Annotated in this window: 99 protein-coding genes (1 of these 99 running past the window's edge); 61 read left to right on the top strand and 38 right to left on the bottom strand. The window is 48.9% G+C overall.

The genetic code is table 11. The annotated features are described in order from the left end of the window. Nucleotides 1–920: the 3' portion of a radical SAM protein gene (locus IC230_RS22485; RefSeq protein ID WP_191041310.1), read on the top strand. The gene continues 124 nt to the left of window position 1, outside the view; 920 of the gene's 1,044 nt are visible here — the last part of the coding sequence; its start codon lies off the left edge, out of view; the stop codon is at nucleotides 918–920. A gap of 123 nt (nucleotides 921–1,043) precedes the next feature. Next, on the top strand, nucleotides 1,044–1,373 hold the full coding sequence (locus IC230_RS22480) for a nitrilase-related carbon-nitrogen hydrolase (RefSeq protein WP_223860780.1): 330 nt from the start codon (nucleotides 1,044–1,046) through the stop codon (nucleotides 1,371–1,373). Between the two features lie 660 nt (nucleotides 1,374–2,033). Here the strand turns inward: IC230_RS22480 and IC230_RS22475 are convergent. Next, entirely contained in the window at nucleotides 2,034–3,290 is a 1,257-nt protein-coding gene (locus tag IC230_RS22475) for a DUF2264 domain-containing protein (protein ID WP_191041309.1), read from the bottom strand. Between the two features lie 145 nt (nucleotides 3,291–3,435). On the opposite strand from IC230_RS22475, the gene IC230_RS22470 reads away from it, so the two are divergent. Next, on the top strand, nucleotides 3,436–5,214 hold the full coding sequence (locus IC230_RS22470; protein ID WP_191041308.1) for an ABC transporter ATP-binding protein: 1,779 nt from the start codon (nucleotides 3,436–3,438) through the stop codon (nucleotides 5,212–5,214). An 8-nt stretch (nucleotides 5,215–5,222) separates the two neighbouring features. Here IC230_RS22470 and IC230_RS22465 read toward each other — a convergent pair whose 3' ends face one another. From IC230_RS22465 to IC230_RS22455, 3 genes are all read right to left on the bottom strand, one after another. Beyond that, complete coding sequence (locus IC230_RS22465) at nucleotides 5,223–5,540, bottom strand: hypothetical protein (protein ID WP_191041307.1); 318 nt, start codon at nucleotides 5,538–5,540, stop codon at nucleotides 5,223–5,225. Nucleotides 5,541–5,880: 340 nt separating this feature from the next. Beyond that, a complete protein-coding gene (locus IC230_RS22460) occupies nucleotides 5,881–6,156 on the bottom strand; it encodes a tectonin domain-containing protein (RefSeq protein ID WP_191041306.1) in 276 nt (91 codons plus the stop codon). Nucleotides 6,157–6,237: 81 nt separating this feature from the next. Beyond that, a complete protein-coding gene (locus IC230_RS22455) occupies nucleotides 6,238–7,698 on the bottom strand; it encodes an outer membrane protein assembly factor BamB family protein (RefSeq protein ID WP_191041305.1) in 1,461 nt (486 codons plus the stop codon). Nucleotides 7,699–8,400: 702 nt separating this feature from the next. Here IC230_RS22455 and IC230_RS22450 point away from each other — a divergent pair. From IC230_RS22450 to IC230_RS22440, 3 genes are all read left to right on the top strand, one after another. Beyond that, entirely contained in the window at nucleotides 8,401–10,020 is a 1,620-nt protein-coding gene (locus IC230_RS22450; RefSeq protein WP_191041304.1) for a sensor histidine kinase, read from the top strand. Nucleotides 10,021–10,040: 20 nt separating this feature from the next. Beyond that, a complete protein-coding gene (locus IC230_RS22445) occupies nucleotides 10,041–10,787 on the top strand; it encodes a LytR/AlgR family response regulator transcription factor (RefSeq protein ID WP_223860778.1) in 747 nt (248 codons plus the stop codon). An 812-nt stretch (nucleotides 10,788–11,599) separates the two neighbouring features. Continuing rightward, on the top strand, nucleotides 11,600–13,708 hold the full coding sequence (locus IC230_RS22440; RefSeq protein ID WP_191041303.1) for a hypothetical protein: 2,109 nt from the start codon (nucleotides 11,600–11,602) through the stop codon (nucleotides 13,706–13,708). On the opposite strand, the gene IC230_RS22435 is transcribed toward IC230_RS22440, so the two are convergent. Beyond that, nucleotides 13,705–14,994, bottom strand: coding sequence for a hemolysin family protein (locus IC230_RS22435; protein WP_191041302.1), 1,290 nt, complete (start codon nucleotides 14,992–14,994; stop codon nucleotides 13,705–13,707). The two genes, IC230_RS22440 and IC230_RS22435, sit on opposite strands and share 4 nt — an antisense overlap. Before the next feature lie 116 nt (nucleotides 14,995–15,110). Here IC230_RS22435 and IC230_RS22430 point away from each other — a divergent pair, with 116 nt between their 5' ends. Beyond that, nucleotides 15,111–15,821 (top strand): NUDIX hydrolase, encoded by a 711-nt coding sequence (locus IC230_RS22430; protein WP_191041301.1) that lies wholly within the window; start codon nucleotides 15,111–15,113, stop codon nucleotides 15,819–15,821. 12 nt (nucleotides 15,822–15,833) lie between these two features. Here the strand turns inward: IC230_RS22430 and coaD are convergent, their stop codons facing one another. The 4 genes from coaD to IC230_RS22410 all read right to left on the bottom strand — a co-directional run bounded on the left by coaD (nucleotide 15,834) and on the right by IC230_RS22410 (nucleotide 18,430). Further along, the gene (coaD, locus tag IC230_RS22425; protein ID WP_191041300.1) at nucleotides 15,834–16,343 is read right to left on the bottom strand and encodes a pantetheine-phosphate adenylyltransferase; all 510 of its coding nucleotides are present in this window, start codon (nucleotides 16,341–16,343) and stop codon (nucleotides 15,834–15,836) included. Nucleotides 16,344–16,422: 79 nt separating this feature from the next. Further along, nucleotides 16,423–17,313 (bottom strand): DUF3822 family protein, encoded by an 891-nt coding sequence (locus IC230_RS22420; RefSeq protein WP_317171815.1) that lies wholly within the window; start codon nucleotides 17,311–17,313, stop codon nucleotides 16,423–16,425. 107 nt (nucleotides 17,314–17,420) lie between these two features. After that, nucleotides 17,421–17,924: an NUDIX domain-containing protein gene (locus IC230_RS22415; protein ID WP_191041299.1), complete on the bottom strand. Its 504-nt coding sequence runs from the start codon at nucleotides 17,922–17,924 to the stop codon at nucleotides 17,421–17,423. 68 nt (nucleotides 17,925–17,992) lie between these two features. Further along, on the bottom strand, nucleotides 17,993–18,430 hold the full coding sequence (locus tag IC230_RS22410; RefSeq protein ID WP_191041298.1) for a CBS domain-containing protein: 438 nt from the start codon (nucleotides 18,428–18,430) through the stop codon (nucleotides 17,993–17,995). A gap of 157 nt (nucleotides 18,431–18,587) precedes the next feature. On the opposite strand from IC230_RS22410, the gene IC230_RS22405 reads away from it, so the two are divergent. Continuing rightward, complete coding sequence (locus IC230_RS22405) at nucleotides 18,588–20,078, top strand: ATP-dependent DNA helicase (protein WP_191041297.1); 1,491 nt, start codon at nucleotides 18,588–18,590, stop codon at nucleotides 20,076–20,078. Nucleotides 20,079–20,199: 121 nt separating this feature from the next. After that, entirely contained in the window at nucleotides 20,200–20,832 is a 633-nt protein-coding gene (locus tag IC230_RS22400) for a DUF4126 domain-containing protein (protein ID WP_191041296.1), read from the top strand. Between the two features lie 71 nt (nucleotides 20,833–20,903). Here the strand turns inward: IC230_RS22400 and htpG are convergent, their stop codons facing one another. After that, nucleotides 20,904–22,733, bottom strand: a complete 1,830-nt coding sequence (gene htpG, locus IC230_RS22395) for a molecular chaperone HtpG (protein WP_191041477.1) — start codon at nucleotides 22,731–22,733, stop codon at nucleotides 20,904–20,906. Nucleotides 22,734–23,121: 388 nt separating this feature from the next. On the opposite strand from htpG, the gene IC230_RS22390 reads away from it, so the two are divergent. Continuing rightward, nucleotides 23,122–23,496 carry a hypothetical protein gene (locus IC230_RS22390; protein WP_191041295.1) on the top strand — a complete coding sequence of 125 codons (375 nt, stop codon included), beginning with the start codon at nucleotides 23,122–23,124 and terminating at the stop codon, nucleotides 23,494–23,496. A gap of 51 nt (nucleotides 23,497–23,547) precedes the next feature. Continuing rightward, a complete protein-coding gene (locus tag IC230_RS22385) occupies nucleotides 23,548–23,856 on the top strand; it encodes a rhodanese-like domain-containing protein (protein ID WP_191041294.1) in 309 nt (102 codons plus the stop codon). On the opposite strand, the gene IC230_RS22380 is transcribed toward IC230_RS22385, so the two are convergent. From IC230_RS22380 to rplS, 3 genes are all read right to left on the bottom strand, one after another. Beyond that, nucleotides 23,857–24,786: a bestrophin family protein gene (locus IC230_RS22380; protein WP_191041293.1), complete on the bottom strand. Its 930-nt coding sequence runs from the start codon at nucleotides 24,784–24,786 to the stop codon at nucleotides 23,857–23,859. Nucleotides 24,787–24,843: 57 nt separating this feature from the next. Beyond that, nucleotides 24,844–25,623, bottom strand: coding sequence for a diaminopimelate epimerase (gene dapF, locus IC230_RS22375; protein WP_191041292.1), 780 nt, complete (start codon nucleotides 25,621–25,623; stop codon nucleotides 24,844–24,846). Between the two features lie 138 nt (nucleotides 25,624–25,761). After that, complete coding sequence (gene rplS, locus IC230_RS22370; RefSeq protein ID WP_191041291.1) at nucleotides 25,762–26,136, bottom strand: 50S ribosomal protein L19; 375 nt, start codon at nucleotides 26,134–26,136, stop codon at nucleotides 25,762–25,764. 115 nt (nucleotides 26,137–26,251) lie between these two features. Here rplS and IC230_RS22365 point away from each other — a divergent pair, with 115 nt between their 5' ends. Further along, the gene (locus IC230_RS22365; RefSeq protein ID WP_191041290.1) at nucleotides 26,252–27,754 is read left to right on the top strand and encodes an NAD(P)H-hydrate dehydratase; all 1,503 of its coding nucleotides are present in this window, start codon (nucleotides 26,252–26,254) and stop codon (nucleotides 27,752–27,754) included. 215 nt (nucleotides 27,755–27,969) lie between these two features. After that, nucleotides 27,970–28,131, top strand: a complete 162-nt coding sequence (locus IC230_RS22360; protein ID WP_191041289.1) for a hypothetical protein — start codon at nucleotides 27,970–27,972, stop codon at nucleotides 28,129–28,131. Nucleotides 28,132–28,137: 6 nt separating this feature from the next. Here the strand turns inward: IC230_RS22360 and feoB are convergent, their stop codons facing one another. The 3 genes from feoB to IC230_RS22345 form a co-directional block, all read right to left on the bottom strand. Next, a complete protein-coding gene (gene feoB / locus IC230_RS22355; protein ID WP_191041476.1) occupies nucleotides 28,138–30,255 on the bottom strand; it encodes a ferrous iron transport protein B in 2,118 nt (705 codons plus the stop codon). 82 nt (nucleotides 30,256–30,337) lie between these two features. Then, nucleotides 30,338–30,565 carry a FeoA family protein gene (locus IC230_RS22350; RefSeq protein WP_191041288.1) on the bottom strand — a complete coding sequence of 76 codons (228 nt, stop codon included), beginning with the start codon at nucleotides 30,563–30,565 and terminating at the stop codon, nucleotides 30,338–30,340. Between the two features lie 102 nt (nucleotides 30,566–30,667). After that, complete coding sequence (locus tag IC230_RS22345; protein WP_191041287.1) at nucleotides 30,668–31,432, bottom strand: sulfite exporter TauE/SafE family protein; 765 nt, start codon at nucleotides 31,430–31,432, stop codon at nucleotides 30,668–30,670. 114 nt (nucleotides 31,433–31,546) lie between these two features. Here IC230_RS22345 and IC230_RS22340 point away from each other — a divergent pair, with 114 nt between their 5' ends. The 11 genes from IC230_RS22340 (at nucleotide 31,547) to IC230_RS22290 (ending at nucleotide 42,862) form a co-directional block, all read left to right on the top strand. Beyond that, nucleotides 31,547–32,221 (top strand): heme exporter protein CcmB, encoded by a 675-nt coding sequence (locus IC230_RS22340; protein ID WP_191041286.1) that lies wholly within the window; start codon nucleotides 31,547–31,549, stop codon nucleotides 32,219–32,221. Nucleotides 32,222–32,297: 76 nt separating this feature from the next. Beyond that, the gene (gene ccsA, locus IC230_RS22335; protein ID WP_191041285.1) at nucleotides 32,298–32,957 is read left to right on the top strand and encodes a cytochrome c biogenesis protein CcsA; all 660 of its coding nucleotides are present in this window, start codon (nucleotides 32,298–32,300) and stop codon (nucleotides 32,955–32,957) included. A 20-nt stretch (nucleotides 32,958–32,977) separates the two neighbouring features. Next, nucleotides 32,978–33,301: a CcmD family protein gene (locus IC230_RS22330; RefSeq protein WP_394355503.1), complete on the top strand. Its 324-nt coding sequence runs from the start codon at nucleotides 32,978–32,980 to the stop codon at nucleotides 33,299–33,301. A 35-nt stretch (nucleotides 33,302–33,336) separates the two neighbouring features. Continuing rightward, the gene (locus IC230_RS22325; protein ID WP_191041283.1) at nucleotides 33,337–33,777 is read left to right on the top strand and encodes a cytochrome c maturation protein CcmE domain-containing protein; all 441 of its coding nucleotides are present in this window, start codon (nucleotides 33,337–33,339) and stop codon (nucleotides 33,775–33,777) included. Nucleotides 33,778–33,819: 42 nt separating this feature from the next. Continuing rightward, complete coding sequence (gene ccsA / locus IC230_RS22320; RefSeq protein WP_191041282.1) at nucleotides 33,820–36,480, top strand: cytochrome c biogenesis protein CcsA; 2,661 nt, start codon at nucleotides 33,820–33,822, stop codon at nucleotides 36,478–36,480. A 17-nt stretch (nucleotides 36,481–36,497) separates the two neighbouring features. Further along, entirely contained in the window at nucleotides 36,498–36,731 is a 234-nt protein-coding gene (locus IC230_RS22315) for a hypothetical protein (RefSeq protein ID WP_191041281.1), read from the top strand. A gap of 56 nt (nucleotides 36,732–36,787) precedes the next feature. Beyond that, on the top strand, nucleotides 36,788–38,086 hold the full coding sequence (locus IC230_RS22310; RefSeq protein ID WP_191041280.1) for a hemolysin family protein: 1,299 nt from the start codon (nucleotides 36,788–36,790) through the stop codon (nucleotides 38,084–38,086). Between the two features lie 32 nt (nucleotides 38,087–38,118). Next, nucleotides 38,119–39,264: an aldose epimerase family protein gene (locus IC230_RS22305; RefSeq protein ID WP_191041279.1), complete on the top strand. Its 1,146-nt coding sequence runs from the start codon at nucleotides 38,119–38,121 to the stop codon at nucleotides 39,262–39,264. Between the two features lie 35 nt (nucleotides 39,265–39,299). Further along, nucleotides 39,300–39,959, top strand: coding sequence for an orotate phosphoribosyltransferase (gene pyrE, locus IC230_RS22300; RefSeq protein ID WP_394355504.1), 660 nt, complete (start codon nucleotides 39,300–39,302; stop codon nucleotides 39,957–39,959). A 60-nt stretch (nucleotides 39,960–40,019) separates the two neighbouring features. Beyond that, nucleotides 40,020–40,469, top strand: a complete 450-nt coding sequence (locus tag IC230_RS22295) for a (4Fe-4S)-binding protein (protein WP_191041277.1) — start codon at nucleotides 40,020–40,022, stop codon at nucleotides 40,467–40,469. A 179-nt stretch (nucleotides 40,470–40,648) separates the two neighbouring features. Continuing rightward, the gene (locus IC230_RS22290) at nucleotides 40,649–42,862 is read left to right on the top strand and encodes a bifunctional alpha,alpha-trehalose-phosphate synthase (UDP-forming)/trehalose-phosphatase (protein ID WP_191041276.1); all 2,214 of its coding nucleotides are present in this window, start codon (nucleotides 40,649–40,651) and stop codon (nucleotides 42,860–42,862) included. A gap of 116 nt (nucleotides 42,863–42,978) precedes the next feature. On the opposite strand, the gene IC230_RS22285 is transcribed toward IC230_RS22290, so the two are convergent. Then, a complete protein-coding gene (locus tag IC230_RS22285) occupies nucleotides 42,979–43,197 on the bottom strand; it encodes a hypothetical protein (protein ID WP_191041275.1) in 219 nt (72 codons plus the stop codon). 261 nt (nucleotides 43,198–43,458) lie between these two features. Here IC230_RS22285 and IC230_RS22280 point away from each other — a divergent pair, with 261 nt between their 5' ends. The 3 genes from IC230_RS22280 (at nucleotide 43,459) to IC230_RS22270 (ending at nucleotide 45,901) form a co-directional block, all read left to right on the top strand. Then, nucleotides 43,459–44,136 (top strand): response regulator transcription factor, encoded by a 678-nt coding sequence (locus tag IC230_RS22280; RefSeq protein ID WP_191041274.1) that lies wholly within the window; start codon nucleotides 43,459–43,461, stop codon nucleotides 44,134–44,136. 90 nt (nucleotides 44,137–44,226) lie between these two features. Further along, nucleotides 44,227–45,591, top strand: a complete 1,365-nt coding sequence (locus IC230_RS22275) for a sensor histidine kinase (RefSeq protein ID WP_191041475.1) — start codon at nucleotides 44,227–44,229, stop codon at nucleotides 45,589–45,591. Between the two features lie 106 nt (nucleotides 45,592–45,697). Further along, a complete protein-coding gene (locus tag IC230_RS22270) occupies nucleotides 45,698–45,901 on the top strand; it encodes a hypothetical protein (RefSeq protein ID WP_191041273.1) in 204 nt (67 codons plus the stop codon). Between the two features lie 266 nt (nucleotides 45,902–46,167). On the opposite strand, the gene IC230_RS22265 is transcribed toward IC230_RS22270, so the two are convergent. After that, nucleotides 46,168–47,517, bottom strand: coding sequence for a dihydrolipoyl dehydrogenase family protein (locus tag IC230_RS22265; RefSeq protein WP_191041272.1), 1,350 nt, complete (start codon nucleotides 47,515–47,517; stop codon nucleotides 46,168–46,170). A gap of 290 nt (nucleotides 47,518–47,807) precedes the next feature. Between IC230_RS22265 and kaiC the strand changes: the two genes are divergently transcribed. From kaiC to IC230_RS22245, 4 genes are read left to right on the top strand one after another with little or no spacing between them, the layout of a single operon-like run. Next, nucleotides 47,808–49,520 (top strand): circadian clock protein KaiC, encoded by a 1,713-nt coding sequence (gene kaiC, locus IC230_RS22260; protein ID WP_191041271.1) that lies wholly within the window; start codon nucleotides 47,808–47,810, stop codon nucleotides 49,518–49,520. 16 nt (nucleotides 49,521–49,536) lie between these two features. After that, the gene (locus IC230_RS22255) at nucleotides 49,537–49,842 is read left to right on the top strand and encodes a circadian clock KaiB family protein (RefSeq protein ID WP_223860777.1); all 306 of its coding nucleotides are present in this window, start codon (nucleotides 49,537–49,539) and stop codon (nucleotides 49,840–49,842) included. A 1-nt stretch (nucleotide 49,843) separates the two neighbouring features. Continuing rightward, complete coding sequence (locus IC230_RS22250) at nucleotides 49,844–50,155, top strand: circadian clock KaiB family protein (protein ID WP_191041270.1); 312 nt, start codon at nucleotides 49,844–49,846, stop codon at nucleotides 50,153–50,155. Between the two features lie 4 nt (nucleotides 50,156–50,159). Continuing rightward, nucleotides 50,160–51,464 carry a sensor histidine kinase gene (locus tag IC230_RS22245; RefSeq protein ID WP_191041269.1) on the top strand — a complete coding sequence of 435 codons (1,305 nt, stop codon included), beginning with the start codon at nucleotides 50,160–50,162 and terminating at the stop codon, nucleotides 51,462–51,464. Between the two features lie 116 nt (nucleotides 51,465–51,580). Here the strand turns inward: IC230_RS22245 and IC230_RS22240 are convergent, their stop codons facing one another. The 3 genes from IC230_RS22240 to IC230_RS22230 form a co-directional block, all read right to left on the bottom strand. Then, entirely contained in the window at nucleotides 51,581–53,212 is a 1,632-nt protein-coding gene (locus tag IC230_RS22240) for an ABC-F family ATP-binding cassette domain-containing protein (protein WP_191041268.1), read from the bottom strand. Between the two features lie 169 nt (nucleotides 53,213–53,381). After that, nucleotides 53,382–55,052, bottom strand: coding sequence for a RagB/SusD family nutrient uptake outer membrane protein (locus tag IC230_RS22235; protein WP_191041267.1), 1,671 nt, complete (start codon nucleotides 55,050–55,052; stop codon nucleotides 53,382–53,384). Nucleotides 55,053–55,087: 35 nt separating this feature from the next. Next, nucleotides 55,088–58,267: a SusC/RagA family TonB-linked outer membrane protein gene (locus tag IC230_RS22230; protein WP_223860776.1), complete on the bottom strand. Its 3,180-nt coding sequence runs from the start codon at nucleotides 58,265–58,267 to the stop codon at nucleotides 55,088–55,090. Between the two features lie 248 nt (nucleotides 58,268–58,515). Here IC230_RS22230 and IC230_RS22225 point away from each other — a divergent pair, with 248 nt between their 5' ends. Further along, nucleotides 58,516–60,399 carry a heparinase II/III domain-containing protein gene (locus tag IC230_RS22225; RefSeq protein WP_191041266.1) on the top strand — a complete coding sequence of 628 codons (1,884 nt, stop codon included), beginning with the start codon at nucleotides 58,516–58,518 and terminating at the stop codon, nucleotides 60,397–60,399. A gap of 14 nt (nucleotides 60,400–60,413) precedes the next feature. On the opposite strand, the gene IC230_RS22220 is transcribed toward IC230_RS22225, so the two are convergent. The 3 genes from IC230_RS22220 to IC230_RS22210 all read right to left on the bottom strand — a co-directional run bounded on the left by IC230_RS22220 (nucleotide 60,414) and on the right by IC230_RS22210 (nucleotide 64,671). Further along, nucleotides 60,414–61,988, bottom strand: coding sequence for a sulfatase family protein (locus IC230_RS22220; RefSeq protein WP_191041265.1), 1,575 nt, complete (start codon nucleotides 61,986–61,988; stop codon nucleotides 60,414–60,416). Between the two features lie 34 nt (nucleotides 61,989–62,022). Beyond that, nucleotides 62,023–63,681, bottom strand: coding sequence for a sulfatase family protein (locus IC230_RS22215; protein ID WP_191041264.1), 1,659 nt, complete (start codon nucleotides 63,679–63,681; stop codon nucleotides 62,023–62,025). A gap of 66 nt (nucleotides 63,682–63,747) precedes the next feature. Then, a complete protein-coding gene (locus IC230_RS22210) occupies nucleotides 63,748–64,671 on the bottom strand; it encodes an EamA/RhaT family transporter (protein WP_191041263.1) in 924 nt (307 codons plus the stop codon). Between IC230_RS22210 and IC230_RS22205 the strand changes: the two genes are divergently transcribed. Beyond that, on the top strand, nucleotides 64,670–65,434 hold the full coding sequence (locus tag IC230_RS22205) for an outer membrane beta-barrel protein (RefSeq protein ID WP_223860775.1): 765 nt from the start codon (nucleotides 64,670–64,672) through the stop codon (nucleotides 65,432–65,434). The two genes, IC230_RS22210 and IC230_RS22205, sit on opposite strands and share 2 nt — an antisense overlap. A gap of 75 nt (nucleotides 65,435–65,509) precedes the next feature. Here IC230_RS22205 and IC230_RS22200 read toward each other — a convergent pair whose 3' ends face one another. From IC230_RS22200 to IC230_RS22190, 3 genes are all read right to left on the bottom strand, one after another. Further along, the gene (locus tag IC230_RS22200; protein WP_223860791.1) at nucleotides 65,510–66,889 is read right to left on the bottom strand and encodes a PKD domain-containing protein; all 1,380 of its coding nucleotides are present in this window, start codon (nucleotides 66,887–66,889) and stop codon (nucleotides 65,510–65,512) included. A gap of 18 nt (nucleotides 66,890–66,907) precedes the next feature. Continuing rightward, on the bottom strand, nucleotides 66,908–67,057 hold the full coding sequence (locus tag IC230_RS22195) for a hypothetical protein (protein ID WP_191041261.1): 150 nt from the start codon (nucleotides 67,055–67,057) through the stop codon (nucleotides 66,908–66,910). A gap of 93 nt (nucleotides 67,058–67,150) precedes the next feature. Next, nucleotides 67,151–67,741: a hypothetical protein gene (locus IC230_RS22190; protein ID WP_191041260.1), complete on the bottom strand. Its 591-nt coding sequence runs from the start codon at nucleotides 67,739–67,741 to the stop codon at nucleotides 67,151–67,153. 366 nt (nucleotides 67,742–68,107) lie between these two features. Between IC230_RS22190 and IC230_RS22185 the strand changes: the two genes are divergently transcribed. From IC230_RS22185 to IC230_RS22160, 6 genes are all read left to right on the top strand, one after another. Next, nucleotides 68,108–69,103 (top strand): helix-turn-helix transcriptional regulator, encoded by a 996-nt coding sequence (locus tag IC230_RS22185; protein WP_191041259.1) that lies wholly within the window; start codon nucleotides 68,108–68,110, stop codon nucleotides 69,101–69,103. Nucleotides 69,104–69,190: 87 nt separating this feature from the next. Then, on the top strand, nucleotides 69,191–70,330 hold the full coding sequence (locus tag IC230_RS22180) for a serine hydrolase domain-containing protein (protein WP_191041258.1): 1,140 nt from the start codon (nucleotides 69,191–69,193) through the stop codon (nucleotides 70,328–70,330). A gap of 259 nt (nucleotides 70,331–70,589) precedes the next feature. Then, nucleotides 70,590–71,348, top strand: a complete 759-nt coding sequence (locus tag IC230_RS22175; protein ID WP_191041257.1) for a helix-turn-helix domain-containing protein — start codon at nucleotides 70,590–70,592, stop codon at nucleotides 71,346–71,348. Between the two features lie 31 nt (nucleotides 71,349–71,379). After that, nucleotides 71,380–72,519 (top strand): FAD-dependent oxidoreductase, encoded by a 1,140-nt coding sequence (locus IC230_RS22170; protein ID WP_191041256.1) that lies wholly within the window; start codon nucleotides 71,380–71,382, stop codon nucleotides 72,517–72,519. An 8-nt stretch (nucleotides 72,520–72,527) separates the two neighbouring features. Then, the gene (locus tag IC230_RS22165; RefSeq protein ID WP_191041255.1) at nucleotides 72,528–73,061 is read left to right on the top strand and encodes a DUF998 domain-containing protein; all 534 of its coding nucleotides are present in this window, start codon (nucleotides 72,528–72,530) and stop codon (nucleotides 73,059–73,061) included. Between the two features lie 80 nt (nucleotides 73,062–73,141). Further along, complete coding sequence (locus IC230_RS22160) at nucleotides 73,142–73,597, top strand: lipocalin family protein (protein ID WP_191041254.1); 456 nt, start codon at nucleotides 73,142–73,144, stop codon at nucleotides 73,595–73,597. Between the two features lie 21 nt (nucleotides 73,598–73,618). Here IC230_RS22160 and IC230_RS22155 read toward each other — a convergent pair whose 3' ends face one another. Beyond that, the gene (locus IC230_RS22155) at nucleotides 73,619–74,359 is read right to left on the bottom strand and encodes an EcsC family protein (RefSeq protein ID WP_191041253.1); all 741 of its coding nucleotides are present in this window, start codon (nucleotides 74,357–74,359) and stop codon (nucleotides 73,619–73,621) included. A gap of 109 nt (nucleotides 74,360–74,468) precedes the next feature. Between IC230_RS22155 and IC230_RS22150 the strand changes: the two genes are divergently transcribed. After that, nucleotides 74,469–75,224, top strand: coding sequence for a murein L,D-transpeptidase catalytic domain family protein (locus IC230_RS22150; protein WP_191041252.1), 756 nt, complete (start codon nucleotides 74,469–74,471; stop codon nucleotides 75,222–75,224). Between the two features lie 60 nt (nucleotides 75,225–75,284). Continuing rightward, nucleotides 75,285–75,851 carry a carboxymuconolactone decarboxylase family protein gene (locus IC230_RS22145; protein ID WP_191041251.1) on the top strand — a complete coding sequence of 189 codons (567 nt, stop codon included), beginning with the start codon at nucleotides 75,285–75,287 and terminating at the stop codon, nucleotides 75,849–75,851. An 86-nt stretch (nucleotides 75,852–75,937) separates the two neighbouring features. Here the strand turns inward: IC230_RS22145 and IC230_RS22140 are convergent, their stop codons facing one another. The 8 genes from IC230_RS22140 to IC230_RS22105 all read right to left on the bottom strand — a co-directional run bounded on the left by IC230_RS22140 (nucleotide 75,938) and on the right by IC230_RS22105 (nucleotide 85,402). Beyond that, nucleotides 75,938–76,123, bottom strand: coding sequence for a helix-turn-helix domain-containing protein (locus IC230_RS22140; RefSeq protein ID WP_191041250.1), 186 nt, complete (start codon nucleotides 76,121–76,123; stop codon nucleotides 75,938–75,940). 224 nt (nucleotides 76,124–76,347) lie between these two features. Further along, a complete protein-coding gene (locus IC230_RS22135) occupies nucleotides 76,348–76,905 on the bottom strand; it encodes a carboxymuconolactone decarboxylase family protein (RefSeq protein ID WP_191041249.1) in 558 nt (185 codons plus the stop codon). Between the two features lie 127 nt (nucleotides 76,906–77,032). Beyond that, nucleotides 77,033–77,584 (bottom strand): carboxymuconolactone decarboxylase family protein, encoded by a 552-nt coding sequence (locus tag IC230_RS22130; protein ID WP_191041248.1) that lies wholly within the window; start codon nucleotides 77,582–77,584, stop codon nucleotides 77,033–77,035. Nucleotides 77,585–77,608: 24 nt separating this feature from the next. Continuing rightward, entirely contained in the window at nucleotides 77,609–78,826 is a 1,218-nt protein-coding gene (locus tag IC230_RS22125; RefSeq protein WP_191041247.1) for an MFS transporter, read from the bottom strand. A 39-nt stretch (nucleotides 78,827–78,865) separates the two neighbouring features. Next, complete coding sequence (locus IC230_RS22120) at nucleotides 78,866–81,652, bottom strand: TonB-dependent receptor (protein ID WP_191041246.1); 2,787 nt, start codon at nucleotides 81,650–81,652, stop codon at nucleotides 78,866–78,868. Nucleotides 81,653–81,968: 316 nt separating this feature from the next. Next, the gene (locus tag IC230_RS22115) at nucleotides 81,969–82,514 is read right to left on the bottom strand and encodes a hypothetical protein (protein WP_191041245.1); all 546 of its coding nucleotides are present in this window, start codon (nucleotides 82,512–82,514) and stop codon (nucleotides 81,969–81,971) included. A gap of 276 nt (nucleotides 82,515–82,790) precedes the next feature. Further along, nucleotides 82,791–84,056 (bottom strand): L,D-transpeptidase family protein, encoded by a 1,266-nt coding sequence (locus IC230_RS22110; protein WP_191041244.1) that lies wholly within the window; start codon nucleotides 84,054–84,056, stop codon nucleotides 82,791–82,793. Between the two features lie 248 nt (nucleotides 84,057–84,304). Next, nucleotides 84,305–85,402, bottom strand: a complete 1,098-nt coding sequence (locus IC230_RS22105; protein ID WP_191041243.1) for an acyltransferase family protein — start codon at nucleotides 85,400–85,402, stop codon at nucleotides 84,305–84,307. A gap of 160 nt (nucleotides 85,403–85,562) precedes the next feature. Here IC230_RS22105 and IC230_RS22100 point away from each other — a divergent pair, with 160 nt between their 5' ends. From IC230_RS22100 to IC230_RS22080, 5 genes are all read left to right on the top strand, one after another. Continuing rightward, nucleotides 85,563–88,145, top strand: coding sequence for a family 20 glycosylhydrolase (locus tag IC230_RS22100; RefSeq protein WP_191041242.1), 2,583 nt, complete (start codon nucleotides 85,563–85,565; stop codon nucleotides 88,143–88,145). A gap of 101 nt (nucleotides 88,146–88,246) precedes the next feature. Then, the gene (locus tag IC230_RS22095) at nucleotides 88,247–88,810 is read left to right on the top strand and encodes a DUF3841 domain-containing protein (RefSeq protein ID WP_191041241.1); all 564 of its coding nucleotides are present in this window, start codon (nucleotides 88,247–88,249) and stop codon (nucleotides 88,808–88,810) included. Between the two features lie 45 nt (nucleotides 88,811–88,855). Beyond that, the gene (locus IC230_RS22090) at nucleotides 88,856–89,692 is read left to right on the top strand and encodes an ROK family protein (protein WP_191041240.1); all 837 of its coding nucleotides are present in this window, start codon (nucleotides 88,856–88,858) and stop codon (nucleotides 89,690–89,692) included. Between the two features lie 199 nt (nucleotides 89,693–89,891). After that, entirely contained in the window at nucleotides 89,892–91,148 is a 1,257-nt protein-coding gene (locus IC230_RS22085; protein ID WP_191041239.1) for an MFS transporter, read from the top strand. A gap of 30 nt (nucleotides 91,149–91,178) precedes the next feature. Then, a complete protein-coding gene (locus IC230_RS22080; protein ID WP_191041238.1) occupies nucleotides 91,179–92,342 on the top strand; it encodes an AraC family transcriptional regulator in 1,164 nt (387 codons plus the stop codon). Nucleotides 92,343–92,398: 56 nt separating this feature from the next. Here the strand turns inward: IC230_RS22080 and IC230_RS22075 are convergent, their stop codons facing one another. Further along, nucleotides 92,399–93,649 carry a DegT/DnrJ/EryC1/StrS family aminotransferase gene (locus IC230_RS22075; RefSeq protein ID WP_191041237.1) on the bottom strand — a complete coding sequence of 417 codons (1,251 nt, stop codon included), beginning with the start codon at nucleotides 93,647–93,649 and terminating at the stop codon, nucleotides 92,399–92,401. A gap of 95 nt (nucleotides 93,650–93,744) precedes the next feature. Here IC230_RS22075 and IC230_RS22070 point away from each other — a divergent pair, with 95 nt between their 5' ends. The 10 genes from IC230_RS22070 (at nucleotide 93,745) to IC230_RS34910 (ending at nucleotide 104,823) form a co-directional block, all read left to right on the top strand. Next, nucleotides 93,745–94,311 (top strand): hypothetical protein, encoded by a 567-nt coding sequence (locus IC230_RS22070; protein ID WP_223860774.1) that lies wholly within the window; start codon nucleotides 93,745–93,747, stop codon nucleotides 94,309–94,311. After that, on the top strand, nucleotides 94,308–94,802 hold the full coding sequence (locus IC230_RS22065) for a hypothetical protein (protein ID WP_191041236.1): 495 nt from the start codon (nucleotides 94,308–94,310) through the stop codon (nucleotides 94,800–94,802). The genes IC230_RS22070 and IC230_RS22065 overlap by 4 nt, the downstream gene beginning before the upstream one ends. Before the next feature lie 166 nt (nucleotides 94,803–94,968). Next, a complete protein-coding gene (locus IC230_RS22060) occupies nucleotides 94,969–97,263 on the top strand; it encodes an efflux RND transporter permease subunit (protein ID WP_191041235.1) in 2,295 nt (764 codons plus the stop codon). 162 nt (nucleotides 97,264–97,425) lie between these two features. Beyond that, nucleotides 97,426–98,313, top strand: coding sequence for a YitT family protein (locus IC230_RS22055; protein WP_191041234.1), 888 nt, complete (start codon nucleotides 97,426–97,428; stop codon nucleotides 98,311–98,313). A gap of 103 nt (nucleotides 98,314–98,416) precedes the next feature. After that, the gene (locus IC230_RS22050; RefSeq protein WP_191041233.1) at nucleotides 98,417–99,667 is read left to right on the top strand and encodes a cation:proton antiporter; all 1,251 of its coding nucleotides are present in this window, start codon (nucleotides 98,417–98,419) and stop codon (nucleotides 99,665–99,667) included. 290 nt (nucleotides 99,668–99,957) lie between these two features. Further along, entirely contained in the window at nucleotides 99,958–101,205 is a 1,248-nt protein-coding gene (locus IC230_RS22045) for a helix-turn-helix transcriptional regulator (RefSeq protein WP_191041232.1), read from the top strand. Nucleotides 101,206–101,682: 477 nt separating this feature from the next. Continuing rightward, nucleotides 101,683–102,213, top strand: a complete 531-nt coding sequence (locus IC230_RS22040; protein ID WP_191041231.1) for a hypothetical protein — start codon at nucleotides 101,683–101,685, stop codon at nucleotides 102,211–102,213. A 77-nt stretch (nucleotides 102,214–102,290) separates the two neighbouring features. After that, on the top strand, nucleotides 102,291–102,719 hold the full coding sequence (locus tag IC230_RS22035) for a hypothetical protein (RefSeq protein ID WP_191041230.1): 429 nt from the start codon (nucleotides 102,291–102,293) through the stop codon (nucleotides 102,717–102,719). Nucleotides 102,720–102,804: 85 nt separating this feature from the next. Continuing rightward, nucleotides 102,805–104,325 carry an FAD-binding oxidoreductase gene (locus IC230_RS22030; protein WP_191041229.1) on the top strand — a complete coding sequence of 507 codons (1,521 nt, stop codon included), beginning with the start codon at nucleotides 102,805–102,807 and terminating at the stop codon, nucleotides 104,323–104,325. A gap of 366 nt (nucleotides 104,326–104,691) precedes the next feature. Further along, nucleotides 104,692–104,823: a hypothetical protein gene (locus tag IC230_RS34910; RefSeq protein ID WP_449451373.1), complete on the top strand. Its 132-nt coding sequence runs from the start codon at nucleotides 104,692–104,694 to the stop codon at nucleotides 104,821–104,823. 554 nt (nucleotides 104,824–105,377) lie between these two features. Here the strand turns inward: IC230_RS34910 and IC230_RS22025 are convergent. Further along, nucleotides 105,378–105,752, bottom strand: coding sequence for a hypothetical protein (locus tag IC230_RS22025; protein ID WP_191041228.1), 375 nt, complete (start codon nucleotides 105,750–105,752; stop codon nucleotides 105,378–105,380). A gap of 167 nt (nucleotides 105,753–105,919) precedes the next feature. On the opposite strand from IC230_RS22025, the gene IC230_RS22020 reads away from it, so the two are divergent. From IC230_RS22020 to IC230_RS22000, 5 genes are all read left to right on the top strand, one after another. Next, a complete protein-coding gene (locus tag IC230_RS22020) occupies nucleotides 105,920–106,825 on the top strand; it encodes an ROK family protein (RefSeq protein ID WP_191041227.1) in 906 nt (301 codons plus the stop codon). Between the two features lie 13 nt (nucleotides 106,826–106,838). Continuing rightward, nucleotides 106,839–107,642, top strand: a complete 804-nt coding sequence (locus tag IC230_RS22015; protein ID WP_191041226.1) for a sugar isomerase domain-containing protein — start codon at nucleotides 106,839–106,841, stop codon at nucleotides 107,640–107,642. A 708-nt stretch (nucleotides 107,643–108,350) separates the two neighbouring features. Then, on the top strand, nucleotides 108,351–113,198 hold the full coding sequence (locus tag IC230_RS22010) for a beta strand repeat-containing protein (RefSeq protein ID WP_191041225.1): 4,848 nt from the start codon (nucleotides 108,351–108,353) through the stop codon (nucleotides 113,196–113,198). A gap of 298 nt (nucleotides 113,199–113,496) precedes the next feature. Then, on the top strand, nucleotides 113,497–113,928 hold the full coding sequence (locus IC230_RS22005; RefSeq protein WP_191041224.1) for a hypothetical protein: 432 nt from the start codon (nucleotides 113,497–113,499) through the stop codon (nucleotides 113,926–113,928). 145 nt (nucleotides 113,929–114,073) lie between these two features. After that, the gene (locus IC230_RS22000; protein ID WP_191041223.1) at nucleotides 114,074–115,273 is read left to right on the top strand and encodes a sensor histidine kinase; all 1,200 of its coding nucleotides are present in this window, start codon (nucleotides 114,074–114,076) and stop codon (nucleotides 115,271–115,273) included. The last annotated feature ends 70 nt before the right edge of the window (nucleotides 115,274–115,343 follow it).

Genomic DNA, 115,343 nt, shown 5'->3' with positions numbered 1-115,343 from the left:
CGTCTCCGCACCTGAAAGAAATGCTCGATCCGGCCGCTCTGAGCCGTTTTCTAGTGTATGCCCGTCGCGAAGGATTCAATACCATTTCCGTATCAGGCGGGGAACCGTTTATGTATGCTCATCTGGAAGAAGTACTGACCCTGGCCCAATCGGAAGGCTTCAATACGGGCATTGCAACCAATGGCATGTTGCTGAAAACCGACCGTGCCCACCGGATTTTGGAGCATACGGATCTGGTAGCCGTGAGCATCGACGGTCCTCCGTATCTGCACGATTTCATACGGGGCCAGCCGGGAGCATTTGATAAGATGTTCGAAGGTGTTCAGGTGCTGAAACAGCATAACAAACCCTTTGGATTTATCCATACGGTGACGCCCGAAAGCTGGGCATCGCTGATCTGGCTGGCCGATTTTGCGTACGAACAAGGAGCTCAGTTATTGCAACTGCATCCGCTGGAGATGGCCGGACGGGCAGGCGAACAGTTACAAAACCACGTGATTGATGATACGCTAGCGCATCAGATTTTTATTCTGAGTCATTACATCAAGTCAAAATATGCTAACCGTATGCTGGTACAGCTGGATTTGCTTCATCGGGAATACATACGGACCTTTCCAGAGGTGGTGAATGCGTTTGCGGCAGGCCCGCCCGAAAATCCCCGACTTTCAGATATACTGGATACAATTGTGGTAGACGAACGGGGCCGCATCATTCCGGTAGCGTATGGATTTAATGAGAATCTGATTATCGGAAATGTGCATACCTTTTCGGATACGGTTTTTGCGGATTATCTGCATCGACAAATGCCTGTCTTACAGAATGTTTTCAACCAAACCATGCAGAAAATCCATACGGATGTTCAGTCGGATATTGTGAATTGGAACGAAATCCTCATCAACGAAAGCATACAGGCAGCCTAGTGATCCACAAGCTCTTCGGCTGAAAAACAACCGGAGCAACAGGGCAATCCGTACCTTTGACGGGTATTGTATCTGTCGCTGCGTATCATAGATTCTCTGAAAATCACGCTTGTTCAAACGTCGTTGCATTGGGAAAACCCGGTGGCCAACCGTACCATACTGGAAGAAAAACTGGCTGACCTCACAGAACCAACGGATTTGATTGTATTGCCGGAAACGTTTACCACAGGTTTTACAATGAATCCAACACCCGTATCCGAAATTGTGAATCTGGATACGACCCGCCGGTTACGGCAAATTTCTGCTCAGTATCAGGCCGTTGTTACGGGAAGTTTCGTTGTAAAGGAAATCAATACTATAATCGGCTCGTATGGATGCAGCCCGATGGTTCGGTTGATACGTGCGACAAGCGGCATTAGAATCTGTATTTACTGCTTTTTTGAGGCTAACTAATCCTATGAGGCAGTAGAAAATATCGTTGAATCAGATGAGCGTAGAGATGACCGCACGGGCGGCCCCGATCTTTCCAAACAAGATCGGGGCCGCCCGTGCGGTCATCTCTACGCTCTAATTTTACACCTCAGCCACATTTTTAGTTTTCTTCATTACCCGTTTGTGAGGCTCGCTTACGGCTACTCACAATCTTACTATCCAGTGTTTTACTGTACATCCTGACCGGTTCATTGACAAGAGTACTCCCAATATGTCGAGTTGCAATTATTTCATACTCAACTACGTCGTTAACCTGAAGAACCCAATAATACACATTTCTGAAGCGTCGCCACACATTTCTCTTCTCATTGGAATATCCCCAGATATCCTTTTAGGAATTGTTTTATGTTCACCATTACGTAGTGTCAGCTTCATGTTCCCGGCTAGCAAATGTCTACCTGGTCTTATTCTGGTAACCGAGTCTACTGTATTAGCCTGGTTGATATCAGCACTGGTATACAAAACGCGATTAGGCTGAGTCGTTAAGGTCGCAACCGTTTTAGGCGAGCAGCCGCCTAAAACAACAAGGATAAGGAACGCGAGCTTTTTCATGACTGTAGGCAATATGTGCCCCGGATAAACTGTATTCGTTTATCTAAAGTTAAACCAAGATAGTCACTTTTACCCTTTGATGGCGTGATCCGTTTTTACATCCTGTCCCGACCAGATTTTTTTAGCTGTCCAGTCAGTAGATGGGGAGGTCCAGAACGTATCAGAAGCGGGTAAGCCCAGCGGCAAAAACGCTACGGAGCATAAGTATAAACTTCCCGTTGAGATATAGGTTTCGCCGATGGCCGGTTGGTGGCCACACAGACCAATTTGCAACCAGCCTTTCGCATCGAACGTACCGGAAACATCCATTGTCCGGTGAATTACAGCTGTCAGTGCCGAGCGCACCTGACCGGGAGATAGCTCTGGCGGCAAATTTTTCTGTAGTGCGATTTGCGATAGTAGTTGAAACGCACCACACCGATACGCCAATGATCGCCCGAAAGCGGCAAAGGAGCCATCAGGAGCGATTAGACGTTCCTGAATTATCGCGTACCGCTGCGCCCGTACCAGCAACGATTCATACAAGGCTTTGTCGGCTTTCTTCGCATCAACCAATACCTGCACAACGTCCAGCATCATCGGTTGGATGACATAGCTGTTGTAATAATCCCAGTGAAAATCAGCCCCGTCGCCATAAGCACCATCCCCTTTGTACCAAGCCTGATGCTGCCGAATCGCGTAATCCATCCGGACTTCATCGCCCAAACCCGTGTATTTGAGTAAAGCCGCTTCGACCATTGCCGTAAACAGTAACCAGTTATTATATCCTGGTTTGATGACTCGACTCGCCTGTAACGCTTTTATTACGTTAGCCTGCTCATCAGGACGTAGCGCGCTCCATAATTTAGGCGAACGGACCAATCCATGCGCCAGAAAAGCCGCATCGACTAACGGCTGTCCCCCGTTCGTAAAATTCAGATAATCGGGCGATTGCGGGTTAATGCCATTCGCAATGGCTTTGTGAGCGAGGTCCAGATAGCGCTGCCGCAAGCGACCTTCCGGCGAGTCATCGGCATCCAGCTCAAGCCAGGGAGCCAGCCCCGCCATGGTTCGACCGAGGGCTTCGAGATGAGAAACCGCAATTCGGCTTTCCTGCTGGCCTGGTGCCGACTCAATGGGCATCGTGGCTTTCAGTCGATTTTGAGCCAGCGCATTCAACACTGGATCGGCAATTTTTAACAAGGTTTGCAACCAATACGCCCGATCATCGGTAGCCGTAACGTTTGTTGAGATGTCTTTAACAGACGTAATGTTTTCTTTTTCATTGAGAGCTTCCCAACTGATGGGTAATGCGGTGACAAGTCGGGTAAATGTCCGCCGTTTCATAGTTTCTTTTTTCGCAGGTTCTTTTCAACAAAGCGATCGTACCTGATTTTTACTGATTCCGGCAATAGTCGGCAAATCGCAATCTGGCTGAAACGTTCGATTTGAAAATGCTGTTACGTTTCTGAACTCGCCATTTCCATTGTCTGTGAACGAAGAACAGAAAAGTGCCGGAGCGCCGGCCGCCGGTCGAATATTTGATCTGGACATTCTACGACGGTTATACTCATTCATAAAGCCGTACCAAGCCCGTTTTTATTTGCTGGTTGGTATTATTCTGGTAGCCGCCTGCCTGGCTCCCCTAACTCCCCTACTCATTCGGTACACCATCGATAACGTGATCGCCCTGGGCGACTATCAGCGTCTGACGCTCATGCTGATCCTAATGATTGGTGTTCTGGTGGTACAGGCCATTGTCCAGTTTTTGAATACGTATCTGTCAGGCTGGCTGGGTCAGTACGTTATTCGTGATATTCGGGTGCAGTTATACCAAAAAATTCTGCATCTACGACTCAAGTTCTTCGACAACACGCCGATTGGCCGGCTGGTAACGCGCTCAATTTCGGATGTCGAAACGCTGGCCGATGTGTTTAGCGAAGGGATGGCAGCTATTGCAGGCGATATATTGCAGTTAGTACTAATCATTGGCGTGATGTTCTACACTGACTGGCGACTGGCGGCCATCAGTCTGTCGACGATTCCGCTAATGCTAATCAGTACGTATATTTTTAAAGAAAAGATCAAGAAGTCGTTTAACGAGGTGCGTACGGCGGTGGCTAACCTGAACTCGTTCGTTCAGGAGCACATCACCGGCATGAACATCGTGCAGATTTTTGGCAGCGAAAAAATCGAGGCCGAGAAGTTCCGAATGATCAATGATGAACACCGCGCTGCCAATATTCGCTCAATCTGGTATTATTCGGTCTATTACCCCGTGGCCGATATTATTTCGGCCGTTGCCGTTGGGCTGGTCGTTTGGTACGGTGCCCAGCAGATCATTAGCTCAGACGTTACGTTCGGGACAATCACAGCGTTCGTGATGTTCATCAACCTGTTTTTCCGGCCGATTCGAATGCTGGCCGACCGTTTCAATACGTTGCAGATGGGCATTGTCAGCACCGATCGTATTCTGAAACTTTTAGACAGCGACGAGTTCACCGTCAACAACGGCAGTTACGCACCAAAAACTATTCGGGGCGAGGTTGAATTTAAGGATGTCTGGTTTGCCTACAACGATGAAGACTGGGTGCTACGTGACATTTCGTTTCGGGCAAAGGCGGGCGAAACGGTAGCGTTTGTGGGGGCAACGGGTGCAGGAAAGTCGTCCATCATCAACCTGCTGAGCCGATTCTACGACATCAATAAAGGCGAGATCAACATAGATAAGGTCGATGTGCATGACTACGAACTCGGTCACCTGCGCCGGAATATTGGTGTTGTTTTGCAGGACGTTTTCCTGTTCTCCGACACCATCGAGAATAACATTACACTCGGCGACAAGACAATAAGTCGCGAAAAGATTGTTGAAGCCGCCAAATTGGTTGGCGTCCACGAGTTCATTGAGCGATTGCCGGGTGGCTATGAATACAACGTAATGGAACGTGGCTCTACTCTATCGGTTGGTCAGAGGCAGTTAATTTCGTTTGTACGGGCGATGGTGCAGGACCCTAAAATTATCGTACTTGACGAAGCTACGTCTTCTGTCGATACCGAAACCGAAGAGATGATTCAGGATGCCATCAGCAAGCTCATGAAAGGACGTACTGCCATCGTGATCGCTCACCGTCTCTCGACCATTCAGAAAGCCAACAACATTATCGTGGTCGATAAAGGACGTATCGTGGAGCAGGGAAATCACGAAGAATTGCTTCAGCAGGAAGGCTTCTATGCGAACCTGTATCGGATGCAGTATAAAGAAGTTGTGTAAACAGCCGTTTACTTTCCGAAAATCCGTTCTTCTTCTTCAGACCCGGCCCCAGATGTACCTTCTGTAATTACGTCATGCCCTGATACGTTTGGCTTAGCATTCGTTAGTCCGGGACCACTGCCGTCAAGCGCATAGGCAATTGAATCGGCCAGTTTATCGGGCGCAAGTTTTGCTTCCTTCTCTTCTTTGACAGGTTCAGGATACTGTTCGTTGGCATCCTGTTTAATTACTTCTTCGTCGGCATTGGGATCATTTTCCATACCGGTTGGTACGTGACGGGAGTCGTTGCCGGACAGATCACTGGGATCGGGCGTGAAGTAGCGCATAGCTGTTGATGAGTCTGTTTCTGTTTTATAACTCACACAACGGCCCGGCTGTTTGAGAAATAATCTATGCCAGGCCAAACGCACAAGTCACCGACCAATAACCATGTACCAGCCGGTGAACTATACTACCAACCAAATCAGCTCGTTTGTCACTACAGACTTAGCAGTCGAGCCTAACTTCTGTTCTACTGCTTCACCATCCGCACCGTCCAGCTTTGCGTAGAGGTACTGGCCCGTAGCAAATACACACCCGCTGACTGCCCCAGCCGGATGGTTCGGGTTTCGGTTGTTGCCTATCGACTCCATTGACGGCTACCTAGGCCGTTTGCCCACAATGGGGTTACCCATCACTATTTACCCCCCAGGCTGTGCCGTCGGAGGCTACCGATACCTGAGTCAATAAAGCCGTAGATGTGGGCTCGTCCCAGTCTGTACCCGCGCTATTCAGCCGAAAAACATGGTTATTGGTGCCAATACCCCAAATCAGGCCACTTTTACCGACGGAAATTTGCTTTAACAACCCTTTGGGAAACTTTTCCCACGATAAAGTGGGGGTTGGTGGCGTTTCTTCTTTTTTGTATCCTCCCCGAGCCAGGGTTCCGGCAAGGACAATCATTGCTAACGTTTTCTTTATAGTATAGATAGAAAAATAATGCCTACTCCCTTAAAGGTTTTCGGCGAGGCCTTTTTATTGATTTTACTGCACCATACCGCTGCTGCCACCGTAGTATACTTTACCATTTTTATCGACAACGCAAGCCGAACTTGACAGATTACTGCCTACCAAAAACTCCCATTTCTTAGCTCCGGTAGCGGCATCGACAGCGTATAACGTCTTTGTTGAAATACTTCCGCCAAATAGGACTCCATTTGCTAAAACTGAAGAAACGTCATACTTCGTACCAACAGAGTTATTCCATTTTTTCTGTCCGGTAGCTGCATCAACCGCTACTGACAAACCCACATAGACAACTCCATTCTGAACAACGGGTCCGGCAGGATCATAGGATAATTCATTGGCCGTATATTTCCACTTTTTAGTTCCAGTTGTAGCATCTATCGCGTAAAGACTCTGGGTCCAATCGGTTATATACACGACCCCATTCGATACAGTTGGCGAAGAAGAAGTTGTATTTCCATCAATCGTAAAATCCCATTTTTTTGCCCCGGTCGCAGCATCCAAAGCTTGAAGTTGTTTGCCGTTTGTTGTAACGGTGTAGACTAATCCGCTCATAACGGCAACAGAATATTCTCCTACCGAGTAAGAGCCTCCAGTTGTGGCTTCCCACTTCTTAGCTCCGGTAGCGGCATCAATTGCATATACGTATCTTCTGTTTCTTGCGGAAGCATATACTGTCCCATTCTCAACTACAGCATTCGTTAATATGTCGGCTCCCGAAAATTCCCATTTTTTTGTGCCCGTAGTCGCATCAATTGCGTACAATCTGTTAAAGGAGTCAGGAATATAAATTATCTTATCAGAATAAGTTGGGGCAGAGCCCGTAAATCCATTAGGCCCGGAAAACTCCCACTTTTTAGCGCCTGTACTGGCATCAATAGCAAGGAGTTTTTTATCACCACCCCCAAAGAATACAACCCCATCGGCGTAAATCGGGGAAGAGTAAACTACCCCATCCGTTAGATACTCCCACTTTTTTGTACCTGTACTTGCATCAATAGCGTACAGCTTTTTGTCGTCGGTGCCGCATATGAATAGTACGTCATTTGCGGTGGAAGCAGTATTCGTACTCTCCTTCATCACACTCACCGTATACGCTTGAGTGCTGCCATCCTCGGCTGTAACGGTATAGGTCACCGCTTTGGAGAAATCCTGCGTCACACCCGACACAGGTGAAACCGTCGCTTTATCCGATACAGTAATGGTAGGCACCAATTTCGTTACGTCCGTACCCGATGCAACGGTGGCCGAAATAGTTTTGGCCGTCGCGTCAATCGTGCCCGTTACAGCGGGGCTGAGGCTGTTGAAGGAAAAGGCCGTGATGGCTTTAGCCGAGCTTTTGGTGGTTGTGGTGCCGGTAGTTGAGCCAGGACCAGTCGTGCCCCCAGGCGGCACGACTGGGTCTTCTTTCTTGCAAGAGACAACCCACAACAGCATCAGGCAAAACAGGGTGGATAGAAATGGAAATGGAGTTTTCATTGGTTTGTTTGGTTTGAAAAATGGGGTAAATAGATTTGAAAATTCGTTGCCTAAGAGCTGAGGTCCGTTGGCGTTACTGCACGACCCATCTCCGGGTGATGCCATTTACCGTTATCAGGTAAATTCCGGAGTCAGGACGGTTTTGGGAAAAGCTGTACGCTGCTTTCCGAGACTTTTTTGCGATCAAATGGCAGGCTCTCCCCCTGAAGCGTCGACAGGCCAATTATTGCCGTGGGCGCTACGTCGAGGGTTTACAAAGGTTCCGTTGGAGGGAGCCCTGCTAATGAAAAAGGGGCTAAAACTTAGTAAAAGCAGAAGTCGTTTCATGGCCTGTATAGTATAAAAATGGTGTGAGTAAGCAACTGATCAGTAGCTGATTGCAACTATGGCCTCTAAGTTGCGGGGATCAGTTACGTCAATGCCAGTGAGTCCGGGTGAGCGGCAGACTTTTCAGGGTGAGTGAACCAGTTTTCCGGGTAGATGAGGAAACGGTAGCTATACAGCTTACCAAAGACATGTGACAAGTAAATTATACACTTATGCAAACCTGTATACAAAATTCAGTAGTCGAGCCGATCCTGATTACGGATCAATCAGTAACCCGCTAAAACCTGCCGTTCACCCCGTCCAGACGGCAATTGGCAGGTAACGTATTGAGAAGGCCGGATTTAAGTTGTAGGTTCGATGCACACACCCGTTCTTATGCACTACGTTCATATTGTGTCACTTGCTCTGCGCTGCCCGACAGTCGCTACGGCCTTTATCAGGCAGGTGGAACGCTGGCAACGCCCAGATGCCGCTACTGGTTTGTTTTATACAATACAGCCGAACAGTTCCTTTTCGCTGGATAAGCTGGTCGATACGTTCCGGATACAGGAAGGTAGTCTGCTGCATTTCGGGTACATCTGTATGCTAATGGGCCTTTGCCTGTTTTTAGGTTTGTTCTCGTTTGTTCAGAGCATCTACAGTCAGGACGTTACGTACCGGAACTGGGCGTTTTATCTGTGGTCTAATTTCCTGATGTTTCTGGCAGCCCTTAATTTCATATTCAAACTGGATATACTGAATCTGGGTCACAAGCCCTGGACTAGCTCAGCGCAGTTTCTGGTTTTTTCATCTTATCTGCTGTTTATCAATTCCTTCCTTGAGATCACCCGTCACCAGCCGAATTTAGTATTTCTAATCAGGTGTATCAGATGGCTGCTGGCCGCTGGGTTTGCCTATTCGATATGGGCCGTATCCAATTATAAAAAGCTGGGCTCCGTCGTTGACTACGCTGATGGATTCACGTTCATTATTTATGTCTTGATTTTACTACTGTTCATCCGGATCGTGAAATCGGGTATCCCACAAACGCGATTATTGATAATCGGCTCAATGGGTGGTCTCCTGATGGGCGTGGTGGCGGCTGTACTTGATCAGTTCAATGTCAATCGGTTTGAATCCTTCTATTTCGACCCAGTTGTTGTCTTTTCCATAGGTGTTGTTTTTGAGCTTACCTGCTTCTCACTGGCTCTAAGTCAGCGAACACGCCTGATCCAGTTAGAAAATCAGCAATTGCAGCAAAATTATACCCGACAACTAGAGCAGGATCTGGCCACGCGCATCACAACAATTCAGACCCAGAATCAGCTTCTTGAAGAAGAACGATTACAACGAATCATCAATGATTTCAATCAGAAGATTGCTGAAACCGAGATGGCTGCCCTGCGGGCTCAAATGAATCCCCACTTTATCTTTAATTGCCTCAACTCCATCCAGTTCTTCACCGCGCAAAACAATCCTGAAAAAGCCTCCGATTACCTCACCAAATTTTCCCGACTCATTCGGCTGGTGCTGGAAAATTCCAAATCCGAGCGCGTTACGCTGGCTAACGAGTTAGAAACCCTGCGGCTCTACATCGAGATGGAAGCTATGCGCTTTCCTAATAAACTCCACTATCAGATTCAGATCGATAAAGAGATTGATCCTGAGTCGATACAGTTGCCCCCCCTGCTGTTACAGCCCTTTGTGGAAAATGCCATCTGGCACGGGCTGATGCACAAAGATGAAGGCGGCACGGTTCGTATCGTCGTGCAACAACCGCAGGAAAACCTGCTGCACGTCGAGATAACCGACGATGGGGTGGGGCGCAAACAGGCGGCTGAGTTCAAAAGCAAATCGGCCACCCGAAAGAAATCCTTCGGTCTGAAACTGACGGCCGACCGCATTGCCTTGATCAACCAGTTATATCATACCCAAACCCAGATTAACGTAATTGATCTTATTGATAATCAGGGCAATTCGAAAGGAACCAGCGTCATTGTTAATATTCCAACTTAAACCCATCCACCTCTGAAAACATGATACGTGCTATTATCATTGACGATGAGCCTAATGCCGTGGGTTTGTTAGCCCTAAGGCTTTCGCAACACTGCCCGCAAGTGGAACTAGTAGCCTCCTGTACGAATAGTCACAAAGGCGTACAGGCTATCCTGGATTATCAGCCTGACGTGGTGTTTTTAGATATCGAAATGCCCCAGATGAACGGTTTTCAGGTTCTGGAAGCTGTGAGTGGCGTTTCTTTTTCGCTGGTCTTTGTTACCGCATACGACAAGTTTGCATTAAAAGCCTTCCGCTACAGTGCGGTAGATTATTTATTAAAGCCAATTGATACACAGGAATTGATCCAGGCTGTTAACCGGGTCGAAAAGCAGAAAAAGACCACCCCTGAGCAAGTAGACCACCTCAAACAACAGTTGCACGGTACGACAAAGCAACTGCCCGATAAAATTGCCCTGCCTTACCAGAATGGCGTTACGTTCGTTGATCTGAAGGACATTATCTACTGCGAATCGGACGATAATTACACCAAATTCTATCTAATAGACGGACAGCATTATTTAGTGACCAAGCCCCTGCGTGACATCCAGGAATTACTCGAAGATCGGGACTTTCAGCGGATACACCGGCAGTTTTTCATCAACCTCAACCATATCAAAAAATTCGTCAGGGGCGAAGGCAATTATTTAATTATGGTGAATCAACAGAGTATTCCGGTATCACGGGGGCAGAAAGATCGGCTCCTTGAACGATTTGGCTGGCTATAATCTAAACCCAAACATCCACATACCATGCTAACCATCCGCCAGAATTCGGTAGAGATGACGAGCAAACTCACCGCTCTCTACTCGCCTTCCCTGTATGATCTAACAAACCCCTCCCAAATACCCGCCTTTGTGCAGACATTGGCGGTGGAGGTAAAACCCGACGATACGAATTTCCTAAAAAACCAGGCTAACGTAGCTAATCCTTTCGGCACAGTTCGTTGCTCGGTCAATGTCGATCCAACCGTTATTTCTTCCTTTGATTTGCTTATCAAATTCCAATCGGCTGTTGGTAAACAGGTTCGGGTAATAGGCACCTGGTGCGACGACAGTCTTACAGGTCAGTCGGTTATCTGGCCCCTGAGCTTACTGGTTATCGAATACCCGGTGGAGGTGTACACCATCAATCACTGGCCGATTGCCGTATTTGACTTTGGGCTGCTGGCCTTTGCTCAGGCACCTTTACCCGCCGGATTAACAACGGATTCGGGTCCTTTTGTGAACGAAAGCCGGCTACTGACCACTAGCCTTACCTTCCCATATCCACCTTCCCCTGCGGCCGTACCGTTTGCGCGGGCTTACGAGTCAACACGTATCGACCGGGTAACTGCTGCTACGTTCGTGACACGCCCCGAAGTGACTAGTTATGTGTTGGATATCAGCGTTACAACCGGCTCACCGGTGGATGGAAAAGGTTTTTTGTTTGTCGATATTGGCCTGACCTACGACGAACCTTACCTAAATGAGTACTGCCCGCCGGGCCACTGCGATGAAACCGACGACGAATCCTGTACGTTATCCGAATTTACCGGTATATGCGTTTGCCCATTCAGGTGCGTGATGCCCGGAAAGGCGATCTGGCCCTGTCGCCCGGCGATGGGAAGGGTACCATCAGTGCCATTGTGGATGTTATGTCGCCCACTCAGGCTTACGACCATATGGGTATTTTTATCGACAATGGTTTTACCATTCGCCATTGTACCAGTTCGCAGGAGCGGTACGAGGATGAGCGGCTGTACACGAATGCACTGCCCTTACCACCGGGCGTTCTGGGTGGACCACAGCCGATTCCACTGAATGGCATACGCCCCGATCTGCTACGGTATGGCTGGCCCGGTACCATCACGCAGACCGTTGAAGAAGTATATCAGACGGGCAGAAATACACGAAACCCGCGTTGGGCTTATAACAGTATCTATCCCGATCAGGACCTGGAAGACCCTGAAAACCCCGGCCAGCCTTTTGTTCTTTACCAACTGCCACGAGTCGAACGGCTGCGCAGGCTGCAGTTCAATGATCCGGAAGTGGACCGGGGTGAAACGATGCAACACTTACAGGCGAAACCTACCTACAAGGAGACACCCGTGAGAACATGGATGGAGTTTCCACCCCTCATCATTCGACCGCAGGAATCACTAATGTCGGTGGTACGTCCGGTATTGGAAGCCGTAGCCGACGCAGCAAAAAAAATAGATGCGCATTATCGCTTTTATGGCTATAGCAAGGGCGATATCGGCCTTGACCCAAGTTTTGTAGCCCCACCCGGCAGTGATACCCGCTGGGGATCATTAGGCGCCGGAGCGCGATGGGCTGCCGGCACAATAGCCGCCATGTGTTCCAGTTTTATCTGGACAGCCGTTCAATTGGTCAACCAGAACCGTCCATCCGGCACCCAGCCCATTCTGCTGGAAGACGGCGTTCCGGCCGGTGGAAATCCTGCTATCGGGCTTGAATATGGACGCCAGAATGGACAATACCTTTACCAGAAAGAAGAACGCCTTAATGCGGCCAATACCCTGACTCGTAAACTATCCAAAAAAATTCATGACACCTTCAACGACAAAATACCAGAGACGGTTTATTTGCTTTTTCCACCACTCCGGGGAATAAGAAACGATACCGCCCGACACGTAAGCAATCAGATCGCCAATGCCTTTGCCTTTGACGAGTGCGAGAACCTGACCGAACACTGGCACGATCCTGGCCCAGGCGAAAGCGTTAGCCCCGACGATATACTCCGCTTCTGGGATTTGCAGTCTTTACCAGCCGGTGCACACAGCGACCTGCCACAGGCTACGTATCTCTACGGAGACTCAGGCCTGCTCATCCTGGATACTTCCAAGTGGGAATCGGTACCACTTAGACGTAAAGTACTCGCACCTTTAGCAAAAGGTACAGTCTTTTTTACCGTGCTACTGGAAGGACGGCCCGTAGCAGGCGCTACGGTCAAATTCGACCTCGGCTGCGTGGCCGCAACCAGTACCCTGACTCTTGAACCACGAGATCATGTTCTGTTAACGGAAGGGAAACACGTTGCCGAAGCGTTTATGGTGCTGCCCGATCCTGAAACCGGCCGCCAGGAAACTTACCAGACCGAAGGCCCGGTGTATTTTACGATCGAGCCAGGAGGCCGCAGTTCCATTGAATTAAACCTTACTCCCCCTCCTGACTTGTGGCGGATTATTGGTGTTCATGTTGAGGTTACGATTATAGACAGGGGCTTCCTGGGTAGAACAGTTAGTAAATCGTTTACGAATCACTGGTCGTTTGGGTTACAGAAGGATCTCACCGATAGCCCTTATGCGCCAGCCAGTCAGCTCAATACCGTACTTCGCGCAGAGCATACCTGGAAAACGAAAGAAGTAGGCGATGGCGTTCGTGTCGACCTCATCATTACAGCCACCCTGAATCCCGACGACCGGTCGGTACAGTGTCACTGTGCAGCGGTCTTGATTGATACCGACGACGGGGGTTTTCTAGGCATTGGCAGTTCATTTTCTATCGACGGACGTATCGAAAAGGACGTTCTTCTGCTTAAGAATGATACACAAGTCGTTTTTAAAAACAACAGCCTAGTTAGCGATGAAACGTTGTCCGAAAAAGCGATTATATCCCTGACACTTAGCAACTTTCGGCGCCCCTAGTCTTCTCTCAACCTTTTGACCAGAATCTTATCGATTCGACTCTTGTCCATATCAATGATCTCAAATTGGTAGCCATGCCAGACGAAGATTTCGCCGGTTTTAGGAATGTCTTTCAGTATGTGAAGGGCAAAACCGCCAAGCGTATCGAAACCGGTTAATTCACGACGGGTCTGCGCATTAATTGTGATGGTAAAATAGGATAGAAAATCCTCGAACGGTAATTGGGCATCAATCAGGAAAGTATCATCATCGCGCACGCGAATTTCATAATCGGAATGAATATCGTCGTTGATGTCGCCGACCAGTACGTCCAGGATGTCGTTCAACGTAATAACACCCAATACACCACCATATTCATCCACAATGACGCCAACGTACTGCCTCCGCTCCCGGAAACGCTCCAGTACCTGATAGGCTTTATTGTTTTCGGGTATAAAGAGGGCATCGCGCTTGAGATTGTTTAACTGGAGTAGTTCAGTATCAAGATCTCTTCCCAAAAAGTCTTTTGTATAAATCAGCCCAACCACTTCATCGACTCCCCCATTACAAAGCGGATAAACCGAATGTTTGTGTTCCAGAATCCGGGCTTTATTTTCGACAGGATCGTCTTCCAGGTCGAGGTAAATGATTTCCTGCCGATTCGTCATCAGCGAGGTAATTTTGCGGTCGCCAAGCTGAAATACGTTCTGAACGATTTCCTGCTCAATTTCCTCAATTGCTCCGCCCGTCGTACCTTCCTGAATCAAACTCTTAATTTCTTCTTCCGTTACAGCACTTTCGTTTGGCTTGATATTCAGAAGTTTAAGCAGCAAATCACTTGATAAGGTCAGCAACGTAATGAAAGGCGAGGTCAATTTCGAAAGAAAAATCATTGGCCCGGCCACCGTTTTCGCAATTCCTTCGGGATTTGACAGGCCAATACGCTTCGGCACCAGCTCGCCAAAAACAAGCGACATGTACGTCAGCAACAGCAATACCAGTACCACGGCGACTGTATGGGCATAAGGCCGTAACAAGTCAATCTGGGCAACGAAATTCTGAACGTCGTCGGTCAGTTTATCGCCTGAAAAAATACCAAGCAAGATCCCAATCAACGTAATACCGATTTGAACCGTCGATAGGAACCGATTGGGTGAGTTCGATAAGTCCAGGGCTACCTGCGCCCGTCGATCACCGTTCTTGGCAGCTGATTCTAATCGGGATCTTCGGGAGGAAACTAAGGCGATTTCTGACATGGAGAATACTCCGTTCACAAGCGTCAGCAATAAAATAATAAGGAGTTCCACAAAGGAGGTTGGTTGGCCTGATGCAAAAATATAGAAACTGAATCTGTTTGCAACACGTTCAACGATGCGATAGACCGCCGGTTTTGTTACTTTTGCCCCTCGAACTTCTACTTCCGATGATTGTTTTCATTAACGACCGGCCAATTCGGCTCGTTGGCCCTAAAGCCGCTGCTCAACTAACAGACCCTACGTTGCTTAAAACGTCCGTTAATCCAGTGCCAGATTATGACCTGATCGTGGATGCGCGGCTGGATACGTTAAAAGAAACGGCTCTACATGGCCATCTGTTGATCCTTAACGCAACCCCTGCGACCATTAGTCGATTGTTGACGTTGCTTCAGAAAGCCGATGCCAGTCAGTTATTATCCATTACGCTGGGCTGTCAGAATAAAGAAGCTTGCGAAGAAGCAATCAAAAAACCGTTTAAGGTTATCAAAGCGGCTGGGGGTGTCGTGATCAAAAGCAATAAACTGCTACTCATGTTTCGGCGCGGTGTCTGGGATTTGCCCAAGGGTAAGTTAGACGATGGCGAATCATCAAAACAGGGAGCTGCTCGGGAAGTACAAGAAGAAACCGGTGTCCGGGTATCGGTTGGCGAACGCATCTGCACTACCTGGCATACATACAACCTAAACGGAAACCGTATTCTGAAACGGACCAAATGGTACCAAATGAGCGTGTTAGATGATAGTCGTATGGCTCCTCAGGTCGACGAAGACATTGAAAAGCTTGCCTGGCTTAACCACCGGGAAACTCAGTTAGCGCTTACCAATTCATTCAGCTCAATTCGCTACGTTATTGATTCAATGACTAAGTCAACGTACTAGTTGGTTAGTGAATTACTCCGTTAATAAGGCCTTCCCGTCGGTACCAGCTGATTCACTAACGGATTGGCTTCTTAATTTGTAAGGCAAAAATTCATCGACGTGCTGCCCGTAGCGGTGCAGATCACGAATGATACTTGAACTGATTGGGGCAAGGTGAGGAGACGTAATCAGAAATACGGTTTCGACTTCTTCATAGATGTACCTATTGACTTGCGAAATCCCGTTTTCGTATTCAAAATCGGTGGTATTACGAAGGCCACGCAACAGAAACTTCGCGCCGATATCCCGCGCTACGTTAGCAGTCAGGCCGTCGTAGCTGATTACACGTACAGAAGGATACTGGACAAAGGCTTCTTCAATTGATTTAGTCATCTGCTCCAACGGAAAATAACGTGACTTGTGCGCATTCCGTCCGATTCCAATCACCACTTCATCGAACAGCCGTAAACCACGTAATACGATATCTTCATGCCCTTTGGTAAAGGGATCAAACGAGCCAGGAAAAAGAGCAATTTTTGTCATAAAAAGCGAAAGAGTGAGAGCGTGAGAGAGCAGTTGAGTGTTCAAAGCTACTTACGCTCTCACTCTTTCGCTCATTTACTCATTCACTCATTAAACCTAATCCGTACAAACTTAGATACCGATGATTGGGTAAGTCGCTAAATTCATTAGCCAGCGTAAGGCCGGAGGGTGACTGACCAAAGGCTAAATAAGGTAAAAAACGACTTAATTCGGTGTAAGCATCTGCAAATGGAGTGATTTCACCATACAAAGAAAGTGTAGTCTTATCAGGACTTAAACGCTGCTCATCGAGCATGTACAACACGTAATACGTCAGGTCCTGTACATTCTTATACCCAAATCGATTACAATACTGCAATTGATGTCCCTTCCGGTATATAATCGTCACAAATTCGTCCTCAAAGTAAAGATAGACATTATCGGGAGTTAACATATGACGGTCCAGATCGGCGGTAGCCATAAGTAAGGCGCTGATCTGATGCACATAGGTCAACGGCTGAAGTGGATATACTTCCGAGAAATAATCAGCCAGTGGATGCTCCAGATTAAAAACAGAAAGAAACCCTTCATTCTCGTGCGTATAAGCCTGCGCAAACTCATGAGCCGATAATGTACTGCCGCGCATGAGTGCTAAATAACTGCCCGCGTATTCTTTGCGAAAAAGCGATTTTGGAACCAGCGTGAAGGTTGGCGAATTTACGCCGATACGTATCTCCTGCCATGGTCCGGCAGACAGCACCGGATTGTCACGAAAAAAATTCGGCAACAGACCCGTTAGTGGTTGATTCGCTAACAGCGACGGAAATGCATAGTCCTCAAGATACAAAGCCCGGCCCTGTGCATCCTGGACTAATAACCGAAACCGGTCGCGGCCTACTTCCAGGCATAGCACCAACTTGTCAGTATGCGCAGGGTTAAACGAATCTGAACGTATGGTTACAGTAGGCGCGAGGGTCACAGTGGTTTGCACAACTTCGGAGAACTAAAAGTAAGCGTAAAAATAAATTAACTACTTCTAACGAAAACTCATACAGCTGTGACGGATAAAATCATTGCCAGCTGTGCTTGCCAATACGTTTAACGAAGGTACCCCCTCAGGCGAAATATGTCGTCGAGCGAATTGCAATGTTGAAACAGGGCATGTACTTCATCGGGTGGATAACCTTTGATTTCCTCAAATGTCATTAGCCGAACCTCCTGAATAATTTGCCCGGCAAGGCTCATTTCAGGATCAATTCCCAGTCGTAATGAACCGCCCTTTACGCGTACGGTAAAAAATAATTCCATCGCGTGGAGGGGCGGCTGTCTGAATTCATTAACGAACAACATATCGCCAATCTCGATCTCCAGACCCGTTTCCTCCAGAAACTCACGAGTCAGCGCATCAGGAGCCGTTTCATTAAACTGTGCGCCACCACCCGGTGGGCACCAGAACGTACCCGATGCGTTGATTCCCCGATGTCTGACCATCAGCAAACGATTACCCTCACAATATAGCCCGCAAACCCGTATCCGAAGTCGGTTGCCATACAATTTAAGTACCTCTTCCCGGGGCTTATCGATTTCCACTACGTGCGTCACAGCGTAAGTATGTTTTAAGGGACGCAAAGGTAAGTCTTTAATGATGAATGTGAACTACTCCATATTATTCAATACGGGCTGCCTGAAATATAGCTTTCCAGCGAGTCGATACGTGTTTTTTGATCGCGGATGATGGCGCTCACGACGTCATTAATCGATATAATTCCGATTAGTTCCTCTTTATCCATAACGGGCAGATGGCGTATGTGCTTATCCGACATAGTCACCATGCACTCGTCTATGCTTTGGTCCGGCCCGATAGTGATAACGCTGGACGTCATTACGTCGGCTACGCGGGTATCATCGGAATGGCGATCCTTCAGGATAACCTTACGGGCATAATCACGCTCGGAAAAAATCCCGGTAAGCGCGCCTTTGTCGATAACCAGCACGGCGCCTATATTCTTCTCAGCCATCAGCTTAAGCGCTTGCAGGACGGTTTGATCCGATGAGACGGAATATAGGGCGTTAACTTTTTTGCCTTGGAGAATCTGGCGTATGTTCATGAGGGAGAAGGAGTTTAGTAGCGGGGTCAATATAACAAAAAAGGCGAAGGGAAGAAAGCTGGAAGTGATGATAGCTGGAAAAATAGTAAAAATTACCTACCCTTTCGCCCTACCTGCTTCTTTTTCATCTCGCTCTTTTTTCGTAACTTTAAACCATATGAACGAGACTCAAACGGCCGCCCATTTGCTGGCCAAACGTTTCCCTTTTAAGCCTACCGATGGTCAGGTTCAGTTCTTCGAAAAGATTGGCGCGTTCATCACCCCTGAAGATTATGAACACTATCGCGACTGTTTTTTACTACGTGGTTATGCCGGAACGGGTAAAACTACCCTGGTCGGTACGTTGATAAAAGTATTGCCCCGTTTTGGGTATAAGTCCATATTACTCGCGCCTACGGGTCGGGCGGCTAAAGTGATGACGAATTACGCAAAAAAACCGGCCCAGACGATTCACCGGAAAATTTACCGCCAGGTGGCCGATCCAGGTTCAGGCACTTTAGCTTTTCAGCGCCAGAAAAACTACCATGAAGATACACTCTTCATTGTCGATGAGGCTTCGATGATTTCCGACGAAGCGGATTTCGGAGGTAAGGGCTTGCTGACCGATTTGATTGAGTATGTATTTGAGAATGCCGGCAACAAGCTGATGCTTGTGGGCGACACTGCCCAGTTACCACCCGTCGGTCGCGATCTAAGTCCGGCGCTGGATCGGGGATTTCTGGCCAGCTCCTTCGATATGACGGTGTATGAGCAGGAGTTGACGGAGGTAATGCGACAGGAGGAAGAATCGGGGATTCTCTACAATGCGACTGGTTTACGTACGTTGCTGGGCGAGGTTACTCCCACCCCCAAAGCGGTCGGCTTCGATGCGTTACTGAGCGATAAGCCTTCCGTATCGTCGGCCGAGACGCCAGAGATTCGGTTGAATGTTCGTTCATTCAGTGATATTTATAAAATGCCACTGACTAAACTTGAGGATGGCATCCGGTACGCTTATGATAAATATGGACGGCAGAACACCGCTATCATTTGCCGCTCGAACAAAACGGCAGTTCAGTACAATCAGTTTGTTCGGCGAATGATCGACCAATGCGAAGAAGAACTCGACGCAGGCGATATGCTGATGATTGCCCGAAATAATTACACGGTCCTCGACGAAGATTCCCCGGCAGGTTTTCTAGCGAACGGTGAGTTTGCCGAAGTGCAAAAAATCCGAAATAAAGAAGAAATGCATGGGTTTCGATTCGCCACCGTTACGTTACGGCTAGTGGATTATGAAGAACAACCCGACTTCGACGCAAAAATCATGCTCGATACGTTGTATTCGCCCGTACCCTCGCTGACTTCAGACCAGTATAAGATGCTTTATGAAAGCGTCATGAAGGATTACTTTTACATCAAAAGCAAGAAAGAAAGAACTGAAGCTCTCCGACGTGATCCCTACCTGAACGCGCTACAAGTGAAGTTTGCCTATGCCCTCACGTGTCATAAGGCACAGGGGGGCCAATGGAGCGCCGTATTCATCGACCAGGGCTTTTTGCCTGACGGACAGGTTAATGATGAATTTGTGCGCTGGCTGTATACAGCGTTGACGCGTGCTACCGATGAAGCCTACCTAATGAATTTTAACCCGCAGTTTTTTAGTTAAGACTGCTTCGTAATCCATAGTTTGCCAAACCAAGTTGGAGGTTTGTAGTTTGTCTTCATAGGCGGTTAAGACATTTATAGAAGAATCGTCTTTAACAACGAACGACAACCTATACATCACTATGTCCATCGAATGGATTATAAGCGCCTGCATTGGCGTTGGTCTGGCCGCCTGTTGCGGTTTCAGGATATTTGTGCCGCTATTAATTGCCAGTGTAGCCACTAAGCTTGGCTTCATCAGCACGGTAGCTGGTTTTGAGTGGTTTAGCGACTGGCCAGCGCTGATTGGCTTATCCGTCGCCACAGTTTTTGAAATTGGTTCTTACTATATACCCTGGCTCGACAATTTTTTAGACACTCTGGCAACACCGGCCTCTGTTATTGCCGGAACGCTGGTTAGTACGTCGTTTCTACACGTCGACATACCGGTATTTCAGTGGGGATTAGGGTTGATACTTGGCGGTGGTTCGGCGGGCATTATTCAGGCAGGGACGAGTCTACTTCGATTAGGCTCTACTGCCACAACAGGCGGTATCGCGAATCCAGTGGTGGCGACGGGCGAAAACATTGCGTCAGTTGGGCTGTCGCTGTTCACCATTTTGGTACCGCTGATTTCCATTGTGATCATTGGGTTGGTATTACTCTTTATTATCGGACGGTTGATTACCCGACGGAAAGTCTGGTTTACCCGCGTCCCTAAACAGGCAGGTAATCCGATCAGCAAAATTCCCCGTAGCAGTAATGGCCGATCCTGACGGCTTTCCGCATAAATCAAACGGGCGACCCAGTTGGGCCGCCCGTTTGATTTATGGAATAAATTATATTGTTACAACGTAGCAACAGTACGTTTTACGAAAGCCGTCAGATCAGCACCAGTAAGCATGTTTTGCGAAAGTAACGCCAGATCGTACACCTGTTTAACCAGCGCTTTTTGCGTATCGGCGTCCGTTTCTGCCAAAATTTTACTGACCAACGGATGGTTTGCATTAACCACTACGTTGTGCATAACCGGCATGTTTCCGTAGAATGACTGTTCGCCAGACAAGGCTGACATGTCTTTCATCCGACGCATAAACTCGGGCAACGTAATCGTTACAGGCAATTCGTCGGTAGGCTGAGCTTCGATGCTTACGTTCAGCATTTTATTATTCAGCACCTGATCGAATAGCTCCTTCAGTTTCGTTTTATCATCTTCCGACAATACGCTTTCATTGTTCAGACCTTTATCGATCAGCTTTTCGAGCGTATCAGCATCCACACGCTGGAAACTCACTTTGTCCAGCTTTTGCTCAAGCGCATTGATGAAATGAGAATCAATAACATTGTCCATCAACAGCACATCGTATCCGCGTCGGGTTGCCGACTCAATGTAAGCATGTTGCTGTTTCGAATCAGTCGTATAAAGGAGCACGAGCGATTCATTTTTGTCGGTCTGATTGGCCTGGACTTTTTCGCGGTACTCATCCAGCGTAGCATACTGACCTTCGGTGTTTTTAAGCAGTACGAAGTTTTTGGCTTTCTCCCAGAACTTGTCGTCGCTCAGAATACCATGTTTAATGAACAGACCGATGTCGTCGAATTTCTCTTCGAACGCTTTCCGGTCGGCGTTGAACAGATCATTAAGTTTATCCGCGACTTTCCGGGTGATATACCCATTGATTTTCTTAACGTTAGCGTCGGCTTGCAGGAAGCTCCGCGATACGTTCAGCGGAATATCGGGCGAGTCGATTACGCCGTGCAGCATCATCAGGAAGTCGGGCACTACGTCCTTTACTTCATCGGTGATGAACACCTGGCGGCTGTAGAGTTGAATTTTCTCGCGCTGGAACCGAAGTTCATTCTTGACACGTGGAAAATACAGAATCCCCGTTAAGTTGAATGGATAATCGACGTTCAGATGAATCCAGAACAAAGGTTCTTCGCTCATCGGATACAACTCGCGGTAGAAGGTCTTATAATCTTCGTCGGTCAGTTCCGAAGGAGCTTTCGTCCAGATTGGCGTCGTGTTGTTCACCACTTTTCCATCGAACTCAACCGGCACAGGCAGGAATCGAGCGTATTTATCCAGAATTCCCTGCAACCGGCCTTTATTCAGAAACTCTTCCGAATCGGGAGCGATGTGCAGAATAATATCCGTTCCACGTTCCGCACGTTCGGCGGGAGTCAGTTCGAATTCGGTCGAACCATCACAAATCCAGCGAGCCGCTTCGGCACCATCACGATAGGATTTCGTAACGATCTCAACTTTCTCAGCCACCATAAAAGCCGAGTAGAAACCTAAGCCAAAGTGTCCGATAATCTGACCTTTGTCGTCAGTTTTGTCTTTGTATTTTTCCAGAAAATCAGAAGCGCCCGAAAAAGCAATCTGATTAATGTATTTCTTGATCTCATCGGCGGTCATGCCGATGCCGTTATCGCTAACCGTAATGGTTTTGGCTTCTTCATCCAGCGAAACAGTTACTTTCAGATCGCCTAACTCACCACCAAACTCACCAAAGGAGGATAGCTGACGTAATTTCTGCGTAGCATCGACGGCATTGGAAACCAGCTCGCGCAGGAAGATCTCATGGTCGGAGTAAAGAAATTTCTTGATAATTGGGAATATATTCTCGGTATGGATTGAAATCTGCCCTTTTTCGTTCTGTACGGCTTCCATAGTAGGGTTATACGTTGTCAAATAATTGATTATTACATCGACCAGACGCAAATCCTGTTCCAGTACGTTTGTAGCTGACAGATTGACAGATTTAAACATTATTTAACTACTGTGATCGTCCTCTAACTCGCTGGAACCTGGGAAATCGATGTTGGCTTTTGTTATGACTCCAGCCATTTTATCGACGGGTGCAACGTATATAATTTAGCTCTAGGGGCTAAAATTCGACCTTACCAGAACGACATTACCCAATACCCGAGAATCAGCAACCAAACCAGTTGTTAATCAGTTTAATCTATTTAGAATACCGAATAGAATTTAGCATTCTGCAGATCATAGTATGCTGACCAGCTTACTGAAAACGTTAGCATTATAGACGACAAAAACAATGATACGCCTAATCCTACTTACCTGGTTAGCGCTCACCCTGGGTTGCAAGAAAGACTCTGTTGTCCAGGCTGGGCCAGAACGTACCGAAGCTGCTTATATCTTTCCGAGTAACCTGGCAGCCGATGGTTGTGAAGAAGTAATTAGCCTTCAAACCGATAGCGCCTTTGCCAAGCCGACGGAGTATAAACCAAGTCCATCGACATTACCGCTCGTACAGAAAGCGTTGAAAGAAACGCCTTTCAATCCAGATCAGGCTGGACGACCCGTTACGATTCGTTTCGTTGAAACCGGTAATCAGGTGTTTCTTCAATGTGGATGGGGAAGTCGACGGGAAATGTCAGAAATAGAGGTGTTGGAGATCAAGCCCCGCTGATACCGGCCTGACAGACGAACAGGCTCAGGAAATCAGTTGTTATGGATGTATATGCCTACGCAATCGTACACAGATATTTTCCTTCCAGAACTTGATACGTTACGTCAACAACCTAACACGGCCGTTATAGACGTACGGGATGAGTGGGAATTCGACGAGTTTAACATTGGCGGACTCAACCTTCCGTTACCTGATATCCGCGCCCGAAAAGGCGAACTTCTTCCCTACAACACATTGATCGTTATCTGTACGAATGGCGTTCGTAGTCGGGTCGCAGCCAAAGATTTACTACGTCAGCCGGAGTTTCAGGAAAAAACTATTTACCACCTTCACGGGGGTATTATCGAAGCCGAAGATTAACTACGTAACAATCGTGAAACCCGGTTTGGCTGCCTGTTTTTCAATGTGTGGCAACTGGATTTGCAGAATATCGTGAACGTTCACCCGAATCAGCTGACTGAGTTGGTTCAACGGCAGATCGTTACGTTCCAGACCAAAAGGCTCCTCGATTTCCTCGCCAATCATTTCCAACCCGACGAGCACATACGACGTCAGAATTACCGCCGGAATCGTCAGGTAGCCAAATGCGGCAATAATCGTAAACGGCAGCAGAGAAACGTACAGCATGATGAACAACTTGATAAACAGCATGTACGAGAATGGGATGGGCGTACTTTTGATCCGTTCACAAATACCACACACATCCATCAGCGCCGTCAGATACTGATTCAGGTTGATGTGTTGTGATTCGGAAATATGCCCTTCCCGATACAGGATTTCGGTTTTTACCCAGAGTTGGTTGGATACACCAGCTGGTTTATGATCGAAATTTCTTAAGTCGCGACGTTCACCTTCCTCAACCATTTCCAGTTCGTTTATTCCGGATTGATCGCGCAAATGGTTTTTGAGCGCAAAGGGAAAATTAGAAATAGATTTGGCAAAAAATGCCCGGCTCTCCATATCACCCTGGGGTAAAACCGCATTGAAATAAATAGCCAGATTTCGACAATTATTAACCAGAGTTCCCCAAGCCTGACGACCTTCATAAAAGCGGTCATAGGCCGTATTAGTCCGGAAAATCAACAACAAGCTTAGCAAAATACCCATTGCTCCCAGAAATGAAGCTGGCGTATCCTTAAAGCGCAGGTCTGTATAAAACATCTCACCTATTGTGACTACAACTACGTAAATAGCTACAACTCCGAGCCGGCGCATAAGCGATTTAGCTGTAGGACCTGTATGAAAATGCCAAATGGAAGGGAGAATACCTTTATTCTTATAGAGAATCATTCGTTGTTGCGAAACTTCAGATTATAATGTTATCGCACTATGTAACTTGAGAGAAGGTTAAACAGTTATCGTTCCGGTAAAAACTCGTTTGGCAGGGCCTATTAAGTAGATTGAATCGTATTGCCCATCGGCCTTGGCGTTGAATGACACGCGCAGGTTACCACCAATTGTTTGAATAGCTACTGGAGCGGACATATTCAATTGTTGATGCGCTACCAGGGCTACCGCCGTTACCCCCGTACCACAGGAATACGTTTCGTCTTCAACTCCACGTTCGTACGTTCTGACAAACAGCGTATGATCGTTAATAGGCTGCGCAAAATTGACGTTTGTTCCGCCCGGCTGAAACGCTGAATCATACCGTAATGCACGCCCTTCACTGACAACATCGAGCGATTCCAGATCATCTACCGACCGAACGACGTGTGGAGAACCCGTATTCAAGAACGTTATTCCAGCACGATCTTCTATTCCGGAAACATTGCTCATTTTCAGCGATATTTCATCATCGAGTACTTCCGCAAGATGTTCGCCATCAACTGCTATAAAACGAGTTTTCGTTTCGAACAAGCCTAAATCATGCGCAAATCGTACGATGCACCGACCGCCGTTGCCACACATACTTCCTTCAGCACCGTCGGCGTTGAAATAAACCATCCTGAAATCGTAGTCTGGATCACTACGTAGCAAAATGAGACCGTCCGCACCAATACCAAACCGGCGATGGCATAGTCGTTCAATTAATGCCTGATCAGAAGCTGGAAATCTCTCACTACGATCGTCAATAATGACAAAATCATTGCCGGTTCCCTGGTATTTAAAAAAGTTGATAGTCATAGAAATAAAAAGCGAGGAAAAAGGGAGAAAAGGAAATTGCAGACCGAAACCCTTCTCCTTTCCTCCCTTTTTTCTTTTTACTAAAAAAGCCGCCTTGATGGGCAGCTTTCTTGAAAATCATACGGATTGAAGAAGCAATTAAGCTGCTACCGGGCTTTTTGCTTTACGCTCTTTAACACGAGCAGCCTTGCCTTGACGACCACGTAGGTAGAACAACCGTGCCCGGCGAACTTTACCTAAACGTACCACTTCAATCTTGTCGATGTTTGGCGACAGAACCGGGAAAATCCGTTCTACACCAACGCCGTTTGATACTTTGCGAACGGTGAATGTTTCGCCACCGCTGCTTGGGTTCCGGCGTTGAATAACCGTTCCCGTAAATACCTGAATACGTTCCTTATTTCCTTCGCGGATTTTGACGTGTACGTTCACCGTATCGCCCGCCCGGAATGTGGGCAACTCGGTGCGACGCTGCGCGTTGTCTGCCTCCACTAATTTGATTAACTCGCTCATGACTGTATATAAATCGCCAGAATAAGTATTTGCGAAATGAGCCGCAAAGATAGCATTTTTCTCGGTAGGAGAAAATACTTTTGTAAAATTACATTACGTATCTGAAGCCTGAACAATGAAAATTCTGAATGTCGATCAAATCCGTGCCCTTGATGAAGCTACTATTCGCCATGAACCCATTGCCCCAATCAATCTCATGGAGCGGGCTGCCCTCGCCTTCGTCGACTGGTTTGTGGATCGGTTTCCGGATACGACATCGACTAAAATCTTCTGCGGCTTAGGCAATAACGGGGGCGATGGCATGGCGATTGCCCGGTTGCTTCTGGAGCGTAATTATCCTATTGAGGTGAACGTAGTACGGTACGCTCCCCGCGAATCGGACGACTGTATGCATAATCATCGACGGCTAAAGCTCGTAACCGAAAACATACGGTACATCGAATTTTCGCGGGACATTCCGGCCATACGACACAATGAAGTCATCATCGACGCAATTCTGGGGACGGGTCTTTCGCGCCCGACCGAAGGTATTGTAAAGGAAGTTATTGGAGCCATCAACCGCGCGCCGGCGACAGTCGTAGCCGTTGATATTGCCAGCGGTTTATATACTGATCAGGCCAATGCGCCGACTGATGTAATTATAGAACCCGATTATACCGTTACGTTCCAATTACCGAAACTGGCGTTTGTTCTGCCAAAAAATGGACGCTACGTTGGCGAATGGCATACGGTCGATATTCGGTTATATAAACGTTACATTGATCTGGCGCCAACCCCTTACTATTATACGCAACCTCAGGAAGCCCGGTTGCTGCTTCGTAAACGGGAGCGTTATTCCAATAAAGGTACGTTCGGGCATGCGCTATTGTTAGTGGGTAGTCATGGCAAAATGGGTGCAGCGGTGCTCTCAGCGCGAGCCTGTCTGCGTTCTGGGGTGGGCTTATTGACAGTGCAGGTTCCCCGATGCGGTTATGGAATTATTCAAACGTCTGTACCCGAAGCGATGTGTCTGCCTGACGGTCATCAGAACGTACTGACGGGTTCAAGTGAAATCGAAGGTCCGCCCCCTTCTGAGTATTCAAGCATCGGAATAGGTCCCGGCATTGGCAAAGCGCCCGAAACGTTAGCGATGCTGAAAACGTTATTACCGACGCTCAAGAAACCGATTGTGGTCGATGCCGATGCCCTGAACTTACTCTCTGAAAACCGGGAATTATTAAGTAAACTTCCCAAAAACAGCATTTTGACACCCCATCCAAAAGAGTTTGAGCGGCTTACAAAAAAGTGGGACGACGATTATCAAAAGCTGGAACTACTACGGGAATTTGTCAAGACGTATAACGTAGTGGTTGTCTTAAAAGGCGCTTATTCAGCCATAGCCACACCCGAGGGCGATATCCATTTTAATTCAACGGGTAACCCCGGCCTGAGTACCGGTGGCACAGGCGATGTACTCACCGGTATCCTCACTGCCTTGCTGGCACAGGGTTACGATCCGGTGGAAGCGGCTGTTCTGGGCGTGTTCGCGCATGGACTTGCGGGTGATCGGGTTGCCGAAGAGCGAGGGCCAATTGGAATGATTGCTTCGGATGTGATCGACGCACTCCGCTGGACGTAGCGGTCTACGATAAAAAGGGCAATTTAAGTTGTTACTTCCTGTCGGAATGGTGTCATAAGGCATATAAAACGATCAGCCTTGTGGGTGTGAGCACGTAGTTATACGTATTGTAGAAATTCCGGGTTTTTGCGCTATTTCGATCAAGAGTAATGCCCCAATTTTGCATCCGTAATGACTCCTCTACCACACCAGAAACTATACACGTCCACCAAACCATGAAACAGACAGCGCAGCGAGACTGGCGGAATGATCGCCAGTCTCGGAAAACCGGAAGTTCTTTTGATTATACGACTGCTTTAGGTAGCTTAACAGTAGCCTTGTTTTTCTACATTCTCTACCACATTTACCCGTTCGTCTCAAAGGGACTACTCTGGTAGTAGACGTTATTTCAGAAACTGATACGTAGCAAAAGCTGCTACGTAAGCCAATCCCATCATATACACTAACTGCAGAGCGGGCCATTTCCAGCTTTTGGTTTCCCGTTGTGTAGCGGCCAGGGTGCTCATGCACATCATCGCGAATACGTAGAAGATCAGCAACGACCAGGCTAAAGCGGGAGTGTACATCGGTCCACCTGTGTTGGGATTACGTTCCTGCCGAAGCCGGTCACGGATTGTTACGCCTTCATCATCAGCGCCGTCGCCAATGCTATAAATAGTAGACATAGTCCCGACAAATACTTCACGGGCGGCAAACGAACTTAATAGGGCAATCCCAATTTTCCAGTCATAGCCGAGTGGTCGAATAACCGGCTCAATGAAGTGTCCAAACTGACCAGCGTACGATGATTCAAGCCGTTCGGATGCGATACGATTTTGCAAATCCTGGGCTGGCAACGTAGCGTTTTGCTGGCGAACACGGGTTTCTGCCTGATCCATCGCATCGCCGGGGCCGTAGCTGGCCAGCACCCAGAGCACAATCGAAATAGCCAGAATCACACGGCCGGCTTCCCACACAAAGGCCCGAACACTTTCCCAAACGGTCAGTCCGACATGATTCCAACGGGGGAGTTTAAACGTCGGCAACTCCATGATAAAGAAGCTACGTTCCTTCGAGTGGAGAAACAGTTTCAGTACGTAAGCGGCTAGCAGCGCACTAATTAAGCCCAATAAATACAGAACCATCAGCGCCAATCCCTGCAGATTGAAAAAGCCCAGGACACGCTGACTCGGTACGACCAGAGCAATCAGGATTGTGTAGATCGGCAGGCGAGCCGAGCAACTCATTAGTGGCGTCACCAGAATGGTAATGAGCCGATCGCGCCGGGTACCGATGCTACGAGTTGCCATAATGGCGGGCACGGCACAGGCTACGCCCGAAATGAGCGGCACCACACTACGTCCGTTCAGACCGAATTTCCGCATGATCCGATCCATAATCACCATCACGCGTGACATATATCCAGATTCTTCGAGCAAAGAAACCAATAGAAACAAAAAGGCGATCTGTGGAATGAACACCAGGATACCGCCAATGCCTGCCAGAATTCCATCGGTAAGCAAATCAGTAAGTGGTCCGGCGGGTAAACTCTCTTTTAGTTGACCATTAAGCCAGGCTACGCCCGAATCGATGCCATCCATAAACGGCTGTGCCCAGGCAAAAATGGCCTGAAAAATCAGCAACAGGACAAATAGAAAAATAGCGTAACCCCAAACCGGATGGAGTAAGACTCGGTCAAGTTTCTGGCTCCAGGTTGTTTGACCCGATGGGCGCCGGTCCGTTACAACCGCATCGACGATTGTTCCAATGTGTTTATAGCGCGAAATGGTTTCGCCCGCCTGAAACGTCGGTTCGCTGAAGTGATGTTTATCAATAATCGCATCCAGGCCAACTTGTTGCTGGCGATTCAGGAACGTGAATCCATCGTGCTGAATAACGTACTGCAATGCCAGGTAATTATTGTCGAGCTGGTACTGGGTTTTGGTCTCTGTAATCAGATCGGCCACCTCCAGAGCCGGATCAAAGAACAACTTACCCGAAACGCTCGGCTTCTCAATTTGATCAATAACTGCTTTTTTGAGATGGTCAAGTCCGTCTCCTTTGCGTGCATTGATACGTACTACGGGTACGTTCAGAAGCATGGCCAATCGAACAGCGTTAACGTCTTTTCCTTCTTCGTGCGCTACGTCCAGCATGTTCAATGCCAATACAACCGGAACACCTAGATCCGCAATTTGGGTAAAGAGAAGAAGATTCCGATGCAGGTTCGACGCATCGACGACAACCACCGCTACGTCGGGATAATCAGGATGGGCGGGATTAGCCAGAATATCGGTAACAATCTGCTCATCTAAGGACTTGGGGTAGATCGAATAAATACCGGGAAGATCAACAACAGTAGCTATCGTCTGACTATCAATAGACCAGGGGCCCGATTTCTTATCGACCGTAACGCCCGGGAAATTGCCGGTTTTCTGACGCAATCCCGTCAACTCGTTGAACAACGACGATTTACCGGCATTCGGGTTGCCTACGAGCGCAATAGTGGGAGATGATTTCAACACAACGTAATGAAGAATGAAGAATGCAAAGTGAAGGACAAAAAACTAGCGCAAGCTATTCCTCACTCTACACGCTTCATTTCTAACTATTTATAAGGATCGTAGCGGCTTCGGATTTACGCATGGCCAGGCAATATCCGGCTACCTTCAGACAAATCGGATCGCCAAGGGGAGCCTTAGCGGTTAAACAAATTTGCGCACCGGGCAGGCACCCCATTTCGAGCAGTTTCAGTGACATTAACTGATCGCTGAATGACTGGATGGTGGCTTGTTCGCCAATTTTCAGGTCGGCTACGCTACGTTTGCTCATGATTTGATGAACGCTTGGGATTTGGTCAAACGTCTTTACTAAGCTTATTTAGATTCAATTTAATTAATGCAAGATTACGACCGAAAGTTCGCTGATGCAAATCTATCTGGTTAAATCCCAGGCAAAGCGCAGAATCGTGGCAGCAATGACCAGCAGGAAGAAAACACGGATAAACTGATTACCTTTTAAAATGGCTAAGCGTGCTCCTAGAAAAGCCCCTGACAGGTTTGCTACAGCCATCGGTATCGCAACCGTATACAGTATATAGCCTTTGCTCGCGAAAAAAAGCGTGCAGGCCAAATTGGTAGATGCATTGACCAGTTTAGCGTGGGCACTGGCTTTCAAAAAGTCGAAACCAACAAGAGCAATAAAGCCTAGTACCAAAAAACTACCCGTTCCTGGCCCAAAGAAACCATCATAGAAGCCAATGACAACGCCCATAAGCCACATGCGTTGCCGTTGCTGCCGTTCGGTTACGGCCCGTGGCGTCCCCTGTCCGAAATCTTTTTTGAGAAGTGTGTAGATAAATACCGAAACCAGAATGGTCAGCGCAAGAGGTCTCATGAAACTATTCGGCACAAGTGTAAGTGTCAATGCACCGAGCCACGATGCGCAAAAGGCGATTCCCATCATTGGAGCGATAAACCGCCCTAATACGGCCACCCGCCGACTATACTGAAACGCTCCCATCAAACTCCCAAACAACGACGGAATTTTGGTCGTACCGATCAGCGTCGGAATCGGATATTGTGGTAGAGTAAACAATATGGCAGGCGTTTGAATCAATCCTCCACCGCCGATAATTGCATCGATAAAACCAGCCAGAAAGGAAAATCCGCAAAGGGTGATGAGTTCAGTATACGGCATACAACTGCCAAAATTAAGACGAAATACGATCAATAAATCGTTACGTTCTTTTCTGTAGTTAACCTTCCTGCTTTCGGGGTTGTGACGTAAATTTGCATAATTGAACGAACGAGCATGACAAAGTCTGTACAACAGTTGAGTGCCCTAATGCGGAAGGAATTTCTGCTGGAGTGGCGACAACGTTATGCGCTTAATGGCATGCTGTTATACATCGTTGGAGCCGTATTCGTGTGTTACCTGAGTTTTAACGCTCGACGCGGGCAGCTTACGCCGATTGTCTGGAATACACTGTTCTGGATTATTCTCCTGTTCACGGCGATCAACGCCATTGCCAAAAGCTTTGTGCAGGAACGCGCCGGACGACAATTGTACTATTATACGCTGGCCAGCCCACAACAGATCATTCTGTCGAAGATTCTGTACAACATGGCGCTTATGATCGTGTTAGCGCTATTGGGTTTTAGCATTTACGCGTTTGTATTGGGTAACCCGGTCAACGATGTGCCTTTATACATATTGACGTTGTTATTAGGCGCGATTGGATTTGCGGCTTCCCTAACGCTCGTGTCGGGCATTGCCAGTAAAGCTGAGAATCCGGCGACGTTGATGGCGGTGTTGAGTTTTCCGATTATTCTACCTCTACTGCTGATGGTGCTGAAAATTTCAAAAAACGCATTAGACGGTCTCGATCGTAGCGTCAGTTGGAACGAGATTATCATTGTACTGGCTGTTGATGCCATTGTACTAACCTTATCGTGGTTATTATTTCCGTTTTTATGGCGGAGTTAGATGCTGTAGCCTGGACGGCCACGTCCGGGTATAATAAATTAGTAAATACCCGGACGTGGCCGTCCAGGCTACGTTTATGAACAAAAATTGGTGGAAGGCCCTTGCGGTTCTGATTCTAAGTTACGTAGTGCTAAAAGGCTTGTTGGGCGTAGTACCTCGTCAACCTATCCTGAATGAGAGCATTCGGAACGTGTATTTTCACGTTCCGCTCTGGTTCGCGATGATTACCCTGCTGTTAACATCAGCCGTTTACTCCATTCGCTACCTACGTAACGGTCGGCTCGGTGATGATCTGGTGGCGGTTGAATTTGCCAATACCGCTATTCTGTTTGGGCTTCTGGGATGTGCAACGGGATCGTTGTGGGCCAACTTCACCTGGGGTGAGCCCTGGCCGAACGATCCTAAGCTGAACTGCGTAGCGGTCGGTATGCTGATGTACCTCGCCTATCTGATTCTGCGCGGCTCGTTTGATGACGAACAACGTCGCGCCCGGATTTCAGCGGTGTATAACATTTTTGCTTTTGCCGTATTTGTTCCGCTCATTTTCATTGTTCCACGCCTAACGGATTCGTTACATCCCGGTAATGGAGGAAACCCTGCTTTTGGCAAATACGACATGGATAGTAATATGCGTATGGTATTTTATCCGGCCATTATCGGCTTTACGCTGCTGGGCGTTTGGATCACGGAGCTAGGGGTGCGTATGCGCCGGGTGAAAATGGCTTTGGATGATTAAACTCATGCGCTACGTGCGGAATGAATTGTACTATTTTTGCGTTAAATTTTAGAATACCGACCACTAACATGTACCTGTCATTGCTTCGTAAATTTCCATTAGCAGCCTTGATCCTTCTTAGCCAGAATCTTATGGCTCAACAGCCTGTCGCGCAAGGGGTTGAAATGGCTGACCGGCTTCGGGCCGATGGCAAAATCTGGGTTGTAGTGGCCGTTATCGCAGCTGTCTTCGCAGGCATCATTCTTTATCTCGTACGGCTGGACAGTCAAATCGGTAAACTGGAAAAAGAAATTAAAAACCAGAAGAAAGAGGTAAGACCAAAGACCCAGGACATCGACCGGTAATCTTTATTCTTCATCAACTTCCCACGTCTAAGGACATGAAACTCTCTCATATTTTAGGTATTGTCGTCATCGCCGTAGCCATCGGTATAATCGTTTCAACTGCAGGCGACGCCAGTTCATACGTTACGTTTAAACAGGCTACCGCACTTGCTCAGGATGGCGACGATAAAATGATCCACGTTGTTGGCAAAGTTAAAAAGAACGAGCAGGGGCAGATTGTCGATATGCTCTATAATCCGGCCATTGACCCCAACCACTTCGAATTTACGCTCGTAGACAACGATAATCACGCGCAAAAGGTCGTTTATAACAGTCCCAAACCACAGGATTTCGAACGCTCAGAACAAGTTGTCATTATCGGGAGCATTCAGGGCGATCATTTTCAGTGCAATAAGATCCTGCTGAAATGCCCGTCGAAATACCAGGATGGCAAACTGGAAACCACTGAACACGAAGCGAAAACAGCACAGTTATAAAATGATTGAATGATTGGATTCAGTCATTCAGAAATTCAATTCATGATACACACAACCGTCGGGCAACTCGGCCATTTTTTCGTTATCCTGTCATTCGTTACGGCTTTAGTCGCAACGGTGGGTTATTTCCTGTCAGCACTTGGTCGAAAGACAGCTGTAGAGGTTGAATCCGTTGAAGAACCCCAATTGGCTTACGCTGGTGAATCAAGTTTTGGTGGCAAAGTAGCCCGAAAGAAAGCGAAGCCTGTCACCCAAACTTCTGTGCCCCCTGCCAGGGATGATTGGCGGCTGTTGGCCCGCTGGTCATTCTACATACACGCAGCGGCTGTGGTTGGTATCGGCTCAAGTCTGTATTACATCATCTACAACCACTACTTCGAGTACCACTACGCCTGGAGTCATTCGTCACTGGCGTTGCCGGTTCAATACATGATTTCGTGCTTCTGGGAAGGTCAGGAAGGCTCGTTTTTGCTCTGGTTATTCTGGGACGCTTTGCTTGGACTCATTTTGATACGTACGAGCGGGAGTCGCTGGGAGGCCCCGATGATGGCTGTTTTCGCGTTGGTTCAGGCCTTTCTGGCTTCGATGATTTTGGGGATTATTTTGGGGGATACCTTCAAAATAGGCTCATCACCATTCCTCACGCTGAAGGAAGCCATCCCGGATGCGCCGGTCTTCACGATGGACCCTAACTTCATTCCTAAAGATGGAAATGGCCTGAATCCGCTGCTTCAGAACTATTGGATGGTTATTCACCCGCCAACGCTGTTTCTGGGTTTTGCATTAACCTTAGTTCCGTTCGCCTATTGCATTGCGGGTTTATGGCGTAACCAACCCCTCGAATGGATTCGTCCGGCGCTACCCTGGACACTCGTTGGAGCTATGGTCCTTGGCGTTGGTATCATGATGGGTGGCTATTGGGCCTACGAAACCCTCAATTTCGGTGGTTACTGGAACTGGGACCCTGTCGAAAATGCCGTTTATGTGCCCTGGCTTGTTATGGTGGCTGCTTTGCATACCATGCTAATCGCCAAACGTAGTTCGACCGGACTGAAAACAGCGGTTATTCTGACCATCAGTACGTTCCTGTTGATTTTATATGCCACCTTTCTGACACGTAGCGGCATTTTAGGTAATGCATCGGTTCACTCATTTACAGATTTAGGCTTATCCGGACAGCTACTGATTTACCTGCTTGCCTTCGTCGCAATGGCTGTGGCATTAACGGTCAGCAAGTGGAAATATATTCCGAGTGATGAGCAGGAAGCATCAGTTTATACCAAAGAATTCTGGCTGTTCATTGGGGCTACGGTGCTTTGTCTGGCGGCTTTTCAGGTTATTGCCACTACGTCGATTCCGGTTTATAACAAGATTCTGGAATCGTTTGGTAAGATATCCAACCTTGCCCTCCCTGCCGACCAGATTGCCCACTACAATAAATTTCAGGTTTGGTTTTTTGTGGCAATTGCTCTGCTGACGGGTGTCGGCCAGTATATGTGGTGGCGCAAGGTGGAGAACAAAAAATGGGATGCACTCATTACGCCTGGCATTCTGACATTGCTCATCAGTGCGGGGTTGATCGCCTTTGGTGAAATCAAGAATCCGGTCTACATGGTATTGCTCGTCGCTTCGATCTTTGCCCTGATGACCAACGGAACGATTCTGCTGGGTATTATCCGGGGAAATTACCGACTGTCAGGTGGTGCCATTGCCCATATGGGTATAGCACTGATGCTGGTAGGTATTCTGTATTCAGCGGGTTTCTCGAAGGTAATCTCGATGAATAATAGTGGGCTGCTCATCTCGAAGCAGGATGAGTTCACCAAAAACGACAACAAAGAAAATAAGGAAAACACGCTGCTCTGGCTGAATCAGCCCGAGCGAATGGGTCAGTATCAACTCACGTATCGTGGGCAACGTATTGAAGCGCGTGACGTACCCGGCTACATTCCGCGTAAGGATGTTACGGTTATTGAAGGCGATTTCCACGGCATCGCCATGCGCGACATCGAGCAGAACGGGAAAGTTTATCACAAGAAAGGCGATACGTTAGCCCTGTATCCCGAAAACACGTATTACGAAGTTGAGTACCGGGAGCCTAGCGGAAAAGTCTTTAGTCTCTACCCCCGTGCACAGGTTAACGAACGAATGGGGCTGCTGGCATCGCCGGATACGCGCCACAAAGTCGACCGTGACATTTATACGTACGTGAATTCGGTTCCGGACCCGACTGCTGAAAACAAGTGGGAAAAGACAGAAACTTATAGTGTAGCTGTAAAAGACACCTTCTTCCTGAATGATTTCGTAGCCATTCTGGATGATGTTGTGCGGGCTAATGAAGTCGAAGGTATGGAAATCGGTCCTTCGGATGCAGCTGTGCGAGCAAAAGTACGCGTACTCGACAAAAACGGGGAACATATTCTCAGCCCGGCATTTGTGATTAAAAATCGCATGGTAGCCCACCCTGCCGAAATGAGTGATGAACTGGGAGTTCGTATTCAGTTGAACGAAATCGACCCACGCAGCGGTAAATTTACGTTCGCCGTTAATCGTACCCAACGCGATTACATCGTAATGAAAGCATTTGAAAAGCCGCTTATTAACATTCTCTGGATTGGAACGTTAATCGTTGTACTGGGCTTCCTGATTGCTTCGATACGTCGGTACCGGGAGTTCAGAAAAATGGGCGTAAAAGAAATTTAGGCCACAGTGGCTACGTAATGAAATTAAAGCTTTCTGACATTCTGCTTCTTTCAGCCGCGGCTGGCTTTCTGATTCTTTGGATTGCCGAGTACCAACGCACGACGTTTGCCGATAGTTATTGGCTCTTGATGCTGTGTTTAGGATTTTTACTGGCCTTTCAATATTTTAAGAACAAACGGCTCGAACGGGAGAAAGCCGTTTCGCCTACCATTAAACAAATGGTAGAAGACCGAAAGAAGAAAAAGAAATGAAGCATGAAGAGCATAGAACTAATTCTATGCTCTTCATGCTTTAGTCTTCATTAACTATGGAACCTTACGTCCTTTTATTCGGTGCTTTACTTGCTCTGGTGCTTGCTGGTTTTTTTTCGGCGGTTGAGATGGCATACGTATCGGTTAACCGGCTGTATTTTGAACTTCATAGTAAACAGGGGCCTTTGGGGGAAAAATTGGTGTCGGGCTTCATAAAAAACCCGATTTTGTTTGTCGGCACAACGCTAACGGGCAATACGCTCTTTCTGGTGCTCTATGCTGTGTTGGGCGTAACGGTTCTAAATCCGCTCTTAGCCACTATCTTGCCTGCTACGTGGGTAACGCATGAAGCGGTGTCGATTGCTATCGAAACGTTGATTCTAACGGTCATTTTTTTACCATTAGCCGACTACATTCCCAAAAGCCTTGCTTTGATTCATCCCGACCGGTTTCTGGAGAATCTGGCTGTGCCTTTATGGGTTATTTACAAAGCCATTGCTCCCGTTGTTCGGTTGTTGGTGGGAACAGCGCGTTTCTTTATTCGATACGTATTTGGAAAGAAAAATCCTGAGATTCGGCCGGTGTTCGGTATCACGGATTTAAACCAATACCTTCAGCATTTAAATAATCAGAAGACGGATACGGAAGAAACCGTTGACGTAGATACGCAGATTTTCAACAACGCAATCGAGTTCCGTGATGTAAGAGTTCGCGACTGCCTGGTACCCCGAACCGAAATTGCAGCCATCGCTGTCGACGATACGGTTGAGGAATTAAGACAGGCGTTTCAGGATAGCGGACATTCTAAAATTGTTGTCTATCGCGACACGATTGACGATGTTATCGGCTACTGTCATGCATTGGCGCTGTTTAAGAAACCAGCAACGGTTGAGGAAATCATTACGCCAATTATCGTCGTCCCGGAAACAATGCCCGCACAGGATCTACTGTTACGTTTCCTGTCTGAACGGAAGAGCCTGGCGCTGGTGGTCGATGAATTTGGAGGTACGGCCGGCATTGTGAGCGTAGAAGATATGGTTGAACAGATTTTTGGGGAAATTCAGGACGAGTATGATACCAACGAAGACTGGGTTGAGCAGCAGCTCGATGAACGTACCTGGCTGCTGAGTGGCCGACACGAAATCGAGGACCTCAACAAAACCTACGGATGGAACATCCCCATAGGCGATCAGCCGTCAGCCCGGTATGATACGCTTGGCGGTTTGATATTGGCAACGAATGAAGATGTACCTCAGGTTGGTGAGATTATCGAACTTTCTCCCTTTACCTTTACAATCGTCTCCATGGACGGTAGCCGGATTGACACTGTGAAAGTGCACCTTAACAGAGAATAAAGTCAGCTGCCGTCGTTACTAACTGACTTTTCATGAAAATTACGCTGTTTGCCCTACCCTTACTACTCTTAAGCAGTATGACCTCAAAGCCTGACTCAAACCTGAACGTATCAGAATCTAAAGCTGGAATTACAAAAACGTTGTTTGGTACGTTTCCCGACGGCCGTGAAGCCGATTTGTTTACGCTTCAAAATGCCAATGGTATGGTGGCAAAAATCACCAATTATGGGGGCTACATCGTCTCATTGACCGCTCCCAATAAGGCTGGCAAGCAGGAAGATGTAATACTCGGTTTACCGTCTTTCAGCGATTATGCCAAAGGCACTCCCAGCCTGGGACCCATTATCGGGCGATTTGGCAATCGTATCGGAAACGCGAAATTTACACTTGACGGGCAGGAATACACCTTACCGGCGAATAATAACGGAAACACCCTCCACGGCGGCCCTAAAGGTTTCGACAAACAAATCTGGAAGGCTACGACCAATGACGGGAAAGAGCCAGTCTTGATTTTAACTTACCTGTCTAAAGATGGAGAGGAAGGTTTCCCTGGTAATCTAAACGTAGAGGTTCGGTATACGCTTCAAAAAGACAACGCGCTACGTATCGACTACAAAGCCACTACGGATAAGGCTACGGTTATTAATCTGACCAACCACGCTTATTTTAATCTCAGCGGCCTGAAACGGGACATTCTGGACCACGAGGTGATGATTAAAGCCGACAAATTCCTGCCCACGGATGAGAAGCAAATCCCGACAGGTGAGTTAAAACCAGTAGCCGGAACCCCTTTTGATTTCTTAAAACCAACGCTTGTTAGTGCCCACATCAATGATCCCAACGATACGCAGATCAAGTATGGCAAAGGGTATGATCATTGCTGGGTATTTACAGACAAATCTAAATCCCTGAAGTTAGGTGCTACCGTTTACGAGTCAGCTAGTGGCCGGTTTATGGAAATGTACACGACTGAACCCGCTGTACAGCTTTACACCGCCAATAACCTGAATGGTAAGTTAACCGGCATTGGTGGTGTGCCCTATACAAGTCGCTTTGGGCTTTGCCTCGAAACACAACATTTCCCGGATTCGCCGAACAAACCCGATTTCCCAACTACGGTATTACGTCCGGGCGATACGTATAAAAGCACAACAGTCTATAAATTTTCGGTGAAGTAGGGATAGCTGCTTATTTTTGGGGCATCACTTTTCATATCTCTGTGGATTCTTTATCTGTTCAACAAACCGTAGCGCGGCATCTGCTGGCTGTGCAGGCTGTCCGGCTCCGCCCTAGTGAGCCGTTTACCTGGAGTTCCGGTTGGAAGTCCCCTATCTATTGCGATAACCGCGTTACGTTAGCTCACCCCGAGGTTCGTAGCTTTATCAAAAACGCGCTGGCCGATGCGATTCAGCAGCAATTTCCGTCCGTCGAAGTGATTGCGGGCGTGGCTACGGCGGGTATCCCACAGGGCGCTTTGGTGGCTGATGCCTTAAGCCTCCCCTACTGCTACGTTCGTCCTGAACCCAAAGCTCACGGTATGGGCAAGCAGATTGAAGGCCATCTGGCAGTGGACGGTCCGACGGGTCGGCAACGCGTCGTTGTCATTGAAGATTTGATTTCTACGGGTGGAAGTTCGCTCAAAGTGGTCGATGCATTACGTGCGGCTGGAGCTGAGGTAGTAGGCATGGCCGCTATTTTCACGTATGGGTTTCCACTAGCCGACCAAAATTTTGCAGCTAAGAACGTTCCACTGGTTTGTCTCAGCAATTACGATACGTTGTTAACCGAAGCTCAGACACTTAATTATATTCCCGCTGAAGCGCTCGACTCGCTCGCTGCCTGGCGACAAAATCCGTCTGAGTGGGGTAAGTAAAATTCTAGATTGCACTGGGTTTAGGCCCGGTGCAATCGCAAAAAAGACTTATAATTGCTTATGAGCGAAGGGGCACAAAATCCAGCACCAGACATTACCAAAACCTACACGAACGGCGAAATTACGGTAGTCTGGAAACCGAACGTCTGCGTTCATTCGAAAGTCTGCTGGACGCAGTTGATTGAGGTATTCAATCCAAAGAAGCGTCCGTGGGTGAATATGGCGGGAGCTTCTACCCAACGTATCGCCGAACAGGTAGATCGTTGCCCATCGGGTGCATTAAGCTATTTTCGAAACGAAGAACCTCAGCAACCGGAAACTGTTCAGGCAGAAAGTCTGGTTGAACCTGTTCCTAACGGTCCGCTATTGGTGTATGGCAACCTCCGCGTGAAAGATGCCGAGGGACATGAGACTCAGAAAAACAAAGTCACGGCTTTTTGCCGGTGCGGTGCCAGCAGCAATAAACCGTATTGCGACGGTTCACATTTGAAAGTAGGGTTTGTAGGGTGATGTGATAATGCTGGGCATTTGTATCGAATTACTATTGGTTAATACGTAACCGATTGTGCACGAGTCTCCGGTTCCTGCAGACTCGTTTCTAAGAACTTTCTAAGAATTGCTTAAGGCCATTTTAAGCCAATGGCTCGTCTTTTGTGGTAGTACCAGGCTCTGCAGAGCACAAAAACTACATGAGCAATCTTGACGGAACGTTTAAACGACTAATTATTGTAGCCTATCGATTACCATTCAGTATCAAAAAAACACAAGAGGGAATTACTCTTTTTCAGAACTCAGGCGGACTTGTGTCAGCTGTTCTGTCAATGGCGGAGCAAATGGGGAAAGCTTCCGATGGCAATGCTCCCAAGATTCACTGGATTGGTCATTGCGACAACAATCTGAAAGACATTCACCAGTCGGCCTTTGAGAACGAGCACTTTGTAGCGCATCCGGTTTTCGTGGATGATGACGTGCATCAAGCATTTTATGAAGGCTTTTGCAACGATTTAATCTGGCCGCTCTTCCACTATTTTCCCTCATACGCTACGTTCCAGGAAAGTTACTTCGATGCCTATCAGCAGGTAAATACCCACTTTCTGGAAGAAGTTACGTCAATTATGGAGCCTGGCGATCTGGTCTGGATTCATGATTCGCAGTTGATGTTACTACCCGGCCTGGTTCGAAACGATATACCGGATGCCACCATCGGCTACTTCTTTCACATTCCCTTTCCAACGTATGAGATTTTCAAACTGCTGCCACGGGTCTGGCGGCAGGCCTTACTCGATGGCATTCTAGGCTCGGACGTCGTTGGTTTTCATACGGCTGACTACGTACAGCATTTTCTCCAGAACGTATCTGACGTATTAGGACTGCCGATCATTAATCAGCGAGTCGTACTGGATAATCGCTCGGTTTTAGTTGGTGACTTCCCGATCAGTATTGATTTCACAAAGTTTGATGAAGCCAGCCAAAGTAAGGCTGTTGCAAAAATCCGAAAACAGAATCAGCAACTTCTGCGGCAGAATAAGATTATTTTTTCAGTTGACCGATTAGACTACGCCAAAGGAATTACGTATCGACTTCAGGGATACGAGCGATTCCTGACCCAGAACGCTAACTGGCACGGCAGGGTTACGTTTGTTATGACGGTAGTACCTTCTCGTGATAAAATCAGTCACTATCAGGAGATTAAACGAGAAATTGAAGAAACCGTCGGACGTATCAATGGCTTATTTGGTACAGTCGGCTGGACGCCTGTCATCTATTCTTACTTATCACTGACCTTTACCGAGTTGCTAGCCTTTTACACAGGCTGCGACGTAGCACTCATCACCCCCATTCGCGACGGGATGAATCTGGTCTGTAAAGAGTTTATCGCCAGCCGCCGGGACAATCAGGGCGTACTAATTTTGAGCGAACTGGCGGGAGCGGCTCAGGAATTAGCGGATGCGCTAATTATTAATCCAACGGATACGCAGGAAGTCGCATCGGCGATAAAAGAGGCTCTGGAAATGGCTCCCGACGAACAGGCACGACGCCTGAAACCGATGCGTCAGCACATACAGAATCATAACGTATTTCGGTGGAGTCATAATTTTCTGGCTGCTTTTGGCCAACAGTCAGAGAAGCCAGTGCTGGAAACAAGCTTACCCGTTGAGTCTTTTATCGAAGCTTATTCAAACGCTACCCGCCGGCTGTTGCTGCTTGATTTTGACGGTACGTTGTCTCCACTCGTCGACGATCCCGCTCAGGCCTATCTGTCAACAACCTTACGACCTGTTTTGCGCCGGTTAGCCCAAAACAGCGATCTGGTTATTATCAGCGGACGGGACCGGGCTTTTCTGTCCAGTACATTTACGGATTTACCTGTTACGCTGGTTGCCGAACATGGTGCTTTTAGTAAGAAAGCCGATCAGGACTGGCAGCAACTTGATCTGGAGGATCAAAGCTGGGTTGAGCCGATTCGGGCAACGATGAATGAATACAGTGACGCTCACACCTGCTCATTTGTTGAAGAAAAAGAAACCGCCATTGCCTGGCATTACCGTATGGTCCAGAACGACGACATCGAAGGCAAAGCGGTTGAGTTGGCGACTCGCTTACGTAGCACGCCCACATCAACCAAACTAACTGTTATTCAGGGCAGTAAAGTAATCGAAGTTAAAACGGCACACCATAGCAAGGGCACCATCGCCCAAAAACTCTATGAACAGGCGGCCTATGATTTTATTGTCAGTATTGGCGATGATACTACCGACGAAGATATGTTTCGCCAGTTGCCCAACTGGGCTTATACTTTGAAAGTTGGCGCCGGGATGTCCTTTGCCCGCTACCGACTGGCGCGACAGCAGGACGTAGAGATACTTTTGCAACGTATCGATGAAGCTACCCAGGCTATTTAGTTTAGTAGAACAGCGAACACGGAGTCTGTTACACTCGTGAGGTCAGGTTTAAGAACCTGACCTCACTGAAAATAACGCCTTAACCAAAAGTGTTCTTTATGACTCTGTGGTCAACTTTACTTTACGGTTTCGTCGGAGTAGGACTTGATTCGCGGTTTAGCTGATGAATTAAGCCGCTCAATTTCTTTTTTCTTTTCGAACCGATCCATCAATTTCCTGTAATGAGGAGGTAACAGGCCGGTGCCAGATGATTGGCATCCAAACCAGGCGCTCGTAAAATAACTCATACCCCCTACTATACTAATAACGATGGTCGCAATGAAGAAAACAGCCATGGATTTGCTGGTTTATGACCACAGCCGGTGATCCTGTTACGTATCATCGACTCAAGTCAGTTATTAACGGAAGCATTTACCAACATGCTCATTTCCGGCAAAGTAGGGTCGAGTAATAAGGAAGAACTTAACGAAACCTTAGAATTTCATTAGATACCGAAATTCACGTCGCATACAAACGAGTTGATAACCAGAACTACTTTATGGTGTTATTACCTTGATTTACTCATTGCATTCTACACACAATACGTACGCCTTACCATGAAACTCCTGGTCGTTGAAGATGAACCCAAAACGCTGCAAGCTATCCAGCAGGGTCTGGAAGAAAGTCAGTTTGAGGTAGACATTGCCTACGACGGACTGATTGCCAGACGGCTGGCCCTGAAGAACAACTACGCGGCCATCATCACCGACGTAATCATACCGGGGCTGAATGGGTTTGAACTTTGTCGACAATTACGTTCGGAGGGATTGACAACGCCTATTTTGTTACTGACAGCGATGGGCGAAGTAGACGATAAAATTTCAGGTTTCGACTCCGGTGCCGACCAGTATCTGACGAAACCATTCCAATTTTCTGAACTGCTGGCTCGGGTACGGGCGCTGACGAAACGAGGTACGCAGGTAGCTATGACGTTTCAGATGTTACGATATGGAGGAGTTGAGATGAATCTGGATGCCAAAACCGTTACGCGCGATGGCCAGCCGATTGACCTGACTGCCCGCGAGTTTGCGCTGCTAGAGTTTCTGATGCGCAACCAGGGTCGAGTTTTGTCGAAACCCGCCATTGCCGAGCATGTATGGGATCAGAATTTCGACACAAACACGAACGTAGTGGAAGTGTACATCAACTATCTCCGCAAAAAAATGGACCGAGGTTTCCCAAAAAAACTGATTCATACCCACTTCGGCATGGGCTATATTTTTAAAGAGGAATAAAGGGCATGGGGCAAAGGGGGTTGGGCAGAGGGTTAAAACTATGGTCCATGCCCTCTGCCCACCCCCCTTTGCCCCATGCCATACTTCGCCATGACCATTCGCAATCGGCTGACGTTACGTTTCACAGGCTTGGTTTCCAGCATTTTGCTGCTGGCCTTTGTGAGCATCTATGCCTTCTGCTGGTATTTTATTTCGTTAGACTTTTACCGGCGGCTTGACCGGAAGGCGAATACAGCGGGTGAGATGTTGATTCGGCATCGGCTGGATGCACAGCTTATCCGGCAACTGGGTCGTATTCGGAAAGACCAGTTACCGAACCAGAAAATTATGGCGTTCGACAATCGGGATTCTGCCATTTTCACTTCGAACGATACGTTGCTCTTAACGATACCCAAGTCCGTATTGGCAAGCATTCGGAAAAACAAACGAAAAGATTTTCAGCAGGGTAGCTACTACGTAACGGGTATTCGGTTCATGACCGCATCAGGCCAGTATGTCGTAGTAGCCAGTGCCGTGAACGTTTATGGCGATGAGTTTTTACGTAACCTATTATGGTCGTTGATGGGCTTGTTTTGCCTGATTGCGGGGATCACGGCGTTTTCTGGCTGGTTCTTTGCCGGTGACGCGCTACGTCCGATGCAGCAGATCGACCGAACCGTCAGTAATATATTCCCGCATAATCGGGATGAACGATTACTCATTGACAGAGACGACGACGAGATTCGCCGATTATCCGTAACGATCAATCGCTTACTGGACCGTATTGCCGAATCGTTTCGGTTACAGCGCATGTTTGTAGCCAACGTATCGCACGAATTGAAAAACCCACTTACCCAGATCAGTTCGCAGCTCGAAGTCAGCCTTCTGAATCAGCGAGAGCCCGAAGCCTACCGACAAACGATTCGTTCGGTATTGGATGATGTGCGGGATCTATCAAATCTTACTCACGAGTTATTACAACTTTCGCAGGTAAGTCAGGACGATGCTGTCGGGTTGCTTACGGACGTTGTTCGCATGGACGAACTTGTCTGGGATATTCGCGACAATGTCAACGGGATCAACTCACGATACCAGGTAGTGGTAGGCTTCGGTCCCCTACCCGACGATCCTGACCAGTTGACTGTTCGGGGAAACAAAACACTGTTGACAACAGCCTTGAAAAACCTGACGGAAAATGCCTGCAAATTCTCTGATGATGGCCAGGCTTTGGTACACGTTACGTTTGATCGGGATAGGCTGAAAATCAGCGTTGAGAACAACGGAAAACCGATTCCACTTACAGACCTGCCGTATATTTTTGAACCTTTTTTCCGAAGTCGCCAAACGGCCGATGTACGCGGCTACGGCGTAGGCTTATCGCTGGTTGAACGCATCATCCGGTTGCACAGAGGACGTATCGACGTTCGTTCAAAGGATGGTAGCCCTACGGTTTTTCAGATCGAGATACCCCGTTGACATTATTAATCTAAGCAGATTCTAAGGAATTTTTCAGTGAATCCTAAGTTGGGTATGTCACCTTTGATTATACCGTAACGGATTTCTGTGTTCCAATTCCATTGCTATGACCAACGAGAAATCGCTCAACTTTTATTCCTCGTCTCTACCACCGATTCGCGTCGGTCTGAATCCGAAACGAAATAAAATGACGGACTCATTCGATGATGAACCGCCCAAACCCGATTGGCTTGTTTTGTTGATGAGTGCGTTTTTCTTGCTAACTCTCCTGATTGCCTGGCTGGTTGATATTCCGGGCTTGCTACGTTAACGCAAATCAAATTTGACGACAACTGACGCATTATGTTTTTGCGCTACGTAAGCTTTCAATAGTTGCAGAACAGGTAAACGCGCTTAGTACACCCTGGGTTTTTTCTAAGACAATTCTAATAAATCCTTAAGCCGCTTCTTAACTCTATGTTGCATTTTGCATCAACTTTATCGAGTACCCGCTTAAACAGTAATTACTTTTTTCGTAGTTGAATATGTCTTTACCGCTATCGGAGCCAGATCTCTGATAGCGGTTTTTTATTCGACTCAATCGGTCAACATCGACTTTAGGTCAGATGCGTGGGTCGGATAGGCAAACAACGTATCTCCCAGCTCTTTAGCGGTAATACCGTGTTTCATAGCCAGTGTGAACAAATTAATCACTTCGTCAAAACCCGAACCTAATAGGTGCGCTCCTAAAATCTGATCCGTTTCTTTGTCAACAATGGTTTTAAATCCCGTAAATGGCTCATTGATCCGTCGGCTAACGTACCAGTCGGCCGTTTCCTGAAAGGTTACGTGTACGTTACGTCCCTGTTCACGAGCCTGCTCTTCGTTTAAGCCAATAGAGGCCAGAGGTGGCACCGTAAATACCGCTGTTGGAATTGGATCATTTGAAAAAGTTCGCCGATTGCCTTTCAGAATGTTTTCTGCGACGATGCGTCCATCATAGGATGCCAGCGGAGTAAGCGGTAAGCCTTTGTCGGCTACATCGCCACACGCATATACCATCGGATTTGATACACTTTGCAGAAATTCATTAACCGTCACACCCTTCTTCCCCATATCAACATTTCCCTTTTCCAGGGCAAGCTCCGCTACGTCAGCTACCCGACCAGCGGCATGAACAACCAGATTTGCCGTTGCTGTATGGCTTGCTCCATCGCGCTCATATTGAACGGCTAACGTACCGGGTTCATCTTCCACAGCCGTTACTTTTGCTTCAAGCACAATAAAAATACCGATAGCCCGCATGGCTTTCACCAATAGATCAACCAGATCGGCATCAAAGCCCTCCAGCGGACGTTTGCCCTGATGAAGAATCGTTACTTTCGATCCTGCGCGGGCAGCAATGTGGGCAAACTCAAAAGCAATATATCCACCTCCAATCATGATAATTTCATGAGGGAGTTCGGGCAACTCCAGAAAGCCCGTGCTGTCGGTCAGCAAGTTCTCGCCCGGAATGTTCAGCGGTTGCGGGCGTTGCCCCGTAGCAATAACAATATACGCTGCCTGCAGCTCGTCATCGCCAACCCGGATGGAATTTGGCGACAGAAACGTAGCGGCACCGTGAAACATAGTCATGCCCTGACCCGCAAATTTTTCTTCCGTGTTTTCCGGTATTGGGTCCGTAAATGTTTTCTTAAACCGCATCAGATCAGCCCAATTGATGCTCGCTTTGGCGTTGATTCCTTTTCCAAGCATCTGTTCCGACCGGGCAACAAGTTCAGCGGCTCCTACCAGCACTTTTTTAGGGTCGCAGCCGCGTTGTGAGCACGTACCCCCGAAGGGTAATTTATCAATGATGGCCACAGACTTTCCAGCCTCACGACCCTTTTCAGCGACCGTTTTTCCGGCCGATCCGGTACCAATAACAATGAGGTCGAATAACTGCATACTAAATAACAACGTAGTGAATGTATATCCATAACTATTGAAAGTTGATTAGGTCTGCAATACGGAGAGAAGTTTGTATTAAAATATACAGACAATAAGACAAGCGGCTAATTTTAAGGACAACGGGGATTGAATTAAGTACGCACGTAAGCACTCATAAACTTATTCGTATATTTAACCCTTCTCTGTACATTTGACTACTAAATAGCTGTTTGAATAAACTTAATAAGGTAATTTAAACTAGCTGCCTGCTTGTCTTTATAGACTAGTTTTGAAAATTCTGACTGTAAATGAGTTTAAACTCCTCAAAGCAAATCAAATCTTCTCTTCCTTCATTACTTAAATCTCCCACCGGTATTCCTGGCTTAGATGAGATAACTGGCGGTGGCTTACCTAAAGGTCGCCCGACCCTAATATGTGGGGGCACAGGCTGCGGAAAAACCTTGTTTTCTATTGAGTTTATTGTCCGGGGGGCTATCGAGTTCAATGAGCCGGGGGTGTTTATGGCCTTTGAAGAAAAAACAGAAGAACTGGCAGCCAACGTAGCGTCACTCGGGTTTGACCTGGATCAGCTTCAGAAAGATGAACGTATCAAACTCGATTACGTCCATATTGACCGCAACGAAATCGAAGAAACCGGCGAGTACGATCTGGAAGGACTTTTTATTCGATTGGGGTATGCAATCGACAGCATCGGGGCGAAACGAGTGGTGTTGGACACGATCGAAAACCTATTCGCGAACCTCAACAACGAGGGTATCCTCCGTAGTGAAATCAGGCGGCTTTTTAACTGGCTGAAAGAAAAAGGAGTAACGACCATCATTACCGGCGAAAAGGGAGAAGGTACATTAACCCGGAATGGTCTTGAGGAATACGTATCAGACTGCGTCATTCTGCTGGATCACCGAATAAACAATCAGATTTCAACCCGATTATTACGGATCGTCAAATACCGGGGGTCAGCCCACGGCACCAACGAATATCCATTCCTGATTGATGAAGACGGGCTTTCCGTTCTCCCCGTTACGTCGCTGACACTCGATCATGCGGTTACGACTGAACGGATCTCATCAGGCATTCCGTCGCTGGATAAAATGCTGGAAGGAAAAGGCTTTTATAGAGGCAGCAGCATTCTGGTATCCGGAACGGCCGGAACCGGCAAAACCAGCATTGCGGGCAGTTTTGCCCAGGCAACCTGTCAACGTGGCGAACGCTGTATCTACTTTGCGTTTGAAGAATCTCCGAATCAGATTGTCCGGAATATGCGGTCGATTGGTTTTGATCTTCAGGTACATATTGATGCAGGGTTGCTCCAGTTTCATGCTTCCCGACCAACGCTCAATGGATTGGAAATGCACCTGGTCACCATTCATAAGCTCATTCGGGAATTTAAGCCGCAGGTCGTTGTTGTCGACCCGATCACAAACCTGATCACGGTTGGCTCAATCAGTGAGGTTCGCTCGATGCTGATGCGCCTGATTGACTTTCTGCAAGCCGAGCAGATTACGGTTGTGTTTACGGCTTTGTCAATGAACACAGTTGTCGGCGAGCAAACCGACGAAGGCGTCTCATCGTTGGTAGATGCCTGGCTGTTAGTGCGGGATATTGAGTCCAATGGCGAACGTAACCGGGGAATGTATATCATGAAATCGCGGGGCATGAAGCATTCGAATCAGGTCCGGGAGTTTGTCATCACGAACGAAGGCCTGGAACTGGTTGACGTCTATTTAGGCGCCGAGGGCGTATTGATCGGATCAGCTCGGGAAGCCCAGCAGTTGCAGGAGGCAACCGGTGTAGCCTTACGTGATCATGCTGTTACGCGTAAAGATCGGGAGGTCGAGCGAAAACGGCTGGTGCTGGAATCTAAAATTGCCAGTCTGCGGGAAGAGTTCGAGTCGGTGCAGGAAGAATTAAATAAAGCGTTTGTTGATGAAGAACTGCGCCAGGCGATTATGGAACGGAACCGGGAGCAGATCATCCGGAATCGGCATAATGATCAATAAGTAGCTCACCCCCTTGATGCATGCAGTGATGAATGAAGAAAAAGACATTTGGGAGTTACGGCTATATATTGCCGGAAAAACAGCCAAGTCCGTTACGGCCCTGGCCAATTTAAAGCGGTATTGCGAAGAACACTTGAAGGATCGTTACGTTATAGAAGTAATTGATTTGTTAACCAAACCACAACTAGCCGCTGGCGACCAGATTCTGGCGGTACCGACACTGGTAAAAAAAGTCCCGGAACCCATTCGTAAAATTATCGGGGATCTGTCGAATGAAGAAAAAGTGTTAGTAGGATTAGATATTCGTTCGACGAAAAAATAAGATGATAGAGCCATCTACGATAGGTGATTTGAATCTGGATGGCGATGAAGAGCCGTATATACTACGTCTATTTGTCACGGGTGCCTCGAGCAATTCGATTCGGGCCATCACGAATATAAAACAGATCTGCGACACCTACTTGGCAGATCGTTACTCGCTGGAAATCGTTGATGTGCACCAACAAAAACAAATTGCCGAACAGGAACAAATCATTGCGTTACCAATGCTTATCAAGTACTCACCCTTACCCAGGCGTCGATTGATTGGTGACATGTCGGATACCCAGCACGTACTTACTGGATTAGGATTATAGGTTGATGAGCCCGACGAAAACATACGAGCAACTAGTAGCCGAAAATGAGCAGTTGCGTATCCAGTTAGAGGAAGCTACCGAAACTATCCATGCCATTCGGACGGGTCAGGTTGATGCACTGGTTGTTCATGGAGAGGATGGCCATGAGCTCTATACGCTGAAAACGGCGGACCAGACGTACCGTGTTTTCATTGAAACCATGCACGAAGGCGCCGTAACGCTCAATGAACAAGGGCTTGTTTTATACGGCAATTCGATGTTTGCGTCTATCGTAGGTCTACCCTTGGCAAAAGTGATCGGTACAGCGTTCAGTACATTTATTACCTCCAACTGTCAGGAACGCTACGCGACTTTTTTCCAGGAGAGCTGGCGTTCATCCAGTAAGAGCGAAATGACCTTGACCCAGGACGGTGGACAGGTCGCCTGCCTGCTTTCGGCCACTCCCCTGGCGCTCGACGAAGGCCATTGCCTAAGTATTATCTTAACCGACCTGACAGCGCAGAAAGAAACTCAGCAGTTATTGAGGTCGAATAACGACCGGTTGGTTCAACTGAATTCCGCATTGGAAACAAGTAACTATGCGCTGAACCGATCCAATGATAACCTACAGCAGTTCGCGTACGTAGCCAGCCATGATCTGCAGGAGCCGCTCCGTAAGATTCAGCAGTTTAGTAATTTATTGAAAGCCAGTTATGAAACAGAACTGGGCCAGGAGGGTATTGATTTTGTTAACCGGATGGAATCCGCTGCTGTCCGAATGTCAGCCCTTATCCGGGATCTGCTAACCTATTCACGTCTGACGATCCCAACGGAAGCCTTTCAATTACAAAATTTAGATCGGATCGTTAGTGACGTATTAGGCGTTCTGGAGCTGATTATTCAGGAGACGGGAGCGACGATACACGTCTCTCCCTTAGGCCAGATTCCTGGTGATGCCAGTCAGTTAGCACAGGTATTTCAGAACTTATTGACAAATTCGATCAAGTTCATGAAAGCTGGCGAGCTGCCCGTTATTCACTTTAGCCGCCAGAACGTAACCCGATCAGAATTACCCGAAAGCTTCCAGATACCAAACGGCAGTGAGCAGTTTTGTTTAATCCAGGTAATCGATAATGGAATCGGGTTCGATGCCCACCAGGCGGAACGTATTTTCGGTACGTTCCAGCGATTACACGGCCGGGGTCAATACCCGGGAACCGGTATCGGTTTAGCAATTGTCCGAAAGGTTGTCGAGAATCACCGGGGGTTTGTCATGGCACAAAGTCAGCCCGATCAGGGAGCTACATTCAGTCTTTATTTACCAATCTGAGTTCACCGTCGATGCAGGCCATCTATTCAGACAGACAATTCTGCGACGCACCATCTAAAAAGACGAAAGGGCACACAGACTAGCTGCGCACCCTTTCGTATCGACTCGTTGTTTTGTTACGCTACGGCTTCGTATAACTCTTCTCGCTGCGTTTTTACACGGGCGTCGGTAAGGTATTCGTCGTAGGTCATCAGCTTGTCGAGAATACCCGCTGGGGTAATTTCGATGACGCGGTTGGCAACTGTTTGCACAAACTGATGGTCATGTGAGGTAAAAAGAATCGGGCCTTTGAAATCAATCAGACCGTTGTTCAACGACTCGATGGATTCGAGGTCGAGGTGGTTGGTCGGTTCGTCCAGCATCAGTACGTTAGCACCCGAGAGCATCATCTTCGACAACATACACCGGACTTTCTCTCCCCCACTCAACACGGTGGCTTTCTTGAGTGATTCTTCACCAGAGAATAACATCCGACCCAGGAAGCCGCGAATAAAGCTTTCGTCTTTTTCAACCGAATACTGCCGCAGCCAGTCCACCAGATTCAGGTCGGTCTGGAAGAACTTTTCCTTTTCGGCATCCGTCGGGAAGTACGACATAGTGATGGTAATGCCCCATTTGAACGTACCTGAATCGGCTTTGCGCTCTCCCGCCAGAATGTCCAGGAGCGCTGAAACAGCCAGACCATCCCGGCTATACAGGAAAATCTTGTCCTGTTTATTTACCGTAAACGAGAGGTTTTCAAACAGTTTCGTTCCGTCTTCCGCCGTATACGTCAGATTCTCGACCGCCAGGATCTGATCGCCAGGTTCGCGTTCGGGTTTGAAGTTAACGTATGGGTATTTGCGCGACGAGGGCTGAATATCGTCAATCGTCAGTTTTTCGAGCAACTTAGCCCGGCTGGTCGCCTGTTTCGACTTCGATGCGTTGGCCGAAAAACGCCGGATAAACTCTTCGAGTTCTTTCCGCTTGTCTTCGGTTTTCTTGTTCTGGTCCTGCCGTTGTTTCAGCGCTAACTGGCTCGATTCATACCAGAATGAATAATTTCCGGCAAAGAGCTTAACCTTACTGAAATCCACATCAACGATCTGCGTACAGACCTGATCCAGAAAGTGCCGGTCGTGGGAAACCACAATGACCGTATTACTGAAATTAGCCAGGAAGTTTTCGAGCCAGCTCACCGACTCGACATCAAGGTTGTTCGTCGGTTCATCGAGCAGCAGGACGTCGGGGTTGCCAAAAAGCGCCTGCGCCAACAGCACCCGCACTTTTTCGGAACCGTTCAGATCGCCCATCAGCGAGTAATGCAGGTCTTCTTTGATCCCTAACCCGGACAACAACGTAGCAGCATCGGACTCGGCATCCCAGCCGTTCATTTCCGCAAATTCAGATTCGAGTTCAGCGGCTTTTTCCCCGTCAGCATCCGTAAAGTCCGTTTTGGCATAGAGCTCGTCCTTTTCCTGCATAATGTCATACAGGCGTTTATTGCCCATAATAACCGTTTGCAGTACGGGATAGGTATCATAGGCTGACTGATTCTGGTTCAGTACCGACATCCGCTCGCCGGGCGTCATACTGACGGAGCCCGTTTGTGGCTCAATCTCACCCGATAAGATCTTAAGAAAAGTCGACTTGCCCGCGCCGTTGGCACCGATAACGCCGTAGCAGTTGCCAGCCGTAAATTTTATAGTTACGTCGTCGAAAAGCACCCGCTTACCATAGCGAAGTGAGACGTTTTGTACCGATACCATAGCTTGATTTTCTGTTCAGAATTAAACCGCAAAGATACGAAATTCTGGCGGGAAAGCTGTATGCAAGGCGATTCTAACTGTATCAATAGTAACGCGGGGTCAGCCCAACTTTCTGATTACCAAAAGTCAGGCTGCCCCCGCGTTATTACGTACTACATAGCTGGCTACGTTACCAACCCTTGTTCTGCACTAGCAATGGGTTCAGCGCAATTTCATTGATAGGCAATGGCCACAGATAATCCCGGGCCGGATCAAACTTGCGGAAACTAGCTTCCTGTACCAGAATATAGTTATCTGCCGTTAGCCGTACTGCCGCTACTGTTCCGAATTCTGCTTTGAAGAAATAATTTCCCAGGATAGGTTTGGGCAATTCCACTTCGGCTGTTTTCCAGCGAATCAGGTCCCAGTACCGGAAGCCTTCCTGCGCTAGCTCAACCCGACGTTCCCGGCGAATTTCATCACGCATGTTCAACCCGTTGGCTGTGGCAAACGTATTCGTCAGCTTTGCCACGCCCCCACGTTGGCGCAGGCGATTCACCGTCAAGTCCAGATCGGCATCGCTGATCGAGCCATTCAGTTCATACAGCGCTTCTGCATACGTAACGAGTACTTCCGCATAGCGTAGGATCGGCCGGTCGATCGTAGATGCCTGCGTATTCCAGTCATCAACATTCGACGTTTTACGGAACATAAAACCAGTTTTATTGAAAACCAGCGGAGCAATATCAAAGATGGGCTTCGTGGTCATCATCGGATCGCCCTTCTTCATAAACGTATCGCTCATTCGTGTATCACGGTCAACAAATACATCAGTCGACACAACGGGGGCTTTATACAAAGGCGATTTGTTGATCGGCAAGCCATCTTTATAGAGGTACGAATCAGCCAGACTCTTGGTTGGATTCATATTCCCATTTTCCAGGGTTCCCCGGTAGTAGCTGTGTGTTACAACCCGTTCGGTTAATGATACGCCGTATTGTCTGACAATGATATTTTCCCGGTTCTGGCGTCCCTCACCGGCCAGTTGCCATATATCAAAGTAAGACCCCGCGTAAAGATCGTGCTGTTTACTATCAATCACGGCTTTAGCGGCATCAACAGATACTTTCAGGTGTTTCGTTGGCTCACCGTAACTATGATATTTTGAGCGCGTTCCTTCGAATAAGGCCACCCGCGCTTTGAACGACAGGGCGGCCGTATTGCTGATGCGACCGTAATCGGCAGTTCCCAACGTAGTTGGTGTTGGCAGCTTCTGAGCGGCAAAATCCAGATCCTGATAAATCTGATCAAAAATGGCAGCGCGCGGACTAGCTGGTGCATTTAAGTCGGCAGACGTTTCATCCAGCGTTTTCAGGATAAGCGGTACGTCACCATATCGTTGCACCAGGTTGTAATATCCCCAGGCACGAAAAAATCTGGCTTCAGCAACATAGCGATCAATGATCGTTTGAGCTGTACTGGCCGCTGCACGGGGTGCTTTTTCAATGATATTGTTGGCCGCCCGGATTAGTAGATAGTTGGCCGTATAATTAGCATCGGTAGCCGGTGCCAGGCGCGAACCATCACTTATATTGCTGGAAGCCAGCCCAAAGGCATCATCCGACCAGACGTCTTCACTAGCATACGTAACGTTGTAGGTGGAGCTATAGCCTTGCGGAGTAAGTGTACCAAAGGTTGGTAAATACGTGTATAAGTAATTGGAAGCGGCTTTTAGATCGCCTTCTGAACGCCAGAAGGTCTGGTCGCTGATGGCTGTTTCAGGCAGCCTTTCCACTTCACAAGCTGGTAAACCTGCCAGCATGCCCAATGAAATAGCCGTGTATTTAAGTATTTTTTTCATTGACTTTGTAAGTTCGTTCTGCAAGTGACAATCAATTAAAAGGAGATATTCAGGCCCATAGAGGCTGTAGCAAAAAACGGATAGTCGTTCTGTACCCCATCGCGTGTCTCAGGATCATAATAGCCCTGGAAGGCTTTCAGGCCAGAGATGGTGAATAAATCCTGACCGGAGAAGAAGAATCGAGCCTGATTGATATGGGCTTTCTGCGTCAACGTAGTGGGCAGCGTGTAGCCAAATTGCAGGTTCTTCATACGGAGGTAACTGGCATCGAGCGTCCACTTGTCCGACGCCAGGTAATTATGCGTAGCGCCTACATAGGGACGTGGATAAAGAGCGTTCGGATTTTCGGGCGTCCAGTAATCGCTGTGAATGGCCAGCGCCTGCTTCCACGTAACAAGCAATGGTGCAATGGATTCGGAGTTGGCCCGGTAACTACGTTTGCCAACGCCCTGCATGAAAATTGTCAGATCGAATCCTTTCCATTGAGCGCTTAACGTGAATCCATACTGGTAACGGGGGTTAGTGGTGCCGAGTAAAGCCAGATCGCCATAATCGGCCGCCGAACCTTTCCCAACCGTGATCCGTCCGTCGCCGTTCTGATCAATGTATTTTACGTCGCCTGCACCCGAGCGATTGTCCTGAAATGCCCAGTTCTTAACCTCATCGGCGGTCTGGAAATACCCCGCCGTCTGATAACCCCAGATCGTATTCAAGGGGAATCCTTCGACCAAACCATTCGTCCCCGTTCCAATAACTGTACGTCCTGAGTAACTCAGCAGTTTGTTGTTATTATCCGATAAGTTAGCGGAGACGGAATACGTAAAGTCTTTGCCGACCTGACCACGATACCGGACTTCTGTTTCCCAGCCCCAGGATTTCAGTTCACCATTGTTCTGCCTTGGCGTACCGATACCAATCGTACCCGGCAACTGCATAGGCGTCAACATATTACGGTTATATTTTACGTAATAATCACCCGTAAATTGAAGCTTGTTCTGGAAGAAACCGAGGTCAATACCTATGTCGCTGGTTTCAATCGTTTCCCAGGACAGCGCTGCCGATGGAATCGAGTTCTGGTAGATATACGATGTTCGCGCATCGCCCAGCACCAGGGCGGAACCTCGACTCAACTGACTCAGATAATCATAGTTCCCAATATTGTCGCCCAGGGCGCCCCCCAGACGTCCCCACGATCCACGGACTTTAAACTCCGTAAATAACGGCAATGCCCGTCCAAACCATTCTTCGCGCTGCATGTTCCAGCCTGCCGATACCGACGGGAATATCTTCGTTCGTAAACCGGATGCCAGTTTGGAGCTTTCATCCTGCCGGATAGTGGCTTCGAACAGGTATTTACCATCGTAATTATAGTTGAAACGACTAAATATGGACTGGAAAGCCCGCGCTCCTACGTATTCGCTGTTGCTCTTAGTTCTATCGTCGCCGAGGTTCAGCGTTGGCAGGTCATTGCTAACCAGATTAGAGGACGTTGTCGTTACCCCTTCTTCCCGGTAGTCTTCCCACTGATACCCACCCAACACCGTAAAATTGTGTTTATCGCCCACCTTGAGGTCATACGTTGCCAGAAACTGCAGGTTAGTATTCCGAACCAGTTCATTCGTGACCTGGAACGAGTTCGGATTGTTGGCATAACTTAAAATTCGGGATTTTCCCCAGAGCGGTACGGTGCGGGCGAATAGTTCCCGGTTGGCGGGCCGATACTGCACTCCGGCAACGGCCCGTAAGGTTAGTCCTTTCACAAAATTGGCCGCCTGGAGGTTAACCACACCGTCAAACTGCCGCTTGTTCTGATCATTGTAGCCGCCCGATTCAAGGATACCATACGCGGTAGCGGCCGAGCCTGCGCCGTTATAGCGTCCTTCCGGGGTGAAGAAGGGCGTTCGCGTTCGCAACCGATAAACCTGATACAGCAACCCCTCCCCATCGACGCCAGCCGATGATTGCTGGATACGTTCGAGGGTATAGGACAATCGGGTATCGAGCGAAAGGTGTTTGGTTAGCTGAGCCCCCAGATTTAGCCGCAGGTTATAGCGTTTCGCATTGTCAGGGCCGACTTTAAATACGCCCTGTTTTTCATAATAACCCGCCGATAGCAGAAAGTTTACCTTATCGGAGCCGCCCCGAGCCGTGAAGTTGTGCGTCTTCATCGTCGTGTATTTGCGGAGCAACTGATCGGATAGTGACTGCTGGTTGTAGTATAGATACGTACCGGTGTCCGCTGGATTGACTACGTAGGGAATCCCATCCCGAATACGCTGCAATTCTTCATCTGTGTATTCAGGAGCACTACCTGAGTTTTTACGGGCCAGATTTGAAAACAATGCTTCATCAATCAGGCTCATACGACCCGGCACATTAATAGCCCAGTCGACACCGTATTGCGCGAGATAATCGAATGTAACCTTACCGGCTTTGCCTTTTTTGGTCGTAATAAGTACAACCCCACCTGCAGCCTGCGCACCGTAAATAGCCGCAGCAGCGGCATCTTTCAGCACACTGATACTCTCAATATCATTCGGGTTAAGCGTTTGCATGGTTGCAATGGGTACGCTTACCCCATCGAGCATCACCAGGGGATTGACGTTACCATTGGCCGATGTAACCCCACGTATCTGGAGACTAATCCCCTGACTACCCGGCTGACCACTCTGCCGTGTAATTGTCAGCCCCGGTGTAACACCCTGAAGCGCGTTCGCCAACGTAGCACTGGGTCGGTATTCCAGCGCCTTCGAGTCGACTGTCGAAACGGCCCCCGTCAAGTTTACTTTCTTCTGCGTTCCATACCCAACGACAACAACCTCTTCCAGGGCTTTATCGTCATTCTGTAACTGAACATTAATCACCGACCGATTATTAACCTCGATTTCCTGCCGGACGTAGCCTACAAAACTGACAATCAGTACGGCTTTGCCATCTGGCACATTCATCTTGAATTGTCCGTTGGCGTCCGTGGAGGTACCGCGCGTAGTGCCTTTAACGACGACACTCACGCCCGGTAAACCGTCGCCTTTTTCATCCGTTATTTTTCCGGAAACAGGTTGATCGGCTTTGATGTGATTGCTAACTTTTACCAACAAATCAGGGCCAGCCGCTTTCACAATTTCGGTTCCGCAGGTCATCAACAACCCTGCTTGCAGACAGGCCATTCGCCAGGCATACGTAGATCCTATCTGGAACAGTAGATTTTTTTTCATTAAGTAATTGGTTTAACAGTAAAAGGCTTGTTTTACCTTATGTAGCTACTTGCACGTTAACGGATTACCCTTTTGGCGCACGTGACATTAAAAGCGGCTTAAAGCCTGTTTTTACTACCAATAATTATAAAACCTGGCCTTAAAAAGGCATCAATTCGCTTAAAATGGCTTTCGCTCGGGGGTACATGGGTAGCTTAACATCGTCTGCGACTTATTTCGTTAAACGTTATCAGCTCCTTCCTACCCGTATGCACTCGAATCAGGTATACTATTTCGTCTTTTTTCTATTCATCCATTTATCCGTTTTCGCGCAGACGGATCACATTGGCAATCAAACCAAATTTGCCGACCACCCACGCATCCTGCTTCTGAAAGACGGAGAGAAAGGTATTCAACGTACCATCGATTCAGATAAAACCTGGGCGCAAATGCACCAGGCCATTCTCACTGAATGTGATGCCTTGCTGGCCGTAGCACCACTGGAACGAATTCAAATCGGAAGACGATTGCTGAGCACCTCACGGGAAGCGCTACGTCGGTTATTTTTTCTGTCGTATGCCTGGCGAATGACCAGGCAGGACAAGTACCTGCAACGGGGCGAAAAAGAACTGCTGGCCGTCAGCAACTTCAGCGACTGGAACCCGACGCATTTTCTGGACGTAGCGGAAATGACCATGGCGGTCTCGATCGGTTACGACTGGCTTTATCCCAACTTAAGTGAGTCATCCCGATCAACTATAAAAACAGCCATTCGAACGAAAGGTATTGAGCCATCACTCGACACCAAATACAATAGCTGGCTGAAAGCAACCCACAACTGGAATCAGGTGTGCAACGCGGGCATGACCTATGGCGCTATGGCCATTTACGAGGATCAACCCGAACTGGCGAAGCAGGTCATCAACCGGGCAATTGACTCAGTCGTTTTGCCGATGGGCGATTATAGCCCGAGTGGTGCCTATCCTGAAGGGTACAGCTATTGGGGTTACGGCACCAGCTTTAACGTCATGCTCATCAGCGCCCTCGACATCTTGTTCGGAACCGATTTTGGTCTTTCGCAACGTCCCGGTTTCCTGAAAACGGCTGGTTATTTAGAGAATATGACGGGCCCATCGGGCAGCGCCTTTAACTATTCCGATTCGGGCCTGAGTGGAGAATTGCAACCCGCCATGTTCTGGTTCGCCCAAAAATCCAAAGACCCTTCGCTGCTATGGGTAGAACGTAGCCAGCTCATGAATCACGATCCAAAACGTCATGTTAAAGACCGTCTGCTTCCGGCCGTTATGCTCTGGAGCAATGGGATTCGCATGAGTCAAATCAGCGCCCCTAAATCAACGGTATGGGTTGGCGAAGGACGCAACCCCGTAGCGCTGATGCGTACGTCCTGGTCTGATCCGGCTGCGATTTTCGTTGGTCTGAAAGCGGGAAGTCCCTCTGTGAATCATGCCCACATGGACGTTGGCTCGTTCGTCATGGAAGCCGATAGTGTACGATGGGCAATGGATTTTGGCATGCAGAATTACGAATCGCTGGAATCGAAAAAGGTGGATTTGTGGAATAGCAAACAGGACTCGCAACGCTGGCAGATTTTTCGCTACAACAACTTCGTTCATAACACACTGACGGTCAATGATGAACTGCAACGGGTAAATGGCAAGGCAACCATTACCAGCCACTCCAGCTCGCCAGCGTTCATGAATGCGACAACTGACTTAACGGACCTCTACCAAAATGTCCTGACAAAGGCGAACCGGGGCGTTGCCATTCTGAACCAATCGTTTGTTGCCATTCGGGATGAGCTGGAGACTCCTGCGACTGAAACAACGGTCCGCTGGACAATGCTTACCCCAGCTACGGTAAAGCTGATTAGTAAGAACAAAGCCGAACTGACAAAAGACGGTAAGAAATTAATTTTACAGGTGGAAGAGCCGGCCCAGATTGAACTTCAAACCTGGTCGACTGATCCGCCACACGACTACGATGCAGAAAATCCAGGAACAACGCGGGTTGGCTTCGAGGTAAAAATCCCGGCCAATACCAAAACAGCGTTATCGGTGTTGCTCATTCCGGCCTCATCGGCATCAAAGTCGACTCCAAACCTGCAGCCTTTGAGTCAATGGCCGCGTGATTAAGCGCAAACAAACGATTATGGTTTACTGGCTAACAGCTTAAGCGCTTCGTCGTCTTTATACTTTTCCATTTGTTGCCTGAGCCTCATTTTCAGATCATTTGTTATGGCTTCATAACCTTTCTGACCGTACAAATTTTGCAGTTGGTGCGGATCTTTTTTGAGATCGTATAATTCCCAGAAATCTTTCGGGCCGTAGAATCGAACCAGCGTGTATTGCTCAGTACGCAGGCCAAAATGCGGGTAAACGTGGTGCGGCTGCGGAAATTCGTAGTAATGGTAATACGCTTCTTTCCGCCAGGGCACTTTTTCGCCTTTCAGCAACGGCAGGAACGATTCGCCCTGAACGTCTTTCGGAATGGCCGTTCCGGTCAGATTCAGGATCGTAGGTGCCCAGTCGATGTTGGAGACTAGTTTATTGATCTGGGTATGGGGCTTGATTACACCTGGATAGCGGATCACAAAAGGCGTTTTCAGCGATTCTTCGTAAATAAACCGTTTGTCGAACCAACCGTGTTCACCCATGTAAAAGCCCTGATCCGAGGCATAAACGATCACCGTATTTTTAGCCAAACCGGTTTTGTCCAGGTAATCGAGCAATTCCCCAATGTTCCGATCCAGCGAATTCGCTACGGATAAATAATCCTTCAGATACCGCTGGTATTTCCACTCAACCAGGGCTTTCCCGGTGAGCTTTTTGGCGTCGAACTCCTTACTGACTTTGTTCTCGTAATAGTCGTAGAAGGGCTTTTTTTGCTCAGGTGTGAAGCGGCTATATCCATTGAAGGGACCTTTTTTATCATAGTCGGCGTGTACTTTTAAATCCTCCTTCAGGCGCATGGTTTTGTCGATGGTCATGTCCTGATCGTGAGCGGCTATACGGCCTTTGTAGTCGTCATAAAAGGTTGGTGGCAGCGGGAACGTTACGTTGTCATAGGCGCCAAGATCGGGCAAATCAGGCAGCCATTCGCGGTGGGTCGCTTTATGACCCACGACCAGAAAAAACGGTTTCGCAGCATCGCGCTGATTAAGCCAGTCCAGCGAAAGCTTTGTAATGACATTCGTTACATAACCGGGTTGACGTACCGTATCCCCTTTTGAATTAACGAAGTCTGAATTGTAATAATGGCCGTGCCCCGGCAGTACGTTCAGATAATCGAACCCATGCGGCAAAGCGCCGAGGTGCATCTTCCCGATCCAGGCTGTCTGGTAGCCATTTTTCTGTAACTCTTCTGTAAAAACCGGTTGGTTGACGTCAAATACTTTCTCGTTGAGTTTATAACCGTTTAGGTGACTGTATTTCCCGGTCAGCAACGTAGCGCGGCTGGGCCCACAAATGGAGTTGGTCACTACGTTTGCGTGCAGAATGGCGCCTTCATTCGCAATACGGTCGATGTTGGGAGTTTTAGCCAGTGTACTACCGTAGGCACTGATCGTCTGGTGCGTGTGATCGTCCGAAAAAATGAAGATTACATTAGGTCGGTCCGGCGCTGACGCTTCCTGTTTTTTAGATGAGCACCCCGCCGTAGTGATCAGTAAACCAGCGAGTGTGAGTAAACTAATCAGGGAACTACCAATACATGTTCCAGTCATAAAAATCAGTAGAGTTTAGGAGGATCAAGGTACTTTATTTTCTCAATTTGACGGCTGCACTAGGTAAGTACCCAATCCGTTGCGCAACAACACGTAGTGAATCACCCGTCTGAAGCGTTAGTTTTTCTCCACCATACACTTGCCAAACGTTCTGCTGATCAGCGCCCTGTTTCAACACATAACCGACCGACGCGCCCGGCGTAGCGCAACGAATGGTAGCCGCATTCCCCGCCATGACTATTTCGGGTTGAGCCGTTCGGGGCGGTTCCGAAGCGCCATTCCACATCTGTTTGATCATCTCTTTTTCTGGAACAGCAGATCGGTCGCCAACTTTTTTAAGCCAGGCGTCCATTTGTCCTCGCAACTCTGTAAGCTTGGCCTTGTAGGCTGGTTTATCGATTAAATTGGTAAACTCATTCGGGTCGGTCTGCGTATCGTACAGTTCCTCGACAGGCTTCGTTTTCCGGAACCACATCATCTGCGTGGCATTCAGTTTCCCTTCGTCCCGCAGTTGCAGCATTTCCTTCATCATCGGGATGCTGAGTCGGTAGTCAACATCCTGGTAAAAAGGCTTTTCGGGCATAAAATTCCGGCAGTATTTGTACCGGCCATCACTAACGGCCCGTACCCGATCGACCGGCATGTCCATTCGATCCCGACCGGCAAAAATGTATTTTCGGGGTGCAGCTGCTTTCTTCTCTCCCAGAAACGCCTGTCCCTGTAAATACGTTGGCAGAGGTAGATTGGCCAGCGAAAGCATGGTGGGCGCTAAATCGACAAAACTAATCAGCTGATCGTCGATACTTCCGGCCGGTTTGCTACCCTTCACCCGGAATTTCTCCGGCATCCGGATAATCATTGGTACCCGTAACCCCCGATCGTAGAGTTCCCGCTTTACGAACGGTAGCCCATCGCCGTGGTCCGAATAGAAAAAAATGATCGTGTTATCGTAGAGGCCATCGTCTTTCAGTTGCCTGATGATCGTTCCGACGATGGAATCCATACGCATTACGTTCGAGAGGTGCCGGGCAATATCGTGACGAACGGTTTTGGTATCGGGGTAGTAAGCGGGAACGTCTACGTCTTCAGGACGTACCAGCAAGGATTCGTTATTTCGTGACCAGAGCTGTGATTCGTGCGTGATCATCAGGTTGAACACCGAGAAAAACGGCTTGTCGCCTGGCCGGTTGCGCCAGTGTGCTTTTTTGCTGCTTTCGTCCCAGACCGTAACGGGTGGTAGGAACTGATAATCCTGTTTATCATTGTTAGTGCAGTAATACCCCGCTTTTCTCAGGTACTCGGGGAAACAACGTACCGCTTCCGGCAGGACGGCCGAATAGCCTTTCATACCAAAATACTGGCTGGCTTCGGGCGTGAGCTGCACCGTGCGCATGTGCTGCGTACCGATGGACGTCTGATACATACCTGTGATAATGGCTGACCGGCTGGGCGCACACACGCCTGCTGTGCTGTATACGTGCGAGTAGCGAACGCCCTCAGCCGCCAACTGGTCGAGGTTCGGTGTTTTCACTTCTTTATCCCCGTAACAGGCCAAACGGGGCGACATATCTTCGCAGGTAATCCAGAGAATATTAGGTCTGCTTGCTTGCTGTTGAGTGGGAACGGACCGATGATTCATAAACGACATCGTCAGTCCGCTCAGTAACAGAAAAATGATTACTACGTTACGCATAGAGCTACTATTTGGTGTGAAAAGCAGACTGTCAGTTGTCCCCTACTGTTACGTTAGTGGTACGTGTTACGCAATGGCTGCCAGTTCCTGCCATGAAATCAGGCCGATAGCCAGCACGGCTAATCCCAGTCCGATTTTATTGGCCGTCGAGAGCTGCTCCCGAAAAAACAGAGCGGCCAGCAACGCGGCCAGCAGAATAACGCCAATGTTGTAGAGTGGATAAACAAACGCGCCATTTCCCTCAAAAGCCGACAGCGCCATCACTAACGTATAGAAACTTAGAAAATTAGGAATGCCCAACGTAACGGCCCCAATCAGGCTTCGGGGCTGGAAGGTCTCTTTATTCTGAACCAATCGTATAACCAGCATCACCAATCCAGCCACGATAGCACCGATTACCATGGTCAGCGTTACCTGAATGGTTTTATCGGCCGATGGAATGTAATGCAGGTTCATGTAATTGATCATGGTGTTTGTTGCTCCGTAAAACAGGAAAACACCGATTGGTAACAGTACGTTAGCGCCCAGGCGACGGGTCGTCGGCCTGGCGGATGAGGCAGATTCAGCCGGTTCGTTCTTGTATGTACTTAACCCCACGGCAATAACCGCCAGCACGAGACCCAGGTAATTCAACGTATCGAACACCTTGCCGCCCGTACGGAAGATGAACAAACTGAAACAAACCGGAATTACTAATGACAGGTTATTGGCCAGCGATGTAGCGGTAATCCCCATGCGTTGCGTAGATGCCCCCGACAGCAAAAACGTCAATATGAACCCTACGCCCAGTCCGAATGCCAGCCAGGTCCAGGTTTGCGAGAAATCGATCGTGAACGACTGACCGGCTGGTAAAAGAAACAAACCCGTCAGAAAACACACGGGATAATTGAATACAATGGCCTGGAACGTATTGATTTCGTAGCGCGGAAAGACACGAAAATTCAACAGCAGCAGTACCGAAAGCAGAATACTAAGCGCTAAAAAGAGCATGAAGGATACAGGCGGTAATTTTCGGGCTAAGTTAACCGACTATTCGATTGGACACGTATCTTGCCAGCTTGAAACAGAGGGTTTCGTTATGAACAGGAATCTGGTTCTCCTTTTTTCTTTCGTGATTCTTTCGGCTACTCAGGTTTGTGGACAGCGGAATCTGTCGGTTTCGGTTACCCTTTCGCCAACGCTCGCTCACACGAATTACGGCAACCGCTATTTCTACCCGGAAAGCGATGGACAGGTGGTGGAACCTGTTTATGTAAATGGGAGTCGTTGGGCATTCGGTCCCTCTGTTGGCCTATCGGTTCTGTATACCTACGCACCCGGCTGGTCGGTTTCGTCGGGTATCTGGTTTCAGCAGGTTGCCATCCGCCAGAGTCGGCAACCCTTAGCGGGCGAAGGTAGCGTAACCCTCCGTAAGCGCGTTTTCCGTGTCCCGTTGCTACTCAACTATTACGCTAACCAGCAGCGGCTATCGCCCTATTTTTCGTTTGGCTTACTCACCGATTTCCCGTTGACGTCGCGCGTACTGGTCACACGAGCTGGCGAGTCTACCCAAAATCTACGGCTTGTTCCGCTCAACGCCAGTCCGGTTTTTCACCTATTACTGGGAGCCGGTATTCGCTATAAACTAACAGATCAGTATACGTTCATGGCGCAGCCCGTCTGGACTTACAATTTCGGGCAATTGGGCGGATCACGAACCCATGATCCTTCCTTTGAGCTCAGTCTGCAAACCCAACTGGCCTACACATTCTGAACGTATAATCAGCAAAATGCGCCTTCGGCTCATGAGCCGAAGGCGCGTCGATCAACCAGTTTGATTCTGACATTACTAATTTTCGTGTTCGACGTTTGCCTGCGCATTGCCATCGAACGTATTGCTGTTGGTTGCGTCGTCGTTCAGGTTAGCGCCGGAGGCAACGTAGATTCCGTACCCTCCGCTCCCGCCGATGCGCGTTTTACGAACCGACATCAGCACGCTATCCCCGTAGAGTAATAGATTGGCGCGATTTCCAGCCGCCAGTGAACTGCTTCCCGCATTCAGGATTTCAGCATTCTCGATGGTATTTTTGGCACTGGCCGACAGACAGAGAATACCTTTCCAGTAAGCCGCCGTAGTACCGGCTCCAGTGAAGCGTACTTTCTGCGTATCCGTCCCTTTAGCAGTCAAATAGCCCGATTCATTAATGTGGATCGATATGTCACGCCCGGCCTCAACCGTCACGCCAGGATTCAGTTTCCAGCCTGACCGAACCGCTACGTCGTTTAGTAAACGGTACGGTGTTTTATCAGTAAAGCCACCCCAAATAATCTCAGCGCTCTGTCCATTTTCGCCAATGTAATCGCCGTTGATTTCGATAACGTTACGTCCGTTTCCGTTGGTAAAGACAGAAGCTGCATCCAGTTTTGCTACGTTATCGGTCACGAGAAGAATACCCGCTTCGGTGTTCGCACTGAATGTATTGGCGGTAAATTCCCGTAAAATGGCCTCTTCATTTGCAAACAGACCATAGCCATCATTCTGAGCAATCAACGAGTTTTTCAGCACAATCTGGCTTTCTTTGAACAGCGTGATTCCCGCCTTTTTGTTATCCAGCAATGTGCGACTACCGGCCTGTAACACCTCAACCTGTTCCAGTACGTTCGCGTTGCTGCCCGAGTAGACCATGATACCGGCCCAGTAGCCTTTCGTCGGGTTTACGCCAACAAAACGTATTTTTTTATCCGCCGTCCCTTTGGCGATCAAAATACCCCCGTTTGCATTGATGTCGAACCGGACGTCGCGCTCAAAGGCGATAACCACGCCCGGACGGATAGTCAGTTCATGCTTCACCGCAATACTTTTGGTTACGATATAATCAGGCAAATTGGGGTTGGCGATCCGATCGTCGAGAATGGTCTGTACCGTAATGTCGGCGTTGATCGTCATGGGCTGCGCTGCTGAGGCCGTAACCAGTACGTTGTCGGACCGGGTATCTTTTCCATTCGAGGCAGTCATGGTTAGTTCATACTCGCCAACTTCGTCGGGCATAAACGTTGGTTTTGCCGTCGTGGGTCCTGCCAACGTAGCGTTGACACTCGTGGCGGGTTTGCGAATAATTGTCCATTGATACGTTAATGGTAGACCTTGTGGATCTCGGGAAGCTGTACCATCGAGCGTCACGAGCTGGCCAACCTGAACGGTTTGGTCTGCACCCGCATTGGCGACCAGGGTTGGCTGAGGTTCAGGTTAGCCATGCTTACAACTGGTCAGAAATAAGCTGGTCAACATAAAGAGAATGGCTAGGTTGCGAAGCTGAAAATGACGGACAAAAACGGTCGAATGCGTCGACGGAAAGGCGCTACATATCGTGTGCGAAACTTGTTTAGCGAATTGCATGGTATGGTTTGAATTTGAAAAGAATGTGATTGATTAAATTAGTTGCTCTTGCCGAAGCGAAAGAAATGAGGATATTCTGATTTAAAACTTGGTTTAGCAGGCCAGACACAGACGACCACTGATGGGTACAGCCTGGCCTAATCCATCTGTTCGATCCATCGGGAGTACAGTACCTGAAAATGTCAACCGAGCCAGTCGACTGCAATCAGGTAGCTCAACATCGACTCGTCCCTGTGTCAGGCATGGCTTATCCGTCTTTGGAGAATGGGCGTAGTAGGAGGAATAAATGGATTGCCCTATTCCGTACGTTACGATGCTGATGCCCGTACGTTCAGACAAGTCGGTGCCAAACGAATAGCTTCCAGAACCGTTGCCCAAAAGGCCGATGGACAGGTAATCGCCGTTTCCGAGCCCCGCATCAAGATACCAAAGCTGTGTCGTGCCGCCCTCGGTAAACCGACAGACACCTAAATCCGTATACGTCCGGGTGTGGCCGTCGAACGTAATCTCGATACATGTCATCCCCATACCGAAAAGCAGATCGGCCGCGCTGGCAGTCAGTACGGGTGTGTGGTTAGCGCTCCAGGGATGCGGTTCGCCTAGACCGGTCATCAGAAAATGGTTGAACCGCATGGAAGCTGGCGCATGTTCAGCAGGTCGGCTTGTGTCGTAAATTGTATTCATTGGGGGTGTGGTTCTAAATCAGCGCCGTCAGTAGCGTTTGATGGGACAAAATTCAGCTACTGAGGGCCGTTGCTGCCTACGTGCAACGGATAACCACCTACGCGCAATGGATTATGATAGTGGGACACTTTGTTACGTATCATTGAACCGAACCCGCCCGACTACATTTGATGAAGGTGGAAACATAACCTGCTGTCTCAGCTCGAGGATAGGACAAATAGGGGACAACAGTTCAGGTATGGCAATGCCCAGTTTATACGATGGGCCTCTCAGTTCGTGACACGCCCGTTCCCGATTGACTGACTGTTCAATTAATTTAGCAAAGCATATTCCGTAGCAACCTCACTACGTGTCGGCACCCTTCCAATGACTAATCCTGTGCTTCAGGCCAGTTCCATTTTCGACCCCGCTCTGATGATGGGTCAGCCCATAACACAGGACGAGGGCATTTACTTTCGGCATCCTGAAGCCGGACAGGTACACGTAAAAAACACGACGTTCCCGCATCTGCAGGTGATGAACATGCACTGGCAGACAGGTGCTGATTTTACGCTTTTTGATCCAACCCCGGCCGACTCGATCAGCATCAATTTTGTCTTGGAAGGCGCAATCCACTCCCGGTTTAAAGGGCTTTCTCATGAGCTACCCATGCGTAGCCGAACACATAACCTCATTCACTCGCCCGAATCAGGTCACGTCAATCACATCAAAGGCGGCCAGACCCTTTCGATGCTCCTGATTGACTTAAAGAAAGATTTTTTCGCTTCGTCAATCGGTCATTCTGATACGTGGAGCGAAGCCATTCTGAACGATCTGGAACATGAACGCCCGTTCTCCGGCGTATGCGGAACGCAGACCATTACGCCACAAATGCTTTGTCTGATCGATGATATTCACAATTGCCGGGCTGTAGGTCCTATGCGCAACCTGCTGATTCAGTCGCGCGTGCTGGAGTTAATAGCCTTGCAGATCGATCAGTTTCGGAAGCCTGCTGTTTGTACGGAGGATATCCCGGTTCAGGAAGTCGAAAAGCTGTATCAGCTTAAAGCGTACCTCGAAGTAAATTTCCTGGAAGACCATTCTTTGGCTCAATTGAGCCGTTTCTGCGCGCTGAATGAGTTTAAAGTAAAGAAAGGCTTTAAGCAGTTGTTCGATACGACCGTGTTCAATTACCTGCGTAAACTGCGCATGGACTATGCCGGTCAGCTGTTACGTCACCACGCGCTCAGCGTCGATGAAGTGGCGGATCGGTTAGGCTACGAACACTCCCAACACTTTTCCATTGCGTTTAAGAAATTCACGGGACAGACGCCGTCGCAACACCAGCATGGCAGATCCTCGGCTTCGGTTATAATGGCTTAACGGTGATCAGGAAGTACTGGCTATTTGCGTGCACCAGCGTTCTATTTATCGGCATCTTTGCTACGCATAGCCACCTTCTTTTACGCAATGAACCCACTTCTCCGCATTTGTCGAACCCGAACCTTATCGCTCATTCTGATCGGCTTACCCCTAACAATAGCTTTAAGTCAACCGAAGCCAGCAGCTATATCGCCCCGCCAGATTGATCAATTTATTACGTCGCTACTGGAAGGCGCTCACGTACCGGGCCTTTCCATAGCCATCATTCGACAAAATAAACCCTACTACAGTCAGGGTTACGGACTGACCAAAGCCGATTCGACCCAGCGCGTTACGTCGGCTACGGTCTTCGATGCGGCTTCGCTCAGTAAGCCCGTTTTTGCGTATGCCGTGCTCCGGTTAGTGGAAGAAGGCAAACTTGATCTGGATAAACCACTGTATCAATACCTTCTCTATCCGGACGTAGCATCGGATGAACGGTACAAGAAAATCACGACCCGAATGGTCCTGGGTCACCGGTCAGGATTTCCAAACTGGCGCAAAAACCGACGATCGTCCGAGCTGGCCATGTCGTTTACGCCCAATGAACGCTTCGGTTATTCCGGCGAAGGTTTTGTTTATCTGCAAAAAGTGATTGAAAAAATCACGGGCAAAGCGCTTAACGAGCTGATGACAGAGCGCGTATTTACCCCGTTAAAGATGACCCGCAGCAGCTACGTCTGGAACCCCGCTTTCGACAGCAATTTTGCGTTTGCTCATGATAAAGAGAGCAAATCCCAGGATCATTACAAATCCAATCAGGCTAATACCGCTTATTCCCTACAAACGACCGCCGATGATTACGCTAAATTTCTGCTGGCTATTTTAACCCCAACCGGTTTAAAAGCGGGCACCGTCGATCAGATGTTGTCACCGCAGGGTAAATTACCCCAAAAATTCGGTGCCGCCGATGCGCTTTCGCCAACGCTGAGCTGGGGATTAGGTTTTGGTCTGGAACATCAGTCAACCGGCGATTATTTCTGGCACTGGGGCGATAACGAAACGTACCGATGCTACGTAGTGGGCAACCGCAAAACTCAGAATGCCGTTGTGTATTTTACCAATTCGTTCAACGGATTGAGCTTGATTGGCGAGATCACAAAGCAGTTTATGGGATTTACTCCGTCGACAGTGGCGTTTCTAGGGTACGAGCCGTACAAAAAAGAGCAACGCCAGAACAAACAGTAGTTTGTAAAAAGTTATTTAACCACAGAGCGGTTCGCCGTTGCGGCACAGAGTACACGGAGTTTAGTACATTAGTGAGGGCAGGTTCTACACCTGCCCCGCGAGGTTTCTCAAAACCGAGCGATTCACAGTGGTTCGGTTTTGAGAAACCTCACCGAGTCAGGTTTAGAACCTGACTCCACGGAATGGATTAGATCAGCAAGTGTAATATGCCTTTAAACCTCCGGACCGCTCTGGGTTCGATTAATCCATCCATGTAGAAATGGCTATAGCCGATATTGAGTACAAACTCGCGCAACCAGACCCGGCACTTTCTGACTTTGTAGAAAGTTTCTGGATGCTTGTGAATCACACGGATGAAGAAAAAGACGTAGTCGTTTTACCCGACGGCCGATTTGATATTTTCTTTTCCTGCTCAGCAATCGAACCTTTCCACGTAACGGTTTCCGGGTTGGCTAACGAGCCTTCGCAAAGCGCTATTTCTCCTCAATCGGTCATTTTCGCGATCAGTTTCAAGTTACTCGCTCTCGAATACCTGCTTGATTTTACCATTGCCCCACTCGCGAATAAAGTAAGCTATTTACCGACTGGCTTTTGGAACATTACCCCCGACAATCTGACCGATTTTAGTACGTTCTGTGATAAAGTGTCGGCGAAAATGATGAGTTTATTGAAGGGGAAGGTTAATGAACGAAAACAAAAATTAATGGAATTGATCTATTCGTCGCAGGGCGCTCTTCCCGTTCATGAACTTTCGGATAGCGTTCATTGGAGCAGCCGCCAGATCAATCGGTATTTTCAGCACTGGTTTGGCGTTTCGCTGAAAACGTACTGTGGTATTCTGCGCTACAGAGCTTCTTTCGACCAAATCCGGGAAGGAAAACTTTTCCCGGATCAAAATTTTACCGACCAGGCCCATTTCATCAAAGACGTGAAAAAATATTCTGGTGTTACGCCCAAAGAACTAACCCGCAACGAAAACGACCGATTTATACAATTTTCCACCTTGTCGACAAAGTAGTTTTGCGCCATACTAAACTACATTTTTAGACATGGTAATTGATCATAAAAAGATAGCTATAGTGGGCGGAGGTCCCGGCGGGTTGACGCTTGCCCGACTGCTGCAACAAAGCGGTGCCGATGTAAACGTCTATGAACGAGACTTGAACAAAGATATCAGGGTACAGGGTGCTACGTTGGATTTGCACGAAGAATCAGGCTTGAAAGCGCTTCAGGAAGCAGGGTTGATGGCTGCGTTTAACGCCAACTTTCGTCCGGGAGCGGAGAAGGTACGTATCGTTGACAAAAACATGACTATTTTATGGGACGACGAGGCAAACGAAACGGATGAGATATTCCGTCCGGAAATTGATCGCGGTCCGCTACGGAGAATTTTGCTGGAATCATTACAGCCCGATACGGTTGTCTGGAACCGCTATTTGACGTCATTAGTACCGGTTAACAACGGCTGGAAGCTTGAGTTTCAAAACGATACGTCTGCTTTTGCAGATATCGTCATTGCCGCCGATGGGGCTAACTCCAAAATACGTCCGTTCATTACGTCCATCAAGCCCTTTTATGCGGGCGTTACGATTGTTGAAGGAACCATCTATAATTCAGAAATAACGGCACCCAACATACACAGGCTGTTAAACGGCGGAAAGATATTCGCGATGGGCGACGAAAAAACGATAATTGTCAGCTCGAAAGGCGATGGCAGTTTGGTTTTCTACACCGGCTGTAAGACCGATGAGGGTTGGATTCGTACGAGCGGGATCAATTTTTCGGACAAGCCTCAGGTACTGGCGTGGTTTAAACAGGAATTTGCTGGCTGGGATTCTGCCTGGCTGGAATTAATTGAAAACGCCGACTCTAACTTTGTGCCCCGACCGCAATATTGTATGCCGCTGGACCAAACCTGGGATGCGTTACCGAATGTAACGATGCTGGGTGATGCCGCGCACCTGATGCCTCCGTATGCGGGTGAAGGCGTCAATATGGCTATGCTGGATGCTCTGGAATTAAGTACATGTCTTACAAGTGACGAATTTCCGGATGTCCAGACAGCAATCGCTCAGTACGAACAACAGATGCGTGCAAGAGCGTCAGACACCGCAGCCATGACGTTAGAACAAACCGCTTCTCTGCATTCTCCAGCTGCCCTTTCCAATATGATTGTTATGTTCAGTTAGCCGCAAAAATGACCTACGTTCTCACGCTCATTAGTACGTTGGCATTGCTGACAGGCATTATCTATTTTGGATGGCGTAAGCCCGGCTATAACCATTTAAACCGAACAATCAGCGAACTGGGTGAAATTGGCAGCCCTATAACGCGCCCCGTCAACTATGGATTGTTTCTATTCGTGGGCGTCCTGTTATGGGTAGTAGCCGCATTAACGGATGAGAACGCTGTAGCCGGCCTGGCCGTTTGTGTTGGGACTGGGTACGTAGTGGCTGCATTCTTTCCCTGTGACACGGGCTCACCTTTGTCGGGAAGTGGTCGACAGCAGATTCACAATTTGGGTGGGGCCGTCGAGTACATTGGTGGCGCTTATTTTCTGGGTCAATTCAGCACTACGTTCACGCTGTTCGGGTATGACCCTTTTAGTGTAGCGGCTGGCAGTGTACTAGCAGGCGCTCTGTTGCTATCTATACCGGACCTGCCATTTCGAGGGCTCGTACAAAGGGTAATCGAAGCGATTCTATTCGGCAGTCTGCTTGCCGTAGTTTGATCAATTGCTTGCTACGTTGGTTCGTTTAAGTAGGTTGCCAAGCCATACTTCTTTAGTTTCCGAGTAAAACCATTTGATCCATGAAGCTTAACCGTGTACTTACTTTACTAGCGATGGTTTCCATCCTGTCAAGCTGCAAAACAAAACAAGCCGAATCCGATACGCCTATTATTGGCACCTGGGAGTTGGTTTCGGCGACAACCACAGAAAAGGATTCAACCTTTTCTACGTTCGATCCGACCCATAAAATGATCAAGATTATTAACCCAACGCATTTCGCATTCTTAAATCATAAAGTAAATACGCCCAAAGATTCGTCGAACGCGTTTACGGCGGGCGGTGGCACATACACCTTAGCTGACAGTACCTATACGGAACATCTGGATTACTTTAGCGACAAGAATTGGGAAGGCAACAAATTCAAGTTTATAATTAAAATCTCCGGGGACACGTTAGTTCAAAAAGGTATCGAAAAAGTGGAGAAACTAGGCATTGACCACATCATTATCGAAACCTATAAACGAGTTAAAAACTAGGTTTATTAACGGGCGAATCGCCTATTCGATACGTAACGCGTTATCCTCCGCCAGCAAACGCATTCGGTACGCATTCATAGCGGTACGTCCGAGCTGATTGATGAGCCTATAATTGACCACAACGCCAACCACGGCTCCAATGCCCGGAATCAGTTGCGCCATTTTGGCCAGATCGATGTAATCGCGGTATTCCTGCTGAAAGGTAAGCCAGTCGAACTTGTGAATATCATCGGGTAGCTGGCGACTATGCTCAGGCCAGTTCGCTACGTATTGATATACCTCCTGCCGACGCTCCTGACTCGAAAAGGCCAGTTGAAAAACATAGAGAATATACACCCGTTCGCGATAATCATTCACCGGAAAACCGTACAGACTGGCAATCTCGAACAGCATTTTCATCTTCAGCGCGAGCAGGATTGGAAAATCGGCCAGACTCATCAGAAACCCACCGGCACCCGTTACGCCCCCTTCGGCCGCGCTCGTTTTTTTGTAGAACTCAATCCGGCGAGCCACATCGGCATCGCGCTGAATGAGCGTTTTGCCTTCCACCGGCTGGCGGGACAGAAACTCAGCACCGAATAGAACGGCCCGGGTCATTTGCTTGATCGTAGCGGTAACAACAGCATGTACTTTTTGTGGAATGATTCGATTGATCCGACGCTGCACGGCCGTAGAGAGTCGCCCAAAGGTGGAAGGCGGCTTTTGCATGGCCTGCTGCCAGCGGGTAAGTTCTGTTTTTACGGCTTGTTCGTAGGGAGTCATATGATATGATTTAGCGAAAAAATACTATCTTCACCGAATTAAAACGCCGAACCGGCTGTTTGCTACTATACATCCTCATTAACTTCCACAAACGCCTGCTTGTCCAAGTATGAAGAATGTTTTTTTGCTTCTGGTTGCTGTTGCCCTTATTTATTTCGTCAGTACCGGATACAAATCCAACCGTAACGTTACCGTCGTCAAGCCAGTTCCGGCGCCCAAACACGAAAAGTTCATTCCTTATCTCGACGTGTACGATCAGCTACAGCTAAGTCAGACCGGCTTGCAGAAGTCTGTTTTTGAGTATGCGCTACGGGGTTGGCAACGAGTGAGCCCGGACAAGTCTACGCTAACGATTGTTGATCTTAGCCAGCCTTCTACCCATAAACGGATGTATGTGGTTGACCTGATCAAGAAAAAACTACTTTTCAATACGTATGTTGCTCACGGGCAGAACTCCGGCGATCTGGTTGCCGAACGGTTCTCCAATAAGCAATCCTCGTTCCAGAGCAGTCTTGGTTTTTACCAGACGCTCAACACGTACATGGGCAAACACGGCCTGTCGTTGCAATTGAAAGGGCTGGAAAAAGGCTTCAACGACAATGTTTATAACCGAAATATTGTGCTGCACGGAGCGGATTACGTCTGTGAAGATTTCATTCGCAAAACGGGACGCTTAGGCCGTAGCCAGGGTTGCCCAGCCGTTCCTTATGCCGATTCAAAAGGCATCATCCAGGCGGTGAAAGGCGGCTCCTGCCTGTTCGTGTATTCGCCGAATACGGATTATTTAGCCAAGTCAGCGTATTTGGCGGAGCAAACAGAGATAGCATCGTTGCAAAGTAGTGTGGGTGGGAATCCGCGATTCTAGCCCATTAGCGCAAGTACCCACTGGTACGCCAGTCTGACCGCATACAACACTCCTTTTCCTATGCCTCATATTCCACTTGAAGCCCATTTACCGGGTATAACCGGCCTGCTCGAATACCGGCAGGATTCAGCGCAGCCCATTCGGGAGCTAACTCAACTTCTCCTCCGGGGTGAATCGACCCTAACCGAGGGTGAGCGCGAATTGATCGCTACGTTAGTATCACATCGGAACGAATGCCGGTTCTGTATGACCGCGCACACAGCCGCAGCCAATATCTTGTTAGGTGAATCCGAAACCTGCGAACTCGTCAAACAGGACTTCGAAACTGCCCCCGTCTCTGACAAGATGAAAGCGTTGCTGAACGTAGCAGCCCTGGTGCAGAGAAGCGGACGGGACGTAACACCGGAGGCCATTGACCGGGCTAAATCTGCTGGCGCTACGGATCGGGAGATTCATGATACGGTGCTAATTGCCGCTCTATTCTGTCTGTACAACAAATACGTTGATGGACTGGCGAGCGTGACGCCGACCGATCCAGCGTTCTACACCTATCTGGGCGAGCGCATCACAACCCACGGATATAACCGACTCAAACAAGGGTACGATCATTTGAAGGCCAACGCCTGATCGACTTTTATAACTAAAAAGCTCTGGTTATAGTCAGTTGTGAAGACTATAACCAGAGCTTTTTAGTACTTCCTTATTCATCGCACTTACTGCTCCCGTTTGGCCAGATAGGCTCTCAAAATCTGCTCCCGGATCAATTCCGATCTACCAATCCGTTCGCTAACCAATCTACTTTGATCTAAGTAGCCTTTCAATTTCCCAACGGTAATGTGTAATTCCAGAGCGGCTTCTGGAATCGTATAAAACAGGGTTCCTTCGACTACTTTCGGCATGACTCAACTGGTTTGAATATTCAATCTTAACAGATCAGGGTTACCTAAAACAAAATCTTTTGTTTAACCATACTGCTATATTAGTTAAACAAAATATTCGTTCTAAATGTGCTGAACCAGCTATATATTTCCAGTTAGATGAGTAATTATTTCGAAGAAAAAACTCTATTCATCAGACATCCTGGTAGTCTTGTTTAACTGTCTGATCAATTAACTTACGGCTCTCAAACGGGTTTTGGATTGGCAGCTGAATACCCGTTTTCGCAGACGAGCACAGCCCGTTGCCGGAAAAATGACGGATCGTCCGGCATCCACGTAGCTAACCCATCGACGTAGCGGTTGAACATACAGAAAGCCGCAGCGATCAGAACCGTATCGTGAATTTCTTTGTCTGTCGCACCTACACTTTTGGCGCGTTCAATCTGTTCTGGCGTTACGTGCTTCCCGCCCTTCTGAACGCTCCCGGCAATGGCCAGTAGCGCCTTCATTTTCTCCGAAATCGGTGCCGTTTCCGGATTTTGTTTTACTTGTTGAACAAGACTCCAGTCGGTATCGCCAAGCCATTGGCTGGCAATCGCGCCATGAATTGTCTGACAATACTGACAATCGTTTTCCGACGATACATAGGTCGCAATCAGTTCGCGTTCACCCTGACTCAGGGTGTTGTCTGCCGACCAAAGAAGTTGATCGACAAGCAGATTAAGTGGCTTCGTCGTTTCCGGGCTAAAAGCCATTGGTCCCCGGATACCGGGTAATCCTTCGGGTAATTGGATATGTGCCATTGTTTGATTTGTTTCGTGTTCAATATATCCCCACCCGTAAAACAGGTGGGGAATATAAACCAACCTATTATGAAAGTTTTTCACCGGCCGATTCGCTCCTGAACCGGCCGGTTTTGTTTTAGAATCGTCAGGTAGGGTTGCTTGCTGGCAACGCATAACCCTGTTGAGCCAGCCGCTCACCCATTGGCTCATAAACAGCCGGATCGTTAGGCGACAACGTAGCCAGTCCATCGACGTAGCGATTGAACATGCAGAACGTAGCGGCAATCAAAACCGTGTCGTGAATGTCGCGGTCGGTGGCTCCGTGTTCACGGGCGCGGGCCACATCGGCCTCACTGACTGTACGAGCGTCTGCCTGAACATGACCCGCAATGGCAAGCAAAGCTTTTAGTTTCTCCGAAATCGGCGCCGTTTCGTATTCGCTCAGCGTAAAATCAACCACATCGCGGTCAGGACCAAATAGCGCCCGAGCTGCAGCCGCGTGGCTTTGCGTACAGAAGTTGCAGTTATTCTGTGCCGATACGTAGGTGGCAATCAATTCGCGTTCCGCCTGACTCAGGGGCGATTCGCCACGTAGCAACACCTGCGCCAGTTCATAAAGCGGCTTACCTGTATCAGGACGGTATATCACGAGGCTTCGAATTCCGGGAACACCTTCGGTTAATTGGATATGAGGCATTTGCAGTAAATCTTAACGATGAAATTAATTTGATGAAGTTGCCTGACGGCTAAACCACGTAGCAATGAAAGCCAGGGCAAACGTCAGCGAGAAAAAAATCAGCGCCTTATCAAGGCCGCCAAATACAGTGACCAGTGAGCCGACGAAAAACACACCCGTTGCGGTCAGGATTCGCCCGATGTTAAAGCAAAACCCCGAAGCTGTAGCCCGGATGGCAATCGGAAACAACAGGGGAATAAAACTGGATAAGGTCCCCTGACTAACGCCAAAGCAGAGCGAGAGCAAAGCCGTTTCAGCATAAATTATGGGCGAAAACACCCGATTCGTGCCAAATAAAAGCCAGCAGGCCAGCAAGCACGAAGCAAACGTAGCTAACAGTGTCGTTCGCATACCAAACCGATTTACCAGGAAGCCCGACAAAGCCCCGCCCAGAATACCGCCCATACCAAACAGCATCATGGTTAAACCCCGCGCCTGACGAGCGTCGACGTCGCTGGTAAAGAGCGTCTGCACCCAGGAAGGTGTCCACGAAAAAACGGCCCATAACCCAATCAATACCGCACTGAAAATGATTGATCCCTGAACTACATTAACTCGGTACTGGGGTTGCCAAAGCGACTGGTCACGAGTCGATGTTGTTTGCCGGATGGTTTGCCAACGGGTCGATTCGGGTAACCAATTGACGACTAAAAGCGCTAACACGAGCGGTATCGTTCCCAACCAAAAGGCCTGACGCCACTGTGCGACGAGTAAATTCAGGCTACCAGCCAGTACAATGCCCACCGGAAACGACATTGCCAGCAAACCCAGCACAACAGGTCGTCCGCGTTCGGGCCAGATCTCCGACAAGTAAATTGTTGTAACGACCAGCACTCCGCCAACGCCCATGCCGGCCATAAAGCGAAAACCGGCCAGCATGGGCCAACTCGTAGACCAGACACTGAGCAACGTAAAGAAGCCGACCAATGCCGTAGCCAACGTCAGCGCCCGCACCCGCCCAACCCGGTCGGCAATCAGACCAAACCCGAGCCCTCCCCCAACCCATCCATACAGAAAAGCCGCATTCAGCACTGCACCCGACGAACCCTCAGCGCCCAGATCGGGTAAAATGACCGGCAAAAACACCGACAGCAACGTTGATACAGTACCGCCCAGCACGTAACACGCGAAACAAAGACTAAACGAACGCCAGTCCGCCCGATCAGTTGTTTCTGGAATAGGAGACATAAGTACCTGATTCATAGTTTTGAATTGGTTAACAGAAAATCATTTGCTTGCTACCTAGCGCATTAGTTCATCAAACGTCAACGTCAGGTAGTACAGCCCACCAACGGCCGACGAGCCATACGCCTGCACGACGTAGTTGTTCGCCAGGTTACTAGCCCCCAATTTGAGTGTCGTTTTCAGCGAGGGAACCCGGTAACTAACCTGCGCGTCGAGCAGTGAATAGGACGGAATACGACCGGGACGATTCTCGGTGAACGTACCGTACCAGTCGAACGCTTCCTGCCAATGCCAGGCAATACTGAACCCAACCCGATCAGTTATTCGGTCATTGCTCAGTACTACGTTGGTTTTAAAACGGGGCGTATTAAAGGCTGGAATGTTGTTTGGGTTCGCATCCAGAATATTGAATTGCGCCCAGGTCGCATTGGCATTCAGCAGATAATCCCGATTCAGCGTAGCGGTCAGACCAGCACTGGCACCATCCGTCGATACGCGGTCAGCCGCATTGGTATACAGTTGGAAAGCCTGTCGATTGGCAGCCGTCAACACGTCGGCTGCGGCAGCAGGGTTGACACTTCCATCAGCAAGCAACACATCACTCTTTGGACTAATGACTACCTGATTGATCAGGAAGTTGCGGTACTGACCGTGATAATAACTCAGATCGACCAGAAATCTTGGCGTTAATAAACCTTTATAGCCAATCTCGAACGACTGCAATTGCTCAGGCCGGATATACGGTACGTTCGATTTGACGAGTTTGTCTTTATTCTTCGCTACCGCCTGTGGAAACGGTGTTCCTGCTGCCAGATCCTGCCCAAAGGCTGCGCCGAAGGCACCAACCGAAGCCGACGTAAAGGAATTCTCATAAGCATTCAATCCCGCCGAATTGGCTGGTGCTCCGCCCAGGATAATAATGGGTCCTACGTTCAACTTAATGAACTGATCGGGAACGGTAGGATTACGAAAACCAGTCTGGTAACTGGCCCGAAAATGATGCGCATCGTTTGGCGAGAATACGGCCGAAGCTCGGGGGGTGAAATTGCCAGCGAAGTTCTGATTCTTATCGTAGCGCCCCGACAGCATAATTTTCAGTTTATCCGACAGCAGCGTTTTCGACGCCTGAACAAACGCGCCAAATTCCGACACTCGCACTTTGTTGACTTTATCCTCGAACAACGTACCGTTCGTTTCCATCGCGTAATAGCGTACGTTTCCCCCCGCCTGAAGGCTTATGGCCGGGAGATGAGACGAAAAATCGTACAGCCCCTCTACATGATAGAACTTACTCTGACTCAGCACGCCCGCGCCCTGCAAGCCCGCAATGTGAATGTACCGATCTTTCTCCTGGTCAAATTCAGCGGAACCCGGTACGTAACGCCCCTGATCGGCAAAGGCACGAGCGGCATCATTGTTTTGCCCCGCTACGCCCTGGATACTCCCACTAAATGCGGCACCGTAGCGTTCAAACCACGTAGCGTCGGCTTTATCTGGCGTCACTACGTTTCCACTCAAATCACGCACCCAGGTCCGGTTAATGAGTTGCCCAAGGGACCGGGTGTTGTACGAGTTATTCGAGTTTTCGGCAGTTGAATAGGCCCGAACGAAAAAGTTTTTGCCGCGCAGTTCGAGCCGGTGCTGTGTCAATCGGAAATCGTTCAGCATAAACCGACTGCTACCGGTATAATTCGCCGTTCCCTGACTAACATTAATCGCGTAAATCGCTTCGATCGAATTGGTAATCCGGTAATGAAGGGCGCCGTTTAACTTCAGGCTGTATACGTCATAATTGGTCAAGTCCTTCTCCGCATAACCCGTTCGCGACACTCGGCCAATTCCTGTTAGGGTTTGCGCAACTTCATCTCCGTAAATATTCAGGGCATTCCGGCCAGGGTTATTGGCACCACGTTGTTCTGGATTCGTATTGGGGTCAATATCCGTGTAATCGGCAGCGTACCAGTCGCGCCCTTTCAGATACGAAGCATTCAGCTTAAACGCCAGCCGGTTGCTAAAGGCTTTGGCGTAACGCACCGATGTTTCGGAGAAGAGCTTGGCACCATCACCCGTTGGATCAGCCACGTGGTTAACGCCGGTACGTTGCTGTACACTTAATCCCTGATAATCGAACGGGCTTTTGGTTTTCGTGTAGAGCAGGCCGTTAAAGGCAACCGGGCCATAAAGCGCCGAGGCCGCCCCCGGAATTAACTCGGCAGACTCTACATCCAAATCCGATACGCCCAATAAATTCCCGACCGAAAAACCCAATCCCGGCGACTGGTTATCGACACCATCGACCAATTGGAGAAACCGGCTGTTGCCCGTTGAGTTAAAGCCCCGCGTATTGATCTGGCGATACGTCAGTCCGCTGGTCACCATGTCTACACCCTTCAGGTTGTTAAGCGCTTCGAAATAGTTAGCCGACGGTGTTTGCCGAACAGCCCGGGCATCGAGTTTTTCGATACTCACCGGCGAACGTAGTATACTTTCCTCGACCCGTGAAGCCGCCACAACAACCTGATCGAGTTGTTCGGAAGACGAACGCAATTGAATAGCTAATCCCTGGTTATCAGAAAGTTTCACCTCCTGGCGATCATAACCAATCATCGATACAGTAATTGCTTTAGGCGATGCATCAGACACCGACAGGCTAAACCGGCCCTGGTTATCCGTAACGGTTCCCTGCTTACCACCTTTAAGTATTACGGTAGCGCCAGCCAGTGGTTTGCCCGTTTCAGTATCGGTTATCGTTCCGGTGAGTTGTGTTTTTTGTGCCCAGGCAGTCGACGAAAAGACAGCCGACAAGAACACCACAAAAAGTATGTGTATGTAAATAGTTTTCATGAAATGGATTTATAAAGTACATCTGAACGAAGCACGCGCATCCAGCAGATTGCATGCATCAGCTTTAGGATTGACGCAGACAGACTAAGCTGAGTCAACCAACACGGTGTACATTGAGAAAAAAGACAAGCGTGGTCGTTTGCCAGATCACTAACTCAGCGCATGAGAATACGCGATATAGTCCGTAGTAGCCCGAACAATCGTTACGGCTGAGCCACGAACGAATCCGTTAAAACCTACATGCATGAGCTATTCGTTGCCAGATACGGCACGCATACAGCCACATTCAATGGCTGATAGTGATCTGAACCGACTGTTAAGCCGTTTGCTCCGGAGGGGGGGAATACATGGGTTCTGAGCGAGTCAGGAACGTAAACGGGGCATCAGGTACCCGTACTGTTTCACGCCAGAAGCCAATCGGGAAGTTCAGGGAAATGGCTGGACTGGCGGAATATTCTTTCAGCAGAAATTTCAGTATCTGGCTGGCTTTTCGTCCGGCGTCGGGATTGGTGGCAACGTGATCATTTAGAAATGAAAGTAAATCTTCCTGCCAGAACGAATGATTAGCCGATTCCAGTCCGGCAATGTAGAGCGTATCGCCCCGGACATCCAGACTAATGACATTGTAATAATGCCCCCGATGGCTGAACCCGTCTGCCGTGGTGTGCGCAATATTCTGGCCGTCTGTTTTGTTGACCAGTGGAATCTGAAATTCGACAATGCTATCGACAGAGCGATACACCAGCAATCGTTTCGACAGGTCATGCTCATCCTGCCACCACGCGCTTACCCCCGTAATAACGTGGGCCAGCACATGAGCAAGCAACAACAGAAACAATCCAAATGAAACGACCTTCTTCACCGTTCAGAAAATCACCAAGAGTAATTTTCGTCAAATTAAATCCCAAAATCAGACAAAATCAATTAAAACCGGCATTTGACGACAAAGTAACCGATTTCAAACAGGGAAAAGTCGTTGTAATCAACATACAGTGGGGTCAGTTTCTTAAAACTGACCCAGCGAGGGTTCTCAAACCCGAGTTCGTCCTCAACCGCAAGGTTTTGAGAAACCTTACTGAGTCGGGTTTAAGAACCCGACAGCACCAAGGAAGAAACTGACTGATTTTCGGGGAAAGCACTAATTACCGGTAGGAGTAGCATAAACGTCTTTGTAGAAACGTAGTTTTCCACTTTCATCAATGTCAGCAACGTTATAGGTAATAAATACAGGAAACCGTTTCGGAATGGGGAGCGTCTGGGGTTTCTGATGCAACAGACATTCTTTCATAAACTTGTCGTCGAACGCTTCTTCGCCCAGTACCAGATTCGCCAGCTCAACAGGCTTTTGCACCCGCACGCACCCATGACTCCGCCAGCGGTCGGTAGTTTTGGTGAATAGATCGCGGCTGTTAGTATCGTGCAAATAAATTGCCAACGGATTCGCCAGATTAAATTTCAATAACCCCAGCGAGTTGTCGCAACCCGACGCCTGCCGAACACGATACGGAAAATTAGTCTCGGAAATCGTTTTCCAATTCACCTTTTCGGGATTGACCTCGTGGCCCTTATCATCAATCAATTCAAGATTCTGGCTGGTCAGGTACGCCAGATTTCGTTTCATGCGGGGCAGCATTTCTTCCAGCGCAATGTTTCGCGGTACGTTCCACTGCGGATACATCACAATGTTTTGAATGTAAGTCGTCATGAGGGGAGTTTGCCGATCGGGCTTACCCGCAATCACCTGCATGGGCAACAGACGTTGACCCGTTTTATCAAACACGTTGAGTTCACCCGCCGGAATATTGACCAGCACAAACTGCTCGGGATTAAAGCGATTGATGTATCGGTAAAAATTAAGCGTATGCCGAATAAGACGCAGCGAATCACTGGTAGCTGAATTTTTACCAGACTCTTTCCGAATCTGATTGTAGTAACCAACCAGCTTGGTATACGGACCAAATGCCGACAATTTAGCTAGCGATTCGGGTTCAATAGCCGCTTCCGGGTTGTGTATCCAGGCTGAATCAAGTTTGTCTTTCAGACCACTAAACGCGAGATCTGATGGTTTTTTACCGTAACGAATTTCCGTCAGTACCCGCGTCAGTAACGTATCAACCTGACCTTTGCTAGCACTGGCTCGTACTACGTAGCGACTGGTATCAACACCAACAGAGTCAGCGTATTGATTAGCCCGGTGTAACGTCTGAATCGCTTTTGCCAGCGCTAAACGTGCCTCTTTTTCGGCCGCTTTTCGGGCCGCAAGTTCAGCCTGTCGAGCTGCCTTATCTGCCTGTTCCTGCTTTTGTCGAGCCGCTTTATCGGTAACGTACTGCCAACCAAAATAAACCAGGATACCCAGGCTCAACACCACCGCTACTATAATTCCAACTCTCCGTTTTTCCATCTTTATTTGTAACGTATCCTTTCTCCACCAGCCAGTAACTAAACTACGTCTCTTTATTTACCAACGATGGAAAGGCAGAACTGTTTGATGCGATGAGATATTCAAAGCTTCTGCGAAAACGGGTTATGTGTTTTTGTGGCATCGGATTCTCAAACCCGACCCAGTTAGATAAAAGTTCGTTTTTATACGGTCCGCGGGTTAGGGGAATCTCGCCGTGTCGGGTTCTCAAACCCGACACCACAGCGCCACTACAGCTTAACGAATACCTTGTTCCGATACAGAAGGTAAGCCGGAATAAAATTGATACAAACGAAGAAGAGCGCGTACAATAAACTGGCCAGTTCGGGTTGTAGACCAAAGGAGCTAAGACTATGCACGACCAATTCATTTAGCGTAAGACTCCCAACTTTCATCCGATAGAAGAAGAGCGCGAAAAGATCGGCCAGTACGTAGACCGTAATGGCATTGGCGCCGAAAATAATGCCGGGTTTAATGCCGTCGGTATGCCCCTCGATGTCGACCAGAAAATAAAGCGCCCCCAGCAGCATCGACGCAAAACCCGACGTAACGAGCACGAACGAACTAGTCCAGAGATTTTCATTGACCGGAAAGGTCAGTCCCCAGAAATAGCCCGCTATCGCCGAAAACAATCCAATTGTCATCAACCAGGCAATTTTTTCGAGCGAACTGGCGGAACTGAGCAGCCACCGGCCAGCCAGCATGCCCGTCATGCCCGTTACGACGGAGGGGAACGTACTGAGAATTCCCTCAGGGTCCCAGGTTCCCTGCCACATCCGTCCGGGAAGGTATTTCCGATCGAGCCAGGCCGCCAGATTCCGACCGGGTTCCAGTATAACTTTTCCTTCGTCCGGTGTTGGGATCAGCGTCATAGCCAGCCAGTAGGCGATCAACGTAACGAGCCCAATCCAGACCTGTTGCCTCCAGGTTGTATTGAGAAACAGGACGCTACAAACCAGAAAAACGATAGCGATACGGTGCAGCGTGCCCGTCCAGCGAATCGTTGTCATATCGAAATCAGGCATCAGATTCAGGAACATGCCCACAGCAAAAATTTTCAGTGACCGAATCACAATCTTCCGGTACAATCCGCCTTTCGGTCGGTGCTGCGTTACGTATTTGGTATAAGCCAGGGCGATGGAAACGCCAACGACGAAGAGGAAAATCGGCGCGATCAAATCCGTAAAAGATAGCGCATTCCACTGGCTATGACGTAACGTAAAATAGACAAACTTCTCGCTACCAGGAAAATTAGCCACGATCATCGCTGCGATAGTGAATCCACGTAGCGCATCCAACGAAATAAGTCGGTTGGGTGAAATCGTCATTAAAAACGTATAAGCCGATGGTATTTTTAGTACTGATTTGCGTACTATAAGGGCTATTAATACGTAGTCACGTAGAAGTAATTCATTGCCATCCGGTTGTTATTCGTAGTGATGAACGTATTATGGCCGTTACCCGCAAAGCCCCAAATCTTACCCGTTTATGCGTATTGGCCTTTATGCTTTTTTCGGCGTTCTCTCTTTCTTTTTTCTAACCAGTTGCCAGCGTACCAGCGAGAAAGCCACGGCCGACTCGCTGCAGATTGCTGTGTCGTGGGAATTACTCACCAACTTCACCGATAAGCCGAATGGGTTTAAAGCCCAGTTTACGCTCAAAAACAATAGTAACGAAACGCTGACCGATGCCAACTGGGCACTGTTTTTCAATATGTCGCCCCGGCCAATTCTACCGTCTGCAACATCCCAGCCAGCCATGGTTCAGCACATCAATGGCGACTGGTATAAGCTGACGCCCAACAAAGGTTTCCAGCTTCCGGCAGGTCAGACGACTACAATTGATTACGAAGGAACCGAGGCCGTGAACAAGGTTACCGATGCGCCTATGGGACTGTATATTGTTTACTACGACAAGGCTGGCAAAGAAGAAAATATTGTTCAGATTGCCGACTATACCGTCCGGCCGTTTACAAAAAAGGAACAGCTGTTACGGGGCAAATCCGATTTGATGCCACTACCAACCCCCGAAAACACGTATCAGGACAACTTGGCCGTTTCGCTGGTTCCATCCGATCAACTTCTGAAAATTATCCCCTCTCCTGCCAAGATTACTACGGGCAAAGGAACCCTGACATTGAACTCATCGCTGGCAATCTATGCCGACAAGGCGCTCGAAAGCGAAGCCCGTTTTCTGACTCAGAAGCTCAAATCCCTGACTGGCAAAGATTTTTCAATTACCAATGGCGCTTCGACGACGAAGGGTATTTCGCTGAAAATAGGCAATGTAAACACGAATAGCGTAACAAAAGAAGCGTATCAGCTACGTATCGATGACAAGGGAATTAGTATTATCGGGAGCGATTTGGCTGGTGTGTTTTACGGCATACAAAGTCTGCTGGCCTTGATTCCGGTTCAATCCTATCTGAATCCCTCAGCTGATATTTCGCTTAATTACACGCAGATTGACGATGCGCCCCGCTTCCCGTTCCGCAGTATGCATTTTGATGTGAGCCGAAACTTCCAGACGAAGGAAACGATCCTACGAATTCTGGATCTGCTGGCGTTTTACAAAATCAATCATTTTCTATTCTATACGACCGAAGATGAAGGCTGGCGGCTCGAAATCGACGGTCTGCCCGAGTTGACAAAGGTTGGCGCTCAACGGGAACACACCTCGGGAAAGAATACGCCTGTGATGCACCCGGCGTATGGATCAGGCCCAAAGGCGTATGACGAAGGCAAATACGGCAGCGGATTTTACACAAAAGCGGATTTCATCGAGATTCTGAAATATGCGAAGGAACGTCACATCAAAGTAATTCCCGAACTGAATTTTCCGGGTCACGCCCGGGCCGCCATTAAAGCCATGGAAGCGCGTTACCAGCGGCTGATGAACGAAGGGAAAGAGCAGGAAGCCAACGAATACCAGCTGATCGATCCCAACGATAAATCGGTTTATGAATCGGCGCAAGGCTATACCGATAACGTAGTGAGTGTGGGTCGCGAATCAACGTATCATTTCTACGAAAAGGTCGTGGACGAGATCACGAAAATGTATAAAGAAGCGGGCGTGCCGATGGACGTCATGCACGCGGGTGGTGACGAAGTACCGGAAGGTGTCTGGACAAAATCGCCGGAAGCGGCAAAGCTGATTGCCCAGAATCCGACGATTAAAGACCCGAAAAATTTACAGACCTATTTTTTCCGGAAACTTCTGCCACGGCTGGCAAAGCGAAAACTGGAAGTACACGGCTGGGAAGAAGTAGCCCTGAACAAAACAGCCGACGGCAAATACCTGCCGAATCCCGAGTTTGTGGGCCGTAACGTCGTGCCGTATGTCTGGAATAATCTGTTCGATCTTGATCTGGGCAACCGGTTGGCTAATGCGGGGTATCCGGTGGTGTTGTGTAACGTATCGAATTTCTACTTCGACATGGCCTATACCAATGATCCCCTGGAGCCGGGTCTGTACTGGGCGGGCTACGTCGATACGTGGCATAACTGGGCGTTTGCGCCGTTCGATATGTTCAAAACGACATTCAAAACGGCCATGGGCAAACCGCTGAATTTCTCGGGACTGGAAAAGATGAAGCCCGAAGCCCGCAAAAACATTCGGGGTATTGAATCGCAACTCTGGAGCGAAACCGTGAAAGGTCGCGACATGGCCGAATACGACATTCTACCGAAACTGCTGGGCTTTGCCGAAAGTGCCTGGGCAGCCGAGCGTCCGTGGGAGACCATCGAAAGTAAATCAGTACGTGAAAAATCGATGCGTCAGGGCTGGAACATATTTGCCAATACATTAGCGCAGAAGGAGTTGCCCCGGCTGGCCAAACTAAACGGCGGCTATAACTACCGGATACCCTGTCCGGGTGCAGTAGTCAGAAACGATACCCTAAAAGCTAACGTAGCGTTACCGGGTTTAGTGATCCGTTATACGACCAATGGTTCCGAACCGACGGCCCAATCGACGCACTATCAAAAACCCGTTAGGGTAACGGGAATGGTAAAATTGAAGAGTTTCGATGCATCGGGTCGGTCGAGTCGATCAATTACCATTGCCCCTTAATGATTTAAGATGAGCGTTCGCCACTTCCAATGCTTTTGCGACTAAGTCTATAACACATTAAAAAAAGACAATCAGTTGTGAATCGAGACGTATCGCTAACAATGGTAAAGCCGGAAAAGACATACAGGCTTTGGACATTTCAGTCTGTCCAATCAATACATGAGCTAAAAAGCAAAGGAATACTTCAGGCAAATTGGGACAGGTATTTAGAAACAGGTTATTTCATCCGAGCTTACCGATGGATGGTAAAACAAATGGCGAACAATACTATAGATTGTAATCAATATTCACCTATATGGGCCTGGCACTCGTGTACTAAATATGAACAGGTACCAACGTTAGTCGATGCCAGATGTTTACTGAGCGATAGGGACCTGGAAGAAGGCATACAGACAATAGAATTTGAGTGCCCAGCGTCATTGGCGCTATTATCGGATTATGGTATGTGGAATGTTATGTTGTCTGATATTTTCTATCCCAGAGAAGAAGATAAGATTGACAGTGAAATGGTCGCTAAGCTATTTGCAACCGGGAAGAAGCACTTCAGACGCTATGATTCCATTCAGGCAACATTACCCTACTTAAAATTAGAGTGGGTAAAGGAAATTCGGGAGCTGAATTTGAAACCAAATGACTTTAGTTACAATGAAAAAGAAAGAGTATAACGATGTTCGATGTAGTAGAAACTATTCATACAAACGGCTTTTACCATGACAATCGGGGTTGATTTAGGAGGTACAAATGTGCGGGTTGGCCTGGTGGAGCATGACATCATTACCCATCAGATCAACCGAGCCTTACAACAAAAAGAATCACTTCCCGCTACGTTATCGCAACTGATTGCGTTAATCAAACCCCTAACCAATTACGCCGTTAGTGGCATTGGTATCGGCGTACCGTCGGTGGTCGATATCGAAGGGGGCATTGTTTATAACGTAGCGAATATTTCGTCCTGGGAGGAAGTTGCCTTGCGGGATATTCTGGAAAATGAATTTAACCTGCCCGTTTTTATCAATAACGATGTTAATTGTTTTGCTCTCGGCGAACACCGGTTTGGCATGGCGAAAGGCTACAGCTCAGTCGTTGGCATGGCTATCGGCACGGGCCTTGGTTCCGGCGTCATTATCGACAATCAACTATACGTAGGCAGCAATTGCGGAGCCGGGGAAATTGGCTTATTGCCTTACCTCGACAAGAACATTGAATCCTATGCCTCCACGCATTTTTTCGAAGCTATTCATGGAACGACCGCTCTGGATACGCACCAGGCAGCTCGTTTGGGGGGTAAGCAGGCGCTGGCTCTCTGGTCTGAATTTGGTAAACATTTTGGCAATGCGGTTAAAGCTGTACTATACACGTATGATCCCGAGGTGATTGTGCTGGGTGGGTCCATTGCCAAAGCCTATCCGTTTTTCAAAGCTTCGATGCTGGAAAGTATGGCTGATTTTGCCTATCCCGTTACGTTACGTCGCTTGAAGATTTTCCAATCACAAAACGAGAACATTGCGTTGCTGGGTGCGGCTGCGCTGGTACGGCAGTTGGTGTAAGTTTAAGGTCGGTAACGCGGTACAGAACGTCATTAAGCAAGTTCTTTTGATTGTACAAGCAGATACAATAGGCCGACCGTATGACTCCCACCGGAACCATACGGTCGGCCGCTATTATCATACCAAGAAAGCAATGGGATTTCAGACCTTTGACAAAGTTTAGAACTTTGTCAAAGATGGACAATAAAACAAACCATCTATGAAACGTAATGTACTGATTGTCGGGCTTATCATGCTCATTTTCTTCGTCATTTCGTTCTTGACCAACATTCTGGGGCCAATCATTCCCGATCTGGTCGACAGTTTCAGGTTAAGTATTGGACTGGCGGGCTTTCTCCCATTTGCTTTTTTTGTGGCCTACAGCGCTTCCATACCCTCGGGGCTTCTGGTCGAAAAATACCGGGAAAAACTGGTGCTCATCAGCGCCTTCGTGCTGGCCTTTCTGGGTTCGCTACTCTTCGCTTTACTGCCCACGTTTTCTGTCGCACTCGTATCCTTATTTTCAATTGGCGTAGGCATGGCCATGTTGCAGGTAGCCATCAATCCATTGTTACGAGTGGCGGGTGGTGAAGAACATTTTGCGTTCAATTCGGTACTGGCTCAGCTGTTTTCGGGGGCAGCTTCCTTTTTTAGCCCGCTATTGTACAGCCACTTTGTTCAGACTGTCCACACAAACGATACGTCTTTTCTAATTGATCTGCTCAACCAGGTGGTACCGCTCCATTTTGAATGGGTTTCTCTGTACTGGGTCTTTGCCTTGACAACACTCCTGATGATCGTTGTCGTTGCCGTAATCAGATTCCCGGTTGTTACCTTCAAAGAAGAGGAAAAGATAGAAGTTGGCAGTGCGTTTACGGACTTACTACGGAACAAAACTGTTTTGCTCTTCTTCGCCGGAATTTTCGCGTATGTCGGTACGGAGCAGGGAATTGCAAACTGGATGTCTAAATTTCTGCAACTATACCACGGCGTTGATCCAGCTACGACCGGCGCGACCGTAGTGGCTTATTTCTGGGGATTGATGACCATCGGGTGCGTACTCGGATTAGTACTCCTGAAAATCGCCGATAGTCGCCGGGTGTTGATGCTGTTTACTATCGGAGCCATTAGTTGTCTGCTGCTGGGTCTGTTCGGGCCGAAAGCATGGGCGCTGTATGCGCTACCGGGAACGGGTTTCTTTGCGTCGGTGATGTGGTCGATTATTTTTTCGCTGGGGCTCAATTCAGTACCGCAGCATCATGGCACCTTTTCCGGTATTTTGTGTACGGGCATTGTCGGTGGTGCGTTGGTGCCGCTTGTCATTGGCGGCATCGCTGAACTCGTCGGACTACGTCTGGCAATGCTGGTCATGCTCATTACGTTAGGCTATATTTTCAGTATCGGTCTCTGGGCAAAACCATTGGTCAATAATGCAACGATTAAGCGGAAGAGCACAAAAGCCCAGCCTGTCTTGTAACTAGAACCGCACCGGCGGACCGGCAGATCTATGCACAAAATCATCCTGCTTATCGACTTTGCGGAAGACTACAGCCGGAGTCTGTTGAAAGGCATCACTAAATATGCCCGCGAGCACGGCCCCTGGGTGTTTTGCCAGATGCCGCTTTTTCACCGCGAAACGCTGGGTGTTGATGGTATTTTGAACTGGGCCCGCGATTGGGAAGCCGATGGGATTATCGGGCAGTTGTATAACGATAGTAGTGTCGAGAAAATCGTTCGGGCGGGGATTCCGGTCATTGCACAGGACTTTAAAGAACGGTTCACGGAGATTCCGAACATTACGGGTGCCCACGTAGCAACCGGGGCGATGGCGGCCGATTACTTTCTAAAAAAAGGGTTTCGGCAATTCGCATTTTATGGCTTTAAACACATCGTCTGGTCACGGGAGCGAGCCGAAGGATTTGACGAGCGCGTTTCACGATCGGGCTATACCGTGCATTATTTTGAACATGAAGAATACAGTTCGAGCGATCTGTGGTATTACAAACCCAGTTCGCTGAGCAAGTGGCTGTCGTCGTTGCCCAAACCCATTGCCATTCTGACCTGCGACGATCGGATGGGCCAGCATATCACGGAGGCCTGTCGGCATTCGGGCATTCGCATTCCGGAGGAAGTGGCTGTGTTGGGCGTCGATAACGACGAAATGCTCTGCGAACTGTCGGACCCACCGCTGTCCAGTATCATGCAGGACGCCGAAAAAGGAGGCTACGATGCGGCTCAATTACTAGATCATCTGATTCGTAAGGACATCGATACGTTCTATGACATAATCGTCGAGCCAATGCAGGTCATCACCCGCCAGTCGACCGATATCTATGCCACGCACGACGAATACATTGCCTCCTCGTTGAAATACATTCACCAGAACATCGACAAGAATCTTCAGGTCGATGAGGTTGTCAGGCAGGTTCCCTTATCGAGACGATCACTGGAAATGCGGTTTCAACAGGTCATTGGTTACCCGATCTACAAATACATCCAGAACCTGCGGATGGAAAAATTCTCGAAAAAATTACTGGAAACGGATCTGACTGTTTTTGAAATCGCGATGGATCTGGGTCTCAGCGATACTAAAAATATCGCCCGCCAGTTCAAGCAGATCAAGGGGTGCACTCCTCTGGAATATCGACACCGGTACTTGGCGGGGAAATGATCGTCGTGAGGTCGGGTTCTTAAACCCGACGTATTTGCGAACCTGAAAAGTCGGGTTTAAGAACCCGACTCCACAACATTCAACATTGCTCTCCTAATCTTGCGGATCGCTTCGGCAAACGATTCCATGTCATTACGTGTGCCGAGCATGGCTTGCTGAAAAATCCAGACAGCTTCGTCGGCACAGGCGCGTTCGGCTTCAGGGCAGTTTACTTGCGTGTAAGCTACAGAATCGGGAATAGCGTAACATTGCCAGTTTTTTTGCTGAAAAAGGGGTTGCTTATAAAGCGGATGCGGATAACCCGCCGAACACGGAACGCCTTCCGCTGCCAGCATAGACACGAATTCTTTCTTCGGAATATACCCAAATTTGGTTTTATCGTACTTGACAATATAAAGGTGATAACAATGACGTAGCGCTACGTCTCCCCTACTTAACGACGTAACGCCTTCTATATCAGCAAGCAACTGATCGAGGTAAAGACCGTTTTCGTTACGTATCCGCGTTTGCTCGTCGAGTCGTTTCAGTTGTTCGGAGAGTAAGACGGCTTGCAATTGCGTAACCCGGTAATTACAGCCGGGATTGAAATGGTCGTACCATTGGCCATCCGGCAATCGGCCCACGTTCCGTAGCGAATTCATCATCTGATAAAGAGATTCATTGTTGGTAACCACAATTCCACCTTCGCCACTCGTCAGGTTTTTGGACGATTGAAAACTGAAACTTCCCGCATCGCCAATGGAACCCAGCTTTTTGCCTTTATACTCAGCACCATGTGCGTGAGCCGCATCTTCAATGACGCGCATATTATGTTTTTGGGCAATGGCTAAAATCGCGTTCATGTCACAAGATAATCCGGCAAAATGAACCGGAATGATAGCGCGGGTTCGTTCCGTAATGGCCGCTTCAATTTTCTGAGGGTCGATGTTATACGTATCCGGATCAATATCCACAAAGACGGGGACGCAATTCACTTCCAGCACGACCGAGGCCGTAGCAATGAATGTATACGGTGGTACAATCACTTCATCTCCCGGACGTACTCCACAGGCAATCAACGCTAAACGTAGTGAAACTGAACCATTGACGCAGCTAACGGCGTATTTGCTACCGCAATAGTCGGCAAACTGTTGCTCAAAAGTCGCAACCGCATCCCCACAATCGGGATTTCCCCACTGGCCGCTCCGCACTACGTCGGCGACAGCCTGTACGTCCTGATCGTCAAAAATCGGCCAGGGAAAGGTTCGTTTAACCGTCGGGTCGCCACCGTGTATAGCTAATTGATCAACCGATATTGCTTTGTTCATTACGTTCAGAAATGCAGAGTGTCTTTTTCTAATACGAAGTCCAGATGAATTCGGGCTACTGAAATTTGCCTATTTTTAATCCGACGAGTCTTGCTTTGCAGTTATCGTTACGTTGGCCCCATCTTTTTAAAAAGACTTTTGAAGATATAAACTTTATATCTGTCCATAAGCTACTTCTGTTTTTCGCTTTCGTTGGCTTACTAAGCTGTCAGCCCGACGAACGGCTTACGGGTGTATCAGCCGGAGCTTCGGGATGGTATCTGGTTACGGCATACGTCGTATCGGGTGATACACTCTTCTCCTTAGTGTCAGGCTCTACAGATTTTAAGCCTGGAATCAACAAGATTGGTGTTGACAACTTCACTACAGCGATTGAGGCTATAGAGTCGGACCAATCAGTCATCAAAACCTCTTACCGGCGAAATGGTCGACAATCTACTTTCAGCAAGGAGGTTTTTGTCAAATTAACCAACTATGATTACCAATTTTCGCTAAAGACCTCTCCTCCTACTATCTATGAAGGCCGGGTAGGGCAATTCACAGGGTTCTTCTCCGAACGGACAGTAGGTGGAGGAGTATTGATACCACTTGCTGATTCCTCAACCAGTCCCAATCAGTCATCTTCACAGGATGTTGTTATCATAGCCCAGTCTGCGAATTGACTATTTCCAAGAATAGCCAGGTTACGGTTTCGAGTTTTAACCGATCAGATTTACGAATCCGACAGCACAAAAGCCGGGAAAATAAACGTACTTTACCGGTTATTATGGGAAATGTCAGTCCATACATACGGCGGGAATCATCATGGCTAAGTAGCTTATTGGCCATCTGGCTGCTGGTGTCTCTTCAGGGTCGGACCACCGTAATAAAATCCGTAGCTGAGCGCCAAACGTTTCTTTACTCTACGTCGTTCTTTCAGGAAACGGATGAGATGGATTCGTTACCGACGGATTCTGTCCATACCCACGCGGCTCTGGTCTATCCTTCTCCGGGATTTGTCTTCACGACTTCCACAGGTTTTCTCCCATTTAGTCGCTACGCTCTTCCCAAAATCTGGCGTCTGTACACCACTACGTCTGTACAGCAATCTCATTTCATTTTTGAGATCCTTCACCTGATCTTCGAGCATCAGATTGCCATCAACGCCCCCTGACGGTACGTTTTGACTGTAAACGATCTCCACTGAAACGTCTCTGGGCCAGATGTATCTGTTAATCCGCTCCATTTCGTTGTTCTGCTGAGCCAGCCTATTAACCATTGTTAGCCGGAGCAATCAGTCTGATCTGGCAAAACAATTTCTGTATTTAACTTCTTTCCGTATGTGGTCTACAATAGCCCGCGCTATTCTTTCTTATCGACTTTTCTGGTTAGGATTCTTAGTCCTGCTAACCGGTGTAATGGCCTATTTCGGCACCAAAATTCAGTTATCCTACACGGTTGCCCGCGTGTTGCCCGCATCGGATTCGACGCAAATTCAATACGATCGGTTTAGAACGCAATTTGGTGCCGATGGTACGCTGATGGTGATCGGCTGGCAAAATGATCGCTGGTTCGACCTACCCGTTTATCAGGATTGGTACGACATGACTGAGCAGGTCGGTAAAGTGGCTGGTGTGAAACAGGTACTATCGACTACCCGCCTTTTTACCCTCGAACGGCAGGATGCATCCTGGTCAATCAAGCCACTGATCACGAAGCGTCCGACCACCCAGGCCGAAGTCGATAGTCTGAAGCAAAAGGTGCTGTCATTGCCGTTCTATGAAGGATTGCTCTTCAATCCTGCGTCAAGATCGACACTTATGGCCATTTCCTTCGATGAGAAGAAGCTCAATTCGAAAGAACGGCAACTCTGGGTCAATAAAATCCGAAGTTACGGGCAGCAATTCGCGCAGAAAAACGGGATCGAACTCCATTATTCAGGCATGCCGTCGATCCGGACGGAGGTCATGAGAAAGGTGTCGGGCGAAATGAAGTTATTCATGGGTCTGGCTGCTGCGGCCACGGCCTTAATCGTATCGCTTCTGTTCCGCTCCGGCCGAATCGTCTGGATTTCAATGCTGGTGGTTGCCATGGGCGTAGCGTGCGCACTCGGAACGCTTTCCCTTTTCGGTTATGAAATCACGTTGCTGACGGGCCTGATTCCGCCGTTGCTGATCGTCATTGGCGTACCTAACTGCGTCTTTCTGGTCAACAAATACCACGAAGAACTGGCCAGTCATGGCAACAAACAACAGGCACTTGAGACGACTATCGAGCAGATCGGCGTATCGGCGGGACTGGCGAACATAACGACAGCCATTGGTTTCGGCGTTTTTTATTTCACCAACAGCCGGTTACTGGTCGAATTCGGTGTCGTTGCGGCAATCAGCGTCATGCTCGTTTATGTGATCTGCCTGTTGATGGTACCGATTCTGTTGAGCTACTTACCCGTTCCCAAAGCGGCTCGTCTGCAAACGCTTCAGGGGGGTAAATGGCGTGGTCTGCTCAATCGGGTCGATTATCTGGTACACAACCGTCGGGGTTTGATTTATGGAACCGTTGCCGTCATTACGGTGATCAGCTCAATTGGTTTATTTCTGATTCGGGTTGAAGGGTACGTAGTAGACGATTTGCCGAAAAACGACCCGGTCTACACAGATCTGAAGTTTATCGAAAAGGAGTTCAAAGGCGCGCTTCCTCTGGAAGTAATGATCGATACAGGACAACCGAATGGCGTATTTTCAGAGGCTGGTCGGGCCCTTTACAAAGTGCGGGCGATGGAACGGATTATGGCGCAGTATCCGGAGTTTTCAAAACCCAGTTCACTGGTCGATGCGATACGTTTTGCGTACCAGATGTACCGGGGTGGTGATCCGAAATACTACGTCCTGCCGCCCGCCATGGAGCTAAAGAAACTGGCGGGCGATGCGCCCTTGGGTGGCAGTAAAACCCCGATGGTTAACTCGTTTCTGGATTCGAACCGGCAGGTTACGCGGGTGAGCTACCAGATGGCTGATATTGGTTCCATTAAGTTGCAGACAGTGATGGGGAAGCTACGGCCCAGGCTGGATTCATTGTTCGCAGGTACGCCCTACAAAGTGAGCTTGACAGGACATAGTCTGGTCTTCCTGCAAAGCAATGATTATCTGCTGGGTAATTTGTACGAAAGCCTGTTGATTGCCATTCTCCTGATTGCGCTGGTGGGCATGATCCTGTTCCGGTCAATTCCGATCATTCTGCTGTCCAAGCTGCCCTGTCTGATTCCACTGGTGGTAACAGCGGGGATCATGGGGTTTACCGGCATTGCCTTCAAGCCGTCAACGATCCTGATTTTCAGCATTGCATTCGGTTTATCATCTGACGGTACGGTGTATTTCCTGACCAGCTATCGACGGCAACTTCAGCTTGGTGCTGAACCTCCTGTGGCCATAACGAAGGCCATCCACGAAACCGGAATCAGCCTGATCTATACGGCCTTGATTCTGGCCGGTGGATTCGTCGTTTTTGCGGCTTCGAGTTTTGGGGGTACGGCTGCGTTGGGTGTACTGGTTGCCACTACGGTTCTTATGGCGTGCCTTACCAATCTGGTTTTGTTACCTGCTCTTCTACTGACCTTAAAACGGTATCGCGTCTGACAATCAACCTGTAAGTTTCAGAGATTGTCCCGTCTGGTCAGGAATAATCAAGCGCTGTTTGTCGGTGCCTGATTTACTATTCTACTGCAAACAAAAAGACTGATTTTCGGATGTAGCCGTATCACCTGGCTCACATCCGAGAACGGATTAACTCCCTTTGTTATGATCTCTCAACTTACGCTTAATTCTCCGCAAACCAGGCTACACTGGTTAAAAGACCTGAGCTTCTTATGCGCAGGCGTCCTGTGCGCCGGCATGGGACTGAAAGGATTTCTATTACCCAATAATTTTCTGGATGGCGGTGCCATGGGCATTTCGCTGCTGCTGGAAATTACTACAGGCGTTGAATTGTCGATTCTGGTCATTTTGGTGAACATTCCCTTCATCTGGATGGGTTATCGCCAGATCTCCAAAGGTTTTGCCATCCGAACGATCGTGGCCATTGCTTTACTGGCTATCTGCCTGGTATTGGTGCCGTATCCGCTTGTCACACAGGACAAACTCCTGATTTCAGTGTTCGGCGGTTTCTTTCTGGGTGCCGGAATTGGACTGGCCATTCGGGGGGGCGGTGTGCTGGATGGTACGGAAGTGCTGGCCATCTGGCTAAGCCGTCGTTCTCCGCTGACGGTTGGTGACGTCATCATGCTCATCAACGTACTGGTTTTCGGCTCCGCAGCCCTATTGCTGAATGTGGAAACGGCGTTATATGCCATGCTGACGTATCTGGCCGCGTCTAAAACCGTCGACTTTCTGATTCACGGGATTGAGGAATACACGTCGATCATTATCGTATCCGATCATCACGAAGCGATCCGTCTGATGATTACGGAAGAAATGGGCCGGGGTGTTACGGTACTGAAAGGAGAAAAAGGATATGGCAAACGCGGTCATCGGAAACAGGATACGAACGTACTCTACACGGTTGTCACTCGTTTGGAATTAACCCGCCTAAAAGATCGAATTGACCGTATTGACAATCACGCGTTTATCATTAACCACGGTATCGATGATGCCAAAGGTGGTATGGTGAAAGGACGCCCCTTACACTAACTGGTCGTTCAGTTGTCATGGATGGTCATTTGGTTATCGGTTCTACAAACAATGAATGACCATCCATGACAAATAATGACTACTGACTATCGACACATACACTATGGAATCGTATAATCTGTGGCTGATCATTGTAGCGTTGGCGATACTGGCCGTGGCCTGGTTGCCGTCGTTGCTGAAAGATTACGCCGTTTCGTACCCAATTTTATTTGTTCTGGGCGGCTGGCTACTGTATCAATTACCGCTTTCGCTACCGGACCCGCTCCCTTTAGATCACCCTCAACTGACCACTCACCTGACGGAGCTTTGCGTGACAATTGCGTTGACGGGTACAGGCTTGAAAATAGATCGGCGGTTCAACTGGCGCGGCTGGCGGCTACCGATCCGACTGATCTGGCTGACGATGGTCGTAACGATCATTCTGTTTGCCTTGCTCGCCTGGGGTTTGGGGGACTGGAATGCCGCTACGGCTCTCCTTTTAGCAGCTAGTCTTGCCCCAACTGATCCGGTACTGGCGGGCGATGTGCAGGTTGGCGATCCTAATGAAGGTCAGGAAGACGTAGTACGTTTTGCGCTAACGGCCGAAGCGGGACTGAACGACGGCATGGCTTTTCCCTTTGTATATTTAGCGATTGCCATAGCCCATCCCACCATTCCCCTTAATGAATCACTGACGCACTGGGTTCTGTATGATCTGCTTTATCGGGTAGGTGTGGGCGTTCTGGCAGGCTGGCTGACAGGCCGGTTATTGTCGTACATGATTTTTGAACTACCTCAACGAATTAGCATTAAAACAACCGCTTACGGATTTGTAGCTCTGGCCATTACGTTAATCAGCTACGGAATCACTGAACTCATTCACGGCTACGGTTTTCTGGCTGTTTTTGTCGCAGCCATTACCGTACGGAATCGGGAACGCACACACGAATACCACACGTACATGCACGCCTTTTCGGATCAGATCGAGCGGCTGCTGGTTGCTTTATTACTGATCCTGTTTGGGGGTGCCATTGGAAGCGGCCTACTACATTCCCTAACTCTGGTTGATGCGATCCTGGGTTTGCTGCTGGTTTTTGCGATCCGCCCGTTAATTGGCTGGCTAACATTGGCAGGTACGGGCGTACATGGTCTGAAACGCTGGACCATTGCCAGCTTTGGTATTCGGGGAATTGGCTCGCTGTTCTATATTGCGTTTGCGTTACAGGAAGCTTCTTTCATGAATCCGGAACGAATCTGGTCGCTGACTGGCTGGACGGTACTTCTATCGGTATTTGTACATGGAATTTTATCTACCCCCGTTATGAATCGCATAGATCGCCGATTCCGCCGATCCACCCCAGCTCGTAGTCAATAACAATCGCAGGAAGTCGCCAGTTTGGAGTTGGTATCCGACCATAAAGAATTGTTATCTGAAAAATAACGTACCAATAATCGGTCATGCTTTACAACCGATCAGGCATCAGTTTCTTACTTCTCATAGTACGGTATACACATACCGAATAGTTAATTTTTTCTTTAAAGAATAAAGAAATATCGGATTTATTATTTATAATAATACTTTTAATTAATACTATTATCAATATAATTAAAGCATTCGTAAACTTATACAAAGAGCTTACCTTTACGAATGTAACTTGATGGTGTATGCGGGTATTTTATAGAGTACGTTTCTTATTTTTTTTTCTGGTTCTGACGTCAACAACGGGGGTATACAGCCAGGCTGACTCCTTTCAGCAACTGGAACAAAAAGTTTACCAACTCAATAATGCGTTAAAATACAATGAGTCGCAGGCGTTATTGCTGCCTGTTTTACAAAGCAAGACATTTAGTACGGACGACAAGTACCAGGCCGCGATTCTTCTTTCCTATACCTACAAGCGTGTGTTCGACTACCAATCGACACTAAAATTTCTGGAGACGGCCAGAACGTTCGCCAACGAATCTCCCAGAAAGGACCAGTACATTGCCTCGATTCGTTCTGAAGAGGCTTTCGTTTACTTTGATACGCATGAGTACAAAAAGGCCAGTCGCCTAATGGCACTCCTCGAGAAATCAGGATTCAAGCACATCAGTCTGGAAAACCAATCGAAGCTGGTTATGCAGCAGGGCTATCTGCTGTTCCTAAATAAGCAGTACAAACAGGCAGAAGCGACCTACAATAAAGCCATCAGCTGGATGCGGGCATCGGCGCCCTGTCATTTGCCCATGATCTTTGTCAAGAAAATGCAGCTCTACAACGCCATGAACCGGCTCGATCTGCTGACGGATGCATTAAAAAAGTCAACGACGTATGCTGATTCATGTCATATCATCAAATACGATCTGTATGCCTACGAAGAACTGTTGCACATTTACGAAGGCCGAAATGACCTTACTCAGATTGCGCTGATTAAAAAAAAACTAGATACGTTAAACGAGATCTATGCCCGGGAAGAGAGGATTGCCTCGTTGCATAACCAAAAAGAAACGATTCTATTAGCGGGCAAAGATCGTGAGTTGCATGACGAACAGGCCAGTAAAAGTTACCTTACCGTCGTTCTGGTTGCCGTCTTCCTAATTGCCCTTACATTACTGGGCTGGTTATTGGCTTACCGTCGGCAGCAGCGCCGGATGGAAGCTGAATCCCGCCGGATAAAATCCGAACTGGAAGCCTATCTGGCGCAAACCAAAACAACGTTGTCCGGTCGGACCACGCTGGAAAAGGAATATTCTGCTGAGCTTTCCGAACGACAGCGGGAAGTCCTGGAATGTATGGCAGCGGGGATGTCAAATAAACTGATAGCGGACAAATTATTTATCTCAGAAAATACGGTGAAGTACCACATCAAAAATATCTATCTGCTGCTGGAAGTGAAAGATCGCAAGGAATTCCTCGTGAACGTTAAAAAATAGCCTCCACTACGTTTAAAAGCAGACTACCCAAACGGGTAGTCTGCTTTTTTATACTTAAAACTACCCATTTGGGTGGCTTTGCTGACCAATTGACCATATACATTTGACAAACAAAAGAGCACCGTTCCATCGCCGGAATCTGTAATAAGTCATCTGTTTTCTATTCATTCTATGCATTCGGATAATCATGGCAGCCATAGGACTGGTTACGGCTCCACTGTTCCTGAATTTAATCACTTGACATTTACCAATTTACTTGCCCAGTATAAACGAGCCGTTTATACAAGGTATCTATTTATACCGTCGTCAGAAAGCTGGGATATATGTACTCTACTACGTCCATCCATCAGCGATACGTCGACGTGCCAGGGTCCTGGTAACAGAAGGCTCTGAATACTGCGTAGCCATTGCCGGATCAGGTTCCAACGCCTGTTCAACCCTATCTATAATCCTCTTACACTTTTTCTTTTTATTCTCATGAGTTACTCGCGTTACTTTCCAGTTGCACTGGCGTGTCTGTTATTCGTCGCCTGTTCTGGATCTGAATCGGATTCTGACAACATTACCCCATCTCCGAGCCCTGCGCCTACCCCGACTCCCACGCCTACCCCAACGCCTGAACCTGACCTGACCAGCGGGCTTGCGGGTACATACAAACTGAGCCTGATTACACCGCTGGGTCAAGTCCCAGAAATCACCGGGGCAGGATCAATGACGCTCACAGCCCTTAGTAAGACAACGGCCCGGGTTGATAAGATTCGCAGTTTCACGCTTGTTTCGACCGGCGAGAAAGAGGAGCGATTGAGTAGAGATACGTGTGTTTTCAGCGACGCGGGTAATGGCTATCTGATTCGATCGGTAAAGGACACAAGCAAATCGAGCAGTTGGGGCGTTTACCTTATTGTGGATAAGAAAATAAGACAAACTGAAAGTATGAAAGTGATTGAAGCCATGAAAGAATTTGAAAGCAAAAAAGGCAAAACCCACTGGATCGATTACACGAAATAGAATTGCCCTTAGCCCTTCTTCGAAACCATTCCCCCCTCGCTATATCTGCCTGTTCTTCAATGGTTTACCCTTATTTTATGCGATACGTATTGTCTTCTCTGATCGTTCTTTCCTCGCTTGTGGTCTTGTCGTGTTCCCAATCTGAATCAGGACCCGCGCCCGAACCAAACGTCACCAGCAAACTCGTCGGGACGTACACCCTGACCAAAATGACGAATAAAGACACCGGAGAGGCTGTCAATGGTACAGGATCGGTTACCCTAACCGCCGTTGACAACACGATGGCATCTCTTTCCGTAGCGACTCAGGTAATAACGTCGAAGGGAAGCTATAACGATAAAATTACCTTTCAGAGCAAGGTTGTGCAGGTCGGTAGCGACTATCAACTGAAAGACGGCAGCAGCACAGATAGCCCAACCATAGGCAGTGTTAGCGGTAATACGATCACGCTCACGACAAAGCATCTTGCCAGTGATCAGAATTTGATCCGTGAATTCACCAAATAGCAGCCTGTGGCGTTTAGGCGCGTCTATGGCGTATTCTCAGATGACAGTCCTGCTCTATGGGAGCATCACGACGAATCAATAATCAATGACCCAATCCTCTACTTCTGGTAACGATTCCTCCGGCAGTCAGGCCATGCGAACATCGCGCAGGAATTTCCTGCGAACTGGTGCCGCACTGACTCTTGGCTTAAGTTTTCCGTCGCTTCAATGGTTATCCAGCTGCACCAACCTACAGGATCACGTAGCACCTGTCTGGTCTCAGCTAGCCGCACGTCTTCAGGGAAGTTTACTCCTGCCGGGTGCTGGTACGTTTAGCGAACGAGCCGCTCCCTGGGCGTTACAATATGCGACAACGCTACCGCAGGGCATTGCGCAATGTCGTAGTGAAGCCGATGTGCAAACGTGTATTCAATGGGCACAGGAACATAAAATTCCATTGGTTGCACGGAGTGGTGGACACTCATACGGGGGCTACTCGACAACAACCGGGCTCATGATCGACGTATCAGCCATGACTGCCTTTTCGCTCGACCCATCGACCGGACTGCTGACGGTAGGCGGAGGGGCGCGCAATAAGCACATCTTCGAGGGTTGTAAGGATCTGGGACGTGCCATTACGCACGGCCGATGTCTGGAAGTAGGAGTAGCCGGGCTCGTGCTGGGGGGTGGCATAGGCTTCGACATGCGCTCGCACGGATACACCTGCGACTGGCTTCGGGAAACACGCATCGTTCTCGCGGATGGACGCATCTTAACCTGCAATGAAAACGAGAATGCCGATTTGTTTTGGGCCTGTCGGGGTGCTGGCGGAGGGAACTTTGGTATCCACACCTCGTTTACGTTCGAGACGTTTCCCGTTGGGCGGATTACTGTATTCGACATAAAGTGGACTGAGCGGATTGCGGAAACATTTGCCGCGATCCAATTATTGACACAGTCTGCTCCTGATTCGCTCGGGATAAAAGTAAGTATCGTTGCGGAGAAAAAACTCGGAGATACGGTGCTTACCTTGTCAATTCTCGGTCAGCTTGCTGGATCAGTCGCTGAATTAGTTGCCCTGCTGACGCCGATTTTCACTGTTCAACAGCCCACCGAGACAACGATACGTGAAGAAAAGTACTGGGACGGTCAAGGAATAATATCCGATGAAGGCAAACCCGAATATTCACACGAACGCTCCCGATTTGTGAAAGGTCAACTACCGAACGACGCCATTCAATTTATTCTTTCAAGTCTAAGAGCCTGGCCCGGAACCAGCCGGGCGGCAACCTGGAAATATTTTCTGCTGGGTGGCAAGATCGACGCGAAGACATCGACCGACATGGCTTTTGTTCACCGGGGTTATTCCATGCTCTCCAGTATTGAACTGGAATGGAACCCATCTGATGGCAGCGCTGTAATTGCCCAGAATGAACAATGGCTTGCTCAGTTCCACGACCAGATGGAGCAGTATACAACGCCTTATTGTTATCAAAACTTCATTGACCCAAGTCAGCGCGGGTATCTTCAGGCGTATTATGGCAAAAACTTACCGCAGCTTCAGGCCATAAAACGGAAGTATGACCCAACGAATCTGTTCCGATATCCACAGTCGATTCCAGTGTAAATACCGGTTGAATTGACTTCGTTAATCATTTAAAAAGTCCACTCCGAAAAGCGGCCAGGTAGTATTTATTGTTTATCTTGCCTATACAGAACCTGCGGGTGAAAGATCCAGCGATGCTCCGGGTCCTGATTTATTTTAGTACTGTCCAAAACGGCACATAATTACCTGATTGACTGACGTTTATGCTTCCGGAAAGATTGTTTAAATTCGCAAAAAAACGTTCTTTAATCCACTGTTTTCACAAAAAAGGAGAACAGCTAATCTACCAACAACCTACTCACAGTCAAACATTTACGCGCCCCGACGACTACGTAACGGACTTCCACGAAAAGATGGATTGAAACGTGATCGAGTCAATAAAGCCTGATGTTCGGCGCTGAGCGTTTCAAACTACGTAACGGACTTCCACGAAAAGATGGATTGAAACTTAGTGTATTCGGCTTGTTCGGATTCCCGGAACAGCTCTACGTAACGGACTTCCACGAAAAGATGGATTGAAACCATTCTCATTGCTAACAAAATAGCCCTGAATAGGTAGCTACGTAACGGACTTCCACGAAAAGATGGATTGAAACCATGCCGTCGAGCTCCCAACAGAACTCGATGGATTGAAACGTAGTACCGAGCGGGGGCTGATGCGAATCTTAAATTGTTTGTCCAGCAGAACCGATCAACACAAAGCGTTTAAAACAGCGACGGCAATGGTACGCTTTCAGGGGTATCACAAAAGATAGTACTTTGAGAAGCCAGCCTCTGGGAACTCGATCGGGATGAGCTTCGCCACAACGAGGGCATTTCCGGGAAAAAGAGAGTCTGCTGAGTGCATAGAGCACGCTAAGTGCAAGCACAGACAGCACAGGAAGTGCAATTAATTTCATAGCCGAACATAGGGAGGATGATCTAAGCTAACCTACAACCATCACGTTTCAAACCCTATGTTAAATAAATTGATTATTCGGAAACACCTTTCCCGCTGGCTATGACTAGCAGAAGCAGATTCCTTACGGATTTCTGACTAGGAATAAATTGAAAGATACTGTTTCGATTTATTCTTACAGTTGAACTTCCTCTTTCCCACTCACCTTACTGATATGGCATTCGTCGGCTTTTATGACGTATTCTTCATCGACAACCACTGCGTTATTAATCTCGCCAACAAATCTGAATCTATCCTGTGAATTGGCTAGTGCAGACTGATAGGAGTCGTCCAGAACAACATAACTGGTTGTGTTATCCCGGCGCGCATTCCCATAGTGAATTGTATCCGAGTTAGGAACACGAATCGTATAATAATCAGTTAGTGAATCGCCCAGGACGCTGATATTCACTGAACTGTAGATGGCGGTACGCACAGTTTCTTCCCGGCAAGCATCGAGACCAACCGACGCTGTCAGAGCCACGATAGTTACCACGTTAGGGATTTTCATAGGCTTATTCGTTGTTTGATTCACATGTATAATCCCTTCTCTAACAGTAGGGTTGGAACGGCCCCTATGTTTCATTAGCCCTGTATTTGTGATCGCTTTTAGTTCGACATTGCAATACGTCTTGTCTTTCGCTTATTTTCGCAGCCTATATTCTCGACACCCATACATTGAGTAACGTAACAAACGACGCGAATCTGGCGATTGGCATTGACCTGGGTGGTACCCGTATTAAAGGTGTCCTGCTTGATATGCGTACGGGTAAAATTCTTCATAAACGAATTACACCAACGAACGACGGAGAGAACAGCAACTGGAAATCTGTAGTAGCACAAACCGTACACTACCTGAAGACAACGACCGTCAGACCAATTCGAGGAGTGGGTCTGGCCGCACCGGGCCTGCCGACGACAGATAACTCAGCCATTGCGTGTATGCCGGGCCGTTTGCAGGGACTGGAAGGTTTCATTTGGACGGAATTCCTGGATGAACCCGTCCGGGTATTGAACGACGCTCATGCCGCTCTGATGGCCGAAGCCCAATTTGGCGCGGCAAAAACAGCCAGCAACGTAGCCATGCTCACGCTGGGTACGGGTGTAGGGGGCGGTCTGTTAGTTAATGGACAACTCTATCAGGGCTTTTTCCAGATGGCGGGTCATCTGGGTCATATCTCCGTAGATGCCGATAACGAACAGACTGACGTAACGGCCATGCCCGGTAGTCTGGAAGATGCCATTGGCAACGTAACCGTGAGCCGACGATCATATGGCCGCTACAAAACTACTTACGAACTCGTCGATGGTTACCGACAGAGCGAACCGCTTGCAACCCTGGTTTGGCTAACGTCAATTCGTCGACTGTCCGTCGCACTGGCATCCATTGCCAATGCCTTTTCGCCCGAGTTGATTGTGTTGGGTGGAGGGATTACGCAAGCCGATGACGCGTTATTCGGCCCGCTCCAGACCTTCATGGACGTAGTTGAATGGCGGCCAAGCGGCAAAAAAACGACCATCTGCAAAGCGCATTTTGAAGACTGGGCCGGGGCTATCGGTGCAGCCGCCTTCTGGAACGACTAATCCCTAAACCAACATGAGCTTAACGAGTCAATACCTTCAACGTACCCAAGCCATTTTATCAACCATCGAGCAGCAGGAAGCCGCTATTCAACAGGCCGCTCAATGGTTCAGCCAAACGATTCTAGCCGGGCGGATGGTGCACCTCTTCGGCAGTGGACACAGTCGCATTATGGTCGAGGAGATGTGGCCACGCTACGGTTCATTTCCGGGTTTTAATCCGATTGTCGAGTTATCGCTCTCGTTTCATAACCTAGTTGTAGGCGCCAACGGGCAGCGTCAGGCGATGTTTCTGGAAAACGTACCAGGGCTGGCCGCAAGAATTTTACGTAATTATGACTTATCGGAGCAGGACTCAGCCCTGATTATTTCTTCCAGTGGTAGCAACGTAGTGCCTATAGAAATGGCCGAAATCTGTCAGCAACATGGTCTGAAGGTCGTTGCGCTTATCACTACAAAACATGCCGAAAAGAGTACCAGCAAACGCCCGGATGGTAAAAAACTAAGCGACTTTGCCGATTTAGTATTGGATACGGGCGCTCCGGTTGGCGATGCCATGATCACCGTTCCGGGTCTGGATACGCCCGTAGCCCCAGGCTCAACTGTCGGGGGAGCCATTGTTGTCAACTGCATTAAAGCTGAAGTGGCCCGGCTGCTCACCGAAGCCGGGCAGCCACCCAACGTTTTGTCAGCTGCTAACGTAGTAGGCTCTGAGCGTGCTGTAACACTGTTTGAAAGCGCTTACGACGAACATGCACATCGGCTGGCTAAACTGTACGAGAAAGTGGGTATACCTTCCTCCGTTAGTGAATCCAAATAACTTTCTTTGCGGAGACGGGTAAATCTAAAAAAAAGGGACCAAATTCGTCATTTGGAAGAAAAACCAGTCTCACAAACTCAGCTCTGATGTGAGATTTTGATTTTGGTTAGTGAGATGACAATTTGAGCTTGCACGTAGCTCGAATTGGCGCAATCGGTGGAACCATCGCTTGAAACGGGCGATTAAAGAAACGGAATATTCGCTCAAGCCAAGTTGGGAAAGTCAAGAGTAAATGGCGTGGCAGCGTGGAGAGTTTACTTTGCCATTAGACTGCGGTGCCTATTAAGCTATTGACCGTCTCGCAATAAGCCCTGGCTCACTAATCGCTTCCACCAGCACGCCCCCATGGCGAACATCCTCGAGACCCTTCAGAGATGCTTCTCAGCAACGCCGGTTCATAGCAGCCCAATCAGCTCATGGACTGCTTTTTCCCTTTTCACCCCTATTCTCCAACGGGTTGAGCGAAATGTGCACCTTTTTGGGCGAAATCTGCACATCCGTCTACGGGCATTGGACTAAATTTGCCCAGGCATTGAGTACCCCGGAAGCTCCCTGGCCCGGTGGTTGTTCGGCCCGCTTTTTTCTATCTCCTGGCGCGCGATGCCCCGGCCACAATGTACGGGGCTATTTTTTTCTTACCAGCCAATGGACCACCTTATGAGACATTTTTTCTGTTCCTTTTCCCGGTTGAGACTGCTGCCTTTCAGCATGCTTTTGCTGCTGCTAATCAGCGCCAGCCTGCTGACCCAGGCCCAGAGCCTGACCATCACCAACCGGGCTCCCGCCCGTAACGCTCACTCGGCGCCCCGGACCACCGACGTAGCCCTGACTTTTGACCAGCCCATCAGCGCCAGCCCCGCCAGTCTGAGTGGCCTGCGGGTGTTCAGCGCCCAGCGGGGAGGCCTGCTGATCAACGGGCGGGGGGGCAGCACCAGCGTGAGCGGCAGCACGCTTCTGGTCAACCCAGCTACCGACTTCAAGCCCGGGGAGACGGTGTTCGTCACCAGCACGACGGCCATCCAGAGCACTACGGGTGGCAAGCTGAGCCGGGGGCAGGTCTTCCAGTTCACTACGGGGGTAGGCGGCAGTGGCCGGGGTAATTTCAGTACCCCTCCCCCGGCGACCAGCCCTGACCCCACGGTGGGAGATTCTCCCTTCAGTGTGGCGATGGGGGATGTAGATGGGGATGAGAATATAGATATGGTCACCGCTAATTTTGGTAACAATACGGTGAGTGTGCGGCTCAACAATGGGGCCGGTTATTTCACCGCCCCGGCCACAAACCCTGACCCCACCGTGGGGAATAAGCCCTCCGACGTAGCACTGGGGGATGTGGATGGGGATGGAGACCTGGACCTGGTCACCGCTAATTTCGATGACAATACGGTGAGTGTGCGGCTTAACAATGGGGCTGGCAACTTCACGCCCCATGCTACCAACCCTAACCCCGCCGTAGGGACTGTAGCCGGGTCTAATCCTAGTGACGTAGCCCTGGGGGATGTGGATGGAGATGGAGATCTGGACTTGATCACCATTGTTTTCAAAGCTGATCCCGCTAGTTTCAACGGCAATCGGGTGAGTGTACGGTTCAACAATGGGTCGGGCAACTTCGCAGCCGCCAACGCGGATTTTAGCTTTGAGGGGTATCCCCAGAGTGTGGCGCTGGGGGACGTGAACGGGGATGGGTATCTGGATCTGGTCATCGGCAGTATTACCAGTACGGGGGGAACAGTCAGTGTGCGGCTCAACAATGGGGCCGGCACCTTCACTGCCCCCGCTACGAACCCTGATTCGAACGTAGGTATTTTTCCCACCAGCATAGCCCTGGGCGATCTGGATGGCGACAGCGATCTGGACCTGGTCACCAATAATAAAAACAGTAATACGGTGAGTGTGCGGCTCAACAATGGGGTGGGCACATTCACCGCCCCCGCCATTAATCCTGAACCTGTCGTGGGAGATTCTCCCGGTAGTGTAGCGCTGGGCGATGTGGATGGGGATGGGGACCTGGACCTGCTGGTCGCTAATTCCTACAGTCCGGTGAGTGTGCGGCTCAACGATGGCACCGGCAACTTTACGCCCCCCGCCACCAACCCTGACCCTACCATAGGCGCTTACGCCATTAGTGTGGCCTTGGGAGATGTGGATGGGGATAGCGATCTGGACCTGCTGGTCGCTAGTTATATTAACAATACGGTGAGTGTGCGACTTAACCGGTCCCTGCTCTCCCCGTCCATTACCGGGCTTACGGCCAGCCCAAACCTTGTCTGTTTGGGCAGTCCCGTTACCCTCACGGCAAGCCTGGGTAACATAACTGATACCTACAGCTATACGCTGGCTACTGACAAGAGTGCCCCCACCAGCGGTACGGGAACAACTACGGCTTTTCGTCAGACTGTGACGGCCACCGGCACAGGTGTGCAGTCCTTCACGCTCACCGTAGAGAGCAACGGCCTGCGTACCTCGGCCACTACCAGTCTGTCGCTCAACGCCCTACCCAGCGCAACACTTGCCAGCAGTGGAGCGCTGGGCTGCGCCATTACCAGCGTGACGCTGACGGCCGGGGGCGGCACTACCGGGGAAGCGTTCACGTATGCCTTTTCCGGGCCCGGGCTCAGTTCGACGGGCCTTAGCAACCAGCAGACCGTATCGCAGGCAGGGAACTACTCGGTAATCGTCACCAATGCCAATGGCTGTACGGCCACCGCCAGCACCACCGTCGAGAGTCGTGCCGCTACGTTCACCGTTAACAATCCGGCGTCAATAAGCGGCACGTCGGGTCAATCCTTTAGCCAGTCCTTTGTCGGCTCGGGTGGCACTAGCCCCTACAGCTACAGTCTGGCCAGCGGCAGCCTTCCCCCGGGTCTGAGTTTGTCCACCATGGGTGTTCTGTCGGGTACGCCTATCCAGGCGGGCAGCTTCACCCTCACCGTCAAGGCGACTGATGCTGCGGGCTGTTCGGGGGTAAGTGCGCCCTATGTGCTGACGGTCGCCACCGCTAGTCCCATCCGCTATGTCCGGGCGGGGGCATCGGGCTCGGGCGACAGTTGGGCCGATGCCAGTGGGGATCTGCAAACCCAGATCAACCTGGTCGGGACTCAGCAGGTCTGGGTAGCCCAGGGCACCTACAGGCCCACCTCAACCACAGATCGCACCATCAGCTTTTCGATGAAGAACGGGGTGACCATCTATGGCGGCTTTGCGGCTAGTGGCAACCCCACTAGTCCCAGCGAACGTAGCCCCGCCAGCTTCACCACCGTGCTCAGTGGCGACATTGGCACTGTCGGCAACACCGCCGACAACAGTTATCATGTCGTCAACAACCCGGCGGGACTGACCAACTCGGCGATCCTCGATGGCTTCTTTATCACCGGTGGAAACGCCAATGGCAGCAGCTCGCCCGACGATGCGGGTGGGGGCATGATCAACAACGGCAATGGAACGGGCAACACCTGTAGCCCCCTGATTCGTACCTGTCTGTTTCTGAACAACAGGGCCGCCAATGGGGGCGGGGCGCTCTACAACGCCGGTTACACCAACGGCAACAGTAACCCCATCCTAATCAACTGCGGCTTCCAGAATAACAATGCCGCCGGTCAGGGCGGGGCCATCTACAACGATGGGAGTATTGGGGGTAACAGTAACCCCAGACTGACCAACTGTTCGTTTCAGGCCAACTCGGCGGGCTCCGGCGGAGCAATAAGCAGCGTCGGTTTTCAGGGCAGCAGCCGCCCCGTGCTGACCAACTGTGTGGTGTGGGGTAACGGCGGGGCGGGCACCTTCGCCAACGGGCCCGGGTCTTCGATCACCACCAGCTACAGCTTGTTCGAGTCGTCGGTGACGGGCTACAATGCCGGGACGGGCAACCTGACGACCACCACGTCGCCGTTTGTGAGCACCACCGATACGCGGCTTAACGGCTGTAGCCCGGCCCTCAACGCGGGCGATAACGCAGCCTACACCTCGGCAAACGGCGGAATGCCGCCCAGCCCCGCTGCCGACCTGGCCGGTAACGCCCGTGTCTTCCCCAGCGGGGGGCGTATCGATATGGGTGCCTACGAGGTCCAGACTGCCCCGGGGCTTACCGTCATCATCCCCAGCGTGAGCACCGCGCCGGTGGGCGTGGCCTTCAGTCAGGGCTTCACCGCTTCGGGGGGCACCAGCCCCTACAGCTACAGTCTGGCCAGGGGTGATCTGCCCGCCGGTCTGAATCTGGCCACCACGGGCGTGCTCTCGGGTACACCGACTCAGGTGGGTGGTTTCTCCCTCATCATCAGGGTTACGGATGCCGCTGGTTGTTCGGGGGTAAGTGCGCTCTACGACTACACCCTGACTGTATTTGATGCCGGCCCCATCCCGACCCTTACCGGCTTTGCGGCCAGTCCAGGAGTGGTCTGCGTCGGTAGTCCCGTTACGTTCACCGCGACGGTGGGCAACACCACGGGCTACTACAACTACACGCTCACCAACGGCCTCGGCACTTCACTGAGCGGTACGCCCTTTCAGTCTCTGGTCAGTGAGTCAGTCACCGCCAGCGGTACGGGCCCGCAAACCTTTACCCTGACGGTGCGTTCCAACAGGGGGCTGTCCACAACCAGCGTAACGACTCTGACGGTGAACCCCCTGACGGTGGCCAGCCTTGTCAGTAATGGGCCGCTGAGCTGTGCCCAGCCCAGCGTGACGCTGACGGCGGGTGGCGGCAGTTCATACACCTTTGTCAGTGGCAACGACGTACTCGGCACGCCGGGCGCGACCAATATGCTGGCGGTCAGCAGTCCAGGTACGTATTCGGTGACGGTAGCCTCGGCCAGTGGCTGTGTGAGCACCACTAGTACTACCGTCACCAGCAACATGGCCGTAGTGACAGTCAGTAACCCGGTCACCACCACGGTTACCAGCAACGCGTCCTTCAGTCAGGCCTTCACCGCGTCGGGTGGCACCAGCCCGTATAGCTACAGTCTAGCCAGCGGTATCCTGCCGACGGGGCTGAACCTAGCCAGCACGGGTACGCTGAGCGGCACACCGACTCAGTTGGGTAGCTTCACCTTCACCGTCAAGGCGACTGATGCCGCTGGTTGTTCGGGAGCGAGTGCGCCCTACATCCTGACGGTCAGTCAGCCCGCCCCCACCCGACCCGACCTCTCGCCCCTGCTCTACGCCCGCCCCACGACGGCCTACGGCACCACCGATATCACCTTGGTGGTGGATGTGATAGAGCTAAACGGCGTGTCCACCAGCGGCAGCCTGACGCTCAAGCTGACTAAAGACGCTAAAGTTACCCTGAGCTTGCCCCAGAGTGCAACCTCCGTCGGGGGGCAAGGGGTGAAAAACGACGGCTGGACGTTTAGCGATTCGGCCCCCAACTACTATGTGCTGACGACGAGTCAAGTGATCGGGGCTGGGGATAAACTCTCGGTTGGCCTGACAGGGGTATTGCGTCCAGGGGCCACCACGGGTGTCATCAACCTGAGTGTTATTGTGCTACCCAGCGGCATGACCGAAGCCCGCACCACCAACAACGCTGATGCCGACAAGATCGAGTATTTTCAGCAGTAAAGAGCGATGGTGTAGAGTCATTTACCAGGTTGGCATCATAGTCTAACGAGGTAAATGACCCTACATCGTCGCATAATGCATTCTCAAAATACGCTCTATTCCTGCGACGGCTTTCTCGTGAATCATCCACCGAAAAGGCAAAATAAACCTATGTGACGAATTCGATCCCTTTTTTTAGGTTTACCCAGAGACGAAATCGTTTAGCGCATCAAAGCGCTAGTAATATTGAATTTCTTCTTTTTCCAACCCTCTACGGGAGCATAGGGTCATTAAACTCAGAACAACCTTTTTTAACACAATGCAAACGATCAAATTGATGGTAACAGCCCTGTTGATTGGCAGTTGTTTGGCCGTCGGATGTCAGTCGAACAACCATACAGCAGAACCGCAGAGTAATACACCTGTCGTCCTGACAGCCAATCAATCAACCCGGATCGGGCAGGACGTAGCGGTACAGGTAACCAGTATTCAGGACAGTCGGTGCCCAGCCAACGCCCTCTGCATTCGGTATGGCAGCGCCAAAGTCGGGTTTATTTTGGCCAACGATAATGAACAGCAGACAGGAGACTTATGCCTGGGTGAGTGCGGAAAAGGCCTTAAAGACAAAGACACAACCGCCGTTCAGTTGAGTGGCACTACCTACCGCGTCGTACTGAGCGAAATTCGGCCCTATCCGGGCACGGGTTCACCCGATGTTAAACCCGAAGCCGTGATCCAGGTCCTGAAATGAGTTAGCCGATTCGTTGCAGACGATCAAATGGCTTTCCGTTCATAAACAGAATCGCGTCATTCGCGCTCTCGAAACCGGCATTCCGCCGGTTTCTTTTTTGCCGATTTATTAGAATACCTAGCTTTGTTTATAAACCAACCGTGCTATGTCTTACCGTCTGACGAATTCGCAAAAATGGCAACTTGCTCTGAGCGTGTTCGTTGTTTACTGGCCCATTCGATTGTATGCCAACGGAGCAACGCTGAGTTGGTTCTTCTCAGTGCGGCAAATGCCCTTCTGGGTGCTTGAAACCATCATCACCGTTCTGTTTTTTTACGCCTGGATTACCGTAACAGAATGGCTTCAGCAGCATTTTTTCCATCGCTTTGGCGAAGGCTTCCTGATCGAATTTAAAATTCCGGCCCAGATTGCTACGCTGGTCATTGCCAGCGCTCTGGCCGTATCGTTCAACAGTGCGTTTGCTGTTTTATGGCATGGACTGGATGACGTAATCGAACAGCGTTTCGGTTTTTATCATGAGCCCGAACCCCGGCAACAAAAGCCACAAACACAAACGCTACCATCGCGCTCACCTGAAGAACGGCAACGTATCCGCGAACGACGCCGACGTACCAACAACGCGCTGACGGTAATGGCCATGCTATCGGCCTTTTATTTATCAGCGAACCGACGCGCTTATCGTCGGCTGGAGGATGTGCAATTACGGGCAGAACGGCTGGAAAAAGAGAATATCCAGGCGCAGTTTGCGGCTCTAAAGAGTCAGGTCAACCCACATTTTCTGTTCAATAGCCTTAGCATTTTATCGTCGCTGGTCCATATCGATTCCGAGTTGTCCGAGAAATTTATTGATCAGTTATCGCGGGCGTATCGGTATATTCTGGAACAGAAAGATAACGAACGCGTTTTACTCAAGACCGAACTGGAATTCATTCAGGCTTATCGATTTCTGCTCAATATTCGGTTTGAGGACAAATTCGACATCTTCATCGACGTACCGGAAGCCGACCAGATCCATTACAGTATTGCTCCGCTGACGTTACAATTGCTGGTCGAAAATGTGGTAAAACACAACCGTATGTCGGCCCGCGACCCTCTACAGGTCTATATTTATCTGGAAGACGAATGCCTGGTTGTTCAGAATAACCTTCACCCGCGTCCGCAGGTGGAGGGCTCAACAGGCGTAGGGTTACAAAACATCATTACCCGGTATGCGCTGCTTACCGATCAGCCTGTTTGGGTGGGAGAAAGCGATGGCAACTTTATTGTGAAAGTCCCTCTGCTCATGCAGGCAGAACGCATAACAGCGCCCGTCATGCGATCAGAAGGCCGCGTCGCTGAGAGCTAGTAGTCAACAATGAGTGGATCGGGTGGTGGTGGTGGTTCGCGTGGTGTCAGGTTTTCGAACCTGACACCAC

The sequence above is a fragment of the Spirosoma validum genome (assembly GCF_014699035.1).
GTDB classification, from domain to species: Bacteria; Bacteroidota; Bacteroidia; order Cytophagales; family Spirosomataceae; genus Spirosoma; species Spirosoma validum.
Note: the sequence above shows the minus strand (reverse complement) of the source record. Positions and strands in the feature narration are given on the sequence as shown.

Excerpts from the sequence above, each read along its gene's own strand:
- IC230_RS22155 (WP_191041253.1), bottom strand. The coding sequence starts at position 74,359 with ATGACTCCCTACGAACAAGCCGTAAAAACAGAACTTACCCGCTGGCAG.
- IC230_RS22390 (WP_191041295.1), top strand. The coding sequence starts at position 23,122 with ATGATACGCCTAATCCTACTTACCTGGTTAGCGCTCACCCTGGGTTGC.
- ccsA (WP_191041285.1), top strand. The coding sequence starts at position 32,298 with ATGAACAAAAATTGGTGGAAGGCCCTTGCGGTTCTGATTCTAAGTTAC.
- IC230_RS22085 (WP_191041239.1), top strand. The coding sequence starts at position 89,892 with ATGAAACGTAATGTACTGATTGTCGGGCTTATCATGCTCATTTTCTTC.
- IC230_RS22215 (WP_191041264.1), bottom strand. The coding sequence starts at position 63,681 with ATGCGTAACGTAGTAATCATTTTTCTGTTACTGAGCGGACTGACGATG.
- IC230_RS22270 (WP_191041273.1), top strand. The coding sequence starts at position 45,698 with ATGACCAACGAGAAATCGCTCAACTTTTATTCCTCGTCTCTACCACCG.
- IC230_RS22180 (WP_191041258.1), top strand. The coding sequence starts at position 69,191 with ATGAACCCACTTCTCCGCATTTGTCGAACCCGAACCTTATCGCTCATT.
- IC230_RS22245 (WP_191041269.1), top strand. The coding sequence starts at position 50,160 with ATGAGCCCGACGAAAACATACGAGCAACTAGTAGCCGAAAATGAGCAG.
- IC230_RS22205 (WP_223860775.1), top strand. The coding sequence starts at position 64,670 with ATGAAGGATACAGGCGGTAATTTTCGGGCTAAGTTAACCGACTATTCG.
- IC230_RS22190 (WP_191041260.1), bottom strand. The coding sequence starts at position 67,741 with ATGAATACAATTTACGACACAAGCCGACCTGCTGAACATGCGCCAGCT.
- IC230_RS22035 (WP_191041230.1), top strand. The coding sequence starts at position 102,291 with ATGCGATACGTATTGTCTTCTCTGATCGTTCTTTCCTCGCTTGTGGTC.
- IC230_RS22360 (WP_191041289.1), top strand. The coding sequence starts at position 27,970 with ATGAAACAGACAGCGCAGCGAGACTGGCGGAATGATCGCCAGTCTCGG.
- IC230_RS22445 (WP_223860778.1), top strand. The coding sequence starts at position 10,041 with ATGATACGTGCTATTATCATTGACGATGAGCCTAATGCCGTGGGTTTG.
- IC230_RS22235 (WP_191041267.1), bottom strand. The coding sequence starts at position 55,052 with ATGAAAAAAATACTTAAATACACGGCTATTTCATTGGGCATGCTGGCA.
- IC230_RS22380 (WP_191041293.1), bottom strand. The coding sequence starts at position 24,786 with ATGATTCTCTATAAGAATAAAGGTATTCTCCCTTCCATTTGGCATTTT.
- htpG (WP_191041477.1), bottom strand. The coding sequence starts at position 22,733 with ATGGAAGCCGTACAGAACGAAAAAGGGCAGATTTCAATCCATACCGAG.
- IC230_RS22125 (WP_191041247.1), bottom strand. The coding sequence starts at position 78,826 with ATGAATCAGGTACTTATGTCTCCTATTCCAGAAACAACTGATCGGGCG.
- IC230_RS22280 (WP_191041274.1), top strand. The coding sequence starts at position 43,459 with ATGAAACTCCTGGTCGTTGAAGATGAACCCAAAACGCTGCAAGCTATC.
- IC230_RS22015 (WP_191041226.1), top strand. The coding sequence starts at position 106,839 with ATGAGCTTAACGAGTCAATACCTTCAACGTACCCAAGCCATTTTATCA.
- IC230_RS22430 (WP_191041301.1), top strand. The coding sequence starts at position 15,111 with ATGATTGTTTTCATTAACGACCGGCCAATTCGGCTCGTTGGCCCTAAA.
- IC230_RS22100 (WP_191041242.1), top strand. The coding sequence starts at position 85,563 with ATGCGTATTGGCCTTTATGCTTTTTTCGGCGTTCTCTCTTTCTTTTTT.
- IC230_RS22455 (WP_191041305.1), bottom strand. The coding sequence starts at position 7,698 with ATGAAAACTCCATTTCCATTTCTATCCACCCTGTTTTGCCTGATGCTG.
- IC230_RS22290 (WP_191041276.1), top strand. The coding sequence starts at position 40,649 with ATGAGCAATCTTGACGGAACGTTTAAACGACTAATTATTGTAGCCTAT.
- IC230_RS22275 (WP_191041475.1), top strand. The coding sequence starts at position 44,227 with ATGACCATTCGCAATCGGCTGACGTTACGTTTCACAGGCTTGGTTTCC.
- IC230_RS22105 (WP_191041243.1), bottom strand. The coding sequence starts at position 85,402 with ATGACGATTTCACCCAACCGACTTATTTCGTTGGATGCGCTACGTGGA.
- IC230_RS22345 (WP_191041287.1), bottom strand. The coding sequence starts at position 31,432 with ATGCCGTATACTGAACTCATCACCCTTTGCGGATTTTCCTTTCTGGCT.
- IC230_RS22040 (WP_191041231.1), top strand. The coding sequence starts at position 101,683 with ATGAGTTACTCGCGTTACTTTCCAGTTGCACTGGCGTGTCTGTTATTC.
- IC230_RS22130 (WP_191041248.1), bottom strand. The coding sequence starts at position 77,584 with ATGCCTCATATCCAATTAACCGAAGGTGTTCCCGGAATTCGAAGCCTC.
- IC230_RS22150 (WP_191041252.1), top strand. The coding sequence starts at position 74,469 with ATGAAGAATGTTTTTTTGCTTCTGGTTGCTGTTGCCCTTATTTATTTC.
- IC230_RS22140 (WP_191041250.1), bottom strand. The coding sequence starts at position 76,123 with ATGCCGAAAGTAGTCGAAGGAACCCTGTTTTATACGATTCCAGAAGCC.
- IC230_RS22160 (WP_191041254.1), top strand. The coding sequence starts at position 73,142 with ATGAAGCTTAACCGTGTACTTACTTTACTAGCGATGGTTTCCATCCTG.
- IC230_RS22400 (WP_191041296.1), top strand. The coding sequence starts at position 20,200 with ATGTCCATCGAATGGATTATAAGCGCCTGCATTGGCGTTGGTCTGGCC.
- IC230_RS34910 (WP_449451373.1), top strand. The coding sequence starts at position 104,692 with ATGTTCGGCGCTGAGCGTTTCAAACTACGTAACGGACTTCCACGAAAA.
- ccsA (WP_191041282.1), top strand. The coding sequence starts at position 33,820 with ATGATACACACAACCGTCGGGCAACTCGGCCATTTTTTCGTTATCCTG.
- IC230_RS22025 (WP_191041228.1), bottom strand. The coding sequence starts at position 105,752 with ATGAAAATCCCTAACGTGGTAACTATCGTGGCTCTGACAGCGTCGGTT.
- IC230_RS22055 (WP_191041234.1), top strand. The coding sequence starts at position 97,426 with ATGATCTCTCAACTTACGCTTAATTCTCCGCAAACCAGGCTACACTGG.
- IC230_RS22340 (WP_191041286.1), top strand. The coding sequence starts at position 31,547 with ATGACAAAGTCTGTACAACAGTTGAGTGCCCTAATGCGGAAGGAATTT.
- kaiC (WP_191041271.1), top strand. The coding sequence starts at position 47,808 with ATGAGTTTAAACTCCTCAAAGCAAATCAAATCTTCTCTTCCTTCATTA.
- IC230_RS22255 (WP_223860777.1), top strand. The coding sequence starts at position 49,537 with ATGCATGCAGTGATGAATGAAGAAAAAGACATTTGGGAGTTACGGCTA.
- IC230_RS22250 (WP_191041270.1), top strand. The coding sequence starts at position 49,844 with ATGATAGAGCCATCTACGATAGGTGATTTGAATCTGGATGGCGATGAA.
- dapF (WP_191041292.1), bottom strand. The coding sequence starts at position 25,623 with ATGACTATCAACTTTTTTAAATACCAGGGAACCGGCAATGATTTTGTC.
- IC230_RS22405 (WP_191041297.1), top strand. The coding sequence starts at position 18,588 with ATGAACGAGACTCAAACGGCCGCCCATTTGCTGGCCAAACGTTTCCCT.
- IC230_RS22195 (WP_191041261.1), bottom strand. The coding sequence starts at position 67,057 with ATGCAATTCGCTAAACAAGTTTCGCACACGATATGTAGCGCCTTTCCG.
- IC230_RS22165 (WP_191041255.1), top strand. The coding sequence starts at position 72,528 with ATGACCTACGTTCTCACGCTCATTAGTACGTTGGCATTGCTGACAGGC.
- IC230_RS22060 (WP_191041235.1), top strand. The coding sequence starts at position 94,969 with ATGTGGTCTACAATAGCCCGCGCTATTCTTTCTTATCGACTTTTCTGG.
- IC230_RS22135 (WP_191041249.1), bottom strand. The coding sequence starts at position 76,905 with ATGGCACATATCCAATTACCCGAAGGATTACCCGGTATCCGGGGACCA.
- IC230_RS22220 (WP_191041265.1), bottom strand. The coding sequence starts at position 61,988 with ATGACTGGAACATGTATTGGTAGTTCCCTGATTAGTTTACTCACACTC.
- IC230_RS22450 (WP_191041304.1), top strand. The coding sequence starts at position 8,401 with ATGCACTACGTTCATATTGTGTCACTTGCTCTGCGCTGCCCGACAGTC.
- IC230_RS22285 (WP_191041275.1), bottom strand. The coding sequence starts at position 43,197 with ATGGCTGTTTTCTTCATTGCGACCATCGTTATTAGTATAGTAGGGGGT.
- IC230_RS22145 (WP_191041251.1), top strand. The coding sequence starts at position 75,285 with ATGCCTCATATTCCACTTGAAGCCCATTTACCGGGTATAACCGGCCTG.
- IC230_RS22350 (WP_191041288.1), bottom strand. The coding sequence starts at position 30,565 with ATGAGCAAACGTAGCGTAGCCGACCTGAAAATTGGCGAACAAGCCACC.
- IC230_RS22050 (WP_191041233.1), top strand. The coding sequence starts at position 98,417 with ATGGAATCGTATAATCTGTGGCTGATCATTGTAGCGTTGGCGATACTG.
- IC230_RS22305 (WP_191041279.1), top strand. The coding sequence starts at position 38,119 with ATGAAAATTACGCTGTTTGCCCTACCCTTACTACTCTTAAGCAGTATG.
- IC230_RS22075 (WP_191041237.1), bottom strand. The coding sequence starts at position 93,649 with ATGAACAAAGCAATATCGGTTGATCAATTAGCTATACACGGTGGCGAC.
- rplS (WP_191041291.1), bottom strand. The coding sequence starts at position 26,136 with ATGAGCGAGTTAATCAAATTAGTGGAGGCAGACAACGCGCAGCGTCGC.
- IC230_RS22295 (WP_191041277.1), top strand. The coding sequence starts at position 40,020 with ATGAGCGAAGGGGCACAAAATCCAGCACCAGACATTACCAAAACCTAC.
- IC230_RS22090 (WP_191041240.1), top strand. The coding sequence starts at position 88,856 with ATGACAATCGGGGTTGATTTAGGAGGTACAAATGTGCGGGTTGGCCTG.
- IC230_RS22120 (WP_191041246.1), bottom strand. The coding sequence starts at position 81,652 with ATGAAAACTATTTACATACACATACTTTTTGTGGTGTTCTTGTCGGCT.
- IC230_RS22465 (WP_191041307.1), bottom strand. The coding sequence starts at position 5,540 with ATGCGCTACTTCACGCCCGATCCCAGTGATCTGTCCGGCAACGACTCC.
- IC230_RS22175 (WP_191041257.1), top strand. The coding sequence starts at position 70,590 with ATGGCTATAGCCGATATTGAGTACAAACTCGCGCAACCAGACCCGGCA.
- IC230_RS22460 (WP_191041306.1), bottom strand. The coding sequence starts at position 6,156 with ATGATTGTCCTTGCCGGAACCCTGGCTCGGGGAGGATACAAAAAAGAA.
- IC230_RS22240 (WP_191041268.1), bottom strand. The coding sequence starts at position 53,212 with ATGGTATCGGTACAAAACGTCTCACTTCGCTATGGTAAGCGGGTGCTT.
- IC230_RS22310 (WP_191041280.1), top strand. The coding sequence starts at position 36,788 with ATGGAACCTTACGTCCTTTTATTCGGTGCTTTACTTGCTCTGGTGCTT.
- IC230_RS22265 (WP_191041272.1), bottom strand. The coding sequence starts at position 47,517 with ATGCAGTTATTCGACCTCATTGTTATTGGTACCGGATCGGCCGGAAAA.
- IC230_RS22325 (WP_191041283.1), top strand. The coding sequence starts at position 33,337 with ATGAAACTCTCTCATATTTTAGGTATTGTCGTCATCGCCGTAGCCATC.
- IC230_RS22475 (WP_191041309.1), bottom strand. The coding sequence starts at position 3,290 with ATGAAACGGCGGACATTTACCCGACTTGTCACCGCATTACCCATCAGT.
- IC230_RS22005 (WP_191041224.1), top strand. The coding sequence starts at position 113,497 with ATGCAAACGATCAAATTGATGGTAACAGCCCTGTTGATTGGCAGTTGT.
- coaD (WP_191041300.1), bottom strand. The coding sequence starts at position 16,343 with ATGACAAAAATTGCTCTTTTTCCTGGCTCGTTTGATCCCTTTACCAAA.
- IC230_RS22385 (WP_191041294.1), top strand. The coding sequence starts at position 23,548 with ATGCCTACGCAATCGTACACAGATATTTTCCTTCCAGAACTTGATACG.
- IC230_RS22440 (WP_191041303.1), top strand. The coding sequence starts at position 11,600 with ATGCGTTTGCCCATTCAGGTGCGTGATGCCCGGAAAGGCGATCTGGCC.
- IC230_RS22170 (WP_191041256.1), top strand. The coding sequence starts at position 71,380 with ATGGTAATTGATCATAAAAAGATAGCTATAGTGGGCGGAGGTCCCGGC.
- IC230_RS22095 (WP_191041241.1), top strand. The coding sequence starts at position 88,247 with ATGGTAAAGCCGGAAAAGACATACAGGCTTTGGACATTTCAGTCTGTC.
- IC230_RS22045 (WP_191041232.1), top strand. The coding sequence starts at position 99,958 with ATGCGGGTATTTTATAGAGTACGTTTCTTATTTTTTTTTCTGGTTCTG.
- IC230_RS22410 (WP_191041298.1), bottom strand. The coding sequence starts at position 18,430 with ATGAACATACGCCAGATTCTCCAAGGCAAAAAAGTTAACGCCCTATAT.
- IC230_RS22210 (WP_191041263.1), bottom strand. The coding sequence starts at position 64,671 with ATGCTCTTTTTAGCGCTTAGTATTCTGCTTTCGGTACTGCTGCTGTTG.
- IC230_RS22365 (WP_191041290.1), top strand. The coding sequence starts at position 26,252 with ATGAAAATTCTGAATGTCGATCAAATCCGTGCCCTTGATGAAGCTACT.
- IC230_RS22030 (WP_191041229.1), top strand. The coding sequence starts at position 102,805 with ATGACCCAATCCTCTACTTCTGGTAACGATTCCTCCGGCAGTCAGGCC.
- IC230_RS22315 (WP_191041281.1), top strand. The coding sequence starts at position 36,498 with ATGAAATTAAAGCTTTCTGACATTCTGCTTCTTTCAGCCGCGGCTGGC.
- IC230_RS22010 (WP_191041225.1), top strand. The coding sequence starts at position 108,351 with ATGCTTTTGCTGCTGCTAATCAGCGCCAGCCTGCTGACCCAGGCCCAG.
- IC230_RS22225 (WP_191041266.1), top strand. The coding sequence starts at position 58,516 with ATGCACTCGAATCAGGTATACTATTTCGTCTTTTTTCTATTCATCCAT.
- IC230_RS22185 (WP_191041259.1), top strand. The coding sequence starts at position 68,108 with ATGACTAATCCTGTGCTTCAGGCCAGTTCCATTTTCGACCCCGCTCTG.
- IC230_RS22000 (WP_191041223.1), top strand. The coding sequence starts at position 114,074 with ATGTCTTACCGTCTGACGAATTCGCAAAAATGGCAACTTGCTCTGAGC.
- IC230_RS22110 (WP_191041244.1), bottom strand. The coding sequence starts at position 84,056 with ATGGAAAAACGGAGAGTTGGAATTATAGTAGCGGTGGTGTTGAGCCTG.
- IC230_RS22080 (WP_191041238.1), top strand. The coding sequence starts at position 91,179 with ATGCACAAAATCATCCTGCTTATCGACTTTGCGGAAGACTACAGCCGG.
- IC230_RS22230 (WP_223860776.1), bottom strand. The coding sequence starts at position 58,267 with ATGAAAAAAAATCTACTGTTCCAGATAGGATCTACGTATGCCTGGCGA.
- IC230_RS22330 (WP_394355503.1), top strand. The coding sequence starts at position 32,978 with ATGAATTGTACTATTTTTGCGTTAAATTTTAGAATACCGACCACTAAC.